The sequence below is a fragment of the Nisaea denitrificans DSM 18348 genome (assembly GCF_000426505.1).
Taxonomy (GTDB): domain Bacteria; phylum Pseudomonadota; class Alphaproteobacteria; order Thalassobaculales; family Thalassobaculaceae; genus Nisaea; species Nisaea denitrificans.
Window position 1 is genome coordinate 169,861 of the sequence record NZ_AUFM01000015.1, and the last position, 114,828, is coordinate 284,688.

Annotated in this window: 102 protein-coding genes, 1 tRNA gene and 2 pseudogenes (1 of these 105 only partly in view); 39 read left to right on the plus strand and 66 right to left on the minus strand. The window is 62.0% G+C overall.

The window, feature by feature from the left end; all coding sequences use genetic code 11:
* A protein-coding gene (gene greB / locus K328_RS0111260) for a transcription elongation factor GreB (RefSeq protein WP_028466065.1) crosses the window boundary here: on the minus strand, positions 1-274 show its beginning. It extends 281 nt beyond the left edge of the window; only the first 274 of its 555 coding nucleotides appear in the window; its start codon is at positions 272-274; the stop codon falls past the left edge of the window.
* A 142-nt stretch (positions 275-416) separates the two neighbouring features.
* On the opposite strand from greB, the gene K328_RS0111265 reads away from it, so the two are divergent.
* Positions 417-1,451 (plus strand): trans-3-hydroxy-L-proline dehydratase, encoded by a 1,035-nt coding sequence (locus tag K328_RS0111265; RefSeq protein ID WP_028466066.1) that lies wholly within the window; start codon positions 417-419, stop codon positions 1,449-1,451.
* Positions 1,452-1,625: 174 nt separating this feature from the next.
* A complete protein-coding gene (locus K328_RS0111270; RefSeq protein WP_028466067.1) occupies positions 1,626-2,426 on the plus strand; it encodes a delta-class carbonic anhydrase in 801 nt (266 codons plus the stop codon).
* 48 nt (positions 2,427-2,474) lie between these two features.
* On the opposite strand, the gene K328_RS0111275 is transcribed toward K328_RS0111270, so the two are convergent.
* From K328_RS0111275 to K328_RS0111290, 4 genes are read right to left on the minus strand one after another with little or no spacing between them, the layout of a single operon-like run.
* Positions 2,475-3,539, minus strand: coding sequence for a DUF4340 domain-containing protein (locus tag K328_RS0111275; protein ID WP_028466068.1), 1,065 nt, complete (start codon positions 3,537-3,539; stop codon positions 2,475-2,477).
* 10 nt (positions 3,540-3,549) lie between these two features.
* Positions 3,550-5,541 carry a Gldg family protein gene (locus K328_RS23615; RefSeq protein ID WP_036553919.1) on the minus strand — a complete coding sequence of 664 codons (1,992 nt, stop codon included), beginning with the start codon at positions 5,539-5,541 and terminating at the stop codon, positions 3,550-3,552.
* 1 nt (position 5,542) lies between these two features.
* Positions 5,543-6,277, minus strand: coding sequence for an ABC transporter permease subunit (locus K328_RS0111285; RefSeq protein WP_028466069.1), 735 nt, complete (start codon positions 6,275-6,277; stop codon positions 5,543-5,545).
* Positions 6,270-6,995, minus strand: a complete 726-nt coding sequence (locus K328_RS0111290; protein ID WP_028466070.1) for an ABC transporter ATP-binding protein — start codon at positions 6,993-6,995, stop codon at positions 6,270-6,272. Before K328_RS0111290 ends, K328_RS0111285 begins: the two co-directional genes overlap by 8 nt.
* A gap of 158 nt (positions 6,996-7,153) precedes the next feature.
* On the opposite strand from K328_RS0111290, the gene K328_RS23620 reads away from it, so the two are divergent.
* The gene (locus K328_RS23620; protein ID WP_051284804.1) at positions 7,154-8,887 is read left to right on the plus strand and encodes an adenylate/guanylate cyclase domain-containing protein; all 1,734 of its coding nucleotides are present in this window, start codon (positions 7,154-7,156) and stop codon (positions 8,885-8,887) included.
* On the opposite strand, the gene K328_RS25800 is transcribed toward K328_RS23620, so the two are convergent.
* On the minus strand, positions 8,862-10,679 hold the full coding sequence (locus K328_RS25800) for a methyl-accepting chemotaxis protein (protein WP_051284805.1): 1,818 nt from the start codon (positions 10,677-10,679) through the stop codon (positions 8,862-8,864). The genes K328_RS23620 and K328_RS25800 overlap by 26 nt on opposite strands.
* An 83-nt stretch (positions 10,680-10,762) precedes the next feature.
* On the minus strand, positions 10,763-11,653 hold the full coding sequence (locus tag K328_RS26670) for an AraC family transcriptional regulator (RefSeq protein WP_051284806.1): 891 nt from the start codon (positions 11,651-11,653) through the stop codon (positions 10,763-10,765).
* On the opposite strand from K328_RS26670, the gene K328_RS0111310 reads away from it, so the two are divergent.
* Entirely contained in the window at positions 11,652-12,827 is a 1,176-nt protein-coding gene (locus K328_RS0111310) for an MFS transporter (RefSeq protein ID WP_028466071.1), read from the plus strand. The two genes, K328_RS26670 and K328_RS0111310, sit on opposite strands and share 2 nt — an antisense overlap.
* A 16-nt stretch (positions 12,828-12,843) precedes the next feature.
* Here the strand turns inward: K328_RS0111310 and K328_RS25805 are convergent, their stop codons facing one another.
* Positions 12,844-14,856, minus strand: coding sequence for a methyl-accepting chemotaxis protein (locus tag K328_RS25805; RefSeq protein ID WP_051284807.1), 2,013 nt, complete (start codon positions 14,854-14,856; stop codon positions 12,844-12,846).
* A gap of 230 nt (positions 14,857-15,086) precedes the next feature.
* Between K328_RS25805 and K328_RS0111320 the strand changes: the two genes are divergently transcribed.
* Positions 15,087-15,893 (plus strand): N-acyl homoserine lactonase family protein, encoded by an 807-nt coding sequence (locus K328_RS0111320; protein ID WP_028466072.1) that lies wholly within the window; start codon positions 15,087-15,089, stop codon positions 15,891-15,893.
* 13 nt (positions 15,894-15,906) lie between these two features.
* On the opposite strand, the gene K328_RS0111325 is transcribed toward K328_RS0111320, so the two are convergent.
* The 6 genes from K328_RS0111325 to K328_RS27005 form a co-directional block, all read right to left on the minus strand.
* Positions 15,907-16,308, minus strand: a complete 402-nt coding sequence (locus tag K328_RS0111325; RefSeq protein WP_028466073.1) for a carboxymuconolactone decarboxylase family protein — start codon at positions 16,306-16,308, stop codon at positions 15,907-15,909.
* A 62-nt stretch (positions 16,309-16,370) separates the two neighbouring features.
* The gene (gene phbB, locus K328_RS0111330; protein ID WP_028466074.1) at positions 16,371-17,093 is read right to left on the minus strand and encodes an acetoacetyl-CoA reductase; all 723 of its coding nucleotides are present in this window, start codon (positions 17,091-17,093) and stop codon (positions 16,371-16,373) included.
* Positions 17,094-17,185: 92 nt separating this feature from the next.
* Positions 17,186-18,361: an acetyl-CoA C-acetyltransferase gene (locus tag K328_RS0111335; RefSeq protein WP_028466075.1), complete on the minus strand. Its 1,176-nt coding sequence runs from the start codon at positions 18,359-18,361 to the stop codon at positions 17,186-17,188.
* Between the two features lie 140 nt (positions 18,362-18,501).
* Positions 18,502-19,617 (minus strand): alpha-hydroxy acid oxidase, encoded by a 1,116-nt coding sequence (locus tag K328_RS0111340; RefSeq protein WP_084608251.1) that lies wholly within the window; start codon positions 19,615-19,617, stop codon positions 18,502-18,504.
* Positions 19,614-20,777 carry an alpha/beta fold hydrolase gene (locus K328_RS23640; RefSeq protein WP_245577495.1) on the minus strand — a complete coding sequence of 388 codons (1,164 nt, stop codon included), beginning with the start codon at positions 20,775-20,777 and terminating at the stop codon, positions 19,614-19,616. The genes K328_RS0111340 and K328_RS23640 overlap by 4 nt, the downstream gene beginning before the upstream one ends.
* The gene (locus K328_RS27005; RefSeq protein WP_245577497.1) at positions 20,689-21,204 is read right to left on the minus strand and encodes a hypothetical protein; all 516 of its coding nucleotides are present in this window, start codon (positions 21,202-21,204) and stop codon (positions 20,689-20,691) included. Before K328_RS27005 ends, K328_RS23640 begins: the two co-directional genes overlap by 89 nt.
* A 247-nt stretch (positions 21,205-21,451) precedes the next feature.
* Here K328_RS27005 and phaR point away from each other — a divergent pair, with 247 nt between their 5' ends.
* Positions 21,452-22,156 carry a polyhydroxyalkanoate synthesis repressor PhaR gene (phaR, locus tag K328_RS23645; RefSeq protein WP_084608252.1) on the plus strand — a complete coding sequence of 235 codons (705 nt, stop codon included), beginning with the start codon at positions 21,452-21,454 and terminating at the stop codon, positions 22,154-22,156.
* A 25-nt stretch (positions 22,157-22,181) separates the two neighbouring features.
* On the opposite strand, the gene K328_RS0111360 is transcribed toward phaR, so the two are convergent.
* The 5 genes from K328_RS0111360 to K328_RS23655 form a co-directional block, all read right to left on the minus strand.
* Entirely contained in the window at positions 22,182-23,162 is a 981-nt protein-coding gene (locus K328_RS0111360; protein ID WP_028466078.1) for a DUF2333 family protein, read from the minus strand.
* 109 nt (positions 23,163-23,271) lie between these two features.
* Complete coding sequence (locus K328_RS0111365) at positions 23,272-24,033, minus strand: TVP38/TMEM64 family protein (protein ID WP_245577499.1); 762 nt, start codon at positions 24,031-24,033, stop codon at positions 23,272-23,274.
* Positions 24,034-24,152: 119 nt separating this feature from the next.
* Positions 24,153-26,159: a PAS domain-containing sensor histidine kinase gene (locus K328_RS25810; protein ID WP_156901281.1), complete on the minus strand. Its 2,007-nt coding sequence runs from the start codon at positions 26,157-26,159 to the stop codon at positions 24,153-24,155.
* A 359-nt stretch (positions 26,160-26,518) separates the two neighbouring features.
* Complete coding sequence (locus K328_RS0111375) at positions 26,519-27,397, minus strand: isocitrate lyase/PEP mutase family protein (protein WP_028466080.1); 879 nt, start codon at positions 27,395-27,397, stop codon at positions 26,519-26,521.
* A 42-nt stretch (positions 27,398-27,439) separates the two neighbouring features.
* On the minus strand, positions 27,440-28,213 hold the full coding sequence (locus K328_RS23655) for a nitroreductase family protein (protein WP_051284809.1): 774 nt from the start codon (positions 28,211-28,213) through the stop codon (positions 27,440-27,442).
* Positions 28,214-28,399: 186 nt separating this feature from the next.
* Here K328_RS23655 and K328_RS0111385 point away from each other — a divergent pair, with 186 nt between their 5' ends.
* Together K328_RS0111385 and K328_RS0111390 are read left to right on the plus strand one after the other, a co-directional pair.
* Entirely contained in the window at positions 28,400-28,864 is a 465-nt protein-coding gene (locus K328_RS0111385; RefSeq protein WP_205620651.1) for a flavodoxin family protein, read from the plus strand.
* 87 nt (positions 28,865-28,951) lie between these two features.
* Complete coding sequence (locus K328_RS0111390) at positions 28,952-30,991, plus strand: NADH:flavin oxidoreductase (RefSeq protein WP_028466082.1); 2,040 nt, start codon at positions 28,952-28,954, stop codon at positions 30,989-30,991.
* Here K328_RS0111390 and K328_RS0111395 read toward each other — a convergent pair.
* Together K328_RS0111395 and serA are read right to left on the minus strand one after the other, a co-directional pair.
* Positions 30,988-31,686, minus strand: coding sequence for a DUF599 domain-containing protein (locus K328_RS0111395; RefSeq protein WP_028466083.1), 699 nt, complete (start codon positions 31,684-31,686; stop codon positions 30,988-30,990). The genes K328_RS0111390 and K328_RS0111395 overlap by 4 nt on opposite strands.
* A gap of 80 nt (positions 31,687-31,766) precedes the next feature.
* Positions 31,767-33,020 (minus strand): phosphoglycerate dehydrogenase, encoded by a 1,254-nt coding sequence (gene serA, locus K328_RS0111400; RefSeq protein ID WP_028466084.1) that lies wholly within the window; start codon positions 33,018-33,020, stop codon positions 31,767-31,769.
* Positions 33,021-33,117: 97 nt separating this feature from the next.
* On the opposite strand from serA, the gene K328_RS0111405 reads away from it, so the two are divergent.
* The gene (locus tag K328_RS0111405; protein WP_205620652.1) at positions 33,118-33,948 is read left to right on the plus strand and encodes a PAS domain-containing protein; all 831 of its coding nucleotides are present in this window, start codon (positions 33,118-33,120) and stop codon (positions 33,946-33,948) included.
* Here K328_RS0111405 and K328_RS0111410 read toward each other — a convergent pair.
* Positions 33,945-34,592 carry a VOC family protein gene (locus K328_RS0111410; protein ID WP_036553923.1) on the minus strand — a complete coding sequence of 216 codons (648 nt, stop codon included), beginning with the start codon at positions 34,590-34,592 and terminating at the stop codon, positions 33,945-33,947. The two genes, K328_RS0111405 and K328_RS0111410, sit on opposite strands and share 4 nt — an antisense overlap.
* A 347-nt stretch (positions 34,593-34,939) precedes the next feature.
* Between K328_RS0111410 and K328_RS0111415 the strand changes: the two genes are divergently transcribed.
* On the plus strand, positions 34,940-36,178 hold the full coding sequence (locus K328_RS0111415) for an SAM-dependent methyltransferase (protein ID WP_028466087.1): 1,239 nt from the start codon (positions 34,940-34,942) through the stop codon (positions 36,176-36,178).
* Between the two features lie 3 nt (positions 36,179-36,181).
* Here the strand turns inward: K328_RS0111415 and K328_RS23660 are convergent, their stop codons facing one another.
* The 6 genes from K328_RS23660 to K328_RS0111445 all read right to left on the minus strand — a co-directional run bounded on the left by K328_RS23660 (position 36,182) and on the right by K328_RS0111445 (position 44,818).
* Positions 36,182-37,960 (minus strand): hydantoinase B/oxoprolinase family protein, encoded by a 1,779-nt coding sequence (locus K328_RS23660; RefSeq protein WP_084608254.1) that lies wholly within the window; start codon positions 37,958-37,960, stop codon positions 36,182-36,184.
* On the minus strand, positions 37,957-40,035 hold the full coding sequence (locus tag K328_RS0111425; RefSeq protein WP_028466088.1) for a hydantoinase/oxoprolinase family protein: 2,079 nt from the start codon (positions 40,033-40,035) through the stop codon (positions 37,957-37,959). Before K328_RS0111425 ends, K328_RS23660 begins: the two co-directional genes overlap by 4 nt.
* A gap of 146 nt (positions 40,036-40,181) precedes the next feature.
* Positions 40,182-40,970, minus strand: a complete 789-nt coding sequence (locus tag K328_RS0111430; RefSeq protein WP_028466089.1) for a maleate cis-trans isomerase family protein — start codon at positions 40,968-40,970, stop codon at positions 40,182-40,184.
* 16 nt (positions 40,971-40,986) lie between these two features.
* The gene (locus tag K328_RS0111435; RefSeq protein WP_169721201.1) at positions 40,987-42,165 is read right to left on the minus strand and encodes a pyridoxal-phosphate-dependent aminotransferase family protein; all 1,179 of its coding nucleotides are present in this window, start codon (positions 42,163-42,165) and stop codon (positions 40,987-40,989) included.
* 107 nt (positions 42,166-42,272) lie between these two features.
* Positions 42,273-42,860, minus strand: a complete 588-nt coding sequence (locus K328_RS0111440; RefSeq protein WP_156901287.1) for a hypothetical protein — start codon at positions 42,858-42,860, stop codon at positions 42,273-42,275.
* A 176-nt stretch (positions 42,861-43,036) separates the two neighbouring features.
* Positions 43,037-44,818 carry a tetratricopeptide repeat-containing sulfotransferase family protein gene (locus K328_RS0111445; RefSeq protein WP_028466092.1) on the minus strand — a complete coding sequence of 594 codons (1,782 nt, stop codon included), beginning with the start codon at positions 44,816-44,818 and terminating at the stop codon, positions 43,037-43,039.
* Between the two features lie 191 nt (positions 44,819-45,009).
* Between K328_RS0111445 and K328_RS0111455 the strand changes: the two genes are divergently transcribed.
* The 3 genes from K328_RS0111455 (at position 45,010) to K328_RS23670 (ending at position 49,293) form a co-directional block, all read left to right on the plus strand.
* Positions 45,010-46,032 (plus strand): TAXI family TRAP transporter solute-binding subunit, encoded by a 1,023-nt coding sequence (locus K328_RS0111455; RefSeq protein ID WP_036553925.1) that lies wholly within the window; start codon positions 45,010-45,012, stop codon positions 46,030-46,032.
* A gap of 120 nt (positions 46,033-46,152) precedes the next feature.
* Positions 46,153-48,270, plus strand: a complete 2,118-nt coding sequence (locus K328_RS23665; RefSeq protein ID WP_051284810.1) for a TRAP transporter permease — start codon at positions 46,153-46,155, stop codon at positions 48,268-48,270.
* A 162-nt stretch (positions 48,271-48,432) separates the two neighbouring features.
* The gene (locus K328_RS23670) at positions 48,433-49,293 is read left to right on the plus strand and encodes an SDR family NAD(P)-dependent oxidoreductase (protein ID WP_051284811.1); all 861 of its coding nucleotides are present in this window, start codon (positions 48,433-48,435) and stop codon (positions 49,291-49,293) included.
* A 127-nt stretch (positions 49,294-49,420) separates the two neighbouring features.
* On the opposite strand, the gene K328_RS0111470 is transcribed toward K328_RS23670, so the two are convergent.
* Positions 49,421-49,510 (minus strand) — tRNA-Ser (locus K328_RS0111470).
* 118 nt (positions 49,511-49,628) lie between these two features.
* Positions 49,629-50,039, minus strand: a complete 411-nt coding sequence (locus K328_RS0111475) for a DUF1801 domain-containing protein (RefSeq protein WP_028466094.1) — start codon at positions 50,037-50,039, stop codon at positions 49,629-49,631.
* Between the two features lie 314 nt (positions 50,040-50,353).
* Here K328_RS0111475 and rplU point away from each other — a divergent pair.
* The 14 genes and pseudogenes from rplU to K328_RS0111545 all read left to right on the plus strand — a co-directional run.
* A pseudogene (rplU, locus tag K328_RS0111480) lies at positions 50,354-50,662 on the plus strand (50S ribosomal protein L21); the annotation flags it as partial.
* Between the two features lie 108 nt (positions 50,663-50,770).
* On the plus strand, positions 50,771-51,037 hold the full coding sequence (rpmA, locus tag K328_RS0111485) for a 50S ribosomal protein L27 (protein ID WP_028466096.1): 267 nt from the start codon (positions 50,771-50,773) through the stop codon (positions 51,035-51,037).
* Between the two features lie 131 nt (positions 51,038-51,168).
* Positions 51,169-52,272, plus strand: a complete 1,104-nt coding sequence (gene obgE / locus K328_RS23675; protein ID WP_084608256.1) for a GTPase ObgE — start codon at positions 51,169-51,171, stop codon at positions 52,270-52,272.
* Entirely contained in the window at positions 52,269-53,414 is a 1,146-nt protein-coding gene (gene proB / locus K328_RS0111495) for a glutamate 5-kinase (protein ID WP_036553928.1), read from the plus strand. The genes obgE and proB overlap by 4 nt, the downstream gene beginning before the upstream one ends.
* Before the next feature lie 39 nt (positions 53,415-53,453).
* Complete coding sequence (locus tag K328_RS0111500) at positions 53,454-54,743, plus strand: glutamate-5-semialdehyde dehydrogenase (RefSeq protein WP_028466098.1); 1,290 nt, start codon at positions 53,454-53,456, stop codon at positions 54,741-54,743.
* Between the two features lie 43 nt (positions 54,744-54,786).
* The gene (locus K328_RS0111505; protein ID WP_051284812.1) at positions 54,787-55,401 is read left to right on the plus strand and encodes a nicotinate-nucleotide adenylyltransferase; all 615 of its coding nucleotides are present in this window, start codon (positions 54,787-54,789) and stop codon (positions 55,399-55,401) included.
* Between the two features lie 74 nt (positions 55,402-55,475).
* Entirely contained in the window at positions 55,476-55,925 is a 450-nt protein-coding gene (rsfS, locus tag K328_RS23680; RefSeq protein ID WP_416366260.1) for a ribosome silencing factor, read from the plus strand.
* 80 nt (positions 55,926-56,005) lie between these two features.
* On the plus strand, positions 56,006-56,464 hold the full coding sequence (gene rlmH, locus K328_RS0111515; RefSeq protein ID WP_028466100.1) for a 23S rRNA (pseudouridine(1915)-N(3))-methyltransferase RlmH: 459 nt from the start codon (positions 56,006-56,008) through the stop codon (positions 56,462-56,464).
* Positions 56,465-56,520: 56 nt separating this feature from the next.
* On the plus strand, positions 56,521-58,080 hold the full coding sequence (gene gpmI, locus K328_RS0111520) for a 2,3-bisphosphoglycerate-independent phosphoglycerate mutase (protein WP_028466101.1): 1,560 nt from the start codon (positions 56,521-56,523) through the stop codon (positions 58,078-58,080).
* Positions 58,081-58,135: 55 nt separating this feature from the next.
* On the plus strand, positions 58,136-59,485 hold the full coding sequence (locus K328_RS0111525) for a murein hydrolase activator EnvC family protein (protein ID WP_156901289.1): 1,350 nt from the start codon (positions 58,136-58,138) through the stop codon (positions 59,483-59,485).
* Positions 59,482-60,816: a S41 family peptidase gene (locus K328_RS0111530; protein WP_425411515.1), complete on the plus strand. Its 1,335-nt coding sequence runs from the start codon at positions 59,482-59,484 to the stop codon at positions 60,814-60,816. Before K328_RS0111525 ends, K328_RS0111530 begins: the two co-directional genes overlap by 4 nt.
* Complete coding sequence (locus K328_RS25815) at positions 60,813-62,093, plus strand: divergent polysaccharide deacetylase family protein (protein ID WP_051284813.1); 1,281 nt, start codon at positions 60,813-60,815, stop codon at positions 62,091-62,093. The genes K328_RS0111530 and K328_RS25815 overlap by 4 nt, the downstream gene beginning before the upstream one ends.
* A gap of 27 nt (positions 62,094-62,120) precedes the next feature.
* Positions 62,121-62,600, plus strand: a complete 480-nt coding sequence (locus tag K328_RS0111540; protein ID WP_028466104.1) for an RNA pyrophosphohydrolase — start codon at positions 62,121-62,123, stop codon at positions 62,598-62,600.
* A 120-nt stretch (positions 62,601-62,720) separates the two neighbouring features.
* Positions 62,721-63,941, plus strand: a complete 1,221-nt coding sequence (locus K328_RS0111545) for a hypothetical protein (RefSeq protein WP_028466105.1) — start codon at positions 62,721-62,723, stop codon at positions 63,939-63,941.
* A 127-nt stretch (positions 63,942-64,068) separates the two neighbouring features.
* On the opposite strand, the gene K328_RS0111550 is transcribed toward K328_RS0111545, so the two are convergent.
* The 6 genes from K328_RS0111550 to K328_RS0111575 all read right to left on the minus strand — a co-directional run bounded on the left by K328_RS0111550 (position 64,069) and on the right by K328_RS0111575 (position 71,448).
* On the minus strand, positions 64,069-64,470 hold the full coding sequence (locus K328_RS0111550; protein ID WP_028466106.1) for a F0F1 ATP synthase subunit epsilon: 402 nt from the start codon (positions 64,468-64,470) through the stop codon (positions 64,069-64,071).
* 32 nt (positions 64,471-64,502) lie between these two features.
* Positions 64,503-65,927, minus strand: coding sequence for a F0F1 ATP synthase subunit beta (gene atpD / locus K328_RS0111555; RefSeq protein ID WP_028466107.1), 1,425 nt, complete (start codon positions 65,925-65,927; stop codon positions 64,503-64,505).
* Between the two features lie 77 nt (positions 65,928-66,004).
* The gene (locus K328_RS0111560) at positions 66,005-66,889 is read right to left on the minus strand and encodes a F0F1 ATP synthase subunit gamma (RefSeq protein ID WP_028466108.1); all 885 of its coding nucleotides are present in this window, start codon (positions 66,887-66,889) and stop codon (positions 66,005-66,007) included.
* 35 nt (positions 66,890-66,924) lie between these two features.
* The gene (gene atpA / locus K328_RS0111565; RefSeq protein WP_028466109.1) at positions 66,925-68,460 is read right to left on the minus strand and encodes a F0F1 ATP synthase subunit alpha; all 1,536 of its coding nucleotides are present in this window, start codon (positions 68,458-68,460) and stop codon (positions 66,925-66,927) included.
* Positions 68,460-69,011 carry a F0F1 ATP synthase subunit delta gene (locus K328_RS0111570; protein ID WP_028466110.1) on the minus strand — a complete coding sequence of 184 codons (552 nt, stop codon included), beginning with the start codon at positions 69,009-69,011 and terminating at the stop codon, positions 68,460-68,462. Before K328_RS0111570 ends, atpA begins: the two co-directional genes overlap by 1 nt.
* Before the next feature lie 211 nt (positions 69,012-69,222).
* Entirely contained in the window at positions 69,223-71,448 is a 2,226-nt protein-coding gene (locus K328_RS0111575) for a primosomal protein N' (protein ID WP_028466111.1), read from the minus strand.
* 230 nt (positions 71,449-71,678) lie between these two features.
* On the opposite strand from K328_RS0111575, the gene fsa reads away from it, so the two are divergent.
* The 3 genes from fsa to K328_RS0111590 are packed head-to-tail and all read left to right on the plus strand — an operon-like array spanning position 71,679 to position 74,024.
* Entirely contained in the window at positions 71,679-72,332 is a 654-nt protein-coding gene (gene fsa, locus K328_RS0111580) for a fructose-6-phosphate aldolase (RefSeq protein ID WP_028466112.1), read from the plus strand.
* A 16-nt stretch (positions 72,333-72,348) separates the two neighbouring features.
* Positions 72,349-73,098 carry a DUF484 family protein gene (locus K328_RS0111585; protein ID WP_028466113.1) on the plus strand — a complete coding sequence of 250 codons (750 nt, stop codon included), beginning with the start codon at positions 72,349-72,351 and terminating at the stop codon, positions 73,096-73,098.
* Positions 73,077-74,024, plus strand: a complete 948-nt coding sequence (locus K328_RS0111590) for a tyrosine recombinase XerC (protein ID WP_051284814.1) — start codon at positions 73,077-73,079, stop codon at positions 74,022-74,024. The genes K328_RS0111585 and K328_RS0111590 overlap by 22 nt, the downstream gene beginning before the upstream one ends.
* 7 nt (positions 74,025-74,031) lie before the next feature.
* Here the strand turns inward: K328_RS0111590 and K328_RS23690 are convergent, their stop codons facing one another.
* A complete protein-coding gene (locus tag K328_RS23690) occupies positions 74,032-74,553 on the minus strand; it encodes a hypothetical protein (RefSeq protein WP_156901291.1) in 522 nt (173 codons plus the stop codon).
* 138 nt (positions 74,554-74,691) lie between these two features.
* Between K328_RS23690 and K328_RS23695 the strand changes: the two genes are divergently transcribed.
* The gene (locus K328_RS23695) at positions 74,692-76,050 is read left to right on the plus strand and encodes an NAD(P)/FAD-dependent oxidoreductase (RefSeq protein WP_051284815.1); all 1,359 of its coding nucleotides are present in this window, start codon (positions 74,692-74,694) and stop codon (positions 76,048-76,050) included.
* 169 nt (positions 76,051-76,219) lie between these two features.
* On the opposite strand, the gene lpdA is transcribed toward K328_RS23695, so the two are convergent.
* The 11 genes from lpdA to K328_RS0111655 form a co-directional block, all read right to left on the minus strand.
* A complete protein-coding gene (gene lpdA / locus K328_RS0111605; RefSeq protein ID WP_028466115.1) occupies positions 76,220-77,626 on the minus strand; it encodes a dihydrolipoyl dehydrogenase in 1,407 nt (468 codons plus the stop codon).
* Between the two features lie 69 nt (positions 77,627-77,695).
* Entirely contained in the window at positions 77,696-78,982 is a 1,287-nt protein-coding gene (gene odhB, locus K328_RS0111610) for a 2-oxoglutarate dehydrogenase complex dihydrolipoyllysine-residue succinyltransferase (RefSeq protein WP_028466116.1), read from the minus strand.
* Between the two features lie 90 nt (positions 78,983-79,072).
* Positions 79,073-81,994: a 2-oxoglutarate dehydrogenase E1 component gene (locus K328_RS0111615; RefSeq protein ID WP_028466117.1), complete on the minus strand. Its 2,922-nt coding sequence runs from the start codon at positions 81,992-81,994 to the stop codon at positions 79,073-79,075.
* A gap of 228 nt (positions 81,995-82,222) precedes the next feature.
* A complete protein-coding gene (gene sucD, locus K328_RS0111620) occupies positions 82,223-83,098 on the minus strand; it encodes a succinate--CoA ligase subunit alpha (RefSeq protein WP_028466118.1) in 876 nt (291 codons plus the stop codon).
* A complete protein-coding gene (sucC, locus tag K328_RS0111625; protein WP_028466119.1) occupies positions 83,098-84,294 on the minus strand; it encodes an ADP-forming succinate--CoA ligase subunit beta in 1,197 nt (398 codons plus the stop codon). Before sucC ends, sucD begins: the two co-directional genes overlap by 1 nt.
* A gap of 179 nt (positions 84,295-84,473) precedes the next feature.
* Complete coding sequence (gene mdh, locus K328_RS0111630) at positions 84,474-85,427, minus strand: malate dehydrogenase (protein ID WP_028466120.1); 954 nt, start codon at positions 85,425-85,427, stop codon at positions 84,474-84,476.
* Between the two features lie 154 nt (positions 85,428-85,581).
* Positions 85,582-86,634: a hypothetical protein gene (locus K328_RS0111635; RefSeq protein ID WP_028466121.1), complete on the minus strand. Its 1,053-nt coding sequence runs from the start codon at positions 86,632-86,634 to the stop codon at positions 85,582-85,584.
* Positions 86,635-86,688: 54 nt separating this feature from the next.
* Complete coding sequence (locus K328_RS0111640) at positions 86,689-87,591, minus strand: hypothetical protein (protein WP_028466122.1); 903 nt, start codon at positions 87,589-87,591, stop codon at positions 86,689-86,691.
* A 298-nt stretch (positions 87,592-87,889) separates the two neighbouring features.
* The gene (zapE, locus tag K328_RS0111645) at positions 87,890-89,014 is read right to left on the minus strand and encodes a cell division protein ZapE (protein WP_028466123.1); all 1,125 of its coding nucleotides are present in this window, start codon (positions 89,012-89,014) and stop codon (positions 87,890-87,892) included.
* 118 nt (positions 89,015-89,132) lie between these two features.
* Positions 89,133-89,882, minus strand: a complete 750-nt coding sequence (locus tag K328_RS0111650) for an SDR family oxidoreductase (protein WP_028466124.1) — start codon at positions 89,880-89,882, stop codon at positions 89,133-89,135.
* A 48-nt stretch (positions 89,883-89,930) separates the two neighbouring features.
* On the minus strand, positions 89,931-90,632 hold the full coding sequence (locus tag K328_RS0111655) for an SIMPL domain-containing protein (RefSeq protein ID WP_028466125.1): 702 nt from the start codon (positions 90,630-90,632) through the stop codon (positions 89,931-89,933).
* 194 nt (positions 90,633-90,826) lie between these two features.
* Between K328_RS0111655 and K328_RS27080 the strand changes: the two genes are divergently transcribed.
* Positions 90,827-90,955 (plus strand): hypothetical protein, encoded by a 129-nt coding sequence (locus K328_RS27080; RefSeq protein ID WP_281169430.1) that lies wholly within the window; start codon positions 90,827-90,829, stop codon positions 90,953-90,955.
* A 116-nt stretch (positions 90,956-91,071) separates the two neighbouring features.
* Here the strand turns inward: K328_RS27080 and K328_RS0111665 are convergent, their stop codons facing one another.
* Genes K328_RS0111665 through sdhC form a run of 4 tightly spaced genes read right to left on the minus strand, consistent with a single transcriptional unit; the run spans position 91,072 to position 94,495 of the window.
* Positions 91,072-91,851 carry a succinate dehydrogenase iron-sulfur subunit gene (locus K328_RS0111665; protein ID WP_028466126.1) on the minus strand — a complete coding sequence of 260 codons (780 nt, stop codon included), beginning with the start codon at positions 91,849-91,851 and terminating at the stop codon, positions 91,072-91,074.
* Positions 91,852-91,886: 35 nt separating this feature from the next.
* Positions 91,887-93,677 (minus strand): succinate dehydrogenase flavoprotein subunit, encoded by a 1,791-nt coding sequence (gene sdhA, locus K328_RS0111670; RefSeq protein WP_028466127.1) that lies wholly within the window; start codon positions 93,675-93,677, stop codon positions 91,887-91,889.
* Between the two features lie 5 nt (positions 93,678-93,682).
* A complete protein-coding gene (gene sdhD / locus K328_RS0111675) occupies positions 93,683-94,072 on the minus strand; it encodes a succinate dehydrogenase, hydrophobic membrane anchor protein (protein WP_028466128.1) in 390 nt (129 codons plus the stop codon).
* 39 nt (positions 94,073-94,111) lie between these two features.
* A complete protein-coding gene (sdhC, locus tag K328_RS0111680) occupies positions 94,112-94,495 on the minus strand; it encodes a succinate dehydrogenase, cytochrome b556 subunit (RefSeq protein WP_028466129.1) in 384 nt (127 codons plus the stop codon).
* Positions 94,496-95,187: 692 nt separating this feature from the next.
* On the opposite strand from sdhC, the gene K328_RS0111685 reads away from it, so the two are divergent.
* Entirely contained in the window at positions 95,188-95,682 is a 495-nt protein-coding gene (locus tag K328_RS0111685) for a pentapeptide repeat-containing protein (protein ID WP_051284817.1), read from the plus strand.
* Positions 95,683-95,693: 11 nt separating this feature from the next.
* Here the strand turns inward: K328_RS0111685 and K328_RS0111690 are convergent, their stop codons facing one another.
* Positions 95,694-96,587 (minus strand): HpcH/HpaI aldolase/citrate lyase family protein, encoded by an 894-nt coding sequence (locus tag K328_RS0111690; protein WP_028466131.1) that lies wholly within the window; start codon positions 96,585-96,587, stop codon positions 95,694-95,696.
* A 144-nt stretch (positions 96,588-96,731) separates the two neighbouring features.
* Here K328_RS0111690 and pdxY point away from each other — a divergent pair, with 144 nt between their 5' ends.
* Positions 96,732-97,628, plus strand: a complete 897-nt coding sequence (pdxY, locus tag K328_RS23700) for a pyridoxal kinase (protein WP_169721203.1) — start codon at positions 96,732-96,734, stop codon at positions 97,626-97,628.
* Here the strand turns inward: pdxY and K328_RS0111700 are convergent.
* The 5 genes from K328_RS0111700 to leuC form a co-directional block, all read right to left on the minus strand.
* Positions 97,580-98,335, minus strand: coding sequence for an RNA polymerase sigma factor (locus K328_RS0111700; protein ID WP_028466132.1), 756 nt, complete (start codon positions 98,333-98,335; stop codon positions 97,580-97,582). The two genes, pdxY and K328_RS0111700, sit on opposite strands and share 49 nt — an antisense overlap.
* 188 nt (positions 98,336-98,523) lie before the next feature.
* A complete protein-coding gene (locus tag K328_RS0111705; protein ID WP_028466133.1) occupies positions 98,524-99,549 on the minus strand; it encodes an aspartate-semialdehyde dehydrogenase in 1,026 nt (341 codons plus the stop codon).
* A gap of 101 nt (positions 99,550-99,650) precedes the next feature.
* A complete protein-coding gene (gene leuB, locus K328_RS0111710) occupies positions 99,651-100,769 on the minus strand; it encodes a 3-isopropylmalate dehydrogenase (RefSeq protein ID WP_028466134.1) in 1,119 nt (372 codons plus the stop codon).
* A gap of 147 nt (positions 100,770-100,916) precedes the next feature.
* Complete coding sequence (gene leuD / locus K328_RS26675) at positions 100,917-101,531, minus strand: 3-isopropylmalate dehydratase small subunit (protein WP_028466135.1); 615 nt, start codon at positions 101,529-101,531, stop codon at positions 100,917-100,919.
* Positions 101,532-101,546: 15 nt separating this feature from the next.
* Positions 101,547-102,956, minus strand: coding sequence for a 3-isopropylmalate dehydratase large subunit (gene leuC, locus K328_RS0111720; RefSeq protein ID WP_028466136.1), 1,410 nt, complete (start codon positions 102,954-102,956; stop codon positions 101,547-101,549).
* Positions 102,957-103,156: 200 nt separating this feature from the next.
* Between leuC and K328_RS0111725 the strand changes: the two genes are divergently transcribed.
* Positions 103,157-103,915, plus strand: a complete 759-nt coding sequence (locus K328_RS0111725) for a sulfite exporter TauE/SafE family protein (RefSeq protein ID WP_051284819.1) — start codon at positions 103,157-103,159, stop codon at positions 103,913-103,915.
* Positions 103,916-104,021: 106 nt separating this feature from the next.
* Here the strand turns inward: K328_RS0111725 and rplS are convergent, their stop codons facing one another.
* The 5 genes and pseudogenes from rplS to ffh form a co-directional block, all read right to left on the minus strand.
* Positions 104,022-104,402, minus strand: a complete 381-nt coding sequence (rplS, locus tag K328_RS0111730) for a 50S ribosomal protein L19 (protein WP_028466138.1) — start codon at positions 104,400-104,402, stop codon at positions 104,022-104,024.
* Positions 104,403-104,570: 168 nt separating this feature from the next.
* Positions 104,571-105,284, minus strand: coding sequence for a tRNA (guanosine(37)-N1)-methyltransferase TrmD (gene trmD, locus K328_RS0111735; RefSeq protein WP_028466139.1), 714 nt, complete (start codon positions 105,282-105,284; stop codon positions 104,571-104,573).
* On the minus strand, positions 105,274-105,837 hold the full coding sequence (gene rimM / locus K328_RS0111740; RefSeq protein WP_028466140.1) for a ribosome maturation factor RimM: 564 nt from the start codon (positions 105,835-105,837) through the stop codon (positions 105,274-105,276). The genes trmD and rimM overlap by 11 nt, the downstream gene beginning before the upstream one ends.
* 126 nt (positions 105,838-105,963) lie before the next feature.
* Positions 105,964-106,335, minus strand: a pseudogene (gene rpsP / locus K328_RS0111745) (30S ribosomal protein S16); the annotation flags it as partial.
* A gap of 46 nt (positions 106,336-106,381) precedes the next feature.
* Entirely contained in the window at positions 106,382-107,845 is a 1,464-nt protein-coding gene (ffh, locus tag K328_RS0111750; protein WP_028466142.1) for a signal recognition particle protein, read from the minus strand.
* A 329-nt stretch (positions 107,846-108,174) separates the two neighbouring features.
* Here ffh and K328_RS23705 point away from each other — a divergent pair, with 329 nt between their 5' ends.
* The gene (locus K328_RS23705) at positions 108,175-109,392 is read left to right on the plus strand and encodes a mandelate racemase/muconate lactonizing enzyme family protein (protein WP_036553937.1); all 1,218 of its coding nucleotides are present in this window, start codon (positions 108,175-108,177) and stop codon (positions 109,390-109,392) included.
* Between the two features lies 1 nt (position 109,393).
* Here K328_RS23705 and K328_RS0111760 read toward each other — a convergent pair whose 3' ends face one another.
* Positions 109,394-110,464 carry a malate/lactate/ureidoglycolate dehydrogenase gene (locus tag K328_RS0111760; RefSeq protein WP_036553940.1) on the minus strand — a complete coding sequence of 357 codons (1,071 nt, stop codon included), beginning with the start codon at positions 110,462-110,464 and terminating at the stop codon, positions 109,394-109,396.
* An 89-nt stretch (positions 110,465-110,553) separates the two neighbouring features.
* On the opposite strand from K328_RS0111760, the gene dapF reads away from it, so the two are divergent.
* From dapF to ftsY, 3 genes are all read left to right on the plus strand, one after another.
* A complete protein-coding gene (gene dapF, locus K328_RS0111765; RefSeq protein WP_028466144.1) occupies positions 110,554-111,384 on the plus strand; it encodes a diaminopimelate epimerase in 831 nt (276 codons plus the stop codon).
* A gap of 89 nt (positions 111,385-111,473) precedes the next feature.
* Positions 111,474-112,769, plus strand: a complete 1,296-nt coding sequence (gene mtaB, locus K328_RS0111770) for a tRNA (N(6)-L-threonylcarbamoyladenosine(37)-C(2))-methylthiotransferase MtaB (RefSeq protein ID WP_028466145.1) — start codon at positions 111,474-111,476, stop codon at positions 112,767-112,769.
* Positions 112,766-113,713, plus strand: coding sequence for a signal recognition particle-docking protein FtsY (gene ftsY, locus K328_RS0111775; RefSeq protein ID WP_084608258.1), 948 nt, complete (start codon positions 112,766-112,768; stop codon positions 113,711-113,713). The genes mtaB and ftsY overlap by 4 nt, the downstream gene beginning before the upstream one ends.
* A 150-nt stretch (positions 113,714-113,863) precedes the next feature.
* On the opposite strand, the gene K328_RS0111780 is transcribed toward ftsY, so the two are convergent.
* On the minus strand, positions 113,864-114,400 hold the full coding sequence (locus K328_RS0111780; RefSeq protein WP_028466147.1) for an NUDIX hydrolase: 537 nt from the start codon (positions 114,398-114,400) through the stop codon (positions 113,864-113,866).
* A gap of 115 nt (positions 114,401-114,515) precedes the next feature.
* Positions 114,516-114,755, minus strand: coding sequence for a hypothetical protein (locus K328_RS0111785; protein ID WP_028466148.1), 240 nt, complete (start codon positions 114,753-114,755; stop codon positions 114,516-114,518).
* Positions 114,756-114,828 lie beyond the last annotated feature (73 nt).

The following is a 114,828-nucleotide window of genomic DNA, read 5'->3' on the forward strand; positions in this document are numbered from 1 at the left end:
TCAGCAGAAAGCGCATGCGGCGATCGATCTCGCGCAGCCGCTTCTTGCCGTAGATGTAATCCCCGTTCTCGGAACGGTCGCCGTTCCCGGCTGCCCAGGACACGATCTCGACGATCTTGGGGCGATCTACCCGGCGCAATTGCTTCAGCTCATCCTGTAGCGCCTTGAAGCCCGGCGGCGTGATGTAATTCTTGACGCCTTTGGGGGACGGATCGGGGATCTCGTCCTCTTCCTCGAAGTCGCTGTCATTCTCTTTGACGAAGGCTTTGCTCATCTCTGCTTTCTGACCGTCAGTCCACACGTGGGCCGATCCCCAGAGTGCAGACATAGCTGCCCCTGTTCAAGCAGACCTGTTGCCTGGCCTGCCATCGTCATGCGCTACTGATCGGGAAATAGCGCAGGAGCGGAAAAGTTCCATGAGAAGCATGAAACAGGTGCATGTAGTCGGCTGCCACGCCGCGGGCGAAGTCGGCGATGTCATTGTCGGAGGCGTGGCGCCGCCGCCGGGGGACACGATCTGGGAGCAGGCCCGCTGGATCGCCGAGGACGGGACGCTCCGTGATTTCATGCTGAACGAGCCGCGAGGCGGCGTCTTCCGGCATGTGAACCTGCTGGTGCCGCCGAAAGACCCGCGCGCCGCCATGGGCTGGATCATCATGGAGCCGGTGCACACCCCGCCCATGTCCGGCTCGAACTCGATCTGCGTCTCCACCGTCCTGCTGGAAACCGGCATCGTGCCGATGGAAGAGCCGGTGACCCGTTTCATGCTTGAGGCGCCCGGCGGTCTGGTCGCAATCGAGGCGCACTGCCGGGACGGCAAGGCGGAAAGCATTACGGTGCGCAATCACCCCTCCTTCGCCGCTGCCATCGACGTGCCGCTTGAGGTGGAAGGACACGGCCCCCTGACGGTGTCGACAGCCTATGGCGGGGACAGCTTCGTGATCGTCGACGCTGATGCCCTCGGTTTCGCCATCCGGCCAGACGAAGGCCGCGATCTCGCGGATCTCGGCGCCCGGCTCACACGGGCGGCGACCGAACAGCTCGGCTTCAGCCATCCGACGAACCCGGACTGGCGGCACATCTCCTTTTGCCTCTTCGCAGGAGCGCTCATTGAAGGTGAAAAGGGGCTGGAGACCCGGCATGCCGTCGCCATCGAGCCCGGCAAGATCGATCGTTCCCCAACCGGAACGGCTCTTTCCGCCCGCATGGCTTTGCTATGCGCCACCGGGCGCATGAATGTCGGAGACCGGCTCACCGCCCGGTCCATCATCGAGTCGACCTTCACCGGCCGCATCGAGGAAGAGACCGAGATCGGCGGGCTGCCCGCGATCATTCCCTCGATCACCGGCAGTGCCTGGATTACCGGAAACTTTCAGTACCTGCTCGACCCGACAGACCCCTGGCCCGGCGGCTACCGGGTCGGCGATACCTGGCCCTGTGGCGCTGTCTGAAGGCATGCTCCTGTGTGGTAAAACTCAACGCGATCAAGCTCAATTGTGTTTTATTCCATACTCTCTCTGGTTGCGCCCACGGGAAGCTCTGCTGAGCATATGAGAGATGCGAGAAGCGAAAACGGATCATGTGCCGGACGCAGGGCGCCCATGATCCCAAGCAAAGGAAAAGACATGAGGAAACTCTGTGCATTTGTCGGCATGGCAGCGCTGCTTGCCATTTCCGGCGTAAACGGCCCGGTCAATGCGGCTGATATCTGCACCGGCTACGGCCCGCAGACACCACGCGATATCACGCAGCGGGACGGAACCAACGCGCGCCTCTTCTCCCTCGCCCCTGCCTCCGACAAGCTCAATCTCTGCAATATCCACACGCATACGAATGCCGAGCACAAGGGCCCGGGCTTTTCAGTCTTTGCCGGCGGCGGCGACTATGGCGGATACAAATGCAACGATTCCGGCGCTCTCTCGGCGGCGGAGCTTGCCGAACCCGCTGGCGGTTCCGGCGCCTTTGGTCACGTGAAACCGGGCGACACGATTGAAGTCCACTGGGTCTTCAGCTCCTGCGCGGTTGCCCCCGGGCCGGGGCTGGGCTCCTGCCTCAGCGAGGCCTGCGCCAACCCGGAACTGCGTGTCGAAGCCCAGGCCTTCCTGGTGGTGAACGACCCGAACGCCATCGACTTCACCACATTGACCTATGACGGGCATATGGCTGGCGGCCTGCATCAGCCCAAGGCGCTGCCGACCGGCACAGGCAATCCCGTGGTATTTGCCGGCTCAACGACCGGGCCCAGCTACACCGAAGCGAAATGCTCCCCGCTTCAGGTCACCTGGAGCGTCAGGCCGAACTGCGCGCGGGTCGATATCAACTCGCTCAATCGCTGGGCCGAAGCGGGCAATGTCTTCGAAGAGAAAAAGTCGCACGGCGTGCGCCAGCTGGTGACCGCGCCGGCACTGCTGTCGAAGATCAAGTGAAGTCATGATTTGGGAGGGGCCAGCCTCTCCCGCTCAATCCCCTCCCGGTCAGCCCTCGGTGGCGGGTTTCGTTGCCGATTCCATGCTGTGGCGGAGCCTCTGCAGACGGCTGTCCGACAGGCGATAGGCCCAGCGTGAAAGCCTCTCCGCATTGGCGGCGGCAAAGGACTTGGCTTCTTCCGTCGCATCCGGAGCGACATTCACCGAAAAATGCGTCCAGGTTTCAACAACGCCGCCCGTGCCGGGAACTTCCGCGAAATCGACGATCACGGTGAGGCCGCCGCGGGTCTGATAGATCGCGTTGCCGAGCGACGGCTCGAAGGTCATGCCGTTCATCGACCGGACATCCTCGAAGGTCAGTTTCGTCAGCCCATCGGTGATTTCGTTTAGCGTGTAGAATGTCGCGAATTTCCGGTCTTCCGGCATATTCATCAACGCGAACGGCGTCTCGCCCTCGCCCGTACGGCGCACTTCCAGCACCTCGCCGTTCGGCGCCGTCAGATGGATCTCCTGGATCCGGTCGGCGCCGATATCCACCACCGCCTCATCCGTCCACGAGGCGATTCGTTGCACATCATCGACCTGTCCGTGCGCAAGCCAGGACCGGGCATCGCTGCTCTGCCGCAAATAGAGCATCGCACCGCCGGTGCCGCTGGTCCGGTCGTTTCCGACCAGGGCATCGACGAGCGCGCCGCCGTCCCGGCCGAGCAACCGTACCCGTGTCGCCTCCGAGCTGGCCTCCGCCACATCAGAGACACCAAGTCGGGCATAGCGCGCGGGATCGGCTGTTTTCGCCTCGACCAGCTTCAGCTCAGACAACGAGAGAATAAAACCCCGGACCTTTCCGGTGTCCGCCGGATATCCGTTCTGTTCCGCAATGCGCCAGGTTCCGTCCTCGCGGACGACACTCACCTGCTCAACCGCACCATCTTTATTCCAGGACATCTCGATCCGGGCGATATCGGGGATCTGCTCTTCCAGTCCCGGAAAGGCCGGCACGTTGTCCACCACGGAGATCGTCGTGTCATGACGCCAGAGAACGGCAAGCACTGCCGCCAAGAGCACTGCTCCGGTCACAGCGGCCAGAATTCCAAGCGAACGCAAAGTCAGCATCGGTCTCTCCCTAGCCAGCGGCCGCGGACGCATGACGGCGCCTGCGGCGCAGACTGCGCCAGAAGGCAAGGATGAGCGCCAGGACCGTTATAAGGATCGGCACCAGGGCGATATTGTAGAACCAGAGCGAAGTCTCCAGCCGATCGACATCCTCGCGGACAGAGCGCTGCACGGCACGAAGCTCGCTGCGTATCCGGAGAATTTCCTGCCGGTACGCCTCGATCTCGGCCTGTTCTTTCTCCGTCACGATAGCCGCCGATCCGTCCGGCATCCTGCGCCGCAGCTCGTCAAACCGTTGTTGCGTATCGGCAAGGGTCTTTTGCAGTTGCTCTTCCCGGGCCGCGTACTGTTTCTCAGCCTCGCGCTCGATCTGCTCCAGCACGTCGAACGGGCGGGAGGTCGAGCCACGGCCGCGCAATCCCAGAAGGGTGCTGCTGCCGGACAGGGCATCGAGGCTGTTCAGCACGAAATCGCCATTACCCGCGACAGGCACCGGCACCCGTCGGCCGAAAAACTGCTGCACCCGGACCCAGAACCGGTCCGCCAGGATATCGCTGTCGGTGACGACGATCACATCGAGCGGCGCGGTCGATTCCGTCAAGACCTGCGGGAACTTGGCCTTGTAGGTCGCATCGTCTTCCGCGCTCGGTGCCTCATCGCCTTCCTTCAGCATCTTCTCCGGCGGGCCGTCGGGGAAAGCTGTGGTCATCTTGTCGGCCGTCAGCCGCGCGGCGATGACCAGCGGTTTCGGGCCGGGCTCGTAGCTGCGCAGCAGGGCTTCCGGCGAACGCATGCCTTTGACCTGCTCGACATTCAGCTCGGCCGAGCCGAGCGAGGTCGAGACCAGAGGCGTCATCGTCACCGCCGCACCGTCGGCCAAAGCGATATGACCGGCGCTGGCAACGGCCAGCGTGCCGACATTCGTGGTGATCGGCGAGGATTGGTCGATATTGCCGCCCTTGAGTTCCAGCCAGACCACGTAATCCACCGGCCGCCGGCCTTCGCCCGGTTGCACCTTGCGCGCGGTCAGCCGGTCGGCCGCGATCCTGGTCGGATCGTAGACCACGCCCCAATGATCGAACAGGGTCGCGAGATTGCTGCGTTCCGGCGCCAGTTGCCCGAAGAACTGCGCCTGACCGCCTTCGGTCTCTGAATATGGATCGATGATTACCAGCGCTTTTCCGCCACCGAGCAGGAACTGGTCGATCGCGAACTGGGCACGCGGGCCGAGTTCGGCCGTATGGGCCAGCATGAGCACGGTGACGTCATCCGGGATCTTGTCGAATTCCGCATCGAGATAGCGGGTCTCGTAGGTCGCACCGATCTGGTCCGCGAGGATGTAAGGCGCCACCGGGGTCTGCTGCCCCATGGCGTTCATCCGCACCGTGCCCTGCATCGGCAGGCTGGTGACGATTCCGAGGACGGTTCGTTTCGGTTTCGCAAGAGAATAGATCAGGCGCGAGATATCGTATTCGAGGAAGGTTTCCCGCTCCGGCTGCAGGAACGGAATGACCTCGAGATCGTCGGTCAGGTTGGTACCGGAGATGCCGAAGAACACCTGCTCTCCACCCTCCTGCAACGGTATCTGCTGCAGACCGTCCGCGACGGCGCGGTCCTCAAGCTCGGTAAAGGGCTCCGGATCGTAGACCTCGATACGTACCTTTCCGTCCGAGCGGGCCGCGTATTCGTCGAGCAGATCCCGCACCCGGCCGGCATAGATGCCGTAGAACGGAACCTCCCGGCCCAGCGCCTCCGAGTAATAGAACTTCAGAGTGACCGGCTCCTCGATGCTCTCGAGCAGCGCTTCGGTGCCGTCGGAGAGCGAAAACAGGCCTTCCTCGGTCAGGTCGAGCCTGGTCGAGGTGAACAAAGCCGAGGACAGCACGTTCACTGCCAGGAAAAGCGTCAGCAGCAGGAACAGGGCTGCGACGGCCAGACGGCCTTGCGTGAAGAAGCTGCTACGGGTTCGAGCCGAAGGGTTTGGGGCAGAGGGAGTGCTCATCCTATTCCGCCTTCTTCCAGTCGATGACATAGGCATTCGCGGTCAGCGCAATGGCAATTGCGGAGCCGAAGAAGATCAGGTCGCGCAGATCGATCACACCGCGCTGAATAGCCTGAAAATGCGTCATGAAGCCGAAGCTGGCGATGGTCTGGACCAGCTCGCCCGGCGCCCAGTTCTCGAAATAGTTCAGCAGGATCGGCGAGCCCGCCACGGTGAAGAGGAAACAGACCGCCGCCGCGACGACAAAGGCGATCACCTGGTTCTTGGTCATCGCCGAGATCAGCGAGCCGATGGCCATATAGGCGCCGGCCATCAGGTAGCTGCCGAGATAGGAGGCGACAATGACGCCGTTATCCGGATTGCCGAGATAATTGACGCTGATCCAGAGCGGGAAGGTCAGGGCCAGCGCGACACCCGTAAAGGCCCAGGCCGCCAGGAACTTGCCGATCACGGCCTCGACCATGGTGATCGGCAGGGTCAGCAGAAGCTCGATGGTGCCGAGCCTGCGATCCTCGGCCCAGAGCCGCATGGAAAGGGCCGGCACCAGGAACAGATAGAGCCACGGGTGAAAGCCGAAGAAGGGCTGCAGGTCGGCCTGGTCGCGGGCGAGGAACCCACCGACGAAAAACGTCATGGTTCCGGCCATGACCAGGAAGATGACAATGAAGATGTACGCCAGCGGCGTGGCGAAATAGGCGGCGAACTCGCGCCGGAAGATCAGCCCGATGTTACGCATGATCGGTGACCTCGCGGAAATAATCATCAAGGCTTGCGGCGCCGGACCGGGATTTCAGGTCGGCGGGTATGCCGTCCGCCAGCACGCGGCCCCGGGCGATGATCATGGCCCGGGTACAGACCGCATCGACCTCTTCCAGAATGTGGGTGGAGACGACGATGCATTTCTCCGCGGCCATGCTCTGGATCAGACCGCGCACCTCGTGCTTTTGATTCGGATCGAGACCGTCCGTCGGCTCGTCCAGGATCAGAACTTCGGGATCGTGGACCAGCGCCTGCGCCAGACCGACCCGGCGCTTGAAGCCCTTGGACAGGGTCTCGATCGGCTGCATCACCACATCGGACAGGCGGGTCTGCGCTATCACCCGCTCTACGGCGCCCGCCACATCTTTTTCGGCAATCCCGCGAATGCGCGCGACGAAGCAGAGAAAAGACAACGGCGTCATGTCCGGATAGGCCGGTGCGCCTTCCGGCAGGTAGCCTATCGCCGCCTTCACCGCCTGCGGCTCCTGCCGCACGTCATGCCCGGCAACGACAACGGTTCCGGCGGTCGGCGCCAAGAAACCGGAGATCATTTTCATGGTGGTGGATTTGCCGGCCCCGTTCGGGCCGAGGAAGCCGAGCACCTCACCGCGCCCGACCTCGAACTCCAGACCGTCGACGGCTGTGATCGCGCCGAAACGCTTTGTCAGCTTCTGAATAGATAGTAGCGCACTCATGATCTTGCGAACCCGGCCCCTATCGGCATCTGCTGTGTGCCTTCCTGCTCGTGTACCCGATCTCACAGAAAATTCAAAGGATTGGGTTTTTACCAAGATTGATTATCTAATACCCTTTTGACCAAATTAAACAGACGCGGATAGCCGGAGCAAAATGCTTGTCTGACGATTTAGCGAAACCGCGTGGCTGGAACAGCCCGCTTTGGCGGCGGCTGAACACTCTCTCCGGTTTGGTGCTCTTTACCTATGTCGCCTCCCATCTGCTGAACCATGCCGTCGGCATCTTCTCCATCGGCGCCCTGGTGGCGAGCGGCAAGTGGTTCGCGATTTTCTGGCACCAGGTGCTCCCGACCGTAGCCCTATATTCCGCCCTGACCGTCCACCTGGTAATCGCGCTTGTCGCCATCTATCGGCGAGACTCCCTTCGGGACACGAGCCGGGCGGAGCTCGCCCAACTCACGCTCGGCCTTTCCATCCCGGTGTTCCTGATTGCCCATCTTATGGGGACACGGGTCCTGGATGAGTTTTTCGATGCCGACCCGTCCTATCTCTATGTTCAACTCGTGGTCTGGAAGTTCGCGCCGCATTATATCGCCACACAGACCTTACTGCTGCTGGCATCATGGATTCACGGCTGCATCGGCCTGCATCTCTGGCTGCGATTTAAACCCGGATACCGCCGCCTGCAGCCGCTCTGGCTCACACTCGCGGTGATGATCCCGTCGCTTTCCCTCGCGGGGTTTGTCGCCTCCGGGATGGAAGTGCTGCGCATGGCGGAAGATAGCGCGTGGCTCGGTTTCGTCCTGGAGTCTTTCGAGTTGCCGCGCGGGGAGGGACAGAAAGCGTTTCTGGGCTGGGTGGAAACCACTGAATACAGCTATTACGGCTTGGTTCTGCTGGCTTTTGCCGCCCGGTCCGTGCGCCTGCATCTGCTGAAGCAGGCCGTGCCGGATGTCACCTTGACCTACCATACCGGCCAGCAGGTCGGACTGCGTCCCGGCGCCACCATCCTTGAGACCAGCCGGAGCGCCGGCATTCCTCATGCCTCCGTCTGCGGCGGCCGCGGACGCTGCTCCACCTGCCGGGTGCGGATCGGCATCGGACTGGATGCCCTGCCGCCACCGTCCGAGCTCGAAGCCAAGGTCCTCAACCGGGTCGGTGCGCCGGACAATGTGCGGCTCGCCTGCCAGACCGTCCCCACTGTCGACATAGAAGTGACGCCCCTGCTACCGCCGGCGCAGGCAAGTGTCGAGGATACGGGGGCGCGGCCGGACTATCTCGCCGGCCAAGAGCGCGACATCGTCGTGCTGTTCGCCGATATCAGGGGCTTCACCAAGCTGACCGAACAGCGCCTGCCCTACGACACGGTGTTCATCCTGAACCGTTACTTTTCCGAAATGGGCCACGCCATCGAAAGCGCGGGCGGCCGTATCGACAAGTTCATCGGGGACGGCATCATGGCCCTGTTCGGGATCGATCGGGGCATCGAGGTCGGCGCCCGCAACGCCATCACAGCCGCTCGCCTCATGGGCGAAAACCTCGAACGGCTGAACGAGTCACTGGCCGCGGACCTCGACGAGCCCCTGCGCATCGGCATCGGCATCCATGGCGGGCCGGCCATTGTCGGAGAACTCGGCTATCGGGAAACGAGGGGCCTGACGGCGGTCGGCGACACCGTTAACTCCGCCAGTCGCCTGGAAACCCTGACAAAGGATTACGGCGTCCAGCTCATCCTTTCGGAATCCGTGATCTCGGCGGCGGGCATGTCGTTGGAAATTGGCGAGCGGGCGGAAGTTACCGCCCGCGGGCGGGAGCAGAGCATCAGCGTCCGTCTTGTCAACGACGCTACTGCTCTGCCGTCCGCAGTTACCGGGAGCGGCGGTCTTCCTTGACCGGAATCGACCTCTCCCGCCGTTCAACCTCGGGAGTCGCCGTGCGGACAACCCGGATGACGGTATTCTTGAGCTGTTCGACTTCATCGCCGAGCTGCTTCGTGGCGGTGGAAACCTCACCTGACAGCGAGCCAACGCCCTGAGCGTCACGGGAAACGACCGTGATCCGCTCCGTGACTTCACGCGCGCCAGCGGCCGCTTCGGTCACATTGCTGGCAATTTCACGGGTCGCCTGATCCTGGCTTTCGACCGCGGCCGTGATTTCCTCGCTCTTCTCATTGATGCTGGCAATGGTTTCGATGATGTTGGTGATTGCCTTGACCGCGTCTGACGTCACCTCCTGCATCCGGTTGACCTCGCCGGAGATCGAGGCGGTCGAATTCTGCGTCTGGGTCGCCAGATTCTTGACTTCCGATGCGACCACCGCGAAGCCCTTGCCGGCCTCTCCGGCCCGGGCTGCCTCGATCGTCGCATTCAGTGCCAGCAGGTTTGTCTGCTCGGCAATATCGTTGATGAGGCCAACAACCTCGCCAACCTTCCCGGCAGCTTCGGACAGGCTCTCCACAACACTGCGGGACTGTTCCGCCTGGGCTGCTGCCGACTGTGCGATGTCACCGCTCTGGGCAACATGGTTCGAAATCTCGGCGATGGATGCTGCCAGTTCCTCTGCGGCGGAGGCAACCGCTTCCGCATTGACGAGAGATTCTTCGGACGCGGCACTCACGGCCGTGGCGTTCTCACCCAGATTGTGGGCTGACCCGGCCATCTGGTCCGCGATACCGTTGAGGTGCTTGGACTCGTTCTGGACACGGGCCCATACGGTGTTCGTCTCCGCCTCGACAGTGTTCGCCATATCGTTCAGGGAGCGCTTCCGCTCCTCAGCCGAAGACTGCTCCGCAGCTTCCTGGGCTGCGCGCGCGCTGGCGACTTCCGCAATTGAATCACGCAACTTCGCGACCGCATCCATCAGGCGGCCCATTTCCGCGCGGTATCCATCCGGGACGGAGACGTCCGTGTTCCCGCCGATGACAGTGCCGATAAGCTCGACCACCTTTTTCATCGGCGTCAGGATGGAGTTGGCGATCAGGATGCTGATGAGAGCGCTGAAGATAACCGCTACTGCTGTGACGTAGATCAGCATCGTCTCGACGGCATGCTCATGCTCTTCGGCACGCTTCGCAGTCGCTTCGGTGAAGGCGATCACGCTAGTTAGGGTCGCCTCCAGATCCTTGATGAAGATTTCCTCTTCTTTCTCGATCGCCGCGATCATCGCGAAGCCCCCGTCCTTGTCGCCGGACCGGAGTTTCTCCATGAGCTCCAAGACATGCTTGTCATAAGTTTTATGAGCTTCGAGGATCTCAACAATACTCTTATCGACGCTGTCGTAATGCGCGAGCGCCTCGGCATTCAGTGCCCGTTCCACCGCAATGTCATGCATGGCATGGACCGCTTCGGCTTCCTCGACCACGAGTTTGGAGTACTTGTGGAACGCCTTGATCTCTTTCTCGAAAAGCTTGGCTGCCTTCGCGCGCACGTCGGCAGGTACACTGGGATAATTCATCTCTTCCCCGTACCGGACTGCGCGCTCGTAATGGATAGCCTGTTCGAGCTGGTGGGTCGTGACTTGCGTCAACAGCGCAGAGATCGGGACGTCCAGCTCGGCAATCTCTTCGATCTCATCCCCGATAGACCGGAGTTGAGCGCTCGCAAAAATCGCGAGGCCAACAAGAAAGGCAATGTTAATGGCGAGCAGCGCGAACATCCGCGTGCGGATCGAAAAGGCATTCAGCATTTCAAGAGACCTCAAATATAACCCATAAGCATGGCGCACCTTTTCCCAAACCCCTTAAAATTTCGTTTAAATCTGAATTTTCGTCACCCGTCAGGATGCGATGCGATCCTGTAATTCCTCGGGGAAATACCAAACATCTTGGTAAATGCCGCGGAGAATGCGCTCGGGCTCCGATAGCCGGCGTCGAGGGCGATTGCTGTGACAGGCTTGCCCGCGGAGAGCATTTCGAGCGCCGCGAAGAGACGGCAGCGCTGCCGCCATTCAGAAAAGGACAACCCGGTCTCGGCAGCGAAATGGCGAGTCAGGGTACGGCCACTGGCACCGACCTCACGCCCCCAGGCGGCAAGGTCCCGGTCATCGGACGGATCCTCGATCATCGCCAACGCAACCCGGGCCGCTCGCCTGTCCGACGGAATCGGAAGATGCAGATCGGCGGAGACCGGCTCTGTCAGCTCGTCGGCAATGACGGCGGCCAACCGGTTCTGGCGATCCCCGTCCGATCCCGCGGAGAGCTCTTTCAGATGGACGATCAAGTGCTTGAGCAAGGGGGATACGGTGACGACACCGCACCGGGACGGGACCGGGATCTCCGGCTCGTCTCCATGCGGAGCACGAATATAGAGCGAAACAAAATCGGCATCGCTGATCGCCCTGACCCGGTGCGGCACCTGGGCCGGGACCCAGACAGCCATGCCCGGCGGCACTGACCATTGCCCCTCCTCGGTCCACACCTGAAGCAGACCGCGCTCGGCGTGAACGAACTGGGCCCGGTCATGGTGATGTACGCCGGTATCGTGTCCCCGCGCGAAGAAAGCGCCGAATGCCGTGATCTGCGGCGCGGTATCGGAAAGTGCCGCGACCGCGTCCCTGATCGGTAAGTTTTGTCCGTTGGACGTCATTTTTTGACTTTTCATCGTGAGACAGACGATACGGCGCATGCCATCCTGTGGCCAGACCTTCAGGAGGGACTCCATGAATCCGCGCCGTCTGCTGCTGCTCAATCTGGGCCACGCGCTCGATCATCTCTTCATGCTGCTGTTTCCGGCCGTGGCAGCCCTTGCCGCCGCCGACATCGCGGACAGCTACGGCTCGGTTCTGGTGCTTGCCACCGGCAGCTTCATCGCCTTTGGCGTCTGCTCGCTGCCCGCGGGCTGGCTCGGGGACCGCTGGGGCCGGGAGCGGATGATGCTGATTTTCTTCACGGGGATCGGTGGCGCCAGCATCCTGACCGGGTTTGCCACCTCCTACTGGCATCTGGCCGCCAGCCTCACACTGATCGGCGTGTTCGCTGCGATCTATCATCCTGTCGGAATCGCGATGGTCGCCAAAGGCGGCGGCAATCTGGGACGCCGGCTCGGCGTCAATGGGGTCTGGGGCAATATGGGGGTCGCGGCATCCGCGCTGGCCATCGGCGCCTTTGTCGATTTCGCCGGCTGGCGTGCCGCCTTTTTCCTGCTTGGCGGACTTTCCATTCTGGCCGGGTTCTTCTGGACGCGGCTGCAACCCGATGCTCCCGTGGAGACCGTGCAGTCACGTGGCGCCGATCATGGCGCTCCGGTAATAGGCTGGCAGCGGGTCCTGCTGGTCATCGGCATCTCGGCCGCAATCGGCGGATTCATCTTCAATTCCATGACCGTTGCGCTACCGAAAGTACTGGATGACCGGCTCGCCTCCTTGTCCTATTCGGCAACCGAGGTCGGCGCCATCGCGAGCGCGGTGTACGCACTTGCCGCCTTCTCCCAGATCGTCGTCGGCCGCGCTATCGACAAACATGCGATCAAACCGATTTTCCTCGCCGTCACCGCCGGGCAGGCCGTCGCGCTGTTCGTTGCAGTCAATCTCGATGGTTGGGCCATGGTCGCCGCATCCGTTGCCGTCATGGTGCTGGTCTTCGGCCAGATCCCGATCAACGACACGCTGGTGGCGCGCTACACCCCGGACCGCTGGCGCGGCCGGGTCTATGCGGTGAAATACGTGCTGACCTTCACGGTCTCCGCCGCTGTGGTGCCGGGCCTCTCCTGGCTCTATGATACGGGTGGAGGGTTCCCTGCCATGTTCCTCGGTGCGGCCATTGCGGCAGCAATCATCACCGCGGCGGTGCTGCTGCTGCCCCGGCCCCCATCCGCCGCCATCGCGGCGGCGGAATAAGGGAACGGTAAGCGGGTTAAACCTGGCGCATTTCGGCCAGGAACCGCTGCACCACCTGGCTCAGGTCTCCGGATTTCGCGGAGACCTGCTCCGAAGCACTCAACACCTCGCCCGAGATCGTCGTGGTCTCCCGCGTCGCATCGCTGACCCCGCTGATATTTTCATTCGCGGACCCGGTACTGGCGGCGGCATCGCTCACATTGCGGGCGATCTCCTGAGTTGCAGCGCTTTGCTCCTCGACGGCGGTCGCCACCCCGGCGGAGATCCGGTTGATCTCCTCGATCCGTTCGGCAATGTGCTGGATGGACGAGACGGTATGCTTTGTATCGTCCTGGATGGTCTGGATCTGGGTCGAGATTTCCTCTGTCGCCTGAGCCGTCTGTGTCGCCAGATTCTTCACTTCGGAAGCAACAACGGCAAACCCTTTGCCTGCCTCGCCCGCGCGCGCCGCCTCGATGGTGGCGTTGAGGGCAAGAAGGTTCGTCTGCTCGGCAATATCGGTGATGAGTTTCACCACTTCACCGATCTTGGCTGAGTTGTCGGCGAGGCGGTGAACCAGTACGCGGCTCTGTTCCGCATCCTCCACCGCCTGATCGGCCACCTGGGTCGACCGCGAGACCTGCTGGGAAATCTCCGTGATCGACGCGGAAAGCTCTTCAGCGGCACTGGCCACGGTCTGCACATTCTCCGTCGCCTGGTTCGAGGCAGACGACGCCATCCCGGCCATGTTGCTGGACCGGTCAGCCGTCTGGGTCAGGCTGTTAGCCGAGCCACGCAGATTTTCAGCCGCTTCGGAGACGGACGTCAGCGTCTCCGTCGCCGTGCTGTCGAAGTTTTTGGTCAGCTCCTCGATCCGGCGGGTCCGCTTCTCGCGCCGCTCCTGATCGGCCCGCGAGGCTTCCTGAAGCTCTTCGGCCTTCAGCATGCTCTCACGGAACACCAGAACCGCCTTGGCCATCTCTCCCATTTCGTCGCCGCGCTCGGTCATCGGCACTTCGGTACTGGATTCACCGGCAGCAAGACGCGCCATTACCCCGGTCAACGCCTTGATGGGCCGCGAAATACCACGGGCAATCAGGAAGGCCGCTGCCAGACCGATCACGACACAGACCAGCGTCGCCACGACCGAGAGGATTTCCGTCTGCTCGGTTCTGTCCCGGGCTTCCGTTCCGATCGTGGTCTGCTCGTCACGGATGATCTCATAGGCACCGGCAGCATCGGCAAGAATGCCGGCAGCCGCAGGTTCCAGCTCTTCGGCGAGAATACCGTTGAGCGAAACGACATGATCCCGAACCGCCTGCAATCCTTGCTGATAAGCGGCGACACTGGTCTTGAGCGCTTCAGTCAACTCGTCGTCCTGACCGAATTGAAGGTTCGCAATCAATTCGTCAAAGCTGGTCTTCAGCGGTGTCTTTTCGGCCTCGACCAGACCGAAAGTCTCCGCTTTTTGGTCCAGCAGATAGCGGTTCAGCTCAGCGCGCTGAATCAGCAAACTGCGTAGTACCTGACCGGCCTTGTACGCCAGCTCCGCATCGTAGGCTTCGTTCGCTTCGGCCATGATCGCCGTCAGCTTCTTCTCCAGATCGGAGCCCAGCTGATTGATTTCGGCGCTCGCCACGTCACGTCTCTCGCGGCTCGCGACAACGGTCTCGAAAACCGCACCGTAGCCGGAAAGTTTATCCTGAATATTGGCAAGGCGAGCGCGCGCCTCATCCGTCGTCGCGCCATTCTCGGCAATCTCGAGATCCTCGCGCACGGCTGAAATGCCGGCTTGCGCCTTTGCAGCAGATTCGGCGCTGCCGTCGATCAGGAACTGCTGCACTTCGGCAGCGGCCTGAAGCAGATCCGATCGTGCCGCGGTCATCTGCGCAGCCTGGTTCGTCAGCTGCTGATAGCGAGTCAGCGCGCCGCCAGCCTGCAACAAGCCAAAAAATGAAGCTCCACTGTTGATCACCAGCAGGATGAGAATCCCGCCAATCCCGATCAGCAGTTTAACCCCAAATTTCATATCGTTAAACTTCGAGAACATTTGCTCTCGTCCTCCTTTTGTTTCCCTTGCCCTGCGCCCGCCATCTTGTTGTGGCAGCGTCGCCAGACTTTTATTAAAGCTCAGCTCAAATTTTGCGCCAATTGTCTAAATCTATGATTTCACAACACAAAAGGGACTTGTTCCATATTTTTTCCCGGCTGGCAATGCTATGCCATAATGGATTGGTTAAAATAATTCGGCTCAGAAACGAATTCCAGGGGAGGAACAATATGAGCAGCGAACAGACTTACGAAGTGTACGCAGTGCGCTATGCCCATAACGCCAAGCGCATGCGAAACGAGAACTTCGTCTTCCCGGATGCCCATGACGTTCCGATGCCGCTCGATTATTTCGTCTGGGTCATCCGGAACGAAGAACGCACCTTTGTCGTCGATACCGGTTTCGGCGAGGTTGCCTCCCTGAAACGGGGCTCACCGCTGCTGCGGTCGCCGACCGAAGGCCTGGCGCTGCTCGGAATTGACGCCGCCGAAGTCGAGGACGTCATCATTACGCACATGCATTACGACCACGCGGGAGGGATCGGAGAATTTCCGAAGGCGACCTTCCATATCCAGGATTCCGAAATGTCCTTTGCCACAGGGCGCTGCATGTGTTTCGAGGCTGTGCAGAGGCCTTTCGAGGTCGAGGATGTTGTCGCCATGGTACGCAAGGTCTATGGCGGACAGGCGAAATTCCACGATGGCGATGCGGAACTCGCGCCGGGCCTCAGTATCCACAAGATTGGCGGTCATTCCGCCGGCCTGATGTGCGTGCGCGTGCGCACCGAGCGCGGCTGGGTCGTGCTGGCCTCCGATTGCGCCCATTTCTACGAGAATGTCCGGGAACGCAAACCGTTCGTGATCTGCTACGACCTCGGCTCGATGATGACAGGGTTCAACACCATGGAACTGCTGGCGGACAGCCCGGACCACATTGTGCCCGGACATGATCCTCTGGTGATGGATTACTACCCGGCCCCGTCGCCGGATCTTGAAGGTGCGGTGGTGCGGCTCGACGTGATGCCGAAAAAGGCCTGAGACGTTTCTAGGCTCAGACCTCTTTCAGGAATTCGTCGACCTCGACCTGATAGCCCTCGATCAGCTTGTTGGTCTGGTTGAACATGCCGATCACGGCCATCAACTCGCCGTACATTTCCTCGGTCATGCCATGGCCACGGGCCTGCTTTGTGTGCGAACGGGTGCAATATTCGCAGCCGTTCGTCGCCGAGACAGCGACCGCGATCATTTCCTTCGTCCGGGCATCGAGGGCTCCGGGCGCCATGACCTCTTTCAGTCCATACCAGATCCGGGCCAGGGTCGGCGGATGGGACGCCAGCGTGCGCCACACATTCGGTATGAAATCGATATTCCGGGACGACATGATGTCGTCATAGACCGCGCGGACTTCATCCGGCGCGTCCTCGTAAGCAACCGGCGTGACCGTGGCGCTCATGAACGTCTCCCCATCTCGGCTATCGGAAGGCGGATGCGGGCCGGGAACCGGCCCGCGCCCGATCAGTACATGTGCTGTCCGCCATTGATCGACATGGTCGATCCGGTGACAAAGCCGGCATCGTCGGCGCAGAGGAACACCACACCGCGGGCAATCTCGTCCGCATGGCCAAGACGGCCGACCGGGACCCGGGCGACAATCTTCTCCAGCACGTTTGCCGGCACGGCGGCGACCATATCGGTGTCGATATAACCCGGCGCGATGGCGTTCACCGTGATGTTGGAGCGGGCGCCTTCCTGGGCCAGCGCCTTGGTGAAGCCGTGGATGCCGGATTTGGCAGCGGCATAGTTCACCTGACCGTACTGCCCGGCCTGACCGTTGATCGAGCCGATATTCACAATCCGGCCGAACTTCCGCGCCCGCATGCCCTCGATCACATTCCGGCACATGTTGAAGCAGCCGCCAAGATTGGTATCGATGACTTCCTGCCACATCTTGTGATCCATCTTGTGGATCGTGCCATCACGGGTGATGCCTGCGTTATTGACCACGATGTCGACCGGTCCGAGATCGGCCTCAACCTGCTTCACACCCGCCGCGCAGGCGTCGAAATCGGAAACATCCCACTTGTAGGAAGGGATACCTGTGCGTTCGGTAAACGCCTTCGCCCGCTCGTCATTGCCCGCGTAATTCGCGGCAACCGTGCAACCGGCCTCTTTCAGACCGAGACTGATAGCTTCGCCAATGCCTCGGGTCCCACCCGTTACGATTGCGACACGCCCCATTATTCCCTCCAGTTTTTGATTTAGCCGATACTTATTGAGAGAAATTCGGAACCGGCCCCTCCGGTTCCGCCACCGGTTTTATCTACCGGAATTCAGTCCCGCTCGACGCAGAGCGCGACACCCATGCCGCCGCCGATGCAAAGGGTTGCCAGCCCCTTTTTCGCATCCCGCTTCTGCATCTCGTGCAACAGCGTGATCAGGACACGGCAGCCGGATGCGCCGATCGGATGCCCGAGCGCAATGGCACCGCCATTGACGTTCACAATTTCGGGGTCCCAGCCGAGATCCTTGTTCACGGCGCAAGCCTGCGCGGCGAAGGCTTCGTTGGCCTCCACAAGATCGAGATCGCTTGCGGCCCAGCCGGCTTTCTCGAGCGCCGCCCGGCTTGCCGGGATCGGCCCGGAGCCCATGATCGCCGGATCAACACCGCGCGTGGCGAAGGAGACGATCCTGGCCAACGGCGTGATGCCCCGCTTCACCGCCTCATCGCCGGTCATCAGGATGGCAATCGCCGCACCGTCATTGATACCGGATGCATTACCGGCCGTGACGCTGCCTTCTTTGACGAAGGCCGGACGCAGCTTGCCAAGCGCCTCGATCGTGGTGCCATGACGCGGATGCTCGTCCGTGTCGACCACGGTGTCGCCCTTCCGGCCGGAAATCGTTACGGGAACGATCTCATCCTTGAACTTGCCGGCTTTCTGCGCTGCTTCAGCCTTGTTCTGGGAAGCCGCCGCAAAAGCGTCCTGCTGATCCCGGGAGATCTGCCACTTGGACGCTACATTCTCCGCCGTATTGCCCATGTGGTAGCCGTTGAAATGATCCCAGAGCCCGTCCCTGATCATGGTGTCGATGAGCTGCACATCGCCCATCTTGTAGCCATTGCGCAGGGTCTGGGCATGCGGCGCGTTGCTCATGCTTTCCTGACCGCCGCAGACCACGATCTTGCTGTCTCCGGCGCGGATCGCCTGGTCGCCGAGGGCGACGGCGCGCAGGCCGGAGCCGCAGACCTGATTGATCGTAATCGCTGTTCGTTCCTGCGGGATACCGGCGCCGATAGCCGCCTGACGGGCCGGGTTCATACCCGCGGCCGCAGTCAGCACCTGGCCCAGAATGGCCTCGTCGACCTCGCCTGCATTGACCTTCGCTCGGCTCAGCGCTTCCTTGATGGCGATGACGCCCAGATCCGCTCCCGACAGGGAACTCAGGCCGCCGCCAAACGCTCCGATCGGGGTCCGTGCGGCCCCGGCAATTACCACATCGGTCATAGTCTCTTTCTCCCTCGGCGCCTCTCCCGGCGCCCCTAGTCAACCCAGAGGCCATCGTGTGACGATACCCCTTGTAAAGCACCGTCACACAATAGATCAGTACACGCAAACTGTGACCCGCGCTTTGCGTCAGATCAAAACTATGACGGGTAAGCGCCGATCAACGGAAACGCACTGAACACATCCGGCCCGGCGACAGGAGCCGCCGGGTGAACATGGCTCGCCCGCACATCGGAAAGACTGTTCTCGCCGAGCAGGGCAACGGCTGTCCGCACCTCGTCCCGGAGCAGCGTCAGCATGCGCACCACCCCGGCATCGCCGGCCGCCGCAAGACCGCAGCAGAACAGACGCCCCATGCCGACAGCATTGGCACCGAGTGCAATGGCCTTCACCAGGTCCGTGCCGCGCTGGATCGAGCCGTCCACGACGATCTCCGCCCGCCCGGCGACCGCATCCACGACTTCCGGCAGAACATCAAGCGATCCGCGTCCATGGTCGAGCTGCCGGCCGCCATGGTTCGAGACATAGACCACGTCCACGCCACGCTCGACGGCCATGACCGCATCCTCGGCCGTGGCAATTCCTTTCAGGATCAGCGGAATGTCATACCGCTCCTTGAAGCGCTCCACGTCTTTCCAGTTCAGAGCCGCCTGCCAGTCCGCGCCGGCACCAGCGCGCCACGGCTTGACGAAACGGGCGGCAATATCCCGCTCGCGCCGACTGTAATAGGCGCTGTCGACGGTCAGCGAGACCGCAAAACACTTGGCATCCTTCGCCCGCTGCACCTGCTCATCAAGCCAGCCATCGTCGCCGCGCTTGTAGAGGGCGGAGATCAACATTCCGTCGGCCTCGGCAGCGACGTCCTCAATCGGAATAGAGCCGACATTGCTCAGCATCAGGGCATTGCCGAATTCGGCAGCCGCCCGCATCGCGGTTTTTCCGCCGCCGGGCTCGAAACTCTCCAGCGAGCCGACCGGCGCCAGCAGGACCGGCAGGGCCAGGTCCTTTCCGAGCAGACGCCCGCCAACCGCAACCTCGCGCATATCGTTCAGAACCCGGGGCCGGAATGCCACGCTGTCCAGCGCCTGGCGGTTCCGTTTCATCGTCGTCTCGGTTTCCGTAGCACCGCGCAAATAGTTCCAGATATTCTCGCTCAGCGCCTGCTCCGCCGCCTCGACGATCTCGTGCAGACACAAGAACCGTTCCGAGGGGTCTGTATTGTCCGCCTCATTCATGCCGGACACCACGCTACTCATTTGATTGTCTCCTCCATCCAAGCCCCAAGCGGTTCCCAGACCGCTTTCTTGGCATTCGAACTTGCCATCATGCCCACATGGCCGAGCGGCACACGCAAAGTTTCGGCATGCGGCAAAGCCGCCGCCAGCGCTTCGGCCGAGGGCGGCGGAACGATCCTGTCCCGCGACGGAATAATAATTGTTGTCGGCAGACTGATATCGGCAGGGTCGACCGTACGCCCGGCAATCTTCCATTGCAGCTGCGCGGTCGAGTTCGCGCCGTACCAGTCAAGAAACGCCTCGGCCGCGACCGGCCCCATCAACGGCACCCCGTCATTCAGCCAGTCCTCAAGCGCGACGAAATCAATTGCTTCGGCACCATCGGCGTCCAGCGACCGGAAACGCAGAAACTTCTTAATGACAAGCATCGGGTCCAGCATGTGAAACATCGCCTGCAGCAGATCGGTCCCGACCTGGTGCCCTCTGTCGGAAGTCATCGTCAGGAACGGCCTCAAAAGCGGCAGGAGCGCAGCAACGGGTGGTGCGCCGGCGCTAAAGTCCCATGGCGTGGCCAGCAGCCCAAGCGCCCTGATATCGGCCTGACGCCGCGTTGCCAGCGCAAGCGCGAGCAAACCTCCCATGCAATAGCCAAGAACGATCGGCGGCTTCCCGGTAATGGCCCGGACCGCATCAAGCGCCTGATCCAGCCGACCGGCGACATAATCGGTCAGGGTGAACCGCGCCTCGCTCGGCCCGGGGGCGCCCCAGTCCACGACGAAGGGGCGGAAGCCGCGGCTCTCCAGATAACGGAGAAGAGACCGTTCGGGTCTCAGGTCGAGGATGTAATAGCGATTGATCAGCGACGGGACGACAAGCACCGGCTGGCCGTCGAGATTCCGCGTTCCATAGTCCAGAAGCGCTGTACCGCCCGCCCGCCAGGCCACTGGCGCCGGTTCCGTTTCGCGAACGTAAGGATGCCGGCGATAGATCAGGACCGCGTCGAGAAGATCCTGACTGCGCTCCAGGATCGCCTGGTCGACGGCAGAGACAAAAGCGTCCCAGGTCGCCTTTTCCGGCTGCGCCTCATCGCCTTCAGGATCGCCGTTTCCGGCTGTCTCCGCGGCGCTGTCTTTCAGCTGGCGTTCCAGATCCCGCTGCAGTGTCTCGAGGCCGGGATTCAAGGGAGGCAAGCCGCTCCTCAAGCTCTCTGACGCGAGCCGCGAGCCGCTCCAGTTCAGCATCGCGGTCGTCAGGTACAGCGGCAACGGGCGCGGCCCCAGTCTCGGCGGGCGGTCCGGATGTTTTGGCTTCGGGTCCGTCATCGACACCGCGTTTCTCTCCTATATCGCCAGGCCCGGCGCCTGCCGGTCGGTCCGCGCCATGCGCCCGGCCGGCACCACCCGCCCGGTAATCCGGGGCAAAGCCATCATGCTCCCTTCCGGCGGCACCATCCGGCTCCTCCGGCGCTTGGGCAAACGGCATGAAAAGGGCCATCCACTGCTCGGCAAAGGTCCGCATTTCCGGATCATGAGCCATCCGGGTTGCCTGATCCTGCCAAAGATCAAGAAAGCTGTGGGCCAGCGCATCGTAGTCGACCTGCTTCGACATCGTTCCTTGAGCACCAATATTCCGCCGGTTCCAGGGGCACCTTCGCCATCCGCCAAATCCTGACCGGGACAGGCGATTTCCGCAATCTCTGTGAGAAAATTTCAAAGACCGGAAAGATCATCGCAATATTTCGCATTGCAACGAAGGATTTTCCGAATACGCTTTTCACTGTGCGATGCAATATCGTCGAATACCGTGAATCCGGAACCGGGCACGGTCACAAGGGTGGAAGCAAGGGGAAACCGGCATGGCAACTCAACGCAAGAAGACGGCCCAGAATAACCCGGGCACGGGTGCAGAAGGGGCTGCCGGGGCGACCGCCGGGGTCATCACGATCAAGAAGTACGCGAACCGGCGTCTCTACAATACGGCGACCAGCAGCTATGTGACGCTTGATCATCTGTGCCAGATGGTCAAGGACGGCCAGGACTTCGTGGTCTACGACGCCAAGACGGGCGAGGACATCACCCGCCCGGTCCTCACGCAGATCATCGTCGAGGAAGAGAGCAAAGGCCAAAACATGTTGCCGATCAGTTTCTTGCGCCAGCTCATCGGCTTCTACGGCGACAATCTGCAGATGGTGGTTCCGCGCTATCTCGAGTTCGCGATGTCGGCTTTCACAAAAGACCAGGATCGCACCCGCGATTACATGCAGGAAGCTCTCGGCGGCATGTTCCCATTTTCCAATTTCGAGGAAATGGGCAAGCAGAACATGGCAATGCTCGAGAAGACCATGGGCATGTTCAACCCCTACCGGCCGCAGGATAGCGAAGACAACGGGGCAGCCGAGACCAAACCTGCCAGCGCGGCGGCGGATCCGTCCAAGGGCGCCGTCGATGCCCTGCAGTCACTGCAGGACCAGATTGTGCAGTTGCAGCAGCAATTGAGCACCTTGGGCACGGCCAATGTGACCGCGCAATCGTCGAAGAAGGACGATAAAGACGACGCTTGAGCCGCTTCAGGCCCGAAAAACGAAGCTACTTCTGCAAGATGTTGGTGATTTCACGCAACTGCGTTCTGGCACGCAGCAGGTAGAAGCCCTGCACCGAGAGATGGCTCGGGAACATCAAGCCGTCCGGCGCCCCGTTCATGATCACCAGCGGGTCGAGCGCGGCGGCCGCACGCATGGACGCAAGCATCTGGTTCCAGGCCGATCCGAGGTCGCGATCCTGGATCACCCGGTCGAAATCGACGCCCAGCTCCCGCAACAACATGTAATAGCCATAAAGGCGGCCTTTCACGTTGTAGAAGATATCGTCCACCTTGGTATCCATGCCCCAGCCGCCGGCATGTGTCAGATGCTGGTCGATAATCGCCGAGGATGAGCCGAGATCGGCCGTCATCCGCTCCAGGGTGGCCTGCAGATTGTCGGAACGCTTCTCGAAGGTGGCGTCACCGGCGGCCAGCCGCTGGTTATAGGCAATCAGTGCGCGGCGGGCGGCTGCATATTGCTTTTCCGCGGGAGTGGTCGGCGCCCAGGAGGTTTCGAAATCAAACAGCCAGATGGTGCCCGGGAACTTCAGCTTCCCAGCAGCATCTTCCAGATCCTTGTCGACTTCGCTGGAAGCGCGTGTCCGGCCAAGCTGATCCGACATTTCGATGGCGAAACGGCTGATCGCATAGATGATGCCCTGTTGGAAATTCGGCATGTTGTCGAGCATGTAGCCGGGCAGGAAAAACGGGTTGTTCGCGACCCAACTGTTCTGCTCGGTCTCCCGGTAGATCAGGTCCGCCGCCATCTGAACGGCGCGGCTGCCACCCGGTGTTGTCTCGCTCAATGCCTGGTCGACATCGTCGGAGATCCGGTGCGTCAGAGCCATGCCGATAAGGTAGTAGGCCACGACGGCGACGACGATCAGTCCGAAACCGTATCCGCCAAGACGCGCTATCCAGGGCGCAATGGCGCGCCGCTGTGCCGGAGTATCGTCGTCCCAGTTCAGATCGTGCTTTTGCGCCATCACTCATTTCCGTCGGTCAGAAGTCCCGTCTAACATGGGAATGTTACGGAGAGAGCGCAATGGAATTGAGGAAGCGGAGCTTGACGAGGCGGGACGGCGCTGAGCTGACCTAGCGGCGGCCAAGGAAACGTTTGGCGACAACGGGCACCAGAGCCAGCAGGCCAAGCCCGACCATAGCGAGGATGATTTCCGGAGTCATGATATCGCCGAGGCCGATTTCGCCTTGCTGGTCGAAGATGCTGCCGAGGCCCGCGCCGACGGTTGCGAACACGAATCCGCCGGGAATAATGCCAATGACAGTTGCCAGAACATAGGTCCGGGTGGAAACGCCAAGGAAGGCAGGCACCAGATTCACGACAAAGAAAGGGAAAGCCGGCACCAGCCGCAGAAACAGCAGATAGTTGAAGGCGTCCTTGCGAAAACCTTCGCGCATCAGGCCGACCGCCTTGCCTGCCCGGGCACGCAGTGCGTCGCCAAAAGCCGTCCGCGCGGCCCAGAAAACAGCTGTCGCGCCTATCGTCGCGCCGATCACCGCATAAGCCGTGCCGCCAATGGCTCCGAAGAGAAAGCCCCCGCTCAGCGTCAACACAGCCGCCCCCGGCACGGAAAGCCCGGTGACAACGGCATAAAGAGCAATGAAGGCCAGCGCCGCCAGCAGATAGTGGTCGGCGACATAACCGGTCAGTAATTCGCGATTATCCCGCAGCAGTTCGAGACTGACATAGCGATCAAGGCCAAGCCCGAAGAACAGCGCCATGGCGAGCACGAGACCAAGAACCGGCACCAGACGGGAGGTCCAACCGCGTTTACCCACGCCGGCCTGCTCACCGTCGCTGTTCACCACACCGCTCACCCCAGCTTCCTCAACCACCTGATACCTCGCAGATCTTCCTGTCGGTCAGGTTGGAGGTAGTCCATGCAGCGCTAATCCGCACATGAAAGGATTTCACACCAGCGTGACCGGCCCGGAGTCCGATACAGGCCGCCTCTTCAGATCTGGCGCAACCGGCTCTCCGGAAACCGCAATGTCACAAGCGTTCCCTTGCCGATCTCACTATTGATACTCAGGCTTCCCTGATGCAGCTCGATCAGGCGGGAGACGATGGACAGGCCGAGGCCGGACCCTTCCTGCGCCACCAGCCGGCCTTTGCCGACCTGGCCGAACGGCGTCAGCGCGACCTCGATGTCCTCCGGGGCCATGCCGATCCCGGTATCTCCGACACGGAATTCCAGATAGCCGTCGACGATTTCTCCACCCTCAACCCAGACCTTTCCGCCCTCGTCGGTGAACTTCACCGCATTGGACAGCAGGTTAAGCAGGATTTGGCGGAACATCCGCTGGTCAGCTTCGATCGCAAGCCGCTTCTGATTGATGGAAACCGCAATTTCAATCTGCTTCCGTGCGGCGCGCTCGCTCATGAAGCGGGCGCAGCGGCCGACCGCCGAGATGGCATCGAACAGCTCGTCGGCGACAATGAACTCGTTCGCCTCGATCTTGGCCATATCGAGAATATCGTTGATCAGCTCGAGAAGATGCACCGCGCTGCTATGGATATCGCCCGCATATTCCTTGTACCGGTCGTTGGAGAGGGCTCCGAACATCTCCGATGCGATCGTTTGGGAGAATCCGAGGATCGCGTTCAGCGGGGTCCGGAGCTCATGGCTCATGTTCGCGAGGAACTCGGACTTGGCCCGATTGGCAAGTTCGGCCTGCTCCTTGGCCGCGCGCAGCTCGTCTTCATGTTTCTTGCGCGCCGTGACCTCGGTGACCGAGCCGGCCATGCGGGCGACCCGGCCCGCCGCGTTGCGGACCACCCGGAAATGATTGGAAACCCAGACGGGATCCCCGTCACGATCCTTGATCCGGTATTCCAGCGAGAAACTGTCCGCACCCTCGCGCAGCTTCCGCATCATGGCGCGACGTGCGGCCTTCCGGTGCTCCTGATGGATGTAGGAGTCCGCAGCCCGGCCCGGCATGGTACGGGATTCCGTACCCCAACCGACCGTCTTGCACATCTGCGCCGAGGCAAAAAACTCGTTCCCGGCCAGGTTCCAGTCCCACAGCCCGTCGCGCGCACCTTCAACCGCAAGCTCATAACGCTCCTGCGCCGTTCGGAGCTGATCCTCGATTTCCTTACGGTCGGTGATGTCCTCCACCGTTTGCAACACCCAGCCCCAGCTCCCCTCGAAGCCGGGCATGATGCTGGTGCTGGTCCGCAGATAGATCTGACGTCCGTCGAATGTCGTATCCCACCCCTCGACCACAACCTTGGTCTCGCCGGCAAAGAAACGCGCAAGCAATTCAACAAAGATGTCCGAGAGTCCGGTTTCGGGATTGTAGGAAGAAAGGTCCGGCGCCTGATTGAAATGGTCGATCAGAGTGCGCTTGTCCGGCGCATTGTAGGTTTTTACCGCCGCCTCGTTCAGGTCAACGATCCGCGCACCATCGGCAAGATCCAGCAAAATCCCCGGATTCGCTCTGACATAGGCCGGGATATCAGTGTGACCGTCCCGCTTCAAACGTTCCAGCACCCGACGTGCGCCGGTCCAGTCTTCATCCGTGGTACCGACCGGGTAATCGTCGAACCTGGAGCGTTCCAGCTCCAGGTTACGCAGAATCGCTTCTTCCCGGCGGGCCGCCGGAGCATTATCCGTCACCACGACGGAGATCCCGGAGACCGCCCCTTCCGTGTCCCGGATCGGATAGGCATCGATACGCAGAAAGCGCTGGTTCTCTCTCGCATGCGCCCGGAGATTGCGGCTGCGCGTCTCCCCACTGGCCAGAACCGACTTCAGCAGGGAAAGATAACCCGGATCGACCTCTTCGAGACCGTCGACCCCGAGATCCAGAAGCGCCGCCTCAAATCCGGGAGTGCGGTGCAGGATTTCGAGATCGGGTCCGCGATATTCCGACGGAATAGCCGCGGCAAACACGCCGCCTGGCATTGTCGTGACTGTTTCCCCCGCATCGCCGATGGGGCGGTTTTTGGTGTTCACTACCAAATCAAGCTGCCAGTCACAGGTCTCAGATTACATCATCACAGATAGCAGAGTGACCCATTCCCGGTTCGAAGGGAATCCGCGGATTGCCTAGTTTTTTCAATCCTACCTGAGGCTGTTATGCGCGTTGCCGTGCGCGGCGGCGAACAGCCCGCACACCAGAAACGTTAAATATTTGTAAAGACACTTCATTTTTTAAAAATAATTCTGTGAAAACCGTTTCCATACAGCCAATTTCAACGCCCCCACACGCAGACGCCGGGATCAAGGCCTTCGCGTATAGATAATCATCGAGACTTCCCCGCCATTTCTGAATCGGGTCCGAATCGCTGAAATGCTTTGATTTTCTGCTTCTGTCAGGAGTCCGAAATCCGGCCCAGCGTCCGCTCCGACATGTCTTCATAACTTTCCGCACGGGTCAGACGCTTCATCAGATCCGGCGATGCCAGAGGCGTTTTGATTTCGGACGGGTGACAGCCGTCCCGCAGCGCGCGCAGGGTTGCCTCAACAGCGGCAACTGCCGCCGCGATCGGCTGGTGCCCCTGAAGAGCGATACGAACGCCGCGCGCAGAGAGATAATCCCAGTCATCCAGCTCCGGTGGCACCCCGCCAATGATTAGCGGCCGGCTCACCGCCTCGGAGACCGCATCGAGATCCGCCCGGGTCTTGATGCCGATCAGAAAGATCACATCGACACCAACCTCTTCGTACGCCTTCGCCCGCTCTATGGCATCAGCAACGCCGTTGATGCTGGCGGCACTGGTGCGACCGGCAATGACGAGATCGGGGTCCTGCCGGCCGGCAAGCGCGGCCCGCATCTTGCCGACGCCTTCCTCAAGGCTGAGCAACCGCGCCTTTCCATCGCTGCCGAATGGCTCGGGCAGGTCCGTATCCTCGATCGAGAGACCGGCGGCACCCGCCGTCTCCAGCTCCTCCACCGTACGGCGGACATTCAGCGCATTGCCGAAACCGTGATCCGCGTCGATCATCAGCGGCAGGTTGCCCGCACGGTTGATCCGCAGCACCAGCCCGGCAAGCTCGGACAAGGTAAGCACCATCACGTCCGGCGCACCGAGGACTGCGAGCGAGGCGACGGAGCCGCCAAGCATTCCAGCCTCGAAACCGAGATCCTCGGCGATCCGGGCGGACAGCGCATCATGCACGGAGCCCGGCCGAATGCACCGCTCGCCCTCGATAACGCCGCGAAACCGGCGGCGGCGATCTTTCCAGTCCATGTTCAGTCCTCCCTGTACTGTCCGGCCGGCGGTTAACCCGCTCTAGCGGAAATCGAATCCGAGTTCCTTCAGCCGTTCGCGCAGATCGTCGCGAAGCGGCGGAGAGAATTTCTTGTCCATATCGTCGGACCAGGAAGCATCGGTGGTCTCCCGGCCCTGGGAGCGATAATGTTTCGCCAGCGCACCATCGTAGCTGTCCACGATTGCCGTTGCGTCAGCGCCACTCCGGCTTTTGCCATACTGTTCGAAATGCACCAGACCGTCGTAATCCATGCGCGGCTTCTGCGCCGGAGCTTCCCCAGGCCAGCCGAGACACATGCCAAAAACGCAGAAGACCCGAGGCGACAGACCGAGAATCCGGGCGACTTCGACCGGTTTGTTGCGGGCACCACCGATCATCACGCCTTTGAGACCCAGGCTGTCCGCCACCAGATAGGCGGACATGCCGACCAGCCCGGCATCGAGGGCGGACACCAGGCCGGTTTCCAGATTGTTGCTGTCGATGTTGTGTCCGTTGCGGACCAGAGCATCCTCGATCCGGGTAAGATCCGCGCAGAAGGCCAGGAAGACCGGCGCTGTGCCGATATGTCGCTGATTGCCGCACGCCGCCATCAATGCATCGCGTCGTTCCTGATCGCGGACCACGACAACGCTATAAGTCTGGATATTCGAGGAAGTCGGCGCCCTGAACGCAGTCTTCAGGATCGTATCGATCATCTCCTCGCTGACCGGCTGGTCGGTGTATTTGCGAACGCTGACCCGGTTCAGGAGCGTTTCGATCACATCGTTCGAAGGGATGTTCTGACTGTCGGGCATTGGCGGTGTTTCTCCGGTTCCGATCGCGCAGCCTCGGCTGCGTCTGTTGGCGGCAACTCTACCCGGTCGCCGCAGGGCTGCAAGCGGCCCTGCCACAATGTGGGGCTGAACACCGGAATTCCAGCGGTTCCCCATCGGCAAGAATAAGCAGCGTGCACCACGTTGCGGATTTGCTACCGTTAGCGAATGATCAAATCTCTCCTCATCGTCGCGCACGCTCCGTCCGAAAACACACGCACCCTTCTTGATGCGGTTCGCAGCGGCGCCGAGGAAGCCGGCGACGGCAGTGTGAACGTGACCTGCCTCTCACCATTCGATACCGGCCCTGATGCCGTCCTCTCCGCCGATGCCATGATCCTCGGAACGACCGAAAATCTCGGCTATATGAGCGGAGCGCTGAAGGACTTCTTCGACCGGATCTATTATCCCTGCCTGGAGGAAACCCAGGGCCTGCCCTATGCGCTTTTCGTGCGCGCCGGGCATGACGGCACCGGCACCTGCCGGGCAGTACAATCGATCACAACCGGTCTGCGCTGGCGCCCGGTTCAGGAACCGCTGGTCTGCCGCGGCGCGTTTGAGCCGAAATTCATCGAGGAATGCCACGATCTCGGTGCCGGCATGTCTGCCGGGCTGGAGGCCGGAATTTTCTAGGAACGGCATTCATGTCGCCGTGAAGCATTTACATGCGCATCAACCTGCTAGCCTGATGGCTCCCGCCCTCTCTCCTCGGAGATGCCGATGACCCGAGATCCCCTGCTGCAGCCTTTCCAGCTCAAGCACCTGACCCTGCGCAACCGGCTGATGTCCACGGCGCACGAGCCCGCCTATTCCGAGGACGGCCTGCCGACCGACCGTTACCGGCTCTATCATCTAGAAAAGGCCAAGGGCGGCATCGCCATGACAATGACGGCGGGGTCCGCCCTCGTCTCCGAAGACAGCCCGGCCGCCTTCGGCAACCTGCATGCCTATCGCGACGAGATCGTTCCGCATCTGAAACGCATTGCCGACGACTGCCACGAATACGGCACCGCAGTGATGATCCAGATCACCCATCTTGGCCGGCGCACCAACTGGAACAAGGCGGATTGGCTGCCCGTCCTCGCCCCGTCCCCAGTGCGCGAGCCGGCCCACAGGGCCTTTCCGAAGGAAGCCGAGGACTGGGATCTCGACCGTATCGCGGAAGATTACGCCACGGCAGCCGAGCGAATGCAGGCCGCCGGGCTCGATGGCATCGAACTTGAGGCCTACGGTCACCTGCTCGACGGCTTCTGGTCTCCGGCGACGAATTTCCGCGAGGACGAGCATAATGGCAGCCTCGACAACCGGCTGCGCTTCACCCGCCGGGTACTCGACAGCATTCGGGACCGGGTCGGCGCCGATTTCATTGTCGGCCTGCGGCTGGTCGCGGACGAGCAGTGGGACAAGGGGATTTCAAAGGATGAGGGAATAGAGATCTGCCGCCGGCTGGTCGGCACCGGTCAGGTCGACTTCCTCAATGTCATCCGCGGCCATATCGACAGCGACGCGGCATTGTCGAACGTCATCCCGGTACAGGGCATGCCGGCATCCCCGCATCTCGATTTCGCCGGCGAGGTCCGGTCCGAGACCAGGTTCCCGGTCTTCCATGCCGCCCGGATCGCGGATGTCGCCACTGCCCGGCACGCCGTTGCCGAGGGTAAACTCGATATGGTCGGCATGACCCGCGCCCATATCGCCGATCCGCATATCGCCCTGAAGCTGAGCCAGGGCCGCGAACACGATATCCGGCCCTGCGTCGGCGCCACCTATTGCCTCGACCGGATTTACGAAGGGCACGAAGCGCTTTGCATCCACAACGCGGCGACGGGGCGCGAGCTGACCATGCCGCAGGTCATTTCGCCAACGGAAGGACCGCGCAAGCGCATCGCCGTGGTTGGCGCAGGTCCAGCCGGCCTTGAAGCCGCTCGGGTCGCCGCCGCGCGAGGGCATCATGTCCATGTTTTCGAAGCCGCGCCGGATGCAGGCGGCCAGGTCCGTCTGGCGGCGCAGAGCCGGCGCAGGTCCGAGCTGATCGGCATTGTCGACTGGCGTCTGGCACAGCTTGAGGCAGCCGGGGTCCAGATCAGCTTCAATACCTACGCCGAAGCGGCGGACGTTTTGGCGGAAGAACCGGATTTCGTCTTTATCGCCACCGGCGGTCTGCCGAACACGGAAATCCTCGAAGAAGGCAACGCGCTGGTGCATTCGAGCTGGGATGTGCTGTCAGGCGATCTTTCGGCAACCGGCCGGGTGCTGGTCTTTGACGATAATGGCGGTCATCCCGGCATGCAGGCGGCGGAAATGCTGATCGAGAAGGGGGCGGAAGTCGAGATCGTCACACCGGAGCGCTTTTTCGCGCCGGAGATCGGCGGCCTCAATCATGTCGCCTATGCCAAGGCGCTGCACCAGTCGGCCAGCCGTATCACCATCAACATGCGGCTGATCGGCGTCTCTCGGAACGGGAACGAACTTGTAGCCACGCTTGGCTCGGATTACGGCGAGCGGACGGAGACCCGCGCCGTCGATCATGTCGTGGTCGAACATGGCACCCTGCCGATGGACGAACTTTATTTCGATCTGAAGCCGCAGTCCCGCAATCTCGGTGCCGTGGATTACAAGGCCCTGATCAGGGGCGAGGACGCCTTCCCGGCACGCAATCCGGATGCCGGTTTCACATTGGTCCGGATCGGAGACGCAGTCGCCTCCCGCAATATCCACGCATCGATCTATGACGGCTTGCGCTTCGCCAAGGACCTCTAGTTCCGACGCACCGTGCGCAGGGCCCGGGAGCGGAACTCCCGGCGATGCAGGACCGCGACGACCCAGAGCGAGGCGGCGATGAAGGCGAAGGGATGCACGAACCATGTGCAGACCGCGAGGCCGAAATAATAGGAGTGTACACCGCCATTGTAATGCCGGGCAGCCAGGCTCGCGAGTTCGGCCGCAACCCCGGCCCGTTCACGACCGACCTCACGCAGATCCTCGAATTCAGGCTGAGGGATCGCTCCCAGAACCACGGCCGCGTTGTTGTGCAGCCTGATGGACCAGGCCAGCCGGAAGAAGGCATTGGTGAAGATGAAGATCAGCAAGGCGATCTTCAGGCCGAACCGGTCCTGGCTTGTTTCGGCAAGAAAACGAAACTGGTTCAGTACCGCGACGGCCTGTTCAGACGCCCCGAAGACGGCGGCAAGACCGCCGACGACGAAAATGCTGGTCGAGGCCATGAAGGCCGAATTCCCGGCAAGCGAGCGCAGGATCTGGATATCGATGATCCGGTTTTCCCGGGTCGCGGACGCTTCGAACCAGTCCCGCCGCCAGGCCTGCATGGCTGCCGGCAGACCGTGCCCGCGCTTGATCCTGAACGCCACAAAAGTCTCGTAGCCGAACCAGCAGGTTATGAAGATCGCCAGCGCGACCAGATCGTCGCGCCGCAGCATGTCCAAAAGTGACTCCATTTCGGTCTCCTCGCCCCGGCACAAACTTATCCTGCCAGTATCGGGACACCTAGCAGCCTGGGTCAGATTCCAGAGATCGCTCAGGTGACCCGGTTAAGCACCCGGGCACGGATCGTGCCCTCAAGCGCGCGCACGGCACGGATCACCTTGTCCGCCTCGGGAACATGCCCTTCAGCGTCGAGCACGACATACCCTATCTCACCGTCCGTCTGGTAATGCTGGGCCGCGATATTTATATTGTGGGCCGCAAACACGTCATTCAGGCGCCCGAGCTCACCCGGCAAGTTTCGCTGCACCTGAATGAAACGGGTGCCGGCCGGGCGCGGGTGAAGCTGCACTTCGGGGAAATTCACTGCCCCGGCAGTCGATCCGACATCGGAATATTCGATCATCTTGCGGATGACTTCCTCGCCGATGCGCTCCTGCGCTTCCTCGGTCGAGCCACCGACATGTGGCGTCAGGATCACGTTGTCGAGCCCCTGCAGCGGAGACTGGAACGGGTCCGCGTTCGACTTCGGCTCTGTCGGGAATACGTCCACCGCCGCACCGGCGAGATGCCCGCTTTTCAATGCTGCTGCCAGCGCGTCCACATCCAGAATGGTGCCACGGGCATTGTTGATGAGATAGGCGCCCGGCTTCATCTTGGCGATTTCGCGGGCACCGATCATGTCCTTCGTTTCCGGGGTTTCCGGCAGGTGCAGGGAAACCACATCGGAGGCTTCCAGGAGTTCATCGAGTGTTGCCGCCGGCTCCACATTGCCGTGACTGAGCTTGTCGGAGCGATCGAAATAGATCACCCGCATGCCCATTCCCTCGGCCAGGTTCGCCAGCTGTGTGCCGATATTGCCATAACCGACGATCCCCAGCGTCTTGCCGCGAATTTCCCGGCTGCCCGCCGCCGATTTTTCCCACCGGCTCTCATGGGCAGCGACAGACCGCGGAAAGACCCGCCGAAACAGCATGACGATCTCAGCAATGGTCAGTTCAGCCACACTGCGCGTATTCGAGAACGGCGCATTGAAGACCGGAATGCCCTTGCGCTTCGCCGCCTCCAGATCAACCTGATTGGTACCGACCGAAAAACAACCGAGTGCGATAAGCTTATCCGTCGAGGCGATGACGCTTTCCGTCACCTTGGTGCGCGAGCGAATACCGAGCAGCCGAACATCGGCCAGCGCAGCTTTCAGCGCGTCCTCCTCCAGTGCTTTCGCCTGCCGCTCTATGCAGGGATACCCAGCGAGCTCAAGCTGCCGAATTGCTGTTTCGGAAATGCCCTCAAGCAGCAGGAATTTGATTTTTTCCTTGGGCAGCGAGGGGTTCTTAATCTTGCTCATTCTGGCTCGGGTCCGGAAGGGTTTCGATCGGCAATGGTGCGCACAACGCTTTCACTTGCCGCATTTATGCCACAGGGGCCGTACAGATATAGAGGCCTTGACCGAATCGCAAGACGACGCCGCGTCACACCGTCATAAAGACCGACATCGAGGCGGAAGCCCGCGACTCCGGTTAAAGAATAGCCTCACCCAGAGCGAGCACCCAGAACGGGGGTTTACTTTTTGGAAAGCCTGCCCATGCAAAGTGGAGCAGCGTAAGGTGCTGTCGGGGGACGGCGATGCGCCTGATTTGAGGGAATATTGCATGTCTCGTTGGACCACGCGCCGACCGGAGTGTTTTGGGAGTATTGCGGAAGCCCTGCCCAATTTCACGACGCGGAGCTGCAAGTTGCTTGCAACCGGATATGCCAGCCTGATCGAACGCGGCGATGGAGGCATCCCACCGAAAAACGGTTTGGACATCACGGATTTCGCCCCGGCCATGGCGAATGTCGCGCTTACGGCTGTGACGCTCGGCTCGGCCTGCATTTTCCGAATTGCCGGTGAAGCGCTCCTCCAGCGCTTTGGGCAGAATCTGGTCGGCGTTGATTATTACAAACTGGTCGATCCGGTGCGGCGAGGCCATGCAATGCGGTCGATGGAATTGGTTGTCAGCACTCCCTGCGGCTTTCGCACCGAACTTCTTCAACGATACGACAATGGAGAGGAACACACGGCCGAGGCCTGTGCTTTTCCGCTGCGATCCGACGAGCCCGGTATTGACGGATTCATTTTCTTGGCAGACGAACAACTGGATCAACCGCAGGTCAGCTCGGCGATCCGGCCTTGCATGATCGAATCGGTAGTGACACGGCGCGATTTTATCGATCTCGGCTTCGGAACCGATACCAGCTATGAAGATCTTGTCCCTCGAGACGCACCGGCCTAGCGGACCAGTACGGGCGACGCATTCTCGCGTGATATCTCCGCCGCGATCCCGGCGGGGCCGCTTTCAATCTCGACCATATGCCGGACGCCCAACTGGGAGAGCGTTCTGTCCAGCCATGCCGGATCCGGGTGGCGAAGCAGAATTCTGGAGATTCCGAGACCAAGCTCAGGCATCCGCATCGCCGGATGCGGACCCTCGGGCCATTGAATGAAAACCGGCAAGGTCCCGCCCTCCGGCAAATCTCCATCATCGCGAACGGCAATCCGCCAGGCCAGATCTCCCCGGCTGACCTGAACCGGCCTACCCAGATCGAGACCAAGATCCCGGGCCGCGCCAAGGACGGCGTCCAGGTCGTCCGTCGCCACAATCCAGGAAAGCGGCCGCGGGACCGTTTTTGTCATTTCGTGAACCGCCGGATCGTCCATCCGGTACCAGCGCACCCTACCCGGAGCGGCTTGTTCCGGATCAATGGCGATGATCTCGAGAAAATTATCCGGCCCGGTCCGGGTCAATCTGTTGTGCGTGCCCATTTTCGGATGCGCGCCACCAACCGTCAGATCGACGCCGAGCCGCTCCCTGGCCCATTCGGCCCCGGCTTCAAGGTCGGCGACGACAAGGGCGAGATGATCGAAAACAAGACGCATGAGAGTCACTCCGGCAAAGGGATTATCTCCAACTATAGAGGGCGTTTCTTCACCGAAGCCATGGAGAATTCCGACCGGTAGTCTCGCGATTTTCGTAATCGTTCTGGGAATGGAACAATTGACGGACTGGCTGAGGCGAAAGTTCGCCTAAGGCTGCAGCATCCTGTTCGCCTCATTCGTTCCACGCCCGGATCTCCCTATATTCGATATGACAATTTGAATTCTCCCGCGATCTGACGCATCCTTAACCATAACCGGACCGTGTAATTAGGAGATTGCGGGATTCGGATCGGTTGACCGCAGCGGTCCACACCATCGTCTTCTTCAGTGAATGTGGGGGCGGATCGATGTTGTTTGCAAACCTCCTGTCCCGGATGGTCAAAACCGGGACGATCACGATTATCGGACCTGGCGGCCAACGCCGAAGTGTTGGATCGGGCGCACCGTCCGTCACGATCCGCGTGCATGACCACGTCACCGACTTGCAGCTTGCGCTATATCCTCAGCTCACACTCGGCGAAGCCTACATGGACGGCCGGCTAAGCATCGAAGAAGGTCGGCTCTACGAGCTTATCGAGATCGGCATGGTGAATTACCAGCGCCTTGAACATCAGCCTCTGCAGCGGATGCTCGGCGCTATCAGCTGGGCGGTGCGCGGACTGCAGCAATACAATCCAATCAGCCGCTCGCGCGAGAACGTGGCCCACCACTACGATCTCTCCGGCGCACTCTATGACAGCTTCCTCGATCCGCAACGGCAGTATTCCTGCGCTTACTTCTCCCAACACGGTATGGGACTCGACGCTGCGCAGGAGGCAAAGATTCGGCATATCGCGGCGAAGCTTCTGTTGAAGCCGGGGCAACGGGTGCTCGATATCGGCTGCGGCTGGGGCGGGCTCGCCATTGCCCTGGCGAGGATGGCGGATGTCGAGGTGCTCGGGGTCACCCTTTCGGAAGAGCAGCACAAGAGCGCCGTCGCCAGGGCACAGGCATCCGGCCTGTCGGACCAGGTCCGGTTCGAGCTGATGGATTACCGCCTGATCGAGGAGAAGTTCGACCGCATCGTCTCTGTCGGCATGTTCGAACATGTCGGCGCCGGCCATTATCCGGATTTCTTTGGGAAGATCCGGAGCACCCTGAAAGACGACGGGGTCGCATTACTGCATTCCATAGGCCGCATGGACGGTCCGGGCGTCACCAATCCCTGGATCAGACGCTATATTTTCCCCGGCGGCTATTCGCCGGCCCTTTCCGAAGTGCTGCCGGAAATCGAACGGCAGGCGCTCTGGGTGACCGATGTCGAGATCCTCCGCCTGCATTATGCCGAGACCCTGCGGCACTGGCGCGAGCGGTTCATGGCCAAGCAGGACGCCATGGCTACGCTCTATGACGAACGTTTCTGCCGGATGTGGGAATTCTACCTGATCAGCTCCGAACTCTCTTTCCGGCGCTTCGGTCACATGGTGTTTCAGGTGCAGATGGCGCTCGACCAGGAAGCCGTTCCACTGACCCGAGATTACATCACCGACTATGACCGCGACATGCCGACGGCTCTGCGCGCGGTCCGGGGACGGGCGTCGCAGTAAAGTTCACTTCTTGCGCAGAGCTGCCGTGGCCGTTTCGTCGAACGCTGCTGCAAGGGTGGCTCCCGGATCGTCCGGATCACCGCGCAGAACGACTCCGTACTGCTCCCGCGCAGCCTCCGATGAAACAAGGCCGTCGCGCCAGTCTCGCCAGACGGCTTCCACCGGCCGGGTCAATGGGTCACCCCAGCCGCCGCCGCCGGGAGAGCTTGCCGTCAGACGCCCCGCCGCCATGCGTTTCAGGCCGAATTTCGGGGCCGGCTCCGGTGCTCCGCCACGCTCCTGTACGTGCATTTCCCCGGCAGCGCCCCAGTCACCGCCCTTGATGCCGAACCCGGTCCTGTAGCGCAGCCCCTCGCCACGGAATGAGTAAAGCGCGGGCGTTTTGATTTCGACATCGTAATGGGCGCCAGTCCCGCCGCGCCAGAGCCCGGCGCCTCCGGAGTCACACCGGAATTCCTGACGCTCGAAATGCACCGGATAGAGGCGCTCGTAAGTCTCCGCGTTGGAAATCGTCAGCCCGCCAAGGGTGCAGAGGTGACCGATCTGGTTGAAGCCGTCCCGGCCCTCGACGGCACCGGCACCCGCCGCGGCCAGCCCATGATAGAAGACATAAGGGCGGCCTTCCGTCCCGTCCGCAGCGACCTCACGGCCTGACGTCACGCCGAATATGTTCTTCGCCCAGCCGGCGGCAGCCCGTTCCGGCGCAGCGCGGTTCAATGCCTTCCAGACGGCATGGATGATCTCATGTGCCACGAACACGGTGTCCATGGTCGTCGCCGCGCCCTCGCGCGCGTTCACCAGGCTGCCTTCCGGGGCCACGATATCGATAACCGAAAAAGTACCTTCGTTACGCGGTATCGCCGGATCAAAAAAGGCGGCAAAGGCGGTATAGACCGCCGAATGGGTGTTCGCGACGGTCGAGTTCTTGAAGCCACGGATCTGCGGATCGGTGCCTGTGAAATCCACTTTCGCCCGGCCGGCCTCAATCGTCACTTTGACCCGGACCCAGATGTCGCGTTGCTCGAAGCAGTCGTTATCGCTGCGTTCCTCGCCCTCATAGACACCAGCAGGCAATTCGGCGAGCGCGGCACCCATGCGGCCCGCAGCATGAGAGAGGATGCCGTCGAAATAACCGAGCGCCTCGTCGACTCCGAGCTCCGCCACCAGGCTTGCCACCTGTTCGGAGCCGATCCTGGTCGAGCCGAGCATGGCGCCGAGATCGCCTTCAAGGAGGTCCGGTGTGCGGGTATTCAGCAGCAGCAGTTTCCAGAGATCCCGCCTGACCGTACCGGCCTCGACAAGCTTCAGCACCGGCAGCCGCACCCCCTCCTGCCAGACCTCGGTCGCCTCCGGGTTGTACGTGCCCGCCGCACCGCCCCCGATATCGGACTGGTGCGCCCGGTTGCAGACCAGGGAAACCAGACGGCCCTCGACGAAGACCGGACGGGCGATCACCCAGTCCGGCAGATGGTTGCCGCCGGCTGCCCAGGGATCGTTCAGTAGGAAGACATCGCCGTCCGCGATATCGCCCGCGAAGTCACGCAGGATCGCACGCGCCGCGAAGCCGCCACCGCCACTATGGATCGGAATGCCATCCGCCTGCGCCGTCACCCGGCCGTCCGGACCGGCAATGAAACAGGTGAAGTCGTGCGCCTGACTGAAGATCGGGCTGCGGGCCGTGCGCACCATCACATGCCCCATCTGCTGCGAGATGTGATCGAGCCGGTTCTGCGTCAGGGCAAGAAGAACCGGGTCGACGGCTTTCGTCCGGGGCATGCTCATGCCGCGTCCTCCCTGTCCTCGAAGGTAACGAGATAGTTTCCTGCCGCATCCACCGTCACCCGGTCGCCCGGACCGGCGAAGATTGTCGTCGTCTCCTCCTCGATCAGCAGCGGTCCCGCCATCGTGTGCCCCGGCAGAAGATCCGCGCCGCGATAGATGTCCGCACACACCATGCCATGTTGCTCGTCGATGAAAACCGGGCGGTGCTCAATCGGTTCCGCCACCCCTACCGCCTTGGGCAGGCGCGCCTCGGCAAGCGGCGGTAGCAGCCCCTTGCCGACAACGCGCAGCGCGGTAATCAGTATCCGGCCGCCCGGCACGAGATGGCCGAAGCGTTGCGCGTATTCCTGCTCGAAAGCGGCCCGGATCTCCGCCGCGCTATCCCGCGGTGCCACCGGGATGCGAAGGTCCCATTGCTGGCCGTCATAGCGCAGGTCTAGCTCCCGCTCGGTCCGCATCTCCGCGGCGGCAAAACCTTCGTCCGAAAGCAGGCTCCGTGCCCTCTCCTCCAGGGCCGTGTAACGCGCCTCGACCGGTTGTTCCGGAATCGTATCGAGATCCTGGAAATGCACGTCCATGAAATCCTGCCGGACGTCGGAATGCAGCATGCCGAGGGCGCAGAAGGCACCGGCCTGACGCGGCACATAGACAGCAGCGCAGCCGAGGCGGCGGCCGACAGGCGCTCCGTGCATCGGCCCGGCCCCGCCGCAGGCAACCAGCCGGAAGCGGCGCGGATTCTGCCCGCGCTGCACCGAGATCCGCTCCACTGCATGCAGCAGGTTCTGTTCCACCAGCCGGATGATCCCGGCAGCCCCGTCCTCAACCGAAAGCCCGAGCGGCTCCGCTATCCGCGTCCGCACGGCGGTGCGGGCTTTCTCAAGGTCGAGGGTCACGGACCCGCCGGCATAGGCACCGGGCTTCAGCCGGCCAAGCACGAGATTGGCGTCGGTTACTGTCGGCTCCGTCCCGCCATGCCCGTAGCAGGCCGGGCCCGGACGAGCGCCCGCGCCTTCCGGTCCGGCGAACAGCATGCCAGCGCCGTCGACCCCGGCAATGGTGCCGCCGCCGGCGCCGACCGTGTGGATATCGACCGAGGGAATAACGAGATCGTAGTCGGCCACCGACAGCTCGTCGGTGACGGCGATCCGGCCCGCTCCCATCAGCATCACATCGCAACTTGTGCCGCCGATCTCCATCGAAAGCAGATTGTCGTGACCCGAGACATCCGCCAGATGGCGCATCGAGCCAACCCCGGCAGCCGGGCCCGAGAGGATCAGGTTCACCGGGCGTTCGGCAATTTGTCCAACCGAGACCGCACCGCCATTCGACTGCAGCATGAAGAGTTTGTGCCGCAATCCGGAGGCCGCCAGCGTCGCCTCCAGTTCCTGCAGATAACCGACCACACGCGGCGCCACATAGGCACTCACAACCGTGGTCGAGCTGCGTTCATATTCCCCGATGATCGGTGCCACCGCACTGGAGCGCGCAATCCAGTCCCCGCCCCAACTCTCCGCCAGCACCGCGGCCGCAGCCTCTTCGTGCGCCGGATTGGCGAAGGCATTCAGCAAGCAGATTGCCACCGCCTCCACCCCTTCGGCCCGGAACCGCGCGCCCACCGACCGGACCTGATCAAGGTCGAGCGGCTCAAGCTCCTGGCCGTGCGTGTCCAGCCGCCCGGCAACGGGCCTCCGCAGATAACGCGGCACCAGCACCTCAGGGTAAGGCGTCCGGTGGTCCCAGGGATTAGTCCGGATGCCACGCCGGATCTCCAGTGAGTCCCGGAAACCCTCCGTGGTCAGCAGCCCGACGCGCACACCCTTGCGTTCCAGCAGCGTGTTGGTCGCGACCGTGGAACCGTGCGCGAAGAAAGAGCATTGCCCGAGAAAATCGTCCTGGCTCAGCCCCATGTCGTTCGCCGCCTTCGCCACCGCGTTCATCACGCCGCGCGCAGGGTCCGACGGAACCGAGGGCACCTTGAAGACATGCAGCGCACCGTCCGCGCCGGCCACCACCATATCCGTGAACGTGCCCCCCACATCGACGCCAATCCGCCAAGGGGCTTTGAGGGAAATCATCGGGAACAACTCTCGGGATCACTCGGAAACGTGGCGGATACTGTGACGTGGCCGGGCATGAGAGGGCAAGCGCCGATCCCGTTCACATCGAGAGCGATCCGGCTGTGCTGTATCAGGCGCTGAAACCTGGCCTAGTCAGCCGCAATTTAATATGCCAGCAAATTCCCATACCCTTGCACCTGCGCCTGTACATCGGCCAACCGCAAGCAGTGCCAGAGACTCGCCTGATTGGCTGAAATCACCGGACGCTGCAAATCCTCCTCCAGCGCCTCGATAATCCCGACGCAGCGAAAACCGGTGCCGAGGATGAGGACCCCGTCGGCGTCATCCGGGCAGGCGGCTTTGATCTGGTTGTAGAGCGGTTCGATCTGCTGCTCGAACCCGAGACCCATCGGGTACATGTCGCCGGTCGGCACGTCACGCCAGCCCGGGCCCGGATCGTAGCGCAGCATCCCGGCGGGCTCGATGCCGTGGTCGCGGAAATAGCCGAGGCCAACGGCGAGTGTGGCGTCGTTGAACCAGGGCGGCAGGACCAGGAACGGATTTTTGATGTCAGACGCCTTCAGAGCGGCAAAACAGTCGAGAGCGTTGGTGGTGACCGGGATATCGGGCCCGAGAATCTCCGAGACCCCCTGTACGACCGCTTCATCCCAGCCCTTTCCGCCAACCAGACTGCTGGAGCTGTGGCCGAGCACCACCGCCGACAGGCGCATGGAAGCGAACTGCTTCGCACCGCGTTCCAGATCCTCCGACAAGGTGACATGTGTCCGGGCAGTGTCCCAGGCAGCCCAGGGCGCCGGCGCGGTGACACGGGCGGCATGGACGGAGACATGCGGCGGCATCATTGCCCACCATTCCGCCTCCGGAACGGCCTCGCTGCTGACAATGAACATGCCGATCCGGGCCTTCCAGCCCCAATTGTCCCGTGCCGTCATCCACCGCCTCCCTTTTTTATCCTGCGAATGCTGCTTTCGCGGCTGCAAGTGCAGCACCTTTATCGGCGCTGGCACCAAGGTCGGCAAGGGCAGCGGAAATCTGTTCCAGGTCGGTCAGGATATCTGCCTCGCTGACCCATCCCATGGTGCCGATCCGAACCAGGCGATCCTTCAGGTCCTCGAACCGGGTGCCGGCGATCATGAAATTATAGCACTCCGCCAGATGATCGATCAGCGCCGGAGCGGAAACCCCCTCCGGCGTTTTCACCACAACCAGCGTCGGGCTCGGCGTGCCTGTCGGGAAAACCGAGAAACCGAGGGCTTCAAGCCCGGCGGTAAGCGCCTTGTTCAAGGAAAGGTGCCGCGCCAGTGTCGCATCCAGCCCCTCTTCGCCGATCATAGTCAGGGCCTCGTCGAGAGCGTTCAGCATGGCGACCGGAGCTGTATAGGTCGGCTCGCCCTTCTCCGCCATCGGCCGGAAACGGCGATAGTCGAAATAGCCGCGCGGACCGCGATCATCGCGCTCGATCACACCCCATGCCTTCTCGCTGATGCTGGCGATGCCGAGGCCCGGCGGGCACATCAGGCATTTCTGCGAGGCGGAAACCACGATATCGACGCCCCACTCATCGGCGCGCAATTCGGCCCCGCCAAGACCGCTGACACTGTCGCAGACCAGAACCGATTCCGTTTCCGCAACGATCCCGCCAAGCGCCTTCAGATCGGTCAGCGCACCCGTCGAGCTTTCGCTGTGCACTGTCAGGACAGCCGCATAGCTTTTCTCGCCCAGCGCCCGGCGCACGCCATCAAGATCGATCGGATCGCCAAGACCGGAGACCACCTCGTCGACCTCGGCGCCGATCCCCTCGGCCAGCCGCCGGAAGACCGGTCCCCACTGGCCGTTGGTCGCGATCAGCACCCGCTGACCGGGCCCAGCGACATTGATAACGCCCGATTCCATGGCGCCAATACCGGTCGAGGCGAAGATAAAGGGCGGAACGCCGGAGCGGCCGAGAATGGGCTGCAACCGGTCCTGGATCGCCTTGAACCGGGCCAGGAATTCAGGCCCGCGATGGGCGATCATCGGCTGTGCCGCAGCATTCCGGACCCGTTCGGGAACGGCGGTCGGGCCGGGCAGACGCAGGCGGTAGGGCAGGGAAGCCCCGGTGCTGGAGGCGGACATGGTTTTGCTCATGAAATGGATCGTGGAACGAAGCGACCCGAGCATGGAACCAGCGCTGTCATGTCAGCGCAAGGGGGCAGTCAGGAAAGAAGATCCGGCGGTAGCGGCACGGACCGCGCTCAAAGCATCAGGAAATCGTCGGCACTCTGGATCAGGGGCTGGCTGGCCGCGTCAAACCGGAAAAGCTCGGCGTCGCTCGCGCTGGAAACAGTCCCGGTCTCCTGATCCGCGGCCCGGCGATGCAGACCAATCTCGTCCAAGCCGTCTTCCGGAACGGCGCGGGCCGCTTCCATGCCCCGCATGGCGGCATGCATGGGCGAGCCTTCAAGCCCGGCCCGACGGGCAGCACCGGCGACCGTATCGACCAGTTCCAGTTCATAGAGATCGGCGCCAGCTGAACGAACCAGCGCATCCGCGCCGATCTCGTCCCGGGCACTGTCCTCGCCATAGGAAGCAACCAGCCGACTGATCGCGGCAAAGGTCTGGTCTGTCTCCACCCCGGCAACAAGGCTTCCGGTCTCGATCACGATCTCGGCGGGCTCCGCACCGCTTGCCTCGGGCAAGGACGGGCTGGACTCGCGCAGATGCGACGGGTCTGAAGCCCGCCGGTAGCCTTTGAAATCCTCTCCGTCCAGATTCCGCGCGATGACCTCGCGCGACCAGTCGCCCGGCGCAACTCCCTGCTGCCAGAATCCAAAACTGTGCATCTGAAGGCCGTCCGCGCCTGAAGACGCGGAATCCATTCTTTCGGCAAATGCCATCGGCAACTGCTTCCATCACCTGTTCAGGCCCGCCCGGCGGCGCGCCTCTGTCGAGACGTGAGGTAAGCAAGAAGCAAGCCAAACCTGGAGTTCATCGGGAAAGACGCGATCGGCGCCGGACGTTAACCCTGAGCTTCGTCTTCCCCGCGCGGGATGATCCCCGGATCGCCATAGCCGAAATGCTCGGCATACGGGGCAAGTGTGTCCAGATAAGGCGCCATCTGGTCCCGGTATCGTGCCCACCGGCCAACGGCGCGCGTATAGATCGGCTCCGAAACCTGCCGGAAACTGGGGGTCCGGATCATCCCGCGGGCCTTGGCGTGCGCCGTGTGATCGAGAACCGCGTCGGTCCAGTCAAGGCCAAGGAAGCTGGTCACCCGCCGGGCAGTTCCTTCCGTGTCCGCAACCAGATCCTCGTAGCGCACGGTAATATGGTCTGGCGAAAGTGCCCGCTCGATCTCCTGCCACAGCGCCATCACACGCGCATAGAAACCGGTGGCCCCCTCCATCGAAGTGAAACTAGCCATCGCCGAATTGAGCCGGATCGACTGCATGAAACAGCTCAGGCAGCAATCGCAGGGATGGCGCAGGGACAGGATGACCTTGGCCTTCGGATAGAGCCTGAGGGCCAGCGGAAGATAGACGATGTTGAGCGGCATCTTGTCGATCACCACGCGCGGCCGGCTCCCCTCTTCCCCTGCCCAGCGCGCCAGCTTTGCCCGGTATTCCGCCCGCAGCTTGTCGGCGTCAGCCTGCGTGAGCGCGGCCAGCCGTTCGGCCAGCGTTCCCTCCCCCAGCGCCGCGAACCCGGCCCCGACGCTGGAAAGCACCGGCTGCTCCTCGATCACCCCCGCATCCGGATGGGCATCCAGAATCTGGTCCAATAACGTTGTTCCCGAGCGAGGAAAGCCGACCATGAACACGGCGGGCGGTTCCGCTTCCGGAAGCGGCGTCCAGCGGGTCGGCCACCCGTCCGATACAGCGCCCGCATAGGCATTGAGCGTGTTCAAAAACAGGCGCGGGTCGGCAGTACCCGACGGCGCGCGCTGGACCGCGATCTCATTGCCACGCTCGAAATGAGCCCAGGCCTCATCATATTGCCCGAGCCGGTCGAGAACGGTCCCCAGCTCAAACTCGACGGCATCGCGTCCCGCCTCGCCGTCCAGCGCCTCCGGCAAAGCCTGCAAGCGATGCAGCGCCCCTTCGAGATCGCCCTGGCGACGCTCGACAATCGAGAGAAACACCGCACTGACATGATCCTCGGCGTCAATGATCAGAGCCCGGCGGGCGGCCCTGCCTGCGAGCTCAAGCTTCGAAAGTGTCTCGGCAAAGCCCGCCAGGCGCCGCCAGGCAAGGTTAGTCCCCGGCTCGGCAATCACGGCCCGGCGCAACTCCGTCTCGGCTTCTCTCTCGCGGCCGGATTCACGCAGGATCACGGCAAGATTGACCCGTACCCACGCCATGTTCGGATCGGCCCGCAAGGCATCCCGGGCAGCGCGCTCCGCTTCACGGAGTCGTCCCAATTCCTGATAACTGCTTGCAAGGGCACCCAGCGCCTCTGCCTTGCCCGGATGGGTCAGCGCCCAGAGCGCAGTCGCCCTGTGACGGCCGGCCAGAGGTTCTGCAGTGGAGGCAACAGTCAACAAAGCCGTCGCGGATGGGGACGCCGGATCAAGCAGCACAGCCCGCCGCGCCGCCGTCAGGGCAAGCAAGGACACTCCAGCCCGCAATCCCGCCGCCGCCGCCTGAACCCATCCACCCACCGCCGCCGGGTGGCGCCGGGCGACACGCATGAACCCATCCGCCGATCCCGCCAGATCCCCACCCTCAAACGCCGCCTGGGCGTCGGCCATCAGGCGGCGGGTTTCTGTCAGATAATCAGGATCGGCAGCAAAGGCGGACATCGGGCAAACTCTTCAACAATTCAACCCGAGAGTAGTCGATCAGTATCAGCGTGCGATAGCCATCGCGTTGCGACTGAGCTGAAAATGGAAAAGACGAAGTTGAGCTTGATGCCGAATATCGTTGGCATCATTTTCATCGCACGGGCCCATTCGGCGACCCCGCAAGATAAAAAACATCAGGGAGTATAATAATGAACTTTCGTCCATCACGTGTGATCACGGCCGGTGCCGTTGCTCTTGGAATTACCTTGAGTGCCGGAATGGCCTCAGCCCAGGAAGCAAAGAACTATATCCTGTCGACCGCGTCGACCGGCGGCACCTACTACCCGGTTGGTGTGGCGCTCGCCACCCTGACAAAGGTCAAGCTGGAGCCGAAGACGAAGATTGGCATGTCCGCCATTTCCTCGGCCGGATCAGGCGAGAACGTGAAACTGCTCCGCGACGGCGAAGCCCAGTTCGCAATTCTTCAGGGGCTCTTCGGCTATTATGCCGCAACCGGCACCGGTCCTGTCGCCGCCGACGGTCCGCAGACCAAACTGCGCTCCATCAGCATGCTGTGGCAGAATGTGGAGCATTACGTCGTTGCTGCCGACAAGGCGAAGACCGGCACAATGGCCGACTTCGTTGCCCTGAAGGGCCAAGCCGTTGCGATGGGCGCCAAGAATTCCGGCACAATCGGATCCAACCGTACCATCATGGCCGGGTTTGGCCTGAACATGGACACGGATTTTGAACTGATGTACGGCGGATATGGCCCGTCGGTCGCAGCCTTGCAGGATGGCAAGGTTGTCGGCGCCGGAGTGCCAGGTGGCGTTCCCGTCGGCGCGCTGGTTCAACTGATGTCCACCGCGGGCGACCGTGTGAAGATGCTCAGCATGACCGACGACGATATGAAGAAGGCCGACAACGGTCGCGGCCTGTGGGTCCCGTACACCATTCCGGCCAACTCCTATCCCGGTCAGACAACGGACATCCAGACCGTTGCCCAGCCGAACTTCCTGGCCACGACGGCGGATATTCCGGAGGAAGATGTCTATCAGATCACCAAGACGATCTTTGAAAACCTCGGCTTCCTGAACGCCATCCACGCCGCCACGAAAGCAATGTCGATCGACAAGGCAATCGGCGGTCTGCCGGTACCGCTGCATCCCGGTGCCGCGCGGTACTACAAGGAAGTCGGGATCGCCATCCCTGACAGCCTGATTGCTAAATAAGAAGCAGATACCGTTTGTCTAACGTTGGACAGCTTGACCGGAGGCCGGATTGCGCGGCCTCCGGTTTTTCAAATCCGGCATCAAGCCGGTGCAAGAAAAAACACCACGGGCAGGGCACAGATGAATCCCGAGAACGCCGAAGACATTGACGTCAAGAAAAGGTCCAAGACCGAGGTCACCATCCTTTTTCTTGCCGTTGGCATCGCACTTTTCCATATCTGGATGAACACGCTGGGCACTCTGCCCACGCTGTTTCAGAACGGATTCCATTTCGCCGGATTTGCACTGCTCTGCGGTCTCGTGACGTCGGTCTCAAGCAAACCCTGGGCCCGGCGACCGCTGATCCGGGCACTCGATATCGGCTTCGGAATCCTTGTCGCCCTTGCCGCGCTCTATATCGTGAATGCCGAAAGCGCGATCTATGATCGCGGCGTCCGGCTCTCGTCCCTGGACTGGGTCATGGGATCGATCTGTATCATCGGGGCGATCGAATTTACCCGCCGCACGACCGGGATGATCATTCCGGTCCTGATCGTCACGGCCCTCGCCTATATTTCCTGGTTCGGTGCCTATGTGCCGGGTGTGTTCCGGTTTTCCGGGCTGCAACCCGAAACCCTGATGTTCCGGTCGATGTATGGCGACGATGCGCTGTTCGGCAATATCGCCGGGATCTCCTCGACCTTTGTTTTCATGTTCATCCTGTTCGGTGCGTTCCTGCTGAAATCGGGGGCGGGGAACTTCATCGTCAATATCTCCAGAACCGTTGCCGGCAAGCTTGTCGGCGGGCCGGGCCTGGTCGCGGTGATCGCCAGCGGCCTGACCGGCACGATTTCGGGGTCTGCCGTCGCCAATACGGCATCGACCGGCGTCATCACCATCCCGCTGATGAAAAAGGCCGGGTTCAAGCCGCAATTCGCCGGCGGCGTGGAAGCTGCCGCCTCCACCGGCGGGCAATTGATGCCGCCCATCATGGGCGCCGGTGCCTTCGTCATGGCCTCCATCACCCAGATTCCCTACACCACCATCGTCGTGGTCAGCATCCTGCCCGCCATCCTGTACTTTCTGACTGTTGCCTTCTTCGTCCGGATCGAGGCGCGCAAGGTCAACGCCGTGCTGCCACCGGATGGGAATTCGCCGACCGTCTGGCAAGTTTTCAAGGAAGGTGGTCCGCCATTCATCATCCCGGTCGCCTTGCTAATCGCGATGCTGGTCATCGGCTATACCCCGACCTATGCCGCCGGTTACGCAATTCTGATCTGTATCGCGGCGTCCTGGCTGACCCCGAACCGGATGGGATTGAAACAGATCATCGCGGCCCTTGAACTCGGGTCGCGGAACATGATCATGACAGCCGTCCTGTTGTGCTCCGTAGGCCTCATCGTCAACGTCATTGCGACAACCGGGCTCGGCAACACCTTCTCGCTGATGATTACCAGCTGGGCAGGCGGCTCACTGGCCATCGCAATCATCCTGGTGGCGCTGGCCTCCCTCGTCCTGGGAATGGGCCTGCCGGTAACCGCTGCCTATATCGTGCTAGGCACCCTTTCGGCCCCCGCGTTGAACCAGCTCATCCTGCAGGACCAACTGATCGATCAACTGGTCAGCGGCACCCTGCCGGACACCGCCAAGGCAATCTTCATGCTGACCGCGCCTGAAGCGATAGCGGCGCTTGCCGGCCCCATGCCTTTCGATCAGGCCCATACGCTGATCAAGGGCATGCCGTTTGAGAGCCTGTCCCTGCTTTATGACACGGCGTTCACCGCCCCTGTGCTGGCGACCGCCCTGTTGTCAGCGCATATGATCGTGTTCTGGCTGTCCCAGGACAGCAATGTGACCCCGCCCGTATGCCTGGCGTCCTTTACCGCGGCCGCAATCGCCAAATCGCCGCCGATGCTGACTGGATTCTATTCCTGGAAAATTGCGAAAGGGCTGTATTTCGTCCCCTTCCTGATCGCCTTCACGCCGCTCATGAGCGGCAATTGGGGGGAGATGCTGGAAGTGTTCGGCTTCGCCGTTTTCGGTTTCTGGGCGCTCTGCGCTGCCCTGGAAGGCCATTGGGAAAACAGGATGAACCTGCTTGAACGCGCGGTGATCGGCGCGGTCGGCTTCGCCCTGATGTGGCCGGCCCATCTCTATGTCAACATCGCCGCGCTTACCGTGTTTGCCGTGGTCTTCTACCTCAACAAACGCAAGCCATGGCCCCATGCCAATGCGACAGTGGGCGCGTCGGGCACATAACGCCGCCTGCGCATCGCGCCCGGGCCGCAATTCATTGTCGTCGATACCAGTCTGGACGCGGTGCTGCCCAAGACCGGCTAGGCGACCGCCATCAACCGCGGGACTAGCCAGGCCGGTCCCGGAATGCGAACCCGCAACAGGGCAAAGGGAAAGGGAACCAGTATGAGCGAGCAAAGAGTCGCATTGATCACAGGCGGGGGCGGCGGAATCGGGGCCGCCATGGCTCGCGCGGTCGCCGCACGCGGCGTCCGGATCGCCGTAACCGACATAGATGGCCAAGCCGCCGGAAGCGTGGCCGGCGAAATCAACGAGCGGCATGGTGCCGGCTCCGCCATCGCCTTCCCTCACGATGTCTCGGTCGAGGCGGACTGCACCATGGCCGTCGCCGAGACAATCGCCGCATTCGGCAGCCTCGACATCCTGTTCAACAATGCCGGGATCAGCGTCAGCACCTTCCGGCCTGACGCCGAGACGAACCTTCCCACCATCGCCGAGGTCACGCCGGAGCTGATGACCAGGTTCTTCTCAATCAACTACATGGGCGCCGTGCACATGATCCGCGCCGCGGTGCCGGCCATGGTCGACCGTGGCTGGGGCCGTGTCGTCAACAACACGACCAGTTTCATTACCATGCTGCGGGTGCTGCCGTACGGCCCCCTGAAAGCCGCCCTGGAGGCGAGCTCAGCGGTCTGGGCGCAGGAACTGGAAGGCACCGGCGTCACCGTCAACGTCCTGGTCCCGGGCGGACCGACCGATACCGCCTTCATCAGCGACGGGGCGGGCATTCCGCGCGCCAAGATGCTGAAGCCCGAGGTGATGGGACCACCGGCCGCCTGGCTGGCCAGCCCCGAATCCGACGGGATCACCGGCAAGCGCTACATCGCCGGCTTCTGGGACACCGCCCTGCCCGAGCGCGAGGCCGCAAAGGAGGCCGGTGCGCCAATCGGCTGGCCCGACCTCGCCACCGCCACCCGGCTCTGGCCCGGTCAGGAGCCTGGCAAGGGTCCCGGCAAGGGACTCTAGTGGGTTCGGTCGGCGGAGCGCCCTTGCCATGCAAGGGACTCAGGCTCGGGCGGAGACGGCGAAATAGGAACGCGCCGTCCTACCGGTCGTCGGCGGGTATAACTCATTGAATGTGATTTAAGGGGTCTGGCGGAGAGAGAGGGATTCGAACCCTCGGAACGCTTGCGCGCTCAACGGTTTTCGAGACCGTCCCGTTCAACCACTCCGGCACCTCTCCGAACAGGGGCCGGAACATAGCGGGGCGGGTGGCGGGATTCAATACCGGAATTGCATGCCCGGCGTTCCGGCTTTCACACTGGCCCGTGCCGGCTATGACACCCGTCTATTTCACCCATCTATTTCAGATGATAGGTCAGGGCGCTGCGGACGAGCAGCCGCAGCGGGTCGAGCGGCAGGGGTGCGCCCTCTTTGAAATGCACCGCGCGATTACCTTCATAGTGGAACTCATCCGGGAAGAGGTTGCGGAAATCCGGGATGATCGTCGTCCGGCAATGGGCATAGAGGGCGAAGCCGCCCTCTTTCGGCAGGCCCAGCCGGATGGTCGAGCCTGACTTTGTTTCCGGCGTCAGGTAGGCGGGCTGGCCCCATTTCAGGGTTTCCTCGAGCGCACCGACACCAGGTGTCTCCGCTGCCGTCTCGAATATCAGCTTGCGCACTGTCAGCAGTCCCTTCCGCATCGGCGGCGGGAAGGACAGGTAAGCGGCCGCGACGGCCTGGTTCCCGAAAGGCGGAATTGCGTGCGTCATGACACCGGACCAGTTCACCCAAGCTGATCGTATCCGGCGGTATAGGACCCGTCAAAAGCGCGGCGGATCCGCCAGCACGTCTCCTGTCCTGCGGGCTGGTGTTTCCGGGCCTTTGCGCCCGCCCTCTCCAGACACTATATATAGGGGCCTGATCCGATGACGACGCGGACATCCGGGGCCAACATATCTGCCCCGCAGATTCTCTCAAAAACCGGGCAATCCGCTGTTGACTTGAACGTCGCCAGGAGTATAGTCCGCCGCTCTGACGCGGGAGTAAGTGTCCGCGCGCCCTTTTCATTGCCAGAGTATTGACAATGTTCGCAGTCGTTAAAACCGGCGGTAAACAGTACAAAGTCGCCCCGAACGACGTCATCAAGGTCGAGAAGCTTTCCGGCGACGCCGGTTCTTCCATTGATCTTGCCGACGTTCTGATGCTGGGTGAAGGCGAAGACCTCACAGTTGGTGCGCCGACTGTCGAAGGTGCTGTTGTACGCGCCGAAGTGCTTGAGCAGACCAAAGCCGACAAGGTTGTCGTCTTTAAAAAGAAGCGCCGTCAGGGCTATCGCCGGACCCGCGGACACCGTCAGGAACTGACAGTGCTGCGCGTGACCGACATCCTGGCCGACGGTAAGAAGAAAGCTGCGCCGAAGAAGGCCGCTGCCAAGAAAGCTCCGGCGAAAGCTGAAGCTCCGGCAGAGGCTTCGGCCAAAGCCGAGACGAAGGAGTAATCCATGGCTCATAAAAAGGCAGGCGGTAGTTCCCGTAACGGCCGCGATTCCGCCGGACGTCGTCTTGGCGTCAAGAAGTTCGGTGGCGAAGCCGTGATCCCGGGCAACATCATCATCCGGCAGCGGGGCACCAAGTTCCATCCGGGCGAGAATGTCGGCATGGGACGTGACCATACCCTGTTCGCGCTGTCGGAAGGCAAAGTTGCTTTCCGCCGGAAGAGCAACGGCCGCACCTTCGTGGAAGTGGCGCTGGCTGAAGCAGCAGAATAACGCCGCACCCGCTTTCGGGCGGGTCATGGCTGCGGATGAGGGAACGGTCCTTTGGCTGTTCCCTTTTTTCGTGCCCGAATTCCGGCCCCAATTTCGGGTCGCCGGGCCGGGTTCTCACTGGATGACATGAGATGAAGTTCCTCGATCAGGCCAAGGTGTTTCTGAAGAGCGGCGACGGCGGCCCCGGTTGCGTCAGTTTCCGGCGCGAGGCTTTCATCGAATATGGTGGGCCGGACGGTGGCGATGGCGGTCGCGGCGGCGCCGTCGTGCTGGAATGCGTCGATGGCCTGAACACGCTGATCGACTACCGGTACCAACAGCATTTCAAGGCAGACAGCGGCCGTCCCGGCTCCGGCGGTAACCGCAGCGGCGCCAGCGGCGGCGACTCCGTGCTGCGCCTGCCGGTCGGCACGCAGGTCCTCGACGACGACCGCGAACATGTCATCGCCGATCTGACGAAGGTCGGTGAGCGTATCGTCCTGATGAAGGGCGGCGACGGCGGTTTCGGTAACGCGCATTACAAAACCTCCACAAACCAGGCCCCGCGCAAGTCCCTGCCCGGCTGGCCGGGGGAGGAAATGTGGGTCTGGCTGCGGCTGAAACTGATTGCCGACGCGGGGCTGATCGGCCTGCCCAATGCCGGAAAATCGACTTTCCTGTCCAGTGTCACGCGGGCCCGCCCGAAAATCGCAGATTACCCTTTCACCACATTGCATCCCGGTCTCGGCGTTGCCACGGTCGGCAAGGAAGAATTCGTCATTGCCGATATTCCGGGCCTGATCGAGGGCGCTTCCGAAGGAGCCGGGCTCGGCCACCGTTTTCTCGGCCATGTTGAGCGCTGCGCCGTGCTGCTGCATCTGGTCGACGCCACTCAGAACGATCCGGCCGCGGCCTATCGCACCGTGCGCCAGGAGCTGGAGGAATATGGCGGGGGCCTCTCCGACAAACAGGAGATCGTCGCACTTTCCAAGATCGACTCGGTGCCCGAGGAAGATATCCCGGTGCTGGTCGATATGGTGCAGGAGGAAATCGGCCGCGAGGTGATCACCCTTTCAGCCATCTCCGGCGCCGGCCTCGATACCGCGCTTTCTGCCCTTATCGGACCCGTTCAGGAAGCGCGCCGCGCGCGTAAGGACGCGGCGGCGAAGGACGACACCGACTTCTCCGAGCCTGAAGACGAAACAGAAGCCTCCGAAGAAACCGGCAAGACTGGAGCCGGCTGGTCTCCCGTATGAGGCCCGACGGTACCGAACAACTGAAGAGTGCCGGTCTGGACGACGCTGAACGGATCGTCGTCAAGATCGGCTCGGCCCTGCTCGTGGACGAAGACGGCGGTGAGGTCCGACGCGACTGGCTGAACTCGCTTGCCGATGATATCGCCGAGCTGAAAGCGCGCGGCAAGCAGGTGCTCGTCGTCTCCTCCGGCGCCATTGCCGTCGGACGGCGCCATCTCGGCCTGCCCAAGGGGGCGCTGAAGCTGGAAGAAAAGCAGGCCGCCGCCGCTACCGGCCAGATCCGGCTTGCCCATGCCTATCAGGAAGCGCTCGCCCGCCATGGCATTACGGTCGCGCAGATCCTGCTCTCTCCCGACGATACCGAAGAGCGGCGACGCCACCTGAACGCGCGCTCCACGCTGACCGCGCTGCTCAGCCTCGGTGCGGTGCCCGTCATCAACGAGAACGATACGGTCGCGACCGAGGAAATCCGGTTCGGGGACAATGACAGGCTCGGCGCCCGCGTCGCCCAGATGGTGAGTGCCGATACGCTGATCCTGCTCTCCGACATCGACGGCCTCTATACCGCCGACCCGCGACGCGACGCCGCCGCCGCTCATATTCCCTTCGTCGAGCTTATCGACGCGGAGATCGAAGCCATGGCCGGAACCGCCGGCAGCGATCACGCGTCGGGCGGCATGGTGACCAAGATCGCCGCCGGGAAGATCGCCACCGCCGCCGGGTGCCGCATGGCCATCGCCAAGGGCTACGCGCCGCATCCGCTCCGCGCCGTCAGTGAAGGCGCGCCCGTGACCTGGTTCGCGGCAGCGACCACACCGCGCGGTGCCCGCAAGAACTGGATTGCCGGCTCTCTCACGCCAAAAGGCTCCCTCACACTTGATGAAGGCGCCCTGAAAGCGCTGACCCGTGGCAAGAGCCTGCTCCCGGCGGGCGTCACGGCGGTCGGCGGAAGTTTCGAACGCGGCGATCTGGTGGAAATCCTCGATCCGGCGGGACGGCCGGTTGCGCGCGGGCTTTCGGCCTATAGTGCAGCGGACGCTAAGCTGATCGCCGGGTACAAATCCCGTGAAATAGAGCGGGTCCTCGGCTACCGTGGCCGGGACGAGCTGGTCCACAGGGACGATCTGGTGCTTGAGCGCTGACCGGCGCGCACCGGAAGAAATTGGGGAGCGAATGGACCGATGGCCATTCTTGAGATCGACAGCACAGATAACGGCGATATTGCCGGGATGATGTCCAGCCTTGGCGCGGCCGCGCGTGAAGCCGCCGCAGCCCTGGCCATTGCGACAACGGAACAAAAAAATGCGGCGCTTAAGGGTGCTGCCGAGGCGATCCGTGCGTCTCAGCCTCAAATCCTGTCCGCAAACGCGAAAGACATTGATTTTGCAAAAGAAAAAGGCGTCCGAGACTCCCTGATGGACCGCCTGAAACTGGATGCGGGCCGGATCGAAGCCATCGCCCAGGGCATGGAAGACGTCGCCGCGCTGCCCGATCCGATCGGCGGCGTGATGGCCGAATGGGACCGCCCGAACGGGCTGAAAATCGCCCGTGTCCGGGTGCCCCTCGGCGTCATCGGCATCATCTATGAATCCCGCCCGAACGTGACGGCGGATGCTGGCAGCCTTTGCCTGAAATCCGGTAACGCGGCGATCCTGCGTGGTGGCTCGGAGAGCTTCCATTCCTCGAACGCGCTGGTCGAGTGCCTGCATCGGGGCCTGAAAGCGGCCGGTCTGCCGGAAGCTGCGGTGCAGCTTATCCCGACCCGCGACCGGGCGGCGGTCGGCGTGCTGCTGACCATGAACGACAGCGTGGACATCATCGTGCCGCGTGGCGGCAAGAGCCTGATCGAGCGGGTGCAGAAAGAAAGCCGGATTCCGGTCATCGCCCATCTCGACGGCGTCTGCCATGTCTATGTCGACGCGGCGGCGGACCCGGCCATGGCGCGCGATATCGTACTAAACTCGAAAATGCGCCGGACCAGCGTTTGCGGGTCCGCCGAAACGCTGTTGATCGATGAAAAAGTCGCGGCCGACCAACTCCCCGGCATCGCCGCCGCGCTACGGGAAGCGGGCTGCCAGATCAAGGGCGACGCAGCGGCACGGAAAATCGTTCCGGATATGCAAGAAACGACGGAAGCCGACTGGTCCACGGAGTATCTGGACGCCATTCTCTCGATCCGGGTACTCGATGGTGTGGATGCGGCAATCGACCATATCAACCACTACGGCTCGCACCACACGGACAGTATCGTGACTGATGACGACGCGGCGGCCGCGCGCTTCACCTCCCGCGTGGATAGCGCCATCGTGCTGCATAACGCCTCGACCCAGTTCGCCGACGGCGGCGAGTTCGGCATGGGCGCGGAGATCGGCATATCCACCGGCAAGTTGCATGCGCGGGGACCGGTCGGGGCGGAACAGCTGACCAGCTTCAAATATGTCGTGACCGGAACCGGCCAGACTCGCCCGTGAGCGGGCATCTGCGCCAGACTGGCAGCATGTCCGGCACCCTGTCATGATCAAGAACCCCAAGGCCCGTCGCTTCCTGGCCGCCGCGCGCGGCAAGACCATCGCGGTGATGGGCGGGTCCTTCAACCCTGCGCATAAAGGCCATCTCGACGTCGCGCTCTACGCCCTGCGGAGGCTCAAAGCGGACGAGGTCTGGTGGATGGTCTCGCCGCAGAATCCGCTGAAAACCGCGAACGGTATGGCGCCGTTCGCCGAGCGCATGGCCTCGGCCGAGCGGCTGGCCCGGCATCACTCCAGGATCCGGGTCACGGATATCGAGGTTCAGCTCGGCACACAGTTCACGGCCGACACGCTCCGCACCCTGGTCGGCACCGTCCGGGACGCCCGGTTCATCTGGGTCATGGGGGCGGATAATCTGGTCGGCTTCCATCGCTGGGCTGCATGGCAACAAATCTTCAACAGTGTCGTCATTGCAGTTTTCGACCGTCCATCCTATTCTCTAAGGGCCTTGTCGGGCCCGGCGGCCCGCCGTTTTGCCAGGATGCGTATCCGGGAGCGTTCCGGGTCACAGCTTCGCAATCGACGGGCACCGGCGTGGGTGTTCTTTCACACCCCGCTTAATCCGTTGTCCGCTACCCGGATCCGGTATGGGGCGGGATAGCAGGACAAACGGACGCTATTCCTGATATATGGCACGCATTGTGGCGCCGTTCCGGATTGACGGGGCCGCATTATTTGATCGGCTTAGCGCCTCTGGCGCGAAAGGAGACAGTCATACCGAAAAAATCCGCTCTCCCTTCAAGGGAAAGCCTCGTCGATCTGGCCTCTCGCTCGCTCGACGATCTTAAGGCTGAGGATCTGGTCGTTATCGACCTCGAAGGCAAAACCTCGATATGCGATTGCATGATCATCGCAAGCGGGCGATCCACCCGCCAAGTCGCCTCTATGGCGGAACACCTCATCGAGAAACTGAAATCCGCCGGCGTGAAGGGAATCTCGGTAGAGGGTCTCTCGCAGGGCGATTGGGTTCTGGTCGATGCCGGTGACATCATCGTGCACCTGTTCCGCCCGGAAGTCCGCGAATTCTACGGACTTGAGAAAATGTGGGGCAGCGAGCTCGCAGACAGCGGCAGGACCGTCCAGGTCGGCGGCATGGACGATGCCCGGGAATTTGCCCACGCCTGAGTAACCGATCGGATGCTGGCGCGGCGCCGACAATTTGAACCGGCGCCCGCCTCGACATCGCCCGGTCACGGAAAATATCCATGAAACTGACCCTCGCTGCGGTCGGCAAAGCCCGTCGTGACGTCCATTCGGACCTGTTCGCGCATTACAGCGGGCGCCTTTCCTGGCCGCTGGAGCTTCGCGAAGTCGATATCCGCCGCAAGCTCCCGCCCGAACAGATGCAGGAAGAAGAAGCAACACAGCTCCTGGCCCTCGTGCCGGACGGTGCCATCGCCGTGGTACTGGACGAGCGGGGCAAAGCGCTTTCAAGTGCTGAATTCTCAGGCAGGATCGGTGGCTGGCGCGATGACGGCATCCGCGACATTGTGTTCCTGATCGGCGGTGCGGACGGACATCACGATCGCGTCCGTAGCCGGGCGGATCTGCTGTTCTCGCTCGGCCGGGCAACCTGGCCGCACATGCTGGTACGCGGGATGATCGCCGAACAGCTCTATCGCGCGCAGCAAATTCTGGCCGGACATCCCTATCATCGGGAATGACCCGATCATCATCATCGGGATGACCAAGGCCCCCTAATTCTGTATAAACCGGAACCATGACCGAGCAGCTGAACAAACCGCGTCCCGTCGTCCTCTGCATCATGGACGGCTGGGGACAGCGCAGCGAGCGTGACAACAATGCCGTCGCCCTCGCAAACACCCCGAATGTCGATCGACTGACCGCCTCCGAGCCGAGCGGCTACATGCGCGCCAGCGGCGCCGATGTCGGCCTTCCGGACGGCCAGATGGGCAATTCCGAAGTCGGGCACATGAATCTCGGTGCCGGACGCGTGGTCATGCAGGACCTGCCCCGCATCAGCAAGGCGGTTGCCGATGGCAGCCTCGCCGGCATCCCCGCTCTGAAAGCGCTTATTGATAAGGCAAAAGCCGGCACCGGACGCTGCCATTTGCTCGGCCTCACCTCTCCCGGCGGCGTGCATGCGCATCAGTCTCATATCGCAGCACTCGCGCGGGTGCTCACCGATGCCGGTATCGACGTCCTGATCCATGCCTTCCTCGATGGCCGGGACACCCCGCCGAAGAGTGCGCGCGGCGATATGGAACGCCTGCTGGCGGATCTTCCGGACGGCGCGAAGATCGCTACCATCTCCGGCCGCTTCTACGCCATGGACCGGGACAATCGCTGGGAACGCGTTGAAAAGGCCTACAAGGTCATTGCGGAAGCGGAAGGAAATGCCGCTGCCGATCCGCTCTCGGAAATCAGCCAGGCCTATGCAGCCGGTGAGACCGACGAGTTCGTCACCCCGGCGGCAATGCCGGGCTATGACGGCGTGAAGGATGGCGACGTCCTGCTCTCCGCCAATTTCCGGGCTGACCGGATGCGGGAGATCCTGGCCAGCCTGCTCGATCCCGCATTCGACGGATTCGCCCGCCCCCGGCCGCTCAAATTCGCCGCTGCCGCCGGGATGGTGAGTTATTCGAGCGCGCTCGACCCGTTCCTGTCGGTGCTGTTCCCCGCACTCGACCTGAAGAACACCCTCGGCGAGACGGTGGCAAAAGCGGGCCTCGCCCAGCTGCGCATGGCCGAGACCGAGAAATATCCGCACGTCACCTTCTTCCTGAATGGTGGTCGCGAGGAAGTGTTCGAGGGCGAGGACCGGATCATGGTGCCGTCACCGAAAGTGCGGACATATGATCTGCAACCCGAAATGTCCGCGCCGGAGCTGACCGAAAAACTGGTCGATGCCATCGAAAGCGGCAAATACGACCTGATCGTCTGCAACTTCGCCAACCCGGACATGGTCGGCCATACCGGCAGTCTGGAAGCGGCGATCAAGGCCGTGGAAACCGTGGATGGCGCTGTCGGAAAGATCGAAGCGGCCCTGCGCAAGACCGGCGGCTGCATGTTCCTGACAGCCGATCATGGCAATTGTGAATTGATGCGGGACCCGGAGAACGGTGGCCCGCATACGGCGCACACAACCAATCTGGTGCCGACCGTTCTGGTCAATGCCCCGGCCGGGATCGAGAGCCTCGCAACCGGCCGTCTTGCCGATGTGGCGCCGACCCTGCTGGACCTGCTCGGCCTGGCCCAGCCGGCGGACATGACGGGCACTTCCATGTTGCGCTCCAGCGCCGCCAGCGCGGCAGAGTAGCGACGGCGCGCGCCATGACACGCGCCCATGGACCCGCACCCCATGGGCCTGCACCATGAGGAGCAAACGAGGCATGGCAGGCCGGGTGCCGGTTTCCGTCGCGGCGCTCGCAGTGGCTGGCCTGCTTGTCGGGACGATGCCGGCACGTAGCGCCGACCCGCTCCCCGAGGCGGAAACCCTGAACCACAATCTCGACCAGGTGGAAAAGGCACTGCAAAGCGGTGTCGCGCGCAAGCGTGACCTGGACGAGCTCGCTGACAGCGTGGAGCAGGAACTGCAGCGCCTGCGGCACGCGCTGGTCCAGGCCGCCGAAGCCACGCAGGAGCGCGAAGCGGCACTGACCGCCGTCGAGCAGAAACTTGCAGATCTCAAGAGCAAGCGGACATTGAGCGCGGAGGTTCTCGGGGCGAAGAAGCGGCAGCTCGCCCGGGTCTCCGGCGCCCTCCGCCGTCTGGCCGCACGACCGCCGGTCGCCATGGTCGCGTCTCCCGCCGATCCGCTCGATACCGTGCACACGGCCATGCTGCTCAGCTCTCTCGCGCCGAGCCTGCGCCGGGACGCCGGGCAACTCGCAACCGAGATTGCCCGGCATGAAGCCGTCGAGCGCGGCATCATGGAGGAAAAGCGGCGTCTTGCCTCGGCGACGAGCGCGCTCGATCGCGAACGGGCAACCGTCACCGCTCTTCTCAAGGAGAAGCAGGAAGCAAGGCGGTCGATGGTCCGGGAGCGATCAGCGGTCGTCGACAGGCTGAATGCGCTCGCCGCCTCGGCGCGGGATCTGCGCGACCTGATGCAGAAAATCGAACGCCACAAGGCAGCGGGAGACAAAGCACGGGCCCGGCTGGATTCGATGGTCCAGAAAGACGCAGTACCTTCCGGCGAGAGTGCCGTGGCGCCGGGCGCCGCACCGGCCGATACCGTCAGCGCAACACCCGGTATTGCCGCTGTCTCACCGGATTTCGTCGCAGACCTGCCAGCGGGTCCGGAGATTGGCGCGAGTAAGGGCGGGCTGACCTATCCGGCCACCGGTGAGATCAGCCAGCGATACGGTGTCGCGAACCGGTTGGGCCTGACCGAACAGGGGGTTGTGATCGCGACACGCGAAAACGCTCAAGTCGTTGCCCCTTTTGACGGAAAAGTCATTTATGCCGGACCGTTTCGCGGATATGGTCAGATTGTGATGATTGAACATGGTCAAGACTACCTTACCTTGATGGCAGGTATGTCCTTGGTCGATGTTCAGGTCGGGCAGGGCGTGCTTGCAGGCGAGCCTGTGGCTCGCATGGGAGATGTCGGGACGGGTGCAGACGGAACAGAGGGGCTCTATGTGGAGTTTCGCCACAATGGTGCCCCGATCGATCCGTTACCATGGTGGTCCGCGCGCACGAACAAGGTAAGGCGATGATGAAATCGATCCGTCAGACGAAATTCTGGACCACAGCCGCTTTGGTTGGTGCCGTGGCCGTAACCGCATTGCTGTTCGCGCCGCCATCGGAAGATGCGAAGGCGCAACTGAAGCCGACCCATGACACCTACGACCAGCTCAAGCTGTTCGCCGACGTGTTCGAACGGGTGCGGTCCGAATATGTCGAGGAAGTCACCGATCAGGAGCTGATGGAAGCGGCCATTAACGGCATGCTGACCAACCTCGACCCGCATTCAAGCTTTCTCAATTCCAAGAGCTTCCGCGACATGCGGGTGCAGACCAAGGGTGAGTTCGGCGGCCTCGGCATCGAGGTTTCCATGGAGAACGGCCTGGTCAAGGTCGTCTCACCCATCGACGACACACCCGCGGCGGAAGCCGGTCTGGAGCCAGGCGACCTGATCACCCATCTCGATGGCGAGCCGGTCATGGGCCTGACCCTCGGCCAGGCGGTCGAAAGAATGCGTGGCCCGGTCGATTCCGATCTGACCATCTCCATCCGGCGCGGGACGAAAGAACCGTTCGACGTCACGCTTACCCGTGCGGTCATCAAGATCCGGTCCGTGCGCTCGCGGATGATCGACGATGTCGGCTATATCCGCATCACCACTTTCAACGAGCAGACGACTTCCGGTCTGCGCACGGCGATCGAGAAGATCAAGGCCGAGAAGGGCAACAAGCTCACCGGCTATGTGATTGATCTGCGCAACAACCCGGGCGGCCTGCTCGACGAAGCGATCACGGTATCCGACACCTTCCTTGAGCAGGGCGAAATCGTGTCCACCCGCGGCCGCGATCCGGAGAATGCATCCCGCGTTCACGCCAAGCCCGGCGACCTCACCGACGGCAAACCGATCGTGGTGCTGATCAACGGCGGTTCGGCCTCCGCTTCCGAAATCGTCGCCGGCGCGCTGCAGGACCATCGCCGCGCGATCCTCCTTGGCACCAAGAGCTTCGGCAAGGGGTCGGTCCAGACCATCATCCCGCTTTCCGGCCAGGTCGCCATGCGACTGACCACGGCGCGCTATTACACACCGTCCGGCCGCTCCATCCAGCAGACAGGGATCGAGCCGGACATCGACGTGCCGCTGGCCCGGATCGAAAAGCTCGATAACGGAAGGGGACGCCGTGAAGCCGACTTGCGCGGCGCCCTGAACAATCCTGCAGGCAATGGCGAAGCCGCGCCGGCAGGAACTCCGGAAGACGCAGACGACACAGCAGAGACAAAGCCCGAGCAGGAAGATTACCAGCTCGCCCGGGCCATCGATCTGCTGCGCGGCATTGACCTTTACCAACAGCGCATCGTGAATTGAAGCTACCCATACCAAAAATCAGCCTGAAGCTGCCGGGACTTCCGTTTCGTAAACGGAACCCGGCGGAAGGCGCTGAAGACGATATCGCTGGCGATAGCAATCCGCCGCAAAAGACCAGCCGGATTGGCAAAATCCTGCGCATCGCCGGGATGGCGGTGCTTGGCATCTCCGTAATCGGAGGCCTCGGCGCCGTCGTTGGATGGCTGGTGGTGAACGGTCCGGAAACCGTCGCCGAGCGCGAGGCCCGGCGGCCGATCCTGAAGGTTGCCGTCCTTGAGGACGGTGCCGTTCCGGAGTCGAATACAAGCCTCGACAACAAGCCTGCGCCGAAGCCCGACAGTCATGGCGACGATCACGCCATGGCGAGCGCTGAGGGCGACGGGCATGGAAGTCCGGAGCAAGGTGCGGCCCCGGATGGGCAGGACCCCAATGGTACCGGCCAGGCCGGTACTGAGCCCGCACCGGAAGAACAGAAGGGTCCGCGGTTCGAACTGGCGCTTGTCGAGGAAACCGAGAAGGGCATGCTCCCGATGGTGGCTCCCGACGGGCGCAAAGCCTGGGAGACCTACGCCAGGCCCTTCGACGGAGATACAAAACTTCCCCGGATCGCCATTATCATGACCCGGATGGGCGTGTCCCGCTCCCTGACGGAGGCGGCAGCCGAAATTCTCAGCCCGGAGATCTCGTTCTCCTTCTCTCCCGCGGCGAGCGATCTGGACGATCAGGTCGCGATAGCCCAGCGGGCGGGGCATGAGATTTTTCTCGATATTCCCATGGAGCCCTTCGGGTACCCGATCAACGACCCTGGACCATTGACGCTGCTGACGTCGCTCAGCGCGGTCGACAATCTCAACCGGCTAGAATCAGCGCTTGGCCGGACCGTCGGCTATGCCGGCGTGATCGGCGTGAAAGGATCGCAATTCACCACTGACGAAGAGGCGCTGACGCCGGTCCTCGCGGTCCTGAAGGAACGCGGGTTGATGTATGTCGACAGCGCCGCGACCTCACGGACCATCGCGCTGGAAATCGCCGGTTCCATCCAGCTTCCCCGGGCCGTGGCAAATGCAAATATCGACGACAATCCGGCTATTTCGGAAATGGAGCGGCGGTTCGCTGCCCTGGAGCGCACCGCACAGCGCACCGGATACGCACTCGGTGTCGTCCCGCCCCTGCCGATGACGATAGATATGCTCGCAACCTGGTCCGCAACGCTTGCCGAACGCGGCTTCACGCTGGTGCCAGCGACATCCATCGCGAACAAGCAAAGCCTGCGCTAGACACACTTAGAATGGATCATGCCGCTTATGGCGCCTGAACCTGCCACTCTCCCCTACCGTCCCTGCGTCGGGATTGTCCTGATCAATGACGAGGGCAAGGTCCTTATCGGCCGGCGCGCAGATATGAAGCCCGCTGCCTGGCAAATGCCCCAGGGCGGCGTAGACGATGGCGAGGACCCACTGCAGGCCGGCCTGCGCGAACTCGCCGAAGAGACCGGCGTCACCGCCTGTGAGGTGCTCGATATCACACCGGACTGGCTGACCTACGACTTTCCACCTGAAGCCGTCCGCAAGGGGATCAAATCCCGATATCGCGGGCAAAAGCAGAAATGGATCCTGGCCCGGTTCACCGGTTCCGACAAGGATATCCACCTGTCCGCCCATACTGTCGAATTCGATGCCTGGCGCTGGGCCGACAGCGATGAGGTTCTTCGCCTGATTGTGGAATTCAAGCGGCCCGTCTATCAGGCAGCCCTCGACCGGTTCGCGCGTTTTCTGTCGCGCTAGCTAGTCTTCTTGCCTTCAGCCGCTGGACTGATAGGGTTGGTCTTGACCGTCAGCCGTCACCGTGGCGTTTCCGCACGATTGCCGACCATCGGTTGAGCATAACATAAGGCCAATTACACAATGTCCGGGGCCGCGAACAACCTTCCACAGACATTCGAGCGCCGCGGGACTTGCGTCCCCTTTGCGTCCGTACCGGCGTTCAACCATCTCCGTGTGCGCGAGTATCTCGGCGGGCGCGGGCGCTTGCTGGAAGCGACGATCCCGAATTTCTCCGGCACCCGCCGGGGAGAGTTCGCCATTGTCGACTGGAAGCAGATCCCGAGCATGGGCGTCTTGTCCGAGCGTGACGAGGAAGTTCATGGCAGGATTTTAGGCACACGGAATGCGCAGGATCTGGATCCGCTCAATATCCGTTCCATCCTGCAACAGGCCGATGCCGCCTATAACCCGGACGAGGAAATCCGCCGCCTGGCCCGCGAGCAGGCGCAGCGCGACCTTGAAGAAAAAGAGATCGTCCGGATGTCCTGTATCGCCCAGATGACACGCGAGTGTGGCGTGGCGCAGGGTGACGCCTTTATGGCACGGGCGAGCACGCAAACCCTGCTGAATTTGATGACCGGCAAGAGTGCCGTCGCCGAGTTCCGGATGGACGAGTTGGTCTCGAAGGTGATGTCTCACACGGCATTGCGCGCCGGCTGTACGGTCAACGAGGTCCGTGACTGGCTTGAACCGCTCGTCGGCCTCATCGCACCGTTTGGCTCTGTTGCTTCCGACAAGGAGAAAAAAACCGACGGCTTCCTTTTCCGCCAGCATCTCCGATTGCTGGAACTTCGGGGCTCACTGCAGATCTATGCTTCTGAATCGCGGCCCGAGGTGGCTGATTCAATCAATCTTGTTCTCAGGGTGGTGGATCAGACCATCGGCTATGTGAGCGAGCGGATTGTCACCCTCGATAGCCTGCTGGCGAGCATCGCCGGGATGTTCTCGAAGGTCGATAATTCTGTCGCCAAACTGCAGAAGCTGCGGCGGGAAGTCGCGTATGGGCTGGATGGTTGGGACGACCTTGTATCCATCTGGCTGGACGCGTTCGAGAACAGGCACTTGATTGGCGGTGAAGCGGGTCTGGAACGGGCGATCATCCATATTCTGTGGCATCTGCCCGTATTGCCGTACAAGGAACTGCATGGCGATGCGTTCGACGCCCAGTCTTCGGTTGAACGGGCACGGGTCAGGATCGTCAGCCAAATGCATTCCTGGCAGACCGACGAGCTGGATCACGAGCTGAAAGACCGGGTCGAGAAAGGCAAGGAAAAGGCCAGCGAGGAAAAATCCAGCTGGTAGGCCGTCCCGGGTATGCCGCCCTTGCTATGCCGCTCTGGCAAGCAGCCAAAGCAAGACAGCTCCCAAAGCAAAACGGCCGACGCAAGCGCCAGCCGTTTCGTTATTTCAGTGTCTTTGATCCGGGCGTTTAATCGGCCGCGGCGCGAAGCGCTTCCAGGATCTTGATCCGGCGCTCGATCCGTTCACGATCGAGCTCTTCCTTCGCGTCCTTCAGATCATCACGCAGGTCGGAAATCTCAGAGTCGACCTTGGCTGTGTCGACATCCTTCAGCACCTGCGCTTCTTCGGCCAGCACCGTGCAGCGGGTCTCCGTCACTTCGGCGAAACCGCCGGCAACGAAGATCCGTTCGGCGACGGAGCCGTTCTGATGGATATCAATCACACCGGGCTCGAGGGTCGAGATCATCGGCGCGTGGCGCGGCAGCACACCGAAATATCCTTCAGTACCCGGGACGACGACCATTTCGGCCGCTTCCGAGTAAAGAAGCTTTTCCGGCGATACCAGCTCGAACTGTGTCGTCTCGGCCATGTCTATGGCTCCACTCCGTTAGGCGGCCTGAATTAAGCCGCTTCCGCCGCCATTTTCTTGGCCTTCTCGACGGCTTCCTCGATGGTGCCGACCATGTAGAAGGCGCCTTCCGGAAGATCGTCGTATTCGCCTGCAATGATGCCCTTGAAGCCCTTGATGGTGTCTTCGAGAGAAACCAGCTTGCCCGGAGAACCGGTGAAGACTTCGGCAACGTGGAACGGCTGGGAGAGGAAACGCTGGATCTTCCGGGCGCGAGCCACGGTCTGGCGATCTTCTTCCGAGAGCTCGTCCATGCCGAGAATGGCGATGATGTCCTGCAGGGACTTGTAGGTCTGCAGCACTTCCTGCACCGAACGGGCGATCTGGTAATGCTCGTCGCCGATGATCCGCGGATCAAGCATCCGGGAGGTGGAGTCGAGCGGGTCAACGGCCGGGTAGATGCCGAGCTCGGCAATCTGACGGCTGAGAACCGTGGTCGCGTCAAGATGCGAGAAGGACGTGGCAGGCGCCGGATCGGTCAAGTCATCGGCCGGCACGTAAATGGCCTGCACGGACGTAATCGAGCCCTTCTTGGTCGTGGTAATACGTTCCTGCAGCATACCCATGTCGGTCGCCAGGGTCGGCTGATAGCCCACCGCCGACGGGATACGACCGAGAAGTGCGGACACTTCGGAACCGGCCTGCGTGAAACGGAAAATGTTATCCACGAAGAACAGCACGTCCTGGCCTTCTTCGTCGCGGAAATACTCGGCCTGGGTCAGACCGGTCAGCGCAACACGGGAACGGGCACCTGGCGGCTCATTCATCTGGCCATAGACCAGGGCTGCCTTGGAGCCTTCGCCGTCCGGCACGATAACGCCGGATTCGACCATCTCGTGGTACAGATCGTTACCTTCACGGGTCCGCTCACCAACGCCCGCGAACACGGAGTAACCACCGTGCGCTTTCGCGACGTTGTTGATGAGCTCCATGATCAGGACCGTCTTGCCCACGCCGGCGCCGCCGAACAGGCCGATCTTGCCGCCCTTGGCATACGGTGCGAGCAGGTCAACGACCTTGATGCCGGTGACCAGAATCTCGGCTTCGGTGGACTGCTCGGCAAAGGACGGAGCCTGACGGTGGATCGGGGATTTGTTCTTGGTCTTGACCGGCGCGCCATCATCAACCGGGTCGCCGATGACGTTCATGATGCGGCCCAGGGTTTCCGGACCGACCGGAACCATGATCGGGGAGCCGGTATCTTCCACCGGCTGACCGCGGACCAGACCTTCTGTTCCGTCCATGGCGATCGTACGAACCGTACGCTCACCGAGGTGCTGAGCAACCTCCAGAACCAACAGATTGTCGCCATTTTTCGTATGCAGGGCGTTCAGGATGGCCGGGATCTCGCCGTCGAACTGAACGTCGACAACGGCGCCGATTACCTGTGTGACTTTGCCTGTCGCATTCTTAGCCATAAGTCAGCTCCAAACCTCTATCCGGGATATCCGGATCCTCGTTAATTCCATTCGATCAAGAGTATCTTCAGTACGGCCTAGACGGCCTCGGCACCGGAGATGATCTCGATAAGTTCCTTAGTAATGTTCGCCTGACGCGCCCGGTTGTAGTTCAGCGTCAGCTTGTCGATCATATCGCCTGCGTTCCGCGTGGCATTGTCCATCGCGGTCATCCGGGCTCCATGTTCACTGGCATTGCTTTCCAGCAGCGCGGTGAAAATCTGCGTCGCGACATTACGCGGCAGCAACGCAGCCAGAATAGCTTCTTCGTCCGGCTCGTACTCATAGAGAGCGCCGCTCTCAGAAGCGGACGAGTCCTCTTCCACCTCCGGCACACTTGCCGGAATGATCTGCTGGTTGGTGATGATCTGGGTCATCGCCGACTGGAAGCGGTTGAACAGCAGGCTGCAGATGTCGAAATCTTCGTCTTCGAACATCTTCAGGATCTGGGCCGCCAACTCGTCGGCCGAAGCAAAGGCCACGCCCTTGCGGGTCACGTCCTGGACGGAGCCGACGATGATATCGCCGAATTCGCGCTTCAGGGCATCCTTGCCACGACGGCCGACGCAAAACAGCTTGACCGTCTTGCCTTCACCACGAAGCGCCCGAACACGCTGGCGCGCCGCCCGGATGATCGTGCTGTTGAAGCCACCGCACAAGCCCCGGTCTGCCGTGAAGACCACCAGAAGGTGGATATCGTCACGACCGGTTCCCGACAGCAGCTTCGGACCACCGGCCTGCGTCGCGGCGCCTGCCAGCGATGCAATCATCCGGTTCATCCGCGCGGCATATGGCCGGGAGGCTTCCGCCTGTTCCTGGGCACGGCGGAGCTTAGCCGCCGCGACCATTTTCATGGCAGAGGTGATCTTCCGCGTCGACTTGACGCTGTTGATCCTGATCTTCAGGTCCTTGAGGGTGGCCATGTATGCTCCTCGCTCTGCTCGCTAGCTGCCGATCCTCAGGCGAAGGTCTTGACGAAGCCGCTGAGGAATGCCTTCAGCTTTTCTTCGATATCAGCGGTCAGCGCCTGCTCGGTGCGGATCGCGTCAAGGATGTCCTTACCCTTGGCACGAATTTCCGAGAGATAGGCCTGCTCGAAGCGGGTCACATCGCCGAGCGGCAGCTCGTCGAGATAGCCACGCACACCGGCATAGATCACCGCAACCTGCTCTTCCACCGTCAGCGGAGAGTACTGCGGCTGCTTCAGCAGCTCGGTCAGACGAGCACCACGGGCCAGCAGCTTCTGCGTGATCGGGTCGAGGTCCGACGCGAACTGCGCGAAGGCCGCCATTTCACGATACTGCGCGAGCTCCAGCTTGATGGAACCGGCAACCTGCTTCATCGCCTTGATCTGAGCGGCGGAACCAACACGGCTAACCGAGAGACCGACGTTCACGGCCGGACGGATGCCCTGATAGAACAGTTCGGTCTCGAGGAAAATCTGACCGTCGGTGATGGAAATCACGTTGGTCGGAATGTAAGCGGAGACGTCGCCGGCCTGGGTTTCGATGACCGGCAGCGCGGTCATGGAACCTGCACCCTGATCGTCGTTCATCTTCGCCGCACGCTCGAGAAGGCGGGAGTGCAGATAGAAGACGTCACCCGGGAATGCTTCACGCCCCGGAGGACGACGGAGAAGCAGGGACATCTGACGATAAGCAACGGCCTGCTTGGACAGATCGTCATACACGATGACGCTGTGCATGCCGTTATCGCGGAAGAACTCACCCATGGTGCAGCCGGTATACGGTGCCAGGTACTGCATCGGCGCCGGCTCGGAAGCGGTGGCGGCCACGACGATGGAGTATTCCATCGCGCCGTAATCCTCCAGAGTCTTCACGATCTGAGCAACGGTGGAGCGCTTCTGGCCAATCGCGACATAGATGCAGAACATCTTCTTGCTGTCGTCGTCGCCGGCGGCGTCGTTGACGGCTTTCTGGTTGATGAAAGCATCGACTGCGATAGCGGTCTTACCTGTCTGACGGTCACCGATGATCAGCTCACGCTGGCCACGGCCGACCGGGATCAGGCTGTCGATGGCCTTGAGGCCGGTCTGCATCGGCTCATGCACGGATTTACGCGGCATGATGCCCGGCGCTTTGACTTCAACGCGCTTGCGCTCGACATTTTCCAGCGGACCCTTGCCGTCGATCGGGTTACCGAGACCGTCGACAACACGACCCAGCAGGCTCTTGCCGACCGGAACGTCCACGATGGAACCGGTCCGCTTGACCGTGTCACCTTCCTTGATTGAACGGTCGTCGCCGAAGATAACGATACCGACGTTATCGTCTTCAAGGTTCAGCGCCATGCCCCGGATACCGCCCGGGAACTCGACCATTTCACCAGCCTGGACCTGATCCAGACCATAGACGCGGGCGATACCGTCACCGACGGAGAGAACCTGGCCGACCTCGGCCACTTCTGCTTCGGTACCGAAATTCGCGATCTGTTCCTTCAGAATCGAAGAAATCTCAGCGGCGCGGATATCCATCAGCCAACACCTTTCATGGCAAGCTGCAAACGCTGCAGCTTGGAACGGATTGAATTGTCGATCATGCGCGAACCGACACGCACGACCAGCCCGCCGATCAAAGCCGGATCGACGGAGAGATTAACGGAGACCTTCTGACCAACGCCCTTTTTCAGAGCCTCGGAAATGTCGGCAAGCTGGGCTTCGCTCAGCTCGACGGCAGAGGTCACATCGGCCGTCACTTCACCGCGCCGGGCGGCAAGCTGGGCCAGGAAAGCAGTAATCATCGCGTTCATCGCGAAAAGACGGCGGTTGGACGCGACCGTACCAAGGAACTTCTGGGTCAGCGCATGCGCTCCCATCTTTTCCAGCACCGCCGCGATACCACGCGTCTGCTCTGCCCGCGTCAAAACCGGGGAACGTACCAAGCGAGAGAGGTCCGGGCTTTCGATCAGAGCCTGCCGCAGGGATTTCAAATCCCCCGCAACGGCATCCAAAGCCTTTTCCCCTTCCGCCAGCTCATAGAGGGCGGAAGCATATCTTCCGGCCAAGCCTGTCGTTTCGGAAGCCACCAGGGAACGCCTCATTCCAGAGATTATCGCCGTTTACCGGGCACCGTTTCGAAAGCGCACCGTTTATCAGCGAATATTGACCAATAAAAACCCTCGTCGACGGCAGTTTCCGCCAAGCGCGGCGGTTCTCTAGCATAGAGGTTCAGACCGTGCAAGCGGTGGGTTGTCGCTTCTCGCAGGGTGGGCGGCATAGTCCGGAAGGCGGCAAGGCTCAGAGGAAACTGTAAGGATCGATATCCACCGCCACACGAACCGAATTCGGAACCTCGATGCGACCGAGCCAGCTGCGCAGAACCGCTTGGATATTAACGTCGCGCCGGGTCTTGATCAGCAAGCGGCGGCGGTGCCGGCCGCGAAGCAATGCCAGCGGTGCCGGCGCGGGCCCAAGCACGGAGACGCCGTCGAAATCCGGCGCCGCGCGACCGATCCGGCTGGCCACCATATCCGCCTGATTTGGATCCGCCGCGCTGACGATGATCGCGGCCAGGCGCCCAAACGGCGGCATGCCCTGTTGTTCCCGCGCCGTTGCCTCTTCCGCAAGAAAGCCGTCGCGGTCCCATGCGGTTATCGCCTTCAGCACCGGGTTCTCCGGCTGATGGGTTTGCAGCAGCACCCGGCCCGGATGTTCCGCCCGGCCGGCCCGGCCCGCCACCTGATGCAGCAATTGGTAGGTCCGTTCCGCCGCCCGGAGATCGCCGCCGGCAAGGCCGAGATCCGCATCCACCACACCGACCACAGTCAGTTTCGGGAAATGATACCCCTTGGCCACGATCTGGGTACCGAGCAGGATATCAACCTCGCCCGCCCTCACGCTGCGGACGAACTCGGCCGCAGCGGCGGGTCCTTGCAAGGTATCGCTGGAGACGATCTGGAACCGGGCGTCGGGGAAAACAGCCGCGACTTCCTCTGCCATCCGCTCGACGCCAGGACCGCTGGCGACGAAACTGTCTTCGGCAGCACATTCGGGACAGGTTTTCGGCAACCGCGCGCTATAGCCGCAATGATGACACTGCAACCGGCCCAGCAATCGATGCTCGACCAGCCAGGCCGAGCAACTGGGGCATTCCAGTCGGTGTCCGCAGGCCCGGCAGAGCGTGAGCGGCGCATAGCCCCTGCGGTTGAGAAAGACGAGCGACTGCTCGCCAGCAGCAAGCGCGCCCGTGATCGCCTCAATCAGCGGCCGGGAGAGCCAACGCCCACGTTGGGGCTGTTCCCGGCGCAAATCGATCAGTTCCACCGATGGCAAGGTCGCGACACCATGCCGGGCGGTCAGGCGAAGCTGGCTGTATCGGCCATTCTCGACATTGCGCATGGTTTCCAGCGCGGGTGTCGCGGAGACAAGGACAACCGGACAGGGGGTCAGGCTGGCACGAACCACGGCCATGTCCCTGCCGTGATAGATCACCCCCTCCTCCTGCTTGTAGGCGGATTCGTGCTCTTCATCGACCACGATCAGACCGAGATTCGGGAACGGCAGAAAGAGGGCCGAACGGGCGCCAACCAGCACCCGGACCTTGCCCTCGGCGATCTGGCGCCAGGTGTGACGGCGCCGGCGCGGCTTCAGCTCGGAATGCCATTCCGCCGGGCGCACGCCGAAGCGCGCCTCGAACCGGTTCAGCCATTCTGCCGAGAGAGCGATTTCCGGCAACAGCACCAGCACCTGCTTGCCCATGCGCAGCGCGGTCGCGACCGCCTCGAAATAGACTTCGGTCTTGCCCGCCCCGGTCTCGCCGTCGAGCAGAACGGGTGTAAAACTCTCAGCACTGACCGCCTCGCATAGCGCGTCGGCCACCTCCTTCTGCTCCTCGGAGAGTGGCGTTGTCCGCGGCAGGTCCGGATCGGGCTCCGGAAACGGTGTGTCTGCCGGCAGGGCGACACTCGCCAGCGCTCCGGCCTCGGCCAGGCCCTTCACAACAGATGTGCCGACCCCGGCCTCGTCCGCGATCTCCCGCGCCGTGCGCGGAGGACCGTCCGACAGCAGCTCCACCACCCGGCGGCGGGCCGGTGTCAGCCGCAACCCGAGCGCTTCCACCGCCTCAGCCCCACCGGAAAGGGCGGCATAGGCGGTGACCGGTTTTGCCGGCTCAAACGCATCGGGTACGCTGATGGCCATGCGCAGTACAGCGCCCTGGGCGGTCAGCGTGTAGGACGCGGTCCAGTCCACCAGCTTCAGAACCGCTTCCGGCAAAGGCGGCACCGGCAAAGCGCGAATCACCGGCTTCAGCCGGCTTCGTGCCACCTGACCGCTCTCCGGATCTTCCGCCATATCAAGGGCCCAGACCACACCCGTGGTGCGCCGGTTGCCGAGCGGCACCTCGACGATACTGCCGCATTGCAACGCCATTTCCGCATCCGCCAGATAGTCGTAAGGACCAGCCAGCGGCAGCGGAATCAACACCTGGATACGGCGGGACTCATCGGGGAAAAGATCGGACATGGGGCGGAGTGTCGAACACCTCGCCACACTCCGCAACGGTCTCGGTTTTGTAGCGGCGGGCCGCCGGCCTCACAGGGACGTGCCGGGCCTCCTGTTTCCTGCAGTTCCGTGAAAAGCCGGTGACGTTACCCCGGCGTCACTGGCACCAGTCCCCTGTATGCGCTAGACTCGCCTCGTCGATTCGGCCATACGAGGCCCGGATTCACCACCTGCCGAGGATACAGGACGACATGAAGTTTTTCATCGACACTGCGGATGTTGCGGAGATCAAGGATCTGGCCGCCACGGGTCTCGTGGACGGGGTAACGACCAACCCGTCACTCATCGCCAAATCAGGCCGCCCGATCCTCGAAGTGATCAAGGAAATCTGCGGCGTCGTCGACGGCCCGGTCAGCGCGGAAGTCACCGCGACCGACCACGAGACGATGATGAAAGAGGCCGCACTGCTTCTGAAGCTGGCCGACAACATCGCCATCAAGGTGCCGTTGACTGTCGACGGGCTAAAAACCTGCAAGGCGCTGAGCGACGATGGCATTCAGGTCAATGTGACGCTCTGCTTCTCCGCCGGGCAGGCATTGCTGGCCGCCAAGGCCGGTGCCGCCTTCATTTCGCCCTTCGTCGGACGGCTCGACGATATCGGCATCAATGGCATGGACCTGATCGCGGATATCGCGGACATCTACGCCAACTTCGATTTCGACACGGAAATCCTCGTCGCCTCCGTACGCGGCCCGCAACATGTCATCGACGCAGCCAAGCTTGGCGCCGATGTCGCCACGCTGCCGCCAGCCGTGCTGCGCGCCCTGTATAATCACCCGCTTACCGACAAGGGTCTCGACGCCTTCCTGAAGGATTGGGCGAAGACCGGTCAGAGCATCCTCTAGGGACGGGCGGCAAGCGATGACAGGCAAGGGCTCCGCGGCGGAACCGGGCAAGAAGAGCGTCAAGCAGGCGGCAAATCAGCCTGCCCCGATGCTAACGGCCGGACAAGTCGCGGACTACCTTTCCTCCCATCCGAACTTCCTGATCGAGCACCCGGAACTGATCGACATCCTGACCCCGCCGAGCCGGACCAGCGGCGAGGCGGTGGTCGACATGCAGCATTTCATGCTGGAGCGGTTACGCTCGGAGAATCAGAAGCTCAAGGATTCCCACGCCGGGCTGGTCTCCACCGCGCGCGGGAACCAGTCGACCCAGAACCGCATCCACGCGGCGATATTGCGGATCGTGGCGGCGAATTCCTTCGACAACCTGATCCAGTCGGTAACGATCGACCTTCCGGTCATGCTCGGCATCGACGTGGTGACGATCTGCATCGAGGCTGGCGACGTGCCGATCCCGAAGGCCTATGCCTCGGGCGTGCGCTCCATCCCGGCCGGCACGATCGACCGCAAGATCGGCGTCGGCAAGGACGTCCTCCTGGCTGCCAATGTCGAGGGCGATGAAGCTATCTTCGGCTCGGCCGCCGGGCTGGTCTCGTCCATGGCGCTGGCCCGTATCCAGGTCAGCCCGCACTCGCCGATGGGCCTGATGGCCTTCGGGACACGGGACGCCGAAGCCTATCATCACGGGCAGGCCACGGAGCTTCTGAGCTTCCTCGCCCGCACCACGGAGTTGACCATCCGGCAATGGCTGAACCTTCCGGGCTGACACATACCGAGACCATCACGGACCTGGCTGGCGCGACAGATGCCTGGAGACAATGGCTGACGAGCGAAAAACGCGCCTCGGCCCATACCCTCTCCGCCTATGAGCGGGACCTCGAACAGTTTCTCGATTTTCTGCAGGACCATCTGGGCGCAGCCCCCGGCATATCTGACCTCGCCGCATTGAAGCCCGCAGACTTCCGCGGATACCTGGCCCGCCGGGTCTCGAAGGGGTTTGCGAAAACCTCCACGGCACGGGCCCTTTCCGTCGTACGTGGGTATTTCCGCTTTCTCGAACGGCGGGGCGTACTCTCGAACGCGGCTGTTTTCTCAATCCGGGGACCGCGCATTCCTGTCTCGGTACCGAAAGCGTTGACCGTCACCGAAGCGGCGGAAACCCTCGATGCCATGGGAGATCTCGCGTCGGAGCCGTGGATCGCCGCCCGCGATGTCGCTCTCGTCTCCCTGCTTTACGGCGGCGGGTTGCGGATCGGCGAGGCACTGGCGCTCAATCGCAGCGATTACCCGATAGGCGACACACTCTCCATCACCGGTAAGGGCAACAAGCAGCGCATCGTGCCGATACTGCCCGCCGTCCGCGCCGCCATCGACGATTATGTCGCCCGTTGCCCCTATCGCGGCAGCCCGGACGATCCGCTGTTTCTTGGCGCCCGGGGCAAACGCCTGCAGGCTGGTGTTGCCCAGCGCGCCATGCGGCTGGCACGGGGCTGGCTGGACTTGCCGGAAACCGCGACACCGCACGCCCTCCGGCATTCCTTTGCGACGCACCTGCTGGCCGGTGGCGGCGATCTGCGGGCCATCCAGGAATTGCTTGGCCATGCCTCGCTGACCACCACGCAACGCTATACCAGCGTGGATGCGGAGCGGCTGATGGACGTACACAGCCGGGCACACCCGCGCGACCGCTAGGGTGCGCCTAGTTCCGGAAGAAGATCAGTTTGCGGTCCTCTTCCCAGTCCGGCACCCAGAAATAATAGTGCAGGTCGCACATCCCGTCCTCGAGGATGATCGCGACCGGACAGGCGCCGTCGATACCGGTCATCTCCTTCACCTCTTCCTTGGTGAATTCCTCCAGGGAGATTTTCGGCGGCGGGTTACCGTCGCCGCACAGCCCCATCTGGTCCGCACTGTTGAAGAAGGGCGCCACAGCCTCCGATACCAGCTCGCCCTGCTCGTGCGTCACCACGACCATCAGGAACGAGCGACCGTCCGGATTATCGAGATCGACATACCCGGCAACCTTGTCCTGAAAGCCGTCGCAGGTCACATCGTCGGTCTCGACCTGCCAGTCGTGATGAAAGACGTACTGGCCGCCCTGGTACCGCATCTCGGCGTTGAGCTCCCCCTCCGTCACATCCTGAGCCCGGGCAACGCCGGACCACAGAAGCGCACAGCCAAGGGCTATCAAGACAACCCGCATCTCCCGGATACTCCTCATTCATTTCGCCAAAATGTTCGGCCGAGTGAGCTTGCGCGGCCCCGCCGGCTCGGCCATGCTCTTCATCAAGTCACCCGGCGGCCGCATCATCCATACAGCACGCCACTCTGATCATACCGCCGGAACAGGGAACTGCCGATGCCCGAGATTGCGCATAAAGGCTACGCGCCGACCATCTGGGAAAGCCTGGCCGATGCGCCACACCCCTCCATCAGTTTCCAGAGCTCCTTCTGGCATTCCGTCGCTCCCGCCGGTCCGGTCTGCACCCGCCTTGAAGGTGAGGCGCGGACGGAGACAGCCATTGTCGGCGGCGGTTTTCTCGGTCTTTCGACAGCACTGCATCTGGCCGAGGCCGGGCACAACGTCACTCTGCTGGAAGCGGACGAGGCCGGGTTCGGCGCTTCGGGACGCAATACCGGTTTCGTCGTACCCAACCTCCTCACCGGTCTCGACCCGCGCTATGCAAAAGAGAAATTCGGGCCGGAGAAAGGCGATTTGCTGGTTCGCATGCTCGGTGAAGGCGGCGACTTGGTATTTGATCTGATCAAGCGTCACGAAATTGATTGCTGGGGCAAACAAACCGGCTGGATGCAGCCGATCCATACGGGGAAGAAAACAGCCTGGCTGGAAGACCGGGTGAAACAATGGCAAGACCTTGGACGGCCGGTGAAGCTGCTCTCCCGCGACGAGGCGGTGGCCGAGACCGGCTCGGAAGCCTATCACGGCGCGTTCCTCGACCCGACCGGCGGTCACATCAACCCACTCGCCTTTGTGCGCGGGCTTGCCCATGCCGCGGTGAAGGCAGGGGTCACGCTGCATATCGACAGCCGGGCCAATGAGATCGGAAAAAAGGGCAGCGAATGGCACCTGAAGACCGATCACGGCACACTGATCGCCGACCGGGTGTTGCTGACCACCAACAGCACCGGCGGCGGGCTCGCGCCGAAAGCAGAAGGCACCCAGTTCCCGATCACCCTGTTCCAGGTGGCGACCCAGCAGCTCGATCCGGAGCTGCGCGAAAGCGTACTGCCGAACGACCGCTGCTCGGCCGACACCCGCAAGGACCTGATCGCCTATCGCTGGACCAACGACAACCGGATCGTCACCGGCGGCCTGCTGGCAAATCCACTCGGCTCATTGGAACGCGGGCGCACGCACCATCTCGGCCGTCTCCAGGAACTTTTGCCGCAACTGCCGAAGCTGGAGCCAGAATTCGCCTGGCAGGGCCGCCTTGCCGCCGCACGGGATTACATGCCCCGGCTCATGCGCCTCGGCGACGGTGCGTTCTCCGCCATCGCCTGCAACGGACGCGGTATCGCCATGACCACCGCCCTCGGCCGCAAGCTGGCCTACTGGCTCTCCGGCGGCGCCAACGAGGACCTGCCGCTGCCGATCACCGCGCCGGACCCTGTGATGTTCCCGAAGCTGGCCCCACTCGCCTTCTCTGTATGGCTGCCGCTGAGCCGGCATCAGGATGCGAAGGATATTAGGGAGTAATCTCTCACGTCGTCATCCCGGCCGGAGAGCCGGGACCTAGGCGATCATAGGGCGTGCCCGCCTTCCCCTGGGTCCCGTCTTTCGACGGGATGACGGTCTGGGGAATGAACACACAAACAAAAACCGCGGCTCGAAGGCCGCGGTTTTCTGTTCGATCTCAAAAGCCCGATTAGATGTGAATCGCGCCGGTGCTGGCTGCGAGGCCCGCTTCCTTGACCGCTTCGGAAAGGGTCGGGTGGCCGTGGCAGATCCGTCCGATATCCTCGGACGAGCCGCCGAACGCCATGACGGCCGCGACTTCGTGGATCAGGTTGCCAGCTTCCGGGCCCATGATATGGGCACCGAGCACCGCGTCCGTTTTCTTGTCGGCGAGGATCTTCACGAAGCCCTCTGTCATGCCGACGGACTTGGCGCGAGCGTTGGCGCTGAACGGGAAGGAGCCCGTCTTGTACTCGACGCCCGCTTCCTTCAGCTGCTCTTCGGTCTTGCCGATGCTCGCCACTTCCGGCCAGGTGTAGACGATGCCAGGAACGAGATTGTAATCCACATGGCCGGACTGGCCCGCCATGGTCTCGACCGCGGCGACGCCGTCTTCCTCGGCCTTGTGGGCCAGCATCGGGCCAAGGATCACGTCGCCGATGGCGAAGATGCCTGGAACATTGGTTTCGAAATCGGCATCGACCGGGATGAAACCGCGCTTGTCCATCTCAACGCCGACCTTGTCGAGCCCGAGACCTTCGGTGAAGGGACGACGGCCGATGGCGACCAGAACCACGTCAGCCTCGATGTTTTCCGAATCGCCGCCCTTGGCCGGCTCGGCCGTCAGGGTGACGCCGGATTTGGTCTTCTTCGCCGCAGTCACCTTTGTGCCGAGCTTGAAGGCCATGCCTTGTTTCTGCAGCACGCGCTGGAACTTCTTGGCAACCTCGCCATCCATGCCCGGGACGATCCGGTCGAGGAACTCGACGACCGTGACCTTGGAGCCGAGACGAGCCCAGACCGACGCCATTTCAAGCCCGATCACGCCGCCGCCGATGACCACGAGATGATCCGGCACCTTGGCGATGTCGAGCGCGCCGGTGGAGGTGACGATCTTCTTCTCGTCAATTTCCAGACCCGGTAGCGGGGTCGGCTCGGAGCCGGTGGCGATCAGGACGCGCTCGGTCTTGAGCACTTCCTTCTTGCCCTTCTCGCCTGTGACCTCAACTTCGGTGGCGGATTTCACCACGGCGGAGCCGGTCTTCCAGTCGATCTTGTTCTTCTTGAACAGGAAGGCGACGCCGCCAGTGAGCTGTTCGACGACGCTGGCCTTGTTGGCCATCATCTGCTTCAGGTTCAGCTTCACGGAGCCGACATCGATGCCGATGTCTTTCAGGTGATCCTGGGTCTCGGCATATTTCTCCGACGAGGAAAGCAGCGCCTTGGAGGGAATGCAGCCGACATTGAGGCAGGTGCCTCCGAGGGTCGCACGCTTTTCGACGCACGCCACTTTCATGCCCAGTTGCGCAGCGCGGATGGCGGCCACATAACCGCCCGGGCCCGCACCGATGACGACGAGATCGTAGCTGTCAGCCATGATAAATCGCTCTCTTGTCCAGCTCGTTCTTGAAAGGCCGCGCGCGGGACAAGCCCGCGCGCGATGAAATTACATGTCGATCAGCAGGCGGCGCGGATCTTCCAGCGCATCCTTGACGCGGACCAGGAAGGTAACCGCCTCGCGGCCGTCGATGATGCGGTGATCGTAGCTCATCGCCAGATACATCATCGGCCGGACCTCGACCTTGCCGTTCACGACCATCGGACGGTCCTGGATCTTGTGCATGCCGAGAATACCGGACTGCGGAGGATTCAGGATCGGGGTCGACATCAGCGAGCCATACACACCGCCATTGGTGATGGTGAAGGTACCGCCCGTCATGTCCTTCATGGTGAGTTTGCCGTCCCGCGCCTTGCGGCCGAGATCGCCGATACCCTTTTCCACGCCGGCGAAGCTGAGATCGTCCGCATCGCGCAGAACCGGCACGACCAGGCCCTGCGGCGTGCCGACCGCGACACCGATATCGTAGTAGTTCTTGTAGATCAGCTCGTCGCCGTAGATCTCGGCATTGACTGCCGGGAGTTCCTTGAGAGCGGCGATGCAGGCCTTCACGAAGAAGGACATGAAGCCGAGCTTCACGCCGTGCTTCTTCTCGAAAGCATCCTTGTATTCAGAGCGCAGCCCCATGACCGCGCCCATATCCACCTCGTTGAAGGTGGTCAGCATGGCGGCGGTGTTCTGGGCCTCTTTCAGGCGCCGGGCGATGGACTGACGCAGGCGCGTCATCTTCACCCGCTCTTCGCGCGGGTCATCCGCACGCGGCGGCAACGGACCTGCGGCGGCCGGTGCGGCGCCAGCGGGAGCGGACGCGGAGGCCTTGGCGGTACCGGCTTCGATCGCGGCCAGCACGTCGCCCTTCACCAGACGGCCGTCCTTGCCGGTCGGCTTGATCTTGGCGGGATCCAGGTTGTTGTCCTCGACCAGCTTGCGCACGGCCGGGGACAGGGTCTTGACCTCGTGGGTCCCGGCAGCGGCGGGCGCGGCGGCAGCTGCCGGAGCGGGCTTCGGCGCTTCTGCCTTCGCGGCAGGCGCCAGAGCAGCTTCAGCCTTCGCTTCCGCGGGCTTGGCTGCCGGTTCCGCCTTCTTCGCGGGAGCGGCGCCTTCGGCGATCACACCGAGCAGCGCATCGACACCAACGGTCGCGTCCACGTCAGCGACAATTTCCTGCAGGGTTCCCGCAGCGGGGGAATTGACCTCAAGGGTCACTTTATCGGTTTCCAGCTCAACCAGGGGCTCGTCAAGACCGACAGCATCTCCGACGGCCTTCATCCAGCGCGCCACAGTTGCCTCGGACACCGATTCCCCAAGAACCGGGACCTTGATTTCCGTCGCCATTTTTCCGTCCATTCTCTCTTTATTGCGCCATAACCGGCGCGTCATATGAGTTGCCGCCGGGGATGGGCCGGCGGCTGATATTTGTTTGGATTACTCGGCCGCGTACCTGCTGCCCTTACTCATCTCCTCGCCAACGGCGAGAGCCTCCTGAACCAAGGCTTCCTGCTCGCGGACATGCCGGCCATGGTTGCCTGTTGCCGGCGACGCCGCTTCGGCCCGGCCCGCATAAAGCGGGCGCTTGCAGACACCATCAAGTTCGACCAGCACACTTTCGATGCGGCGGTCGACAAAGGACCAGGCACCCATGTTCCAGGGCTCTTCCTGGCACCAGACCACCTCGGCCTGCGGGAATCGCGCCAGCTCTTCCATCAGCGCCTTGCGCGGGAACGGATAGAGCTGTTCCAGACGCAGGAAGAAGACATCGGTCTGACCGCGCCGGGCCCGCTCCTCGTACAGATCGTAATAGACCTTGCCCGAGCAGATCACGACCCGCTTCACGTCCTTGTCCTTGCACAGCACCTCGTTGTCATACATGACCCGGTGGAAACTGGTTCCCTCGGCCATGTCGTCCAGAGTCGAAACGCAGAGCTTGTGGCGCAGCAGGGATTTCGGCGACATCACGATCAGCGGCTTGCGGAAATCGCGGCGCTGCTGTCGGCGCAATGCGTGGAAATAGTTCGCCGGCGTGGTGCAGTACACAACCTGCATGTTGTCCTCGCCGCAGAGCTGCAGATAGCGCTCGAGGCGGGCGGAGGAATGCTCCGGCCCCTGGCCTTCATAGCCATGCGGCAGCAGCATCACGAGACCGGACATACGCAGCCACTTATGCTCACCGGAACTGATGAACTGGTCGACCACGACCTGGGCGCCGTTGGCAAAATCGCCGAACTGGGCTTCCCAGAGGGTGAGAATATTCGGTTCCGCCTGACTGAAGCCATACTCGAAGCCGAGCACCGAGGCTTCTGACAGCGGGCTGTCGATCACTTCGTAATGCAGCGGGTCCGTGCCCAGACTGTTGAGCGGAATGTGCCGCTCTTCGGTGTTCTGGTCGATCCAGACCGAATGCCGCTGGGAGAAGGTGCCGCGGCCGGAATCCTGGCCGCTGAGCCGGACCCCGTCGCCCTGCACGAGCAGCGTTCCGAAAGCCAGACTTTCGGCATTTGCCCAGTCGATGCCTTCGCCGTTCTCGATCGCCTTGCGACGCTGCTCTACAACGCGCTTCAGCTTTCGGTTCATGGCGAAGCCGTCCGGCGCTTCGGTCAGCTTCATGCCGACATCGCGCAGCGTTTCCTTGTCGACGGAGGTCTCCCCCCGGCGGGCATCGCCGTGCGCCTTGGTGAAGCCGGACCATTTGCCCTCAAGCCAGTCGGCCTTGTTAGGCTTGTAGTTCAGCCCGGCCTCGAACTCGCTGTTCAGGTGGTCATCATGCTCCTTGGCCATACTGTCGGCCTCGCCGGGCTTGATGACGCCTTCGCGCTCAAGCTGCTCGGCATAAAGCTGACGGGTGGTCTTCTGGGTCGCGATCTTCGAGTACATGAGGGGCTGTGTGAACATCGGCTCATCCCCCTCGTTGTGCCCAAAGCGGCGGTAGCAGAACATGTCGATAACCACATCGACGCCGAATTCCTGACGGAACTCGATAGCGATCCGGGCGACGTGCACGACGGCTTCCGGATCGTCCCCGTTCACATGGAAGATCGGTGCATCGACCATCTTCGCGACATCTGTCGGATAGGGCGAAGAGCGCGAGAAGGCAGGCGCCGTGGTGAAGCCGATCTGGTTGTTCACGATGACATGGATGGTGCCGCCGGTGCGGTAGCCGCGCAGATCGGAGAAAGCGAATGTCTCTGCCACCACGCCCTGACCGGCAAAGGCCGCATCGCCATGCATCAGAATGCCGAGCACTTTCTGGCGATCGGATGCATCATCCCGTTGGGTCTGTTTCGCGCGAACACGGCCGATCACCACCGGGTTGACGATTTCCAGATGGGACGGGTTGGCGTTTAGAGTCAGGTGGACATTGGCGCCGTCGAACTCACGATCGGCGGAAACGCCCATATGGTATTTCACATCGCCAGAGCCGCCCACGTCTTCCGGGTTCGCCGGATTGCCGAGGAACTCGGAGATGATGGCGCGGAACGGCTTGCTCATGAAATTGTTGAGCACGTTCAGGCGGCCGCGGTGCGGCATGCCGATCACGACCTCTTCCAGGCCGATCTGGCTACCCCGTTTCAGGATCTGTTCCAGCGCCGGGATCAGGCTTTCGCCGCCATCGAGGCCGAAACGCTTGGTGCCGACATATTTCCGGCCGAGAAACTGCTCGAAGGTCTCGGCGGCGGTCAGCCGCTCAAGGATCGTGTGCTTGCCGCGCTCGGTAAACTCGGTCCGGTTGCGGATCTGCTCGATACGTTCCTGAATCCAGGCCTTCTGTTCCGGGTCCTGCATATGCATGAACTCGACACCGATGCTGCCGCAATAGGTGCGGTCCAGCAGCTCGATGATCTGCCGCAGGGTCGCTGTTTCCAGACCGAGAACATTGTTGATGAAGATCGGGCGGTCCCAATCCTCTTCGGTGAAACCGTAATGGGCGGGATCGAGTTCGGGGTGCGGGGTCGGCGGCTCTAGACCCAGCGGGTCGAGCTTCGCTTTCAGGTGTCCCCGGATCCGGTAGGCCCGGATCAGCATGATCGCACGGAGCGAGTCCAGACTGGCCTGCCGGATATCGCTGCCTAAAAGCGGGTCCGCTGCCGCGGCGGGTTTGTCATCCGTGATCGGACCCGAACCGTCTGCCGCCTCGCCGATGCCGCCGATGACACGGTTGCCACGGTCTGCCCAGCTTGGTCCGTGCACATCCCCCTGGACAGGCCCGACATCGTCGTGCAGCTCCGCGAAATATTCGCGCCAACTTTCGTCTACTAGGGCTGGATCCTGGAGAAATCGTTCGTAGAGTTCACCGATGAACGGTGCGTTAGCACCGGAAAGAAAAGATTGGTCGCTCACTGCCGTCGCCATATTGGAACCTGCCCCTTTGCGAAGTGGCTGTTGGTCCTATCTGTTTCGGCTCCGCGCGCCCCTCGCGCAGGGCCTAGGTAACCCTTGCGGCAAAGAGCCGCACGGGCAAGCATCTTCTTATACTAGCTAAGAAATTACTAACTTGAACCCGTTCTGCATGGCAGAGGGCAAAAAATCGCAAGACTGTGTCCGGACGGCAGCATGTTGGTGCCGTCCGGAACATGTCATTTAGCCCTTGATCGCCTTGACCATGGTGGTCCCGAGAGATGCCGGGCTGTCGGCAACGAGAATCCCGGCGGACTTCATGGCCTCCATCTTGGAATTGGCGTCGCCCTTGCCGCCCGAGATGATCGCACCGGCATGGCCCATGCGACGGCCCGGAGGCGCGGTAACGCCGGCAATGAAGCCACACATCGGCTTCTTCACCTTGTTTTGCCTGAGGAATTCGGCCGCATCCTCTTCCGCCGAGCCGCCGATTTCACCGATCATGATGATCGCTTCTGTCTCCGGATCGCCAAGGAACAGGTCCAGCGCGTCGATGAAGTTGGTGCCGTTCACCGGATCGCCACCGATGCCGATACAGGTCGACTGACCGAGGCCGGCCGCCGTGGTCTGAGCCACCGCTTCGTACGTCAGCGTACCCGACCGGGAGACGATCCCGACCTTGCCGCGGCGATGGATATGACCCGGCATAATGCCGATCTTGCAGGCGTCCGGCGTGATCACACCGGGGCAGTTCGGGCCGATCAGGCGGGTCTTGGAGCCAGAAAGTGCCCGTTTGACCGTAACCATATCAAGCACCGGAATGCCTTCGGTGATGCAAATCACCAGCGGAATCTCCGCGTCGATGGCTTCCAGGATCGAATCGGCAGCAAACGGCGGCGGAACATAGATGACGGAGGCATTGCAGCCAGTCCGGTCTTTCGCTTCCATGACCGTGTCGTACACCGGCAGGTTGAGGTGGGTCTGACCGCCTTTACCCGGGGTGACGCCGCCGACCATCTTGGTGCCGTATGCGATCGCCTGTTCGGAGTGGAACGTGCCCTGACTTCCGGTGAAGCCCTGGCAGATGACTTTCGTATTTTCGTCGACCAGAACGGCCATCAGGCTGCCTCCTTCACCGCAGTGACAATTTTTTCCGCCGCGTCCGCGAGATTGTCCGCGGACGTGATCGGCAGGCCCGAATCGGCGAGGATCTGCTTGCCGAGATCGACATTGGTGCCTTCCAGCCGCACGACCAGAGGCACGTGCAGGCTGACTTCCTTGGCCGCCGCGACGACGCCTTCGGCGATCACGTCACAGCGCATGATGCCGCCGAAGATGTTGACCAGAATGCCTTCGACGTTCGGATCGGAGAGAATGATCTTGAAGGCGGCGGTGACCCGCTCCTTCGTTGCCGACCCGCCGACATCGAGGAAGTTCGCCGGCTCGGAGCCGTAGAGCTTGATGATGTCCATGGTGGCCATCGCGAGACCCGCGCCGTTCACCATGCAACCGATGCTGCCGTCGAGCTTCACGTAGTTCAGCTCGTACTTGGCTGCTTCGAGTTCGGAAGCATCTTCCTCGCTCTCGTCCCGCAGCTCGGCCACGTCCTTGTGCCGGAAAAGCGCATTGTCGTCGAAGCCCATCTTGGCATCGAGCGCGATCACGTCACCGGAGCCGGTGATGACAAGCGGGTTGATTTCGACCATCGCGGCATCGAGATCCGTGAAGGCCTTGTACATGGCCATCAGGAACTTGACCGCCGACTTCACCTGGTCGCCTTCAAGGCCCAGAGCGAAGGCGATGCGGCGGGCGTGGAAGCCCTGCAGGCCGGTCACCGGGTCGATGGCGATGGTGATGATCTTTTCCGGGGTCGCTTCGGCGACTTCCTCAATCTCCATGCCGCCCTCGGTCGAGGCCATCACGGTGACGCGGCTGCTGTCGCGATCGACCAGCAGGCTGAGGTAAAGCTCGCGCTTGATGTCGCAGCCTTCCTCGACGTAGATGCGGCTGACTTCCTTGCCTGCCGGACCTGTCTGCTTGGTGACCAGCGTGGCGCCGATCATCTCGCCCGCGTTCGACTTGACGTCCGCGACCGATTTGACAACGCGGACACCGCCGGCGCCGTTTTCATTGCCCTTGAAGCGTCCAGCGCCTCGTCCACCGGCATGAATCTGAGACTTCACGACCCAGACCGGACCGCCAAGCTCGTTGGCGACCTTCTCGGCCTCCTCCGGGGTGTAGGCAACGCCGCCCCGCGGCACTGCAACACCGAATTTGGCCAAGAGTTGCTTGGCCTGATACTCGTGAATGTTCATGGCTCTCCCATTTCCCTTGCACCGGTTTTGGCGCGAGAACCGCCGAAGCCGTTGCTGCAACCGGCCCAACGGGCCAGCTTATTCCCCAAACGCGGGCAGCGGCCCGGTGCCGCAGTCATACTGTAGCACCGAACCACCCGATAACATATGGTGGTATACAATATACCACCATCTCGGCCTCAGAGGCCGAATTTCGCCGCAACTTCGTTCAGGCTCTTCACCGCGCCGACCGAATGATCGAACATCGCTTTCTCGTCCGCGTTCATCTCGATTTCGACGATGCGCTCGACGCCATTCGCGCCGATCACACACGGCACGCCGACATAGAGGCCATCGAGGCCGTATTCGCCGGTGCACTGGGCCGCGCACGGCAGCACACGCTTCTTGTCCTTGAGGTAGGAGTCGGCCATCTGGATGGCGGAAGACGCCGGCGCGTAGAAAGCGGAGCCGGTCTTCAGCAGGCCAACGATCTCGGCACCGCCGTCACGGGTACGCTGGACGATCTGGTCGATCTTTTCCTGCGTGGTCCAGCCCATCTTGATCAGATCCGGAACCGGGATGCCGGCAACAGTGGAGTAACGAGTCAGCGGCACCATGGTGTCGCCGTGGCCGCCCAGCACGAAGGCGGTAACGTCCTCGACCGAGACATTGAATTCTTCGGCCAGGAAATAGCGGAAGCGGGCGCTGTCGAGCACGCCGGCCATGCCGACAACCTTGTTGGCGGGCAGGCCGCTCAGCTTCTGCAGGATACCAACCATGACGTCGAGCGGGTTGGTGATGCAGATCACGAACGCGTCCGGGCAATTCGCGCTGATGCCATCGGCAACGGCTTTCATGACCTTGGTGTTGGTTTCGATGAGATCGTCGCGGCTCATGCCCGGCTTACGCGGGATGCCTGCGGTGACGATAACGACGTCTGAGCCTGCCAACGCGCTGTAGTCGTTCGCGCCGAGCATCTTGGCGTCGAAGCCTTCGACCGGGGACGCTTCCGCGATATCGAGAGACTTACCCTGGGGGATGCCCTCAACGATATCGAAGAGCACCACGTCGCCGAGTTCCTTCAGGCCGGCGAGCAGCGCCAGCGTGCCGCCGATATTCCCAGCGCCGACCAGCGCGATTTTGTTGCGAGCCATCTTGTTCCCCACTCCTCTGATTCGGGACAGATCCGCCGCGCCATCTAAGGCTTCGGCCTCCTCCTGGGCGGCGGAAAACCGAGGCGCGGTGTAGCGCGATTCCGGCACCCCCGCAAGGGTCCTGCCGGTCGAACGTGCCTACAAAGTACAAAGATCAGAAGCGCGGGGCCGAACTCTCAACCTGAAGCAGATGATCCAGGCCCGGTTGAAGGTCGGACATTACGAAGTCCACGCGCTGTTGAATTCCTACATTCGGCTTGGCAAAACGACTACGCCACTCAAAGACTTTGACCGTGATACCGCAGAGTACCTCTGCCAAAGTTGCCTGATGTTCGAGGATCTGCTGCCGTGCCGTGCGGAAATCCTCAAGCGTCAGCGTTTCCCAGTTGAACACCGCCCTTCGGTCGAATTCCCGGAAACGTTCCACAACGCTTTTTACGATGTGATCGATGGCGGCGGATACCTGCTTCATGCGCTTGATCGCCGGATCGCCCTTGCGGAACGAGCCGCGCTCAATCGCTTCGTCGATCCAGCCATGCAGCTCCTTCACGCGCGGCACGATCAGATTGAGGTAGCTCCGGTAATAGCCAAGGGAGAGAAAAGCGTCGCCATAATCTTCAAGCAGCTCGGGCAGATTATCGAGATCCGTCTCCAGGACCTCGGACAACAGCTCAAGCTTCTCCCGCGCGGTCGCCTTGTCTGCCATCTGCATGATATCCCGCAAACTGCTGGGATCCGTTATATCCATCCCGGCACCGCCGAACACATGCCGCACAAGCGGCCGGGTCAGATTGCGCATATGGCCCGCAAGCTCACGCTTCTTCTCATCCGACAGACTGAGCACGTCCGATGTTTCAACATCAATGCCGCTGGACCGGACCGCGCGGCGCAGGGAATAGCAGTCGAACGCCGGAAGCTTGGCCGCCTCCTTCAACAACGGAATGTCGTGCTTGATCAGGTCTTCGTCCCGGTTGACGTAGTTCGGCAATTCATCGATGCCGAACTGGCCACTGCCCGTCCCGCTGCCGCGAAACAATTCGACGCGGGTTTCCAGTCGCACATTCTTGATCAGACGCAGCCGGGACAGGCCCCTGTTACGAACGGGAAGCGCCGCACAGGCAAACGTGTTGATGGAGTCCCGATCCTCACGGTCGATGAGGACGCGTTCACTGTCTTCCTGGTGGGTCGACCCGGGCACGGTGTTCATGACAATAGGCGCGACACACGGAGGAAATCCGGGCGACCGGGCTTATTTTGAGACCTATTCGAAAGTGGCGGCATCGCGTTCAATCTCGGTCAGACGGTCAAGTCCGGCCCGAAGGTCCGACAAGACAAAATCGGCGCGCCGCTCAAAGCTGCCGCCGCCGCCGGGAAATCGGGTTTCCCATTCAAAAATCTTGACCGTGAGCCCGCACAGAACAGCGGCGAGACTCGCCTGATGATCCGTGATCAGGGCACGCACCTGGTTGAACGTTCCCAGAGTCACGCGCTCCCACCGGATGTCCGTCTTATTCTCAAAATTACTGAAGCGACGTTCCAGGGATTGCTGCAAGGCACCGAGCACGCGCTCCGCCTTGTGCAGCACCGGCCCCATCATGGGGTCCTTGCGGATATGCGGCACCTGGTACGCTTCGTCGACCCAGATCTGGAGTAACGTGATCCGGGGCCCGATCTCCGCCAGATGCTGTTTGTAAAAGCCGAGCGAGAGGAACACGTCGCCGTAATCCTCTAGCAGGTCCGGCAGCTCTTCAGGCGACGTATCCAAAGCCGAGGCAAGGCTGTTAATCCGCTGGAGAACGGCAGCGCTGCTTGTATTGATCAGCCGGTCACGGAGCATTTCCGGGTCGGTCAACTCGATATTGCTCGCGCCGAACACATGCTGCAGCAGCGGTCGCGTCAGGTTCCGCATATGCGGTTGCAATTCACGCTTTTTCGGATCGCTCAGCTTGAGAGCGTCAAGATTGTCGACCGAAATACCTGCAGCCCTCAAGCCGCGGCGCAGGGAATAAGGATCGAAGCTATCCATCTCGCCGACGCTGGTCAGCATTGGAATATCGTGGAGCAGGAGATCGTCGGTCGCACTCATGAAGGCGGGCAACTCGTCGATTGCAACCTGTCCGCTGCCCATCCCCGCTTCACGATAAAGCTCGATGCGGGTTTCCATCCGGACATTCTTGATCAGCCGGACCTTTTTGAGTCCGTTAGTCCGCAGCGGAAGGATGTCGCAGCGCAGGGTATGAAGGGCGTCCTGATCGCGGTCTGGAACCAGCGGATTACGCTGTCCCGAGAAATCGATGGCGTATGCGATGACTCACTCCCGGATGAGGTGCCTTTTACGGGGCCTTCTGCCGTCCGTGAGCCTTATCACGCTCTATCTTAAGTTACTCTTAAGAGTTAGATTTAAATTTAAGTCTTTTTGCGGCTATCGGGCAAGTTATTGCACCACAAACTATTCCCGCACCTCAGCGGCGGCGCGATTCGAAGTAATCAGAGGATTGCATTTCCATCAGCCTGGAAATCGTCCGGTCGAATTCGAAGCCCCAGTCCTCGCCGTCATAAAGCTTTTCCGGCTCGGCCTCCGCCGAGGCAACCAGACGAACGCCCTGATCGTACAGCGCGTCGATCAAGGTCATGAAACGGCGCGCCTGATCTCTGTTTCCGGCACCGAGGATCGGGATGTCGGAAAGAATCACCGTGTGGAATCGTTCCGCTACCGCAAGGAAATCGGCAGCGGCCAGCGGCACATCGCACAGATCCCGGAACCCGAACCGCGCAATACCCGAGGCGGCAGCCGGAACCGCGATCTCCCGTCCCTTGCGATTGATCGCATCCGGCTTTGCCACCGCATTGTCCGTCAGCTCGGCAAAGGTCCGATCCAGAGCCGCATCCGCTTCCGGACCGCAAGGAACATGATAGACGGTCTGCCCGCGCATCCGCCCGAGCCGGTAGTCTTCCCCGTCATCCAGCCGAAACACCTCGTGCCGCGCCTTCAGAATGCCGATAAACGGCAGGAACAGGTCGCGCTGCAATCCGTCCTTGTAGAGCTCGTCCGGCGCCCGGTTGGAGGTTGCGACAACCACGACACCCAGTTCGAACATGGCGAAGAACAGACGGGATACGATCATTGCGTCGGCAATATCCCGAACCTCGAACTCATCGAAACAGAGCAGCCAGGCACTGTCGGCGAGTTTCTGCGCCGTCGGACGAATTGGCTCCGCCGTTTTCGAGACCTTGTTCTCCTGCCGCCATTGATGGATCAACTCATGGGCCTCGCGCATGAATTCGTGAAAATGCACGCGCCGCTTCCGCTCAACCTGCGCTCCGTCGAAAAACAGGTCCATCAGCATGGATTTTCCGCGCCCAACCGAGCCGTGGATATAAAGGCCTTTCGGCGGAGTGGACGGCTTGCTCCGGGCAAAGCCGAGCTTCGCGGTCCAGCCTGTCTTGGCTTGCGGCGGCCTGTAATCGATCAACTGGTCGTGCAGCCACTGCAGTTTCGCAGCAGCCGCTGCCTGCGCCGGATCGGCCGTAACGGAACCCTCGGCGATCAGGGCTTCATAGCGGGCCAACGGCCCTTCATGATTCACAGTTCGTTCTCCCGTCGGACGAGCCATTCGGCCCGTTGCCCTCGGCGCACACAAGTTGCGCAAGTCGCGGTTCCCGTCAAGTCGGGGTCCGTCAAGCTGAGGCAGACATGAGGCAGGGTTATCGCCCGCCTGCCACCTCGAGGATCGAGCCGGCGCAATATCCCGCCGAATCGCTGAGCAACCAGACAATGGCCTCCGCCACTTCCTCCGGCGCAGCCGCCCGGCCGATCGGCGTGGTCGGTCCCAGGCGTGCCGCCCGGTCCGGTGCGCCGGCACTGGCGTGAATGTCGGTGTCGATCATGCCTGGCGCCACCGCGTTGACGCGCACGCCCTCGGCGATGACTTCGCGGGCGAAACCGATGGTGAAGGAATCCACCGCCCCCTTGGACGCGGCGTAATGAGTGAACTCGTTCGGCGCACCGAGCCTGGCGGCTATCGAGGAGAGATTGACAACGGCACCTCCAGCCCCGCCGCCCTTCTGCGACATCCGGCGTACCGCCTCACGGCAGCAGAGCATCAGCCCGATCACGTTAAGCTGCATGACCTCGAGGATCGCGGCTTCGGACATGTCCCGAACCTGGGAGATCTTGCCGGTGATCCCAGCATTGTTGACCAGCCCGCGCACCGGACCGAGGGCCGCCTCCGCCTCATTGAAGAGCCGGACAATGTCGGCTTCCTTCGAGGTGTCGGCCTGGATAACGACAGCCTTGCGTCCCTCGGCTTCAACCTTGGCTGCAACGGTGCGGGCAACGGCTTCGTTGCCGGCATAATTCACCGCGATGTCCCAGCCGTTGCGCGCGGCCAGAACGGCTGTTGCCGCGCCGATACCGCGGCTGGCGCCGGTGATGATGCAAAGCCCTCTACTCATGGATCGTTCCCCCCAGAACATTTGATTCCGGGGGGATCATAGCGCGGTTCAGTCGCCGGAGCGAACTTCCGCAGCAAATCGGACGGACGCGCGCAGCTCGGCTTTCTGGGCAACACTGTCGCCGCCACCGCTGGCATCAGCTGCAAACTTCGGCACCGCTTCGGAGCGCAGCATCATGGCTGGCTGCGGACGCGGGGTAGCACCCTGCGCAATATGGATCGCGGCCACGCGATAGCCACGGCCCGGATAAACTGCTTTCAGGCGCGCCAGCTCATCGGCGGCACGCTGGTAGATTTCGGCGCGAAGATCGGCCAATGCCGCTTCCCGTTCCGCCAGAGTCGGCGTGAAATCGATCCCGAGCAGGGCGTAGCTGCGGCCCGCTTCGCCGAGATCCCCGACAGTGCTGCCGATGCCGCCAAGAGCCGTGCCTGGCAGGCGGGCTTCCGCCGTTATCCGCCAGCGCTCGAACCCGGCCTCGTCCCGCAAACGGTCATATCCGATCAGGCGCCAGGGAGCCTTGTCCGATATTGTCGTCAGATCCGTCTGCACAGCGGCACGCGCGACGCCGAAACCGCCAGCCTTGACCGCGAGATCGGCCACCACAGTGACCGTCGCCGAATCGGTCTCGACCCATTTTTCCAGGCTGAGATCGAGCGTGACGGTATCGTCGCGCACCGTTTCCGCCTGCACGACGGGAGACGCAAACAACATCAGGACCGCAAGAGCGGCGGAGAGGAAGAGTCGGGTCATTGCATGGCTCCGGCTTAGCTGAAGGACTGTGACTTGACTATGAACAGGCCGACTATCGCCTTGAATTACGTCGGCAAAATGACACATACGCCGAATTTCCACCATCCTGCGTCAATGCATTCACGCTATCGCGACTGGCCCGGCGCAAAAAATCGCGATAGGATAGCGCTGCAACTGACAGTGGAGGTTCACCAATGCGTAAACTGATCGGACTGTTCGTTCTCGTGGCTGCCGTCGTGGCCTTTACCGCGCCAGCCGCGTTTGCAGGCTGCTCTTCGTCGCACAAGACAGCGGAACAGAGCAAACCGGCACAAACCTCGTAACACCAAGCCGCAGCGGCTCCCTTTCCGGAAAGCCACTCCCGTATTTTGCCTAACGCATCATAAAAACGGCCGCTGTTTCCAGCGGCCGTTTTTTCTATCCACGATATCCCGCAGACCTACATACGCTGGACCATCAGCTTCTTGATCTCACCGATCGCCTTGGCCGGGTTCAGGCCTTTCGGGCAGGTCTTGGTGCAGTTCATGATGGTGTGGCAACGATAGAGCCGGAACGGATCTTCCAGCTCGTCCAGCCGCTCGCCGGTATATTCGTCGCGGCTGTCCGCAATCCAGCGATAGGCCTGCAGCAGGATAGCCGGGCCGAGATAACGGTCGCCATTCCACCAGTAGCTCGGGCAGGAAGTCGAGCAGCAGAAACAGAGGACGCATTCCCACAGACCGTCGAGCTTCTCGCGCTCTTCGGTGCTCTGGCGGCGCTCCTCGTCCGGCGGCGGCGGCGATTTCGACTTCAGCCACGGCTCGATGGAGGCAAGCTGCGCATATGGTTGGGTCAGGTCCGGCACCAGATCCTTGACCACCGGCATGTGCGGCAGCGGGTAGATCTTCACGTCGCCTTTCACATCGTCGATGCTCTTCAGGCAGGCCAGCGTGTTCGTGCCATCGATATTCATGGCGCACGACCCGCAGATGCCCTCGCGGCAGGAACGGCGGAAGGTGACGGAGGTGTCGACCTCGTTCTTGATCTTGATCAGCGCGTCCAGGACCATCGGGCCGCACTCGTCGAGGTCGATCTCATAAGTATCGAGCCGCGGGTTCTGCCCGGTGTCCGGATCGTACCGGTAGATCTTGAATGCCTTGACCCGTTTCGCGCCGGCTCCAGCCTTGTGGGTGTTGCCGATCTTGACCTTCGAGTTTGCCGGCAAAGAAAATTCAGCCATCTCTCAATTCCGATCTTTTCTTCGTTCTCAAGCGATCAGTAGACGCGCGCCGCCGGCGGCACGACCTCAACCTCGTTCGAGAGCGTGTACATGTGCACGTCGCGATACATCACCTTGTGCTTGTACTTGTCGTCGAGCCACATGACGGTGTGCTTCATCCAGTCTGCGTCGTCCCGGTCCGGGAAATCCTCGTGCGCATGCGCGCCGCGGCTTTCCGGACGAAGGCTCGCCGAGGTCAGGGTGATCACCGCCTGGGTCATCAGATTTTCGAGCTCAAGTGCCTCGACCAGATCCGAGTTCCAGATCAGGGAACGGTCGCTGAGGCCGATATCCGGCAGCGTGGCTGCGATATCCTGGATTTTCTTCACGCCATCATCCATCAGCTCGGTGGTGCGGAACACCGCCGCGTGCTGCTGCATGGCGCGCTGCATGTCGAGACGGATCTCGGCAGCCTTACGCTCACCCTTGGCGTGGCGCATCTTGTCGAGACGCGCGATGGCGTACTCGCCCGCATCCGACGGCAGCGGCTTGTGCAGCTCACCCGGACGGACGGTTTCCTTGGCCCGCAAGGCAGCGGCCCGGCCGAACACGACAATATCGAGCAGGGAGTTGGTGCCAAGACGGTTGGCGCCATGCACGGAGACGGAAGCCGCCTCGCCAATGGCCATCAGGCCCTGGCAAACCCGGTCCGGATCGTCCGCCGTCGGCGACAGAACCTCGCCATGATAGTTCGTCGGGATACCGCCCATATTGTAATGCACGGTCGGCAGAACCGGGATCGGCTCCTTGGTGACATCGACGCCTGCGAAGATCTTCGCAGTCTCGGAAATGCCCGGAAGCCGCTGTGCCAGCACAGCCGGCTCAAGGTGCTCGAGATGCAGATAGATGTGATCTTTCTGCGGCCCGATACCCCGGCCCTCGTTGATCTCGATGGTCATGGCCCGGCTGACGACGTCGCGTGAGGCCAGATCCTTGGCCGTCGGCGCGTACCGCTCCATGAAGCGCTCGCCCTCGGAGTTGGTCAGGTAGCCGCCCTCGCCGCGCGCACCCTCGGTGATCAGACAGCCGGAGCCGTAGATCCCGGTCGGGTGGAACTGGACAAATTCCAGATCCTGCATCGGCAGGCCCGCACGCACCACCATGCCGCCACCGTCGCCGGTGCAGGTATGAGCGGAAGTGCAGGAGAAATAGGCCCGGCCGTAACCGCCGGTCGCCAGCACCGTCTGGTGTCCGCGGAAGCGGTGCAGAGTGCCGGTCGCCAGATCGATCGCCATGACGCCGCGGCAGGCGCCTTCCTCGTCCATGATCAGATCGATAGCGAAATACTCGATAAAGAACTCGGCCTTGGCCTTAAGGCTCTGCTGGTACAGCGTGTGCAGAATGGCGTGACCGGTCCGGTCAGCCGCAGCACAGGCGCGCTTGGCCATGCGCTTGCCGAAGTCCAGCGTGTGACCGCCGAACGGGCGCTGGTAGATCTTGCCCTCGTCGGTTCGCGAGAACGGCACGCCGAAATGCTCCAGCTCGATGATGGAGGGGATGGCGTTCCGGCACATATATTCGATGGCATCCTGGTCACCCAGCCAGTCCGACCCCTTGACGGTGTCGTACATGTGGAATTTCCAGTTATCGCCCTCACCCATATTGTTGAGCGCAGCGCCAACGCCGCCCTGTGCAGCCACAGTATGGGAGCGGGTCGGGAAGACCTTGGTGATGCAGGCGGTCTTCAGGCCTTCGTTTGCCATCCCGAAGGCGGCACGCAGGCCGGCACCGCCGGCGCCCACGACGATGACGTCGTAGGTATGATCGATGATCTCATAGGACTTCATGGAGCTCAGCCTCCGAAAGCGAGTTTAAGCACCGCGAACAGGGCGGCAATTGCAAGAAGGGAAGCGAGCAGCTTCACACCGAGAAGGAGCGCCAGCTTTACGCCTTCGTGATGAACGTAGTCCTCAATCACGACCTGCAACCCGAGCGCTGCATGATAGAAGGTCGCAATGATCAGGGCGATCATCAGAACGGCGACGACGGGTGAGCCGAGCCAGGCCACGGTCTCCGCATAACCGGCACCGGCCAGCGAGATCAGGGATGCCACGAACCAGAGTGTGAGCGGGATCAGCGCCACGGCGGTCACGCGCTGCATCCACCAGTGATGCAGACCGCTCTTGGCGCTGCCAAGGCCGCGCACACGGCCGATCGGCGTACGCATTGAATTGTCAGTCATACCAGCCTCTCAAAAGAGTCTTTTTGTTGGCCCCGCCTCTTAGAGGGCGCAGGCAAGTATCCAGGCCAGAACAGTCAGAACCACCGAGGAGGCAATGACCAGCTTGGTCGCCTTTTCGGCTGTCTCGATTTCGAAGCCGTAACCGCTATCCCAGAACAGATGGCGGATGCCGTTACAGAGATGGAAGAACAAGGCGAAGGAAAAGCCGAACAGGACCAGAAGTCCGATCCACGAGCCCATTACGCTCTGCACAAACTCGAAATAGCCCCCACCGGTCGCCGCTGCCATCAACCACCAAACGAGAAGTAACGTTCCGATGCCAAGCGCGACTCCTGTTGCGCGGTGCAAAATCGACGTTATCGCAGTGAGAGGTAGCCTATAGACCTGAAGATGCGGGGAAAGAGGGCGGTTGGAAACGCTCATAGCGCGCCTTTCCTGAGGAACATCAACAATGAAGCCGCACCATATTGCAGTGCGAACGTGATCTCAATTTATTTCGCCCCTCTGGCTTGTCCAGCCCCCCGCCAGACAAGCGTCCGTAAATTCATGCACACGGGGTCTGTGGATAAAATTTTGACTTAGCTGTGGATGATTTGTGAGAAAATTATTTGAGGCCCCTTTTTATACGCAAAATCAGATAATTAATTATGTATCCAAATGTGCATATCTTTCCTCATACTTAACATTAAAATGTGCATTAATTGATACTAACTTTGCGTTTACTGAAGCTTCGGGATCACCACGGCCAGTTTTTGATATTTTTATTGATCCGGCCTCAAAAACCGGTGATAGTTTTATTGGAGACATGGAAGCATTGCTTTAGTTCGGTCTTGTTTTCAGGGCTGGGATAAAGTGGGGCGCCATAAAATGTACCGGCGGAGTCCGTGCCAAGACAGTCGCATTGGTCCTGTTGGTGTCTGCCTTCCATGTCCGACGGGCCGCACGTCTTCTGACGGGCGGCCCGTTCGTCTTCCAGAAGCCTTCCTGCATCCTTTTGAAATCGCGACGATCTGCCGGCTGGCATTGCCCGGCCCATCTGATACGGTACGGCCGCGCCATTAGACGAGATGTCCGGGATGCAGCGATCCGTGTTTCAAACTATCCAATCCAGATGCATGCACCTGAGCGGGGCAGTCGCCTTGCTCGCCGCGCTAGTGCTTTTTCCGACCATGAGCCAAGCGGCATGTAGCGATCCGCCGGGCCCCGGCGTCGACTGGCGGCGCTGCAATTTCGACAATTATCCGCTGGCCGGCGTCGACCTGAGAGGCGCCAATCTGAACGATGCCAGCTTCAACTGGGCGGATATGACCGGCGCCAAGCTCGACGAGAGCCGCGGACGCGTGCGTTTTGGTCGGGCCAAGATGAAAGGCGCCACCTTCCGGGATGCCCAACTCCGCGATGCCGATTTCAGCCAGGCCGATTTGACGGACACGGACTTCACCGGCGCGAACCTGATCAACGTGCGATTTCAGACAGCGATACTGCGCGGCGCCAACCTGACCGGCGCCCGCCTGCGCGACGCCGATTTCTTCCGGGCCGATCTTTCCGGAGCAACCTGGATCGACGGCAAGCGGATCTGCGCCGAGGGTTCGATCAGTTTCTGCCGCTAGGCCGGGCGGCGTCAGCCAGCGCTCTCGCCACTGGATTCCCGATACTCGATCATTTCCGCCAGGGCCAGGATCCGCCGGGCGTTCTCGACATGCAGAGATTCAACCAGCTTGCCTTCAACCAAAGTCACGCCGCTGCCTTCCGCATCCGCCTGCTGGTGCGCGTCGATGATCTTGCGTGACCAGGCAATCTCCTCGCCGCTCGGCGCAAAGATCCGGTTGGCCGGCTCAAGAGTCTTCGGGTGGATCAGGGTCTTGCCATCGAATCCGAGCTGCAGGCCCTGCCGGCAAACCTCCTCGAAGCCCTTGGTGTCGCCCAGATCGAGATGGACCCCGTCCAGCACCGCCAGACCATAAGCGCGGGCAGCCAGGACGCAGAGCCCGAGACTTGTTACGAAAGGCAAACGATCTCGCGTGTGCAGGGCATGCAGATCCTTGGCAAGATCCGACGTGCCAAGCACCAGACATCCGAGGCTCGGACTGGCGCCGGCAATCTCCTCGGCATGCAACATGCCGAGCGGGGTTTCCATCATGCACCAGATCGAGAGGTTCGCGGGCGCCCCGGACGCAGACAGCGCCTCTTCGGCGAACCAGACCTGATCGGCATGCTCGACTTTCGGCAGCAAAACGGCATCCGCACCGGACTGGGCCACAAAAGCAAGATCCTCCGGCCCCCACGGGCCGTCCGCCGCATTGACCCGGATGACAATTTCCCTATCGCCGTAACCGCCCTCTTTCAGGGCCGCCGCGATGGTCGTGCGGGCCTCCGCTTTCTTGTCCGGCGACACGGCATCCTCGAGATCCATGATCAGGACGTCGGCTTCCAGTGTTCGCGCCTTTTCCAGCGCGCGCGCGTTCGATCCCGGCATGTAGAGCGCCGAGCGGCGCGGTCTGATGGAAGCAGTCATTGATCGATCTCCGATTGTCCCGTTCAGCGCATCCTAGTGGATAGCAGAAGAAAACCAAGCGGAGAGAGTGACTTGTCACTTGACCGGAGCCCCCTCGCCGCTTCATCTCAAGGAAGACGGGACGGCATGGTCAGAGGAGCCAGCATGGCAATTTTATCGATCCAGTCCAGGGTCAGTTACGGCTATGTCGGCAACAGCATTGCGGTACCGGCGATCCAGGCGACGGGCCTTGAGGTCTGGCCGCTCGACACCGTCTCCTTCTCCAACCATCCGGGGCACGGACAGTTCACCGGCGAGGTCAGGTCTGCCGCGGAACTGGAAGCACAGATCGACGGCCTGACTGCACTGGGGGTGTTGGACGGGATCTCGGCCGTGCTCTCGGGATATCTCGGCCTGCCCGGCACCGCCGCCGTGGTTGCCGCCGCCGTCGACCGGACCCGCGCATCTAACCCGAACCTTCCGTTCGTGCTTGATCCGGTGATCGGCGACAATGGCCGGCATTTTGTCCGCGAAGGCGTGGCCGAGGCTATTTGCGAAGAGCTTCTGCCGCGCGCCGATATCGTGACCCCGAACCTCTACGAGCTCGGGGTGCTTTGTGGTGCGGCAATACCCGACGAGGCAGATGTCATTACCGAGGCGGCACGGACCCTGATCCGGAAATCCGGGTTGAAGGCGGTCGCTGTCACCGGTATCGAGCGCGCCGGCATGGTGTCCAATCTGCTAGTACTCGAAGAGACCAGCTATGAAACCATGACACTGCGTCTGGATCGGGGGTTCAACGGCACTGGTGACCTCTTCGCCGCCCTGCTCACAGCATGGTTCGTACGCTCCGGAGACATCCGGTCCGCCTTCGCGCGCGCCGCCGGAGGCCTTGATGCGGCGACACGGATAACGGCGCAGGCGAAAAGGATGGAACTGGATCTTCCTGCTATTTTGAAAAGCCTGAAGACTCTTTGCCCGGCCGCTCTGGTGCAGGGCCACTATCCAGGAATTCAGGCCGGGTCGGCTTCGTGCCGGCGCAACCGCTCGCGGGCGAGCTGAACACGCTTGCGGGCCGTACAATTCGTGATGCAGAGCCGTTCGGCGATCTCTGCATAGGAACGTCCTTCCAGAAATCGCAGGATGACCGGACGGCGCAGAAGTTCGGGAAGGTCGTCGAGACCGCGCTGCAGCGACCGCATGGACTCACCCGTCTCCGCGACTTCCTCCGGCGTCGGTTCCGGCGATGGTGCTGATGGTATGAACTCGCCGTCCGTCATGGCCACGACCTCATCGGTCCAGCGTTTCTGGCGGGATCGGGCGCGGTAGAAATCGATGCAGGCGTTATGGGCCAGTCGGGACAACCAGGCGCGTTGATTGGCAATGGCGCCGCCACCACCCTCGGCGAAATGGGCCGAAGCCCGAAGCATCGCGTTTCCCAGCGCATCTTCGGCATCCGCCATGTTGCCTGACATCATCCTCATGCATTGACGAAGCAACTGATGCTGATGCTCGAACCAGAGATCCCAGAAGGCATCAGGCGGCAAAGCGGGAGCGCCGTCGCAAGGTTTATCTGGATCGGGGCGGTCCCGGGGCCTTTGGTCCAGCGCCTCCCGCACCGGCGGCCGGGTCGTCGACCGGATTGGCGGCGGCGTTGTGATGGAGACACTATCGACAGCGTTTATCATCGCCTCGGCGACGATATCGCCCAGCACGCTCGCTTGACTGGCAAACCGGCCATTGCCGGTGTCCCGATTTTCAATCCCCACGTTAAGCCCCGACACATTGCAAAGTGTTCTGTTCTTTAAATGCGACGAAGTGAGTATTTTTATACTCAGCGCATCACACCAAAGACGGGCTCACGCAGAATTATGTGAACTTATAAGTTGAAATTATTTTCAAACAAAAAGCGGCCAGCATATCGCTGGCCGCTTCCTGATTTGATATTCAGCCTGGTTCAGGCAGCTTTTTCGAGGTGGTTTTTCACTAGGGTCTCTGCAATCTGCACCGCATTGAGGGCAGCGCCCTTGCGAAGATTGTCGGACACGCACCAGAAGATCAGACCGTTCTTGACCGTCGGATCCTTGCGCACACGGCTGACATAGACAGCATCCTCACCGGCACATTCCTGCGGCGTGACATAACCTTCGTCCGCCCGATGATCGACCACAACGAGGCCGGGGAAATCCTGCATGGCATCGCGGGCTTCCTCGACGCTGAGCGAGTCTTCGGTCTCGATGAACACCGCCTCGGCATGACCGATGAAGACCGGCACGCGGACACACATGGCAACGAGCTCGATGGCCGGATCGAGGATCTTCTTCACCTCGCTGGTCATCTTCCACTCTTCCTTCGTCGATCCGTCATCCATGAACTTGTCGATATGCGGGATCACGTTGAAGGCAATCTGCTTGGTGAACTGCGTATTTTCCACCGGATCGTTCACGTAGATCGCGCGGGTCTGGGTAAAGAGCTCGTCCATGCCCTCCTTACCAGCACCGGAAACCGACTGGTAGGTGGAAACAACGACGCGCTTGATCTGGGCAAGATCGTGCAGCGGCTTCAACGCGACGACGAGCTGCGCCGTGGAGCAGTTCGGGTTGGCGATGATGTTGCGCTTGCCGTACTTGGCAACGGCCCCGGCATTTACCTCCGGCACGACCAGCGGCACATCCGGGTCCATCCGGAAGTGCGAGCTGTTATCGATGGCAACGCAACCGGCAGCAGCCGCTATCGGTGCATATTTCTCCGAGATCGAACCGCCCGCGGAGAACAGAGCGATATCTGTGCCTTTGAAGTCGTATGTCGCCAGATTCTGAACCTTGAGTGTTTTCTCCTCGCCATAGGACACCTCTGTGCCCGCCGATTTCTCGGAAGCAAGCGCGACGACTTCGGTCGCCGGAAAATCGCGCTCGGCAAGGGTAGTCAACATCTCACGACCAACGGCGCCCGTTGCGCCGACTACGGCAACTTTGTAGCCCATGGTTCTGGTCCAATCCTTCGGTTGTTGAAGTCCATAAACGACTTCGGCGGGAGACTTACGCCCCCCGCCGAGTAAACTCAAGTCATGCTGGTTGGGGAGGGCTATCCCGATACAAGTTTGTCCAGCTCTTTAAGCAGGCTGTCTGTCATCACGGTCGTCGACACACGTGCCATGCCATCCTGCATGATGTCCGCAGTTCGCAGCCCCGATTTCAGCACGTTCTTGATTGCTGTCTCGAGCATGTCCGCCTCTTCGCCCATGTCGAAGGAGTAGCGGAGCGCCATGGCGAAGCTCAGCATTTCGGCGATCGGGTTGGCGATGCCCTTGCCCGCGATATCCGGGGCGGAACCGTGTACCGGCTCGTACAGAGCATGGCGCTTGCCGGTCACGTCGTCGACCGCGCCGAGCGATGCGGAGGGAAGCATCCCGAGGGAGCCTGTGAGCATCGCCGCGCAATCCGAGAGAATGTCGCCGAACAGGTTATCGGTGACGATGACATCGAACTGCTTCGGGTTGCGGACCAGCTGCATGGCGCAGTTGTCGGCATACATGTGCTCGAGGGTAACACCTTCACCCTCGGCCTTGTGCAGATTGGTCATGACCTCGCGCCAGAGCACACCGGACATCATCACGTTGGCCTTCTCGACCGAAGTGACGCGACCGTCCCGCTTGCGGGCCATATCGAAGGCAACGCGGCCGATCCGCTCGATTTCCGGGGTCGTATAGACCTGCGTGTCGTAGCCCTTCTTCGTGCCGTCCGGCAGATCGTCGATGCCACGCGGCTGGCCGAAATAAACGCCACCGGTCAGCTCGCGCAGGATCATGATATCGAGCCCGGAGACCAGCTCCCGCTTCAGCGAGGAGGCGTCGGCCATCGCGTCGAACACCATGGCCGGGCGCAGGTTGGCGAACAGGTCCATTTCCTTGCGCAGGCGCAGCAGGCCGCGCTCCGGCTTCACCTCGAAAGGCAGGCTGTCATACTGCGTACCGCCGACGGCGCCAAAAAGGACCGCGTCGGAATCAACTGCATCCGCCAGGGTTTCGTCGGTCAGCGGCGTGCCGTGCTTGTCATAAGCGGCACCTCCGACAAGACCTTCCTGAAGGTCGAAACTGACAGACCGCTTCTTCGCCATCCAGTCGACGACACGGAGCACTTCCTTGACGACTTCGGGACCGATCCCGTCACCGCCGAGAACCAGCATTTTACGATTGGAGGCCATGAACTCTGCTTACCCTAGTGAGACCGGTTATCTTGGTGAAACTGACCCGCTAGGGGTCCGAATTCTGTGTGTTTCTTATAGTCAGACCGGCGCTCCGGTTAAACCCCGGAGCGCCGGATTGGTTCCGTTATGCCGGATATTTCCCCGTCAGGACGCCGCCAGCCACGGCCGGTCGGCTTTCCGCTTCTCCTCGAAATTCTCGATCGAGTCGCCCTTCGCCATTGTCAGGCCGATATCGTCGAGACCGTTGAGCAGGCAATGCTTGCGGAAGGAGTCGACGTCGAAAGTGATCTTCTCACCATTCGGACGGCCGATTTCCTGCTTTTCGAGGTCGATTTCGAGCACCGCGTTGGAGCCCTTCTCGGCATCGTCCATCAGCTCGTCCAGCTGCTCCTGGGTCACCTTGATCGGCAGGATCCCGTTCTTGAAGCAGTTGTTGAAGAAGATGTCGGCGAAGCTGGTCGAAATCACGCAGCGGATGCCGAAATCGAGCAATGCCCAGGGCGCATGTTCGCGTGAGGAGCCACAGCCGAAATTCTCGCCGGCCACGATGACCTGTGACTTCCGATAAGCCGGCTTGTTCAGTACGAAGTCCGGGTTTTCGCTGCCATCGTCGTTGTAGCGCATTTCGGCAAAGGCATGCTTGCCGAGGCCCGACCGCTTGATCGTCTTCAGAAAGTTCTTCGGAATGATCATGTCGGTGTCGATGTTCATGATGTTCATCGGCGCCGCGACACCAGAGAGCTTGGTAAATTTATCCATTGTCTCTCTCCTCCCCTAGTTCAGCAGGTCGCGGACATCGGTCAGGTGACCGGTTACCGCTGCTGCTGCCGCCATTGCCGGGCTGACCAGATGGGTCCGTCCGCCACGGCCCTGACGGCCTTCGAAGTTACGGTTAGAGGTCGAGGCACAACGCTCGCCCGGCTCCAGCCGGTCGGCATTCATGGCCAGACACATGGAACAACCCGGCTCGCGCCATTCGAAACCGGCCTCAAGGAAGATCTTGTCCAGACCTTCTTCCTCGGCCAATTCCTTCACAATGCCCGAGCCTGGAACGATGATCGCGTTCACGCCATCGGAAACCTTCCGGCCCTTGACCACACCGGCGGCGATCCGCAGATCCTCCAGCCGACCGTTGGTGCAGGAGCCGATGAAGACCCTGTCGATCTTCACCTCATTGATCGGCACACCGGCTGTCAGGCCCATGTATTCGAGCGAGCGGGTGATCTTTGCCTTGCGCACCGGATCGGTAAGCTGTTCCGGGTCCGGAATGTTCGCGGTGATCGGGATCACCTCTTCCGGGTTGGTCCCCCAGGTCACCTGCGGCACGATCTCGGCAGCGTCGAGCTCGACTTCGGTGTCGTAAACCGCGCCTTCGTCAGTCGGCAGCGTCTTCCAATAGGCAACGGCCTGCTCCCAGGCGGCTCCCTTTGGCGCGAAAGGCCTGCCCTTCAGGTATTCGAAGGTGGTGTCGTCCGGCGCGATCAGACCCGCGCGGGCACCCGCCTCGATGGACATGTTGCAGATGGTCATCCGCGCTTCCATCGAGAGGTTACGGATTGCATCGCCAGCGAACTCGATCACATGGCCGGTTCCGCCGGCTGTACCGATCTTGCCGATGATGGCCAGCACCACGTCCTTGGAGTTCACGCCCTTCGGCAACGTACCCTTGACCGTGATCCGCATGTTCTTGGCGGGGGACTGGACCAGCGTCTGGGTTGCCAGCACATGCTCCACCTCGGAGGTGCCGATACCGAACGCCAGCGCGCCGAACGCGCCATGGGTCGAGGTGTGGCTGTCGCCGCAGACAATCGTCGTGCCCGGCAGGGTAAAGCCCTGCTCCGGTCCGATGATGTGCACGATGCCCCGGCGATGGTCGGTCATGCTGAAATAGGGCACGCCGAAGTCGGAGACATTCTCCTCAAGGGTCGCGACCTGGATCCGGGAATCCTCGTCGGTAATACCCTTGTCGAGATCCTTGGTCGGGACGTTATGGTCGGCGACCGCGAGGGTCAGATCCGGGCGGCGCACCTTGCGGCCGGCATTCCGGAGCCCCTCGAAGGCCTGCGGGCTGGTCACTTCATGAACCAGGTGTCGATCGATATAGATCAGGCATGTTCCATCGTCCTGGACGTCGACCAGGTGATCCTGCCAGATTTTATCGAACAGCGTACGCGGCTTGGACATCGCTGCTATGCTTCCTCTCGTCTCTCTGCGCGGCCCCGGTTTATTTGGGAACAAATGCCCCTCCGGTTGCCGCAGCACCATATCTCTCGTCGTTCACGACGGGGCCGGAGCATACCGAGTCGCTCCCGGCGACAAAAGCTGAATCTTGCGGTAAATCCGGGCTTTTTAGAAATAATCAAACCGATAAAGGCCAATCCCGAATGGATCTGAACTCGATTACTTCCATATTGGAAGCGGCCAGCCTGTGGCAACTCGGTTTCGGCGCCGTTGCGGTTGGTCTGGCCGGCCTGGTCCGCGGCTTTTCCGGATTTGGCGCGGCCATGATCTCGATCCCGTTGCTCAGCCTGCTGTTCGGGCCGCAAACCGCCCTTGCCTGCCTGACGACGATGGAGATGCCGGCACAGATCCAGCTTCTGCGTATGTCGCGCCGGGAGGCGGACTGGAAACAGGCGGCTCCCATGGCGCTCGGCGGCATCATCGCCCTGCCGCTTGGCACCTGGATTCTGGTCAGCATAGATCAGGATCTGCTGAGGCGGCTGATTTCCGGCATTGTTCTGCTGCTGGTCGCCCTGCTGGCAAGCGGGTACCGGCACACGATCTCCCGCCGGCTGGGGATCGATTTCGCGGTCGGCACCGTTGCCGGTTTCCTGAACGGATCGACCGGGCTTGGCGGACCGCCGATCATCTTCTATCTGCTGTCCGGTCCCTATGCCCCGGCGGCGGTGCGGGCCAACATCACCGCGTTTTTCCAGATAGGCTTTGTCTTCGTGGTTGCCAGCTATTTCTGGTTCGGCGTGCTCACGCCTGATCGCATGCTGCTCGGCGCAATGTTCGCCCCGTTCTATGTCGGCGGCATCTGGCTGGGCGGGAAGTTGTTCTACAAGGCGAGCGAGCAGACCTTCCGGCGCATTGCCTATCTGCTGCTGGCCGTGATCGGCGGCGGCACATTGTTCAGCTGAGCGCCCCAAGGCTCCAAAAGGCTCAAAACAGACGCTCAAACGCAAACAGGCAAACGCAAACGGGAGCGCCAAGGCGCTCCCGTCCGGAATTCATATGGACCGACGCTTATGCAGTCTTGGTCTTGGTCCAGGTGTTCTTCTCGGCAATACGAGCCGACTTACCGCGACGACCGCGCAGATAGTAGAGCTTCGCGCGGCGCACTTTACCGCGGCGGATCACCTCGATGCTGTCCAGGCGCGGGGAGTAGAGCGGAAACACGCGCTCGACGCCTTCACCGTAGGAGATCTTGCGGACGGTGAAAGCGGAGTTCAGGCCGTCATTCTTGCGCGCGATGCAAACGCCTTCATAGGCCTGGATACGCTCGCGGGTGCCTTCGACGACACGCACGTTGACACGCACGGTGTCACCCGGGCCGAATTCCGGAACCGGACGTTCGGAAGAGAGCTTTTCAACCTGCTCTTTTTCGATCTGTTGAACGATATTCATTCTTCTTCTCCAATTCGTGCCAGTGGCGACCGGTCCATCCAGGGACCGGTGAATACCGGCTCTTCTAATAAAACACACAGCTCGTACGTGTCCGGTTATCGGACCGCAGAGGAGCGGCATGCCGCTACCGTTCGAGCGAGATCCGGACAGCCAGGCCGTCCGTACCGCTCACTCTTCCGATCCGCGATAACGGGCCCAAAGATCGGGCCGGCGCTTCCGCGTGATCTCTTCCGACTGTTCCCGCCGCCAGGATCGTATCTTGGCGTGGTGGCCGGATAACAGGATCTCGGGGACGGACATACCATTCCATTCCCGAGGCTGCGTGTAGTGGGGATATTCAAGCAGCCCCTCTTCAAAACTTTCCTCGTCCAGCGTTTCCGCCGCACCGAGCACGCCCGGCAGCAGACGGATGCAGGCATCCAGCAGCGCCAGGGCCGGGATCTCGCCACCCGAAAGCACGAAATCCCCTAGGCTGACCTCTTCCAGGCCACGGGCGTCGATCACCCGCTGGTCAAGGCCTTCGTAACGCCCACAAAGCAGCACCACACCGGGTTCCGCCGCGAGCTCCCGCGCCATCGCCTGGTCGAACCGGGCACCGCGCGGGCTGAGATAGACCCGCCGGCCCGGCATGTCATCGACGGAGGCCAGAGCCGCGTCGACCACATCGGGCCGCATCACCATTCCGGAGCCGCCCCCAAAAGGGGTTTCGTCCACGGAGCGGTGCTTATCGCGTGCAAAATCCCTGATGTCCAGAGATTTCAGGGACCAAAGCCCGGACTTCCGGGCCTTGTCGGCAATCGAGTGGCCCAGCGGCCCCGGGAACATTTCCGGGAAAAGACTGAGCACGGTCGCCTGCCATGGCGCGCCGCCCTCAGCGCTCATCGCCAGTGCCCTCGGCGCCAGCACTCTCAGCGCTTGAGGACTCCGTCTCGTCATCCAGCAAGCCGGCCGGCGGATCGACCACCAGACGGCCGGCATCGAGATCGATCTCCAGCACCACCTCACCGTTGAACGGCACCAGTACCGTCTTGCGACTGCCGTCGACCCGGATTTCCAGAAGATCGCCGGCGCCGAAATTCTGCACCGCGACCACCTCTCCGAGAGACTCCCCCGCGACCAGATCCGCCCGAAGGCCGATCAGGTCCGCGTGGTAGAACTCGTCCTCGTCCGCTTCCGGCAGCCGGTCCCGATCGATCTGCAGCTCGGTGCCCTTCAGGGCTTCGGCCGCGTTACGATCGGTGACTCCGGCAAGGCGCACCAGCAGCATACCCTTCGCCCGGCCGGTCACCTCAAGCTCGTAGCTCTTCCCGGCAGCATCCTTCAGCGGCCCATAGGAAACGATATCGTCCGGGTCCTCGGTGAAACTCTTCACCCGGACCAGACCCCGCACCCCATGGACGCCGGCGATGACGCCGAGTGTGACCGGCTCGGCCATAAGGTCTTAGCCCTCGGACTTTTCCGCTTCCTCAGCCGGAGCTTCGGCAGCAGGAGCTTCTTCGGCCGGAGCAGCGGCAGCTTCAGCAGCAGCGGCGGCTTCGGCAGCAGCAGCTTCAGCAGCGGCAGCGGCTTCGGCAGCAGCGGTTTCAGCGGCAGCAGCAGCAGCGATTGCAGCTTCTTCCTCACGTTCCTGGCGCTTGCGGCCCGGAGCGGATTTCTTCGGCTGGTCGCGATATTCGAATTTCTCGACCAGCTCGATGCTGGCCAGCATCTTGTGGACACGGTCGGTCGGCTTGGCGCCAACGGACATCCAATGCTTGATGCGGTCTTCCTTGACCACCAGACGTGCTTCGTGACCCTTCGGCAGCATCGGGTTGTACGTGCCCAGACGCTCGATGAAGAGGCCATCGCGCGGGGACGTGCCCTCGGCGACAACGATGCGGTAGAACGGGCGCTTCTTGGCGCCGCCGCGCGACAGACGAATGCGAAGTGACATTGGGTATTCCTTTCAGTAACGCTCTTAGCTTTTCACGTGTGTTCGATTACTTTTTGCCGGGGAAACCGGGCGGCAGCATGCCTCCCGGAAGCTTCGGCATTCCCTGACCGCCGAGACCTGGCGGTATTTGACCGGGCATCTGGCCGGGCGATGGCATGCCGGGCATTCCGCCCCCGCCGCCGAGAAGTGCCCCGAGGCCCTTCATGCCGCCCTTCTTGCCCATCTGTTTCATCACCCGCGTCATGTCCTGGTGCTGCTTCAGGAGCTTGTTCACTTCCTGAACGCTGGTCCCGGAACCAGCCGCGATACGGCGGCGGCGCGAGGCATTCATCAGTTTCACGTTCTTCCGCTCCACCTTGGTCATGGAGAGGATGATCGCTTCCTGTTTCTTGATGACGCTGTCGTCCATATTGGCGCCGGCCATCTGTTTCTGCAGCTTGCCCATGCCCGGAAGCATGGACATGACGCCACCGAGGCCGCCCATCTTCTTCACCTGACGAAGCTGTGAGAGCATGTCCTCAAGATCGAAGGCGCCCTTCTGCATCTTCTTGGCGATGCGTTCGGCTTCCTCGACCTCGATGGTCTCGGCAGCCTTCTCGACCAGGCTGACCACGTCGCCCATGCCGAGAATCCGGCCGGCGACACGTTCCGGATGGAAATCCTCAAGCGCATCCGCGCGCTCACCAACACCGACCGCCTTGATCGGCACGCCGGTGACCGCCCGCATGGAGAGAGCCGCGCCACCGCGCGCATCGCCGTCCATCCGGGTGAGCACGATACCGGTCAGCCCGACCCGCTCGTTGAAGTTCCGCGCCGTGGTGACGGCATCCTGACCGGTCATGGCATCGGCGACGAGAAGGGTCTCGACCGGCTTCACCGCATCGCGGACCTGGATCACCTCGTCCATCATCGACTCATCGATGGAGAGCCGGCCGGCGGTATCCAGCATGACCACATCGAAGCCTTGCAGCTTGCCAGCGGTCATCGCCCGTTTCGCAATCGAAACAGGTGTTTCGTTCTCGGAGATCGGCAGGGTCGCCACATCGATCTGCTCACCCAGCACGCGAAGCTGTTCGCGGGCCGCCGGGCGGTAGATATCGAGCGAGGCCATCAGGACCTTCTTGCGGTCCCGTTCCTTCAGGCGCCGGGCCAGTTTGGCCGTGCTGGTGGTTTTACCGCCACCCTGCAGGCCGACCATCAGGATCGGCACCGGCGGAACGGCGTTCAGATTGATGCCGCTGGCATCGGTGCCGAGCATTTCCACGAGATTGTCGTGGACGATCTTGATGACCTGCTGGCCCGGGGAGACCGACTTGATGACTTCCTGGCCGATGGCGCGTTCACGCACCTTGTCGACGAAGTCCTTGACCACCGGCAGCGCGACATCGGCCTCGAGCAAGGCCACGCGCACTTCGCGCAGCGCTGCGGTCACATCCGCTTCCTTGAGCGCGCCGCGTCTCTTGAGGCGATCGAAAACGTCGCCGAGCCGGTTCTGCAAACTGTCGAACATGCGTTCGTAAGCTCCAATATTTCCCGAACTATCAGACAAGCGAGACGCAAAACGAAAGCGCGCCCGTGCTCGAAAACTCGAGGACGGACGGAACCCGTGAAGGTCTCAGCGCACTGATTTTTGCCGAGAGCGCCGGAACATATGGGCGTCAGCGTTCCGAGTCAAGCATTCCCGCGTTCCTCACGCCCTCAGATGAGGCTCGCCCGATCCGGACACAAGACCCGTCATTCTGTCGTTTTTTCATTAGCCTGATGCTGCCCGGACTCTTAGCGTAGCGATGCTGCCGGATCACCCTCATAGATCAAAGACACGCCACGGAGTTTGCCCCCATGAAGCTGGAAAGCCTGAAGACCTTCATCGTCGGCAATCCGCCTCCCGGCTTCGGCGGCCGCTATTTCCTGTTTCTCAAACTGCGCACCGCCTGCGGTATCGAAGGTGTTGGCGAGGTCTATGCCGCCAGTTTCGGGCCGAAAACCACCGTCGCCATGGTCGAGGATGTGTTCGGCCGCTATCTCGAAGGCCGGGACCCGCACCATATCGAGCGGTTCTGGCGCCGGGCCCACGGGTCCGGCTTCAGCCAGCGCCCGGACCCGTCGATGATGGGCGTGGTCAGCGCGCTGGAAATGGCCTGCTGGGACATTGTCGGCAAAGCTGCGAACAAACCGGTCTACGAGCTACTCGGCGGGCAGGTGAACGAGCGGCTGCGGACCTATACCTATCTCTATCCGCGCCCCGAGGACGATCCGGCCACCTTCTATAACAGCCCGGAGAAAAGCGCCGAGGCAGCGGCCGCCTGTGTCGCCGAAGGCTTTACCGCGCTGAAGTTCGATCCGGCCGGCCCCTATACCGCCTTCGGCGGGCACCAGCCGGACATGGAGATCCTGGACCGCTCGGAAGCCTTCTGCCGGCTGATCCGGGAGGCGGTCGGCGACAAGGCGGACCTGCTGTTCGGCACCCACGGCCAGTTCACTGCCTCCGGCGCCAAGCGTCTCGCCCGACGGCTGGAGCCGTATGATCCACTCTGGTTCGAAGAGCCCACCCCGCCTGACATGCCCGAAGAAATGGCGAAGGTCGCCGAAGCAACCTCGATCCCGATCGCCACCGGCGAACGGCTGACCACCAAGTGGGAATTCAAGCGCGTGCTGGAAACCGGCGCCGCCTCCATCATCCAGATGAATCTGGGCCGGGTCGGCGGCATTCTCGAAGGCAAGAAGATCGCCGGCATGGCCGAGGCCTTCTACGCCCAGATCGCCCCGCACCTCTATTGCGGCCCTGTGGTCGGCGCCGCCAATGTCCAGCTCGCCACCTGCACGCCGAACTTCCTGGTGCTGGAAAGCATCCGGAAATGGGACGGTTTCCACGCCGACATCCTGAAGACGCCGATGCGCTGGGAAGATGGCTATGTCATTCCGCCGACGGCGCCCGGCCTCGGAGTCGAGCTGAACGAAGAGGTGGCACTCGCTCATCCCTATGAAGGCAACGAGCTACATCTGCAAATGAGCCAGGAGCCGTTCGAAGTTGCAGGCAAGCCGTTCGGCGGCGGGTGAGCTACCCAGCGAGACCGTCGAACCGGTGCCGGTCCATACCAGCCTCGACACCAGCCTCGACCAGCAGAGCCCAGGTTCCCGGATCGACCGGCACCCCGTTGGCCCGGCGGTCCGCGCCGGTCTCGCGCTCCGGCTCTCCCGGCACCCGCACCTTGTCCACGCCCTCGCCCGGACGGGCGCTGGTGACGTAGCCGAGCATGGCATCGATGGAGCTGGCGAAGGGGATGTCGGCGCCAAAGCCCTTCGGGTCGATGATCACCGTCAGCATGTTGTTGCAGATCGTGTCCCTGCCCTCATGCACCGGATCGGTCACCGGGCCGCCGAGCAAAGCCGCACCAAGGATCTCGCCGAGCAGGGCAAGGCCATAGCCCTTGTGCTGGCCGAAGCTGGTCAGGGCGCCTCTGGGCTCCTCGAACATCACTGCCGCATTGCGGGTCGGCAGGCCGTGATGGTCGATCAGCGCACCCTCGATCATCTCCTTGCCGGCATTGTAGGCGACGCGCGCCTTGCCGAAGGCGACGCGGCTGGTTGCCATGTCCAGCACGAACATCGGGTTCTTGTCCGTCGCCGGGACGGCCGTGCAATAGGGGTTGGTAGAATAGCGCGCTTCCGCCCCACCATGCGGCGCGACGATGGGCTTGTGACCGATCACGTTGACGAAATGGATGGAGATGAAGCCTTCCTGCGCACAGATCTCGCCCCAGGCGCCGATGCGGCCCAGATGGTGCGTGTTGCGCAGCCCCACGATGGCGGCACCGGCTGTCCGCGCCCGGTCAAGGCCGAGCTTCATAGCCTCCCCGCCGGTCACCTGGCCATAAGCCATGTTGCCGTCCAGCAGCAGATAAACCCCATTATCCGACACCAGACTGACATGGCCGTTGACGGTCAGCGTGCCCGTTTTGGCGTGGCGCATATATTGCGCGACCAGCCCGACGCCGTGACTGTCATGACCGAGCAGGTTCGCTTCGACCAGATTATGCGCCACCTGCCGCGCTTCTTCCGGATTGCTGCCGGCCCGCCCGATCATCTCCGTGACCAGGTTTTCCAATGCCTCATGCGCGACGGTAATCATGTTTCGCTCCCCAGCGTAAATTCAGCGCTCACGGTAACGAGGGCGACGACATATTGGAACTGCCGGAAACAGAGGATATATATGCCCGCATGAGACAGATCGAATTCCTCAAGATGCATGGCCTCGGCAACGATTTCGTCGTACTCGACGGCCGCCTTCCCGGCCCCGCCCTCGCGGTCGCGGACTATCGCGCCGTCGGCGACCGGCGGCGCGGCGTTGGCTATGACCAGTTCCTGACCATCGAGGTACCGAAGAACGGCGGCGACGCCTTTATGCGCATCCATAACCCGGATGGCAGCGAGGCTGGCGCCTGCGGCAACGGCACGCGCTGCGTCGCGGGCCTGGTGATGGACGAACTCGACAAGAACCGGATCGATCTCGAAACGGTTGCCGGCACGCTGGTCTGCGAGCGGGTCGAGGGCGGCCGTGTCCGGGTGGATATGGGACCGGCGCGGCTCGATGCCGCCGCCATTCCGTTGTCGGTCGAGACCGACACACTTTCCGTCGAGATCCCGGATGCACCCTATTCCGGCGCCTGCTGCGTCAATATGGGCAACCCGCATGCCGTTTTCTTCGTCGATGACGTGGATGCGATCCCGCTCACTGAAGTCGGTCCGAAGCTGGAACTGCATCCGATCTTCCCGGACCGGGCGAATATCGAGTTTGCCGAGATCCGCGGCCCCGAACTGATCCGCATGCGGGTCTGGGAACGCGGTGCGGGCATCACAGAGGCCTGCGGGTCGGGCGCCTGCGCGGTGCTGGTGGCTGCCGCGCGCAAGGGCCTGACCGGACGCAAGGCGGATGTGGAACTGGACGGCGGCACCCTCACCATTGAGTGGCGCGAGGATGGCCATGTGCTGATGACCGGGCCGGTCGCCACCAGCTTCCGCGGCACGCTCGACCTCGATCAGTTGGCCTGAGGCCCGCACCATGCCGTGCGCGCATGGCTCCCCGCAGCCCGCCACACTTGCATTTCGCGCCGATTCCGGCCATTTCTCCGCCCATGACCATGACTGACGACAATTCGGATGGGCGCGAAAAGGCCCGGCCGGTCGAGACTTTCGGCTGCCGGCTGAACGCGTATGAGTCCGAGGTGATCCGCGACCATCTCGTCCGTGCCGGGCGAGAGGATGTTGTCGTGATCAATACCTGTGCCGTCACCAGGGAAGCCGAGCGCCAGGCCCGGCAGGCGATCCGCAAGGCCCGCCGCGCCAATCCGGACGCCGAGATCGTGGTCACCGGTTGCGCCGCGCAGATCAACCCGGATGCCTATGCCGCGATGGACGAGGTCAGCCGGGTGGTCGGCAATGAGGAAAAGCTGAAGGCGGACACCTGGGCCACATCCGGAAGTATTCCCGGCGAGGCGAAAATCCTCGTCAACGACATCATGAGCGTGAAGGAAACCGCGCCCCATCTGGTGGCCGGTCTCGAAGGACGTGCCCGGGCCTTCGTACAGGTCCAGCAGGGCTGCGACCACCGCTGCACCTTCTGCATCATCCCCTTCGGACGCGGCAACAGCCGCTCGGTGCCGATGGGTGAGGTTGTCCGTCAGGTGCGTGAGCTGGTCACGAACGGCTATCGCGAAATCGTGCTGACCGGCGTCGACATCACCTCATACGGCGGCGATCTGCCGGGCAAGCCGGAACTCGGCCAGATGGTCCGCCGGCTGCTGGCCCAGGTGCCGGAACTGCCGCGCCTGCGTCTCTCCTCCATCGACGCGGTGGAGATCGACGACGATCTGCTGCGGCTGGTCCGGGACGAGCCGCGCCTGATGCCGCATCTCCATGTCAGCCTGCAAGCAGGCGACGACATGATCCTGAAGCGGATGAAGCGCCGGCATAACCGTTCCGATATCATTACATTCTGCCGCGAAATGCGTGCGGCCCGTCCGGACGTCGCCTTCGGCGCGGACATCATCGCCGGCTTCCCGACCGAGACGGAGGAGATGTTCGCCAACAGTCTCGCCCTGGTCGAGGAATGCGGCCTCTCCTACATCCACGTCTTTCCCTATTCCGCCCGGCCCGGCACCCCTGCCGCCCGCATGCCGCAGGTTCCCGGTCCCGTCCGCAAGGAACGCGCGGCCCGGCTGCGCGCCGCCGGTGAACGCTCCCTTGCCACCTTCCTCGAGGGGCTTGTCGGCAGCACACAGTCGGTGCTGGTCGAAAAACCCGGTCTTGCCCGGGCGGAGAATTTCGCACCGGTGCGGATCGAAGGCGGAATAGCTGGCGAGCTGCTGTCTGTCCGCATCACCGGGACGGACGGCACCCATCTTCTTGGACAGATCGAACGGAAATCCGCCGCATGAGTGACGAGTTGGGTGAGGGCGGAGAGCGCCGGGGCTGGTTCCGGCGCCTGAAGGACGGGCTTGCCAAGTCCTCTTCAAAACTGGTTGGCGGCATTTCCGGTGTCTTCACGACCAAACGGCTGGACGAAGCCAGCCTGGAAGAGCTGGAAGACGTCCTGATCACTGCCGATCTGGGTATCGAGACATCCGCCCGGCTGATCGCCAGCCTCTCGAAGGCGAAGTTCGGCAAGGACGTCACCGACGAAGAGGTCCGGACGTCATTTGCCGAGGATATCGCCGAAATCCTCCGCCCGGCGGCAAGGCCGCTGGATGTCGCCACCGGCCGGAAGCCGCATATCGTCCTCATGGTCGGTGTGAACGGCAGCGGCAAGACCACGACCATCGGCAAGCTGGCCAAGCAATTCAAGGATCGCGGCCTCTCGGTGATGATGGCCGCTGGCGACACCTTCCGCGCCGCCGCCATCGAGCAGCTTCAGGTCTGGGGCGAGCGCACCGGCACGCCGGTGATTGCCAAAGCGCAAGGGTCGGACGCCGCCGCCCTCGCCTTCGACGCCATCAACGAGGCAAAAGCCGCCGGTGCGGACGTGCTGCTGATCGACACCGCCGGCCGCCTGCAGAACCGGGCCGAGCTGATGGAAGAGCTGGCCAAGGTGATCCGGGTGATCCGCAAGCAGGACGAGACGGCACCGCACGATTGCGTGCTGGTGCTCGACGGCACGGTCGGCCAGAACGCGCACAATCAGGTCAAGGCTTTCAAGGAAATGGTCGCGGTCAGCGGCCTCGTCATCACCAAGCTCGACGGCAGCACGCGGGGCGGCGTGGTGGTGGCATTGGCGGATCAGTTCGAGCTGCCCGTCCATGCGGTCGGCGTCGGTGAAAGTGCGGAAGATCTGCAACCGTTCGACGCAGATCGTTTCGCCCGCGATCTGATGGGGCTGGAATAGGTTTCTCCTACACCGTTATCCCTCCCTACATCGTCATCCCGTCGAAAGACGGGACCCAGGGGAGACGGGCGTCATTTTACGATCTCTGGGTCCCCGATCAGGGTCGGGGAAGACGATGAAAAAACGAGAAAACCAGAGCAGCAGCTCTCTTCAAACACCCATCGGCATTTCGGAGCGTGGGGCGAATTCGCCCTGGCCCAGCGTTTCCCGGTAATGGGCGAAGGCCCAATGCACTGTGGGGAAAGCGATCTCGTCCCACGGGATCTCATCCCAGGTGAAGAGGCCGACATCCTCCGATTCAATGCCTGGGGAGACGTCTGGTGACAGCAGCCGGGCACGGTAGATCATCTGCACCTGGCTGATCCGGGGAATGTTGTAGACGCCGAGCAGCGGGCCAATCTCGATCCGAGCATTGGCCTCTTCCCAGGCTTCCCGGGCGGCCCCGTCCTGGGTCGACTCGCCCTCTTCCATGAAACCGGCAGGCAGGGTCCAGTAGCCGATGCGAGGCTCGATCGCCCGCTTGCACAGGAGGAACTTGTCCTCCCAGGTGACCACCGCTCCGACGACGATTTTCGGATTGATATAGTTGATGAAGCCGCAATCGGTGCAGACCAGCCGCTCCCGCTCATCCCCTTCCGGTATGAGTTTCGTTACCGGACCTTTCAGGTTTGACCGGGAGTCGGCCATATCGCTCACCACTGGTTTTCTGTCTTCACACGCACCCCGAAACCGTAGCAGAGCGGACAAAAGAAAGCGCGACCCTTTGCAAGGCCGCGCATAAACTCTGGGGGCTGTGGCGATGTCAGACGAAGATGTCTATCTCATCACCGCGTTGGCGTTGACTCTCCCTGCGGGCTGAATTCCGGAGCGCGGTTGCTCGCTCGTTATCGCCCTGTATATCGCTGCTTTCGTCGGAACTGGCGATCGCCGCCTTCGTAAGCGGCCGGTTATTCCGGTCGCGCTCCTGTTCCACCGGTCGGGGGGCAACCAGTGTCGGGAGTGTCGCGTTCAGCGGAACTGATACCGGGACTGCGGGGATCATTTACCTTCTCCAACACCGTTAAATATGCGTGAAGAATGATAAAGAGTCAAATCGACCCGAGGAAAACCGCCGA

What these genes read in the sequence shown, in the direction of transcription:
- K328_RS0111265 (WP_028466066.1), top strand. Translation starts at nt 417, where the DNA reads ATGAGAAGCATGAAACAGGTGCATGTAGTCGGCTGCCACGCCGCGGGC.
- K328_RS0111270 (WP_028466067.1), top strand. Translation starts at nt 1,626, where the DNA reads ATGAGGAAACTCTGTGCATTTGTCGGCATGGCAGCGCTGCTTGCCATT.
- K328_RS0111275 (WP_028466068.1), bottom strand. Translation starts at nt 3,539, where the DNA reads ATGCTGACTTTGCGTTCGCTTGGAATTCTGGCCGCTGTGACCGGAGCA.
- K328_RS23615 (WP_036553919.1), bottom strand. Translation starts at nt 5,541, where the DNA reads ATGAGCACTCCCTCTGCCCCAAACCCTTCGGCTCGAACCCGTAGCAGC.
- K328_RS0111285 (WP_028466069.1), bottom strand. Translation starts at nt 6,277, where the DNA reads ATGCGTAACATCGGGCTGATCTTCCGGCGCGAGTTCGCCGCCTATTTC.
- K328_RS0111290 (WP_028466070.1), bottom strand. Translation starts at nt 6,995, where the DNA reads ATGAGTGCGCTACTATCTATTCAGAAGCTGACAAAGCGTTTCGGCGCG.
- K328_RS25800 (WP_051284805.1), bottom strand. Translation starts at nt 10,679, where the DNA reads ATGCTGAATGCCTTTTCGATCCGCACGCGGATGTTCGCGCTGCTCGCC.
- K328_RS0111310 (WP_028466071.1), top strand. Translation starts at nt 11,652, where the DNA reads ATGAATCCGCGCCGTCTGCTGCTGCTCAATCTGGGCCACGCGCTCGAT.
- K328_RS26670 (WP_051284806.1), bottom strand. Translation starts at nt 11,653, where the DNA reads ATGGAGTCCCTCCTGAAGGTCTGGCCACAGGATGGCATGCGCCGTATC.
- K328_RS25805 (WP_051284807.1), bottom strand. Translation starts at nt 14,856, where the DNA reads ATGTTCTCGAAGTTTAACGATATGAAATTTGGGGTTAAACTGCTGATC.
- K328_RS0111320 (WP_028466072.1), top strand. Translation starts at nt 15,087, where the DNA reads ATGAGCAGCGAACAGACTTACGAAGTGTACGCAGTGCGCTATGCCCAT.
- K328_RS0111325 (WP_028466073.1), bottom strand. Translation starts at nt 16,308, where the DNA reads ATGAGCGCCACGGTCACGCCGGTTGCTTACGAGGACGCGCCGGATGAA.
- phbB (WP_028466074.1), bottom strand. Translation starts at nt 17,093, where the DNA reads ATGGGGCGTGTCGCAATCGTAACGGGTGGGACCCGAGGCATTGGCGAA.
- K328_RS0111335 (WP_028466075.1), bottom strand. Translation starts at nt 18,361, where the DNA reads ATGACCGATGTGGTAATTGCCGGGGCCGCACGGACCCCGATCGGAGCG.
- K328_RS0111340 (WP_084608251.1), bottom strand. Translation starts at nt 19,617, where the DNA reads ATGAGTAGCGTGGTGTCCGGCATGAATGAGGCGGACAATACAGACCCC.
- K328_RS27005 (WP_245577497.1), bottom strand. Translation starts at nt 21,204, where the DNA reads ATGTCGAAGCAGGTCGACTACGATGCGCTGGCCCACAGCTTTCTTGAT.
- phaR (WP_084608252.1), top strand. Translation starts at nt 21,452, where the DNA reads ATGGCAACTCAACGCAAGAAGACGGCCCAGAATAACCCGGGCACGGGT.
- K328_RS0111360 (WP_028466078.1), bottom strand. Translation starts at nt 23,162, where the DNA reads ATGGCGCAAAAGCACGATCTGAACTGGGACGACGATACTCCGGCACAG.
- K328_RS0111375 (WP_028466080.1), bottom strand. Translation starts at nt 27,397, where the DNA reads ATGGACTGGAAAGATCGCCGCCGCCGGTTTCGCGGCGTTATCGAGGGC.
- K328_RS23655 (WP_051284809.1), bottom strand. Translation starts at nt 28,213, where the DNA reads ATGCCCGACAGTCAGAACATCCCTTCGAACGATGTGATCGAAACGCTC.
- K328_RS0111385 (WP_205620651.1), top strand. Translation starts at nt 28,400, where the DNA reads ATGATCAAATCTCTCCTCATCGTCGCGCACGCTCCGTCCGAAAACACA.
- K328_RS0111390 (WP_028466082.1), top strand. Translation starts at nt 28,952, where the DNA reads ATGACCCGAGATCCCCTGCTGCAGCCTTTCCAGCTCAAGCACCTGACC.
- K328_RS0111395 (WP_028466083.1), bottom strand. Translation starts at nt 31,686, where the DNA reads ATGGAGTCACTTTTGGACATGCTGCGGCGCGACGATCTGGTCGCGCTG.
- serA (WP_028466084.1), bottom strand. Translation starts at nt 33,020, where the DNA reads ATGAGCAAGATTAAGAACCCCTCGCTGCCCAAGGAAAAAATCAAATTC.
- K328_RS0111410 (WP_036553923.1), bottom strand. Translation starts at nt 34,592, where the DNA reads ATGCGTCTTGTTTTCGATCATCTCGCCCTTGTCGTCGCCGACCTTGAA.
- K328_RS0111415 (WP_028466087.1), top strand. Translation starts at nt 34,940, where the DNA reads ATGTTGTTTGCAAACCTCCTGTCCCGGATGGTCAAAACCGGGACGATC.
- K328_RS23660 (WP_084608254.1), bottom strand. Translation starts at nt 37,960, where the DNA reads ATGAGCATGCCCCGGACGAAAGCCGTCGACCCGGTTCTTCTTGCCCTG.
- K328_RS0111425 (WP_028466088.1), bottom strand. Translation starts at nt 40,035, where the DNA reads ATGATTTCCCTCAAAGCCCCTTGGCGGATTGGCGTCGATGTGGGGGGC.
- K328_RS0111430 (WP_028466089.1), bottom strand. Translation starts at nt 40,970, where the DNA reads ATGACGGCACGGGACAATTGGGGCTGGAAGGCCCGGATCGGCATGTTC.
- K328_RS0111435 (WP_169721201.1), bottom strand. Translation starts at nt 42,165, where the DNA reads ATGAGCAAAACCATGTCCGCCTCCAGCACCGGGGCTTCCCTGCCCTAC.
- K328_RS0111440 (WP_156901287.1), bottom strand. Translation starts at nt 42,860, where the DNA reads ATGCACAGTTTTGGATTCTGGCAGCAGGGAGTTGCGCCGGGCGACTGG.
- K328_RS0111445 (WP_028466092.1), bottom strand. Translation starts at nt 44,818, where the DNA reads ATGTCCGCCTTTGCTGCCGATCCTGATTATCTGACAGAAACCCGCCGC.
- K328_RS0111455 (WP_036553925.1), top strand. Translation starts at nt 45,010, where the DNA reads ATGAACTTTCGTCCATCACGTGTGATCACGGCCGGTGCCGTTGCTCTT.
- K328_RS23665 (WP_051284810.1), top strand. Translation starts at nt 46,153, where the DNA reads ATGAATCCCGAGAACGCCGAAGACATTGACGTCAAGAAAAGGTCCAAG.
- K328_RS23670 (WP_051284811.1), top strand. Translation starts at nt 48,433, where the DNA reads ATGAGCGAGCAAAGAGTCGCATTGATCACAGGCGGGGGCGGCGGAATC.
- K328_RS0111475 (WP_028466094.1), bottom strand. Translation starts at nt 50,039, where the DNA reads ATGACGCACGCAATTCCGCCTTTCGGGAACCAGGCCGTCGCGGCCGCT.
- rpmA (WP_028466096.1), top strand. Translation starts at nt 50,771, where the DNA reads ATGGCTCATAAAAAGGCAGGCGGTAGTTCCCGTAACGGCCGCGATTCC.
- obgE (WP_084608256.1), top strand. Translation starts at nt 51,169, where the DNA reads ATGAAGTTCCTCGATCAGGCCAAGGTGTTTCTGAAGAGCGGCGACGGC.
- proB (WP_036553928.1), top strand. Translation starts at nt 52,269, where the DNA reads ATGAGGCCCGACGGTACCGAACAACTGAAGAGTGCCGGTCTGGACGAC.
- K328_RS0111500 (WP_028466098.1), top strand. Translation starts at nt 53,454, where the DNA reads ATGGCCATTCTTGAGATCGACAGCACAGATAACGGCGATATTGCCGGG.
- K328_RS0111505 (WP_051284812.1), top strand. Translation starts at nt 54,787, where the DNA reads ATGATCAAGAACCCCAAGGCCCGTCGCTTCCTGGCCGCCGCGCGCGGC.
- rlmH (WP_028466100.1), top strand. Translation starts at nt 56,006, where the DNA reads ATGAAACTGACCCTCGCTGCGGTCGGCAAAGCCCGTCGTGACGTCCAT.
- gpmI (WP_028466101.1), top strand. Translation starts at nt 56,521, where the DNA reads ATGACCGAGCAGCTGAACAAACCGCGTCCCGTCGTCCTCTGCATCATG.
- K328_RS0111525 (WP_156901289.1), top strand. Translation starts at nt 58,136, where the DNA reads ATGAGGAGCAAACGAGGCATGGCAGGCCGGGTGCCGGTTTCCGTCGCG.
- K328_RS0111530 (WP_425411515.1), top strand. Translation starts at nt 59,482, where the DNA reads ATGATGAAATCGATCCGTCAGACGAAATTCTGGACCACAGCCGCTTTG.
- K328_RS0111540 (WP_028466104.1), top strand. Translation starts at nt 62,121, where the DNA reads ATGGCGCCTGAACCTGCCACTCTCCCCTACCGTCCCTGCGTCGGGATT.
- K328_RS0111545 (WP_028466105.1), top strand. Translation starts at nt 62,721, where the DNA reads ATGTCCGGGGCCGCGAACAACCTTCCACAGACATTCGAGCGCCGCGGG.
- K328_RS0111550 (WP_028466106.1), bottom strand. Translation starts at nt 64,470, where the DNA reads ATGGCCGAGACGACACAGTTCGAGCTGGTATCGCCGGAAAAGCTTCTT.
- atpD (WP_028466107.1), bottom strand. Translation starts at nt 65,927, where the DNA reads ATGGCTAAGAATGCGACAGGCAAAGTCACACAGGTAATCGGCGCCGTT.
- K328_RS0111560 (WP_028466108.1), bottom strand. Translation starts at nt 66,889, where the DNA reads ATGGCCACCCTCAAGGACCTGAAGATCAGGATCAACAGCGTCAAGTCG.
- atpA (WP_028466109.1), bottom strand. Translation starts at nt 68,460, where the DNA reads ATGGATATCCGCGCCGCTGAGATTTCTTCGATTCTGAAGGAACAGATC.
- K328_RS0111575 (WP_028466111.1), bottom strand. Translation starts at nt 71,448, where the DNA reads ATGTCCGATCTTTTCCCCGATGAGTCCCGCCGTATCCAGGTGTTGATT.
- fsa (WP_028466112.1), top strand. Translation starts at nt 71,679, where the DNA reads ATGAAGTTTTTCATCGACACTGCGGATGTTGCGGAGATCAAGGATCTG.
- K328_RS0111585 (WP_028466113.1), top strand. Translation starts at nt 72,349, where the DNA reads ATGACAGGCAAGGGCTCCGCGGCGGAACCGGGCAAGAAGAGCGTCAAG.
- K328_RS0111590 (WP_051284814.1), top strand. Translation starts at nt 73,077, where the DNA reads ATGGCTGAACCTTCCGGGCTGACACATACCGAGACCATCACGGACCTG.
- K328_RS23690 (WP_156901291.1), bottom strand. Translation starts at nt 74,553, where the DNA reads ATGAGGAGTATCCGGGAGATGCGGGTTGTCTTGATAGCCCTTGGCTGT.
- K328_RS23695 (WP_051284815.1), top strand. Translation starts at nt 74,692, where the DNA reads ATGCCCGAGATTGCGCATAAAGGCTACGCGCCGACCATCTGGGAAAGC.
- lpdA (WP_028466115.1), bottom strand. Translation starts at nt 77,626, where the DNA reads ATGGCTGACAGCTACGATCTCGTCGTCATCGGTGCGGGCCCGGGCGGT.
- odhB (WP_028466116.1), bottom strand. Translation starts at nt 78,982, where the DNA reads ATGGCGACGGAAATCAAGGTCCCGGTTCTTGGGGAATCGGTGTCCGAG.
- K328_RS0111615 (WP_028466117.1), bottom strand. Translation starts at nt 81,994, where the DNA reads ATGGCGACGGCAGTGAGCGACCAATCTTTTCTTTCCGGTGCTAACGCA.
- sucD (WP_028466118.1), bottom strand. Translation starts at nt 83,098, where the DNA reads ATGGCCGTTCTGGTCGACGAAAATACGAAAGTCATCTGCCAGGGCTTC.
- sucC (WP_028466119.1), bottom strand. Translation starts at nt 84,294, where the DNA reads ATGAACATTCACGAGTATCAGGCCAAGCAACTCTTGGCCAAATTCGGT.
- mdh (WP_028466120.1), bottom strand. Translation starts at nt 85,427, where the DNA reads ATGGCTCGCAACAAAATCGCGCTGGTCGGCGCTGGGAATATCGGCGGC.
- K328_RS0111635 (WP_028466121.1), bottom strand. Translation starts at nt 86,634, where the DNA reads ATGAACACCGTGCCCGGGTCGACCCACCAGGAAGACAGTGAACGCGTC.
- K328_RS0111640 (WP_028466122.1), bottom strand. Translation starts at nt 87,591, where the DNA reads ATGGAAACCCGCATCGAGCTTTATCGTGAAGCGGGGATGGGCAGCGGA.
- K328_RS0111650 (WP_028466124.1), bottom strand. Translation starts at nt 89,882, where the DNA reads ATGAGTAGAGGGCTTTGCATCATCACCGGCGCCAGCCGCGGTATCGGC.
- K328_RS0111655 (WP_028466125.1), bottom strand. Translation starts at nt 90,632, where the DNA reads ATGACCCGACTCTTCCTCTCCGCCGCTCTTGCGGTCCTGATGTTGTTT.
- K328_RS27080 (WP_281169430.1), top strand. Translation starts at nt 90,827, where the DNA reads ATGCGTAAACTGATCGGACTGTTCGTTCTCGTGGCTGCCGTCGTGGCC.
- K328_RS0111665 (WP_028466126.1), bottom strand. Translation starts at nt 91,851, where the DNA reads ATGGCTGAATTTTCTTTGCCGGCAAACTCGAAGGTCAAGATCGGCAAC.
- sdhA (WP_028466127.1), bottom strand. Translation starts at nt 93,677, where the DNA reads ATGAAGTCCTATGAGATCATCGATCATACCTACGACGTCATCGTCGTG.
- sdhD (WP_028466128.1), bottom strand. Translation starts at nt 94,072, where the DNA reads ATGACTGACAATTCAATGCGTACGCCGATCGGCCGTGTGCGCGGCCTT.
- sdhC (WP_028466129.1), bottom strand. Translation starts at nt 94,495, where the DNA reads ATGAGCGTTTCCAACCGCCCTCTTTCCCCGCATCTTCAGGTCTATAGG.
- K328_RS0111685 (WP_051284817.1), top strand. Translation starts at nt 95,188, where the DNA reads ATGCACCTGAGCGGGGCAGTCGCCTTGCTCGCCGCGCTAGTGCTTTTT.
- K328_RS0111690 (WP_028466131.1), bottom strand. Translation starts at nt 96,587, where the DNA reads ATGACTGCTTCCATCAGACCGCGCCGCTCGGCGCTCTACATGCCGGGA.
- pdxY (WP_169721203.1), top strand. Translation starts at nt 96,732, where the DNA reads ATGGCAATTTTATCGATCCAGTCCAGGGTCAGTTACGGCTATGTCGGC.
- K328_RS0111705 (WP_028466133.1), bottom strand. Translation starts at nt 99,549, where the DNA reads ATGGGCTACAAAGTTGCCGTAGTCGGCGCAACGGGCGCCGTTGGTCGT.
- leuB (WP_028466134.1), bottom strand. Translation starts at nt 100,769, where the DNA reads ATGGCCTCCAATCGTAAAATGCTGGTTCTCGGCGGTGACGGGATCGGT.
- leuD (WP_028466135.1), bottom strand. Translation starts at nt 101,531, where the DNA reads ATGGATAAATTTACCAAGCTCTCTGGTGTCGCGGCGCCGATGAACATC.
- leuC (WP_028466136.1), bottom strand. Translation starts at nt 102,956, where the DNA reads ATGTCCAAGCCGCGTACGCTGTTCGATAAAATCTGGCAGGATCACCTG.
- K328_RS0111725 (WP_051284819.1), top strand. Translation starts at nt 103,157, where the DNA reads ATGGATCTGAACTCGATTACTTCCATATTGGAAGCGGCCAGCCTGTGG.
- rplS (WP_028466138.1), bottom strand. Translation starts at nt 104,402, where the DNA reads ATGAATATCGTTCAACAGATCGAAAAAGAGCAGGTTGAAAAGCTCTCT.
- trmD (WP_028466139.1), bottom strand. Translation starts at nt 105,284, where the DNA reads ATGAGCGCTGAGGGCGGCGCGCCATGGCAGGCGACCGTGCTCAGTCTT.
- rimM (WP_028466140.1), bottom strand. Translation starts at nt 105,837, where the DNA reads ATGGCCGAGCCGGTCACACTCGGCGTCATCGCCGGCGTCCATGGGGTG.
- ffh (WP_028466142.1), bottom strand. Translation starts at nt 107,845, where the DNA reads ATGTTCGACAGTTTGCAGAACCGGCTCGGCGACGTTTTCGATCGCCTC.
- K328_RS23705 (WP_036553937.1), top strand. Translation starts at nt 108,175, where the DNA reads ATGAAGCTGGAAAGCCTGAAGACCTTCATCGTCGGCAATCCGCCTCCC.
- K328_RS0111760 (WP_036553940.1), bottom strand. Translation starts at nt 110,464, where the DNA reads ATGATTACCGTCGCGCATGAGGCATTGGAAAACCTGGTCACGGAGATG.
- dapF (WP_028466144.1), top strand. Translation starts at nt 110,554, where the DNA reads ATGAGACAGATCGAATTCCTCAAGATGCATGGCCTCGGCAACGATTTC.
- mtaB (WP_028466145.1), top strand. Translation starts at nt 111,474, where the DNA reads ATGACTGACGACAATTCGGATGGGCGCGAAAAGGCCCGGCCGGTCGAG.
- ftsY (WP_084608258.1), top strand. Translation starts at nt 112,766, where the DNA reads ATGAGTGACGAGTTGGGTGAGGGCGGAGAGCGCCGGGGCTGGTTCCGG.
- K328_RS0111780 (WP_028466147.1), bottom strand. Translation starts at nt 114,400, where the DNA reads ATGGCCGACTCCCGGTCAAACCTGAAAGGTCCGGTAACGAAACTCATA.
- K328_RS0111785 (WP_028466148.1), bottom strand. Translation starts at nt 114,755, where the DNA reads ATGATCCCCGCAGTCCCGGTATCAGTTCCGCTGAACGCGACACTCCCG.